We start from the raw sequence: 110584 nt of genomic DNA on the forward strand, positions 1-110584 counted from the left end.
AGCGTGGCGCAGGGGTAAGCGGGGGTATCGGCGGCGGCGAGGGCGGTGGAATTCACGCCGGCAAAGATTGCGATAACGGTCGCGGCCAGCACGAAACCGGCAGCCGCGCGCCGGCGCGGGTGGGAGGGGAATGCCATGTCTGTCTCCATCTCTATTTATAGTGTGCGAGGGGCCGGGAGCCCCTTCGCGGCGCCGGGCTCAGTGGCCGGCGCGTTGCAGCGTGTGATAGCCGAACTGGCGACGGGCGTCGCGCAGCGCCATGCCCTCCAGCGCGGCGCCGAGAATCTGGTCCTCCACGTCACGCGTGCGCAGCGCGCGTTCGAACACTTCCTGCGCGCGGGCCTGCGGCACCACCACCACGCCGTCCGGGTCCGCCACGATGAAGTCACCGCTGGCCACGCGCACATCGCCCAGGCTCACCGGCTGCTCCACCGCCCGCACCTGCACGCGGTCCTTGCCGGTGCGCATGAACCGGCCGCGCGCATAGAGCGGATAGCCGGCCGCGTCGGCCTCGGCGGTGTCCCGGCAGACGCCGTGGATCACCGTGCCGCCCACCCCGCGATGCGCGGCCAGCCGGCTCATGATGCCGCCCCAGACCGTGCAGTCCATGCGGCCCGCGTTGTCGAGCACGGCCACGGCGCCCTGCGGAATGTCATCGAGAAAGTCGCCCACCGTGCCCGGCGTGGCCAGGTCCACCGGCACGAAGGCCACGGTGAAGGCCGGGCCGAACACCTGCGGCCGGCCGGCGATGTGCTGGATGCCCAGCGCGCTGCCGGGCAGGCGGAAATAGTCGAGGGCGTCCGAGATCTCGGCGGTCGAGAGTTGGCGGGCGCGGGCCAGCCAGTCGCCGGTGTGGGTGGGATTGGGGGTGTCGCTCATCGTGCTGCGTCTCCTGCTGCTTTTCTGTTTTCCTACCGATGAACGCAGTTTCAAGTAAAGTCCCATCGAGATCAAACATCGAAAAATGGACTCGACTTCAATAAAAATGAACTTGCGGCAGCTACGCTATTTCTGCGAAGTGGTCGATGCGGGCAGCGCGGCGGAAGCCGCCAACCGGCTGTTCGTGGCGCCCACGGCCATCAGCATGCAGCTTGGGCAGCTGGAATCGCTGCTCGGCGCGCCCGTGTTCGACCGGTCCCGCCGCCCGATGACGCTGACCGCGACCGGCCAGTTTCTCTACCCGCGCGCCAAGGACCTGCTCGCGCAGATGCGCCGGCTGGACGAGGAGGCGCGCGCCATCGCCGCCGGCAACCTCGGCTGGCTCGGCATCGGCTTTACCCGTTCGGCTATCTTCTCGATCCTGCCGGCGGCGGTGCAGCGCTTTCGGGAGCAGTATCCGGATGTGCATCTCGATCCACTCGAACTGCTGTCCGAGCACCAGCCAGCGCAACTGCGGCGCGGGCGTATCGACGTGGGCATCTCGCGCTATGTGGGCGAGTTCGAACGGCCGGCGGACCTGCACTACACCACGCTGTTCGAAGACCCCTTCGTGGCCGCCGTGCCGTTGCAGAGCCCGCTGGCACAGCGCAGCGCCATCGCCGCGCGGGAGCTGGACGCGCTGCCGCTGATCCAGTATCCGAAGGACCCGCAGAGCGTGTTCGCCAGCCATATGGTGGCGGCGCTGCGCGACGCCGGTGCCCATCCCACCCCGGGGCATGAGGCCATCGAGATCCATACCGCGCTGGGACTGGTGGCGGCCGGGCTCGGCTTCACGCTGGTGGGCGCGTCGGTGGCGGCGCCGAACCGCACCGACGTCGCCTTCGTGCCGATCGACGATCTCCGCGTGCGCGCCACGCTGGTGGCCGTGACCCGCGCCGGGACATCGAGCCCGGTGATCGACGCCTTCGTGGCCGCCCTCGCCGCCTCCCGCCCCGCCTAGACCGTCACCACAATCTTGCCGAACTGGGCGTTGGACTCCAGGTAGCGGTGCGCGGCGACGATGTCGTCGAAGGCGAAGCGGCGGGCGATGACCGGCGCCAGCGAGCCATCACGCACGCCGTCGAGGATGAACGCCTTGGCCGCCGCCAGCTTCGCCGGGTTGCCGATGACCTCGTGGACGAGGTAACCGCGCAGCGTCAGCCGCTTGCCGAGGACGGTGGCCAGCGGGAACGGCGTGGGCGCGGGGTCCAGCCCGCCGTATTCGATCAGGATGCCGCCCGGCGCCATGGCGGCGGTGAGCGGCGTGAACAGCGGGCCGCCGATCGGATCGAAGACCACGCGCGCGCCCCGGCCGCCAGTGATGGCGTCGATGCGCGCGGCCAGATCCTCGTCTTCCGATGCCACGACGTGGGCGACGCCCTGCGCCCGCAGCGCGTCGCCCTTGGTGGCGCGGCGCGTGACGGCAATCGGCGTGGCGCCGACCCGGTTGGCGATCTGGATGGCAGCCAGGCCGACGCTGCTCGACGCGGCCGTCACCACGACGAAGTCGCCCCGGCCCAGCGCGGCGATGTCGATCAGCGCACCGTAGGCGGTCAGGGTCGGCATCCACAGGGCGGCGGCCTGGGCCCAGTCCAGCGCCGCCGGGTGCCGGACCACCGCTGCGGCCGGCATCGTAATGATCTCCCCGTAGGTCGGCCAGCGCGCCATCGAGATGGGCGGGATCACGCTAACTGCATCACCGACGGCCACCTCGCGCACCCCCTCCCCCACCGCCGCGACAATGCCGGCCGCCTCCAGCCCCAGCCCGGACGGCAGCGGCGGCGTTTCTATATAGATGCCCGCGCGCATCAGCGCCTCGGCCCGGTTCAGCCCGAGCGCCTTGACCCGGATCTGCACCTCGCCGCGCGCGGGCGGCGGCACCTCGACGTCTTCGATCCGGAGCACCTCCGGGCCGCCATGTGCGTGGAAACGGATTACGCGTGTCATCGGTGCCATCACTCGCCTTATTCGTCTTGATTGGGAACGAATACACTATGGCAGGCCGCCCATCCGCGATAAATGGCCGGTTTTCCAGAACACTGATAACCAGGAGTTTCTAATATGGACCGGCTGACTAGCATGGCCGTGTTTGTGAAGGCGGTGGATCTCGGCTCGTTTTCGGCCGCCGCCGACGCGCTCGAGCTATCGGGCCCGATGGTCGGCAAGCATGTCCGGTTCCTGGAAGAGCGGCTGGGCATGCCGTTGATCACCCGCACCACGCGGCGCCAGAGCCTGACCGAGTTCGGCCGCGAGTATTACGACCGCTGCCGCGTGGTGCTGGCCGAGGTGGACGCCGCCGATGCGCTGGCCGCCGACCATGCCGACAAAGGCGAGCAATCAGCCCCGCCGCGCGGCCGGCTGCGCGTGACCGTGCCGGTGCACTTCGGTCGGCGCTGCGTGGCGCCGGTGCTGCTGGCGCTAACGCGGCAATATCCCGGGCTCGAACTCGACCTGTCGTTCAGCGACCGTTTCTCGGACTTGATCGAAGACGGCTTCGACCTGGCCATCCGCACCGGGGAGCCGGACGACAAGGCCGGTGTGGTGGCGCGCCGCGTGGCGCGGCAGATCATGATCGTGTGCGCGTCGCCCGGCTATCTGGCCGAGGCCGGCACGCCGCTGGGGATCGATGACCTGGCGGGGCATCGCGCCGTGGTCTACCGGCGCTCGGGGCGCATCCGTCCGTGGCAGTTGCCGGGCGACGATGGCGCGCCGGTGCCGCTCCTGCCCGCCCATCAGGTGCGGATGGACGATCTCGACGCCCTGGCTGACGCCGCCGCGATGGGCCTCGGGCTGGCATGGCTGCCGTACTGGCTGGTCCGGGACCGGATTCAGGCGGGCACGCTGGTCCACCTGCTGCCCGAGCGGCCCGGTTTTCCCTACGATGCCTACGCACTGTGGCCGCACACGCCCCACACGCCCCACCTGCCACGCAAGGTGCGCGTCGCCGTGGAGGCGCTGGCGGCCGAACTGCCGCGCATGATGGCGTGAAACCACGAGTGCTGGGTGGCTTCCTCGACCTATGGCAGCCCCGCTCGCTGATCGTCGATGCCGGCACCACCGCACCGGCCAGCGGCAGCTTCCCGGCCGTGGTGGCCTCGGACTGGACCGGCGTGCCCGGCGACGCCACCGACGGCACCGACGGCACGATCCGCAACGCCGCCGTGCTCGCCGCCAACATCGACTACGTGGCCACCGTGACCGCGTAGCGCACCGCCGCGCAGGCGCTAGAACACGCCGAGCGCGATGCCGGCCGCCAGGCCGGCGCCCAGCTCGGCGCATTGGTCCAGGTCGTCCTGGTCGATCTGCTTCGTGGCGAGGATGGCTTCGGGCGTCTGTGCGTGCGTGCAGACAATCAGCGTCGGCGCCACGCGGTTGAGGCGCCAGCCGGTGGCGATGCGCTCGACCTGCCGCTGCGCGTTCTGGCCGTCACTGCCGGCGCAGATCATCGCCGCGTAGGGGCGGCCGTTCACGCGGTCCAGCACCGGGTAGTAGCAGCGATCGAAGAAGTCCTTCATCAGGCCGGACATCGCGGCCAGGTTCTCCGGGGTGGCGAACAGGTAGCCGTCGGCGGCCAGCACATCGGCCGCGCCGGCCTCGGTGGCGCGCAGCAGGCGGACATCCACGCCCTCCTGCCCGCGCGCCGCCGTGGCCGCCGCCTCGGCCATCTGCGCGGTGCCGCCGGTCATCGTGTGATAGACGATCAGTAAGGTCTTCATGGTGCGCCGACTCTACCATGTGGCACGGGCGGCACCGGCGCACCCGGGGGTACCGAATCGGCCTACTTGCTGCCCTTGACCGTGGTGTAGCTCGTGATCAGGTTGCGGTAGTCGGGAATGTGGTTCGAGAACAGTGTGCCGAGCCCCTCGATGTCGTTGCGCCAGTCGCGGTGCAGCTCGCACGCCACGCCGAACCAGCTCATCATCTGCGCGCCGGCCTGGGCCATGCGGTTCCAGGCCGCGTCCCGCGTGATCGGGTTGAAGGTGCCGGAGGCATCGGTCACGACGAAGACGTCATAGCCTTCCTCGATGGCGGACAGTGCCGGGAAGGCGACGCAGACCTCGGTGACCACGCCGGCAATCAGCAGCTGTTTCTTGCCGGTGGCTTTCACGGCGGCGACGAAGTCGGCGTTGTCCCAGGCGTTGATCTGGCCGGGGCGCGGAATGAACGGCGCCTCGGGGAACATCGTCTTCAGTTCCGGGGCGAGCGGGCCGTTCGGGCCATCCTCGAAGCTCGTGGTCAGCACGGTGGGCAGGCCGAAATATTTGGCGCAATCGGCCAGCGCCAGCACGTTGTTCTTGAACTTGTCGGGTTCGATATCACGCACCAGCGACATCAGGCCGGCCTGATGGTCCACCAGCAGCACGGCGGCTTGGGACTTGTCTAGGCGGTTGTACTTTTGGGTCATCATGCGCTCCAAAGGAAGCCTTGGGCGAGCGGACGGGCATCCGCCCGGCGGGGGTGGCCCTGCGGGCCAGACTCCGCTGCGAACGGCGGAGTGAAGTCCACTGTAGGCGATCCATCGGCAGCGCGGCAGTCGTGAATGCAACGCGCAGCGGGCCGGTGAAGGCGCGCTGCGCGGGACTGCCATCGGAAAAATCGGACCAGATCCGACCCGGTCAGACGAGATTGATCTCGATATGGATGTTGCCGGTGAGGGCCTTCGAGTACGGGCAGGTCTGGTGCGCGGTCTCCACCAGCGCCTGCGCCACATCGCGCGGCACGCCCGGCAGGCTCACGTTCAGGCGTGCCTGCAGCAGGTAGCCATCGCCGCCCTTGCCGAGGTCCACTTCGGCGTCCACGGCGGTATCGCCCGGCAGTTGCACCTTGCGGGCCTTGGCCGCGATGCCCATGGCGCCGATGAAGCACGCGGACCAGCCCGCAGCCAGCAGCTGCTCCGGGTTGGTGCCGATGCCGCTGGTGCCCGGCGAGGACAGCTTGATGTCCAGCCGGCCGTCGTCGCTGCGTGCCGAGCCGTCACGGCCGCCGGAGGTGATGTGGACTTTGCCGGTGTACAGCACGTTTTCGATACGGGTCATGTCGATTTCCAGTGTTTCGAGGTTGCAGGTTGAAGAGCGTGGATCCAATCGGGCAAATCAGGTGACGCAGGTGACGCAGGTGACTCAGGCGTAGGCGCCGTCGAGGTACGGATCGACCGTGCGTGCCGGGTCGGCCGAGACGCCGGTGCGGTCCATGCCGGCCACGATGCGGGCGCCGTCCGTGTACGGATCGACATTGCGGGCGCCATCGGTGAACGGGTCGACGTTGCGGGCGCCGTCGCTGTACGGGCTGCGGGCGTCCTGCACCGAGCGGGCACCGTCGCTGTACGGGTTGCGGGGTTCTTGCACCGAGCGGGCGCCGTCGGTGTAGACATCACGGGAGCCGGTGACGGCGGCTTGGGCGCCGGCAGCGGCGGCAACGAGGGCGACGGCGAGAACGAGGCGCTTGGCGATGGAGGTCATGATCGTATTTCCTTGAAGTTTGGGTTCGGTAATCAATTAAGGATTGCGAGGCGGGTTACGGTGCGTCTGGTTTGTTTCGCTTGCCGCGCTGCCACGGAATGCATTTAAGACGACGGACGTATCGCGCCCGTAGCGATTTGAGGGCCTTACTGTCAGGGCACGTATCGGTGCGGGAGCCAGATACAAAGGCGTACAAAAAGGGGCGGGGCGGAGGGGGGAGGCAGATCGCGATCGGCGGGATTCGGGTGACGGATGGGGCGGAATCGGAGCCGGAGGAGACCAGATCGGACCCGAATCGGACCCAGACCGGGCAAATCGGACGCAACCGGGCCGATCGGCGAGCCCGCCGGCCACCGCCATGTATCACTCTGTATCTGGCGACGGCCTCGCCACAGTGGCATACGCCCAGCCGCGCTGGCGACACATCGGCGATATGCGCAGCGGGTCTGATCGAGGCAAGCCAATCTTCCTACCGGATGCCAATCATGACCCTGCTGATACTTGCCTATATAGGTGGCGCTCTCACCATCCTGAGCCCGTGCATCCTGCCGGTGCTGCCGTTCGTGTTCGCCCGCGCCGGCCAGCCCTTTGTGCGCAGCACGCTGCCGATGCTGGCCGGCATGGCGCTGACCTTCGCCGCCGTGGCCACGCTGGCGTCGGTGGGCGGCGCCTGGGTCGTGCAGGCCAATCAGGTGGGACGCTACGCCGCGCTGGTCCTGCTGACGATTTTCGGCGCGAGCCTGCTGCTGCCCGCGCTGGCGGACCGGCTGGCCCGCCCCGTGGTGGCGCTCGGCAACCGGCTGGCCGGCGATGGCGACACCTCCACGGTGTGGCGCTCGCTGCTGCTCGGCGTGGCGACCGGCATGCTCTGGGCGCCCTGCGCCGGCCCGATCCTTGGGCTGGTGCTGACCGGCGCGGCGCTCAACGGCGCCAGTGTGCAGACCTCGCTGCTGCTGGCCGCCTACGCGGCGGGCGCCGCCAGCTCGCTGGCCGTGGCGCTGGGCATCGGCGGCCGGGTCTTTGCGGCGATGAAGCGGTCGATGGGCGCCGGCGAGTGGCTGCGGCGCGGCCTGGGCGTGGGCGTGCTGGCTGGCGTGGCGATCATCGGCACCGGCACGGACACCGGCCTGCTGGCGCGGCTGTCCGCCGGCAGCACCACCGGCATCGAACAGGCGCTGCTCAATGCGGTGGAGAAGGCGCGCGACATGCCGCCGCAGTCCGCCAACGACGCCAATGACGCCAATGACGCCAACAACGGCATGCTGCTGGCGGCTAACGACGCCCGCGTAGGCTTCCCGGGCGGTGTGTCGGGCGCCTTGCCCCCGCTGCCGGTCGAAGGCCGCCTGCCCGCGCTGGACGGCGCGGTGCAATGGCTCAACTCGGCCCCGATCACGCGCGAGCAGTTGCAGGGCAAGGTCACGCTGGTCTACTTCTGGACCTATTCCTGCATCAACTGCATCCGCTCCCTGCCCTACCTGCGCGCCTGGGCCGACAAGTACAAGGACCAGGGCCTGACCGTGATCGGCGTGCATACGCCCGAGTTCGCGTTCGAGAAGCAGCCCGAGAACGTGCGCCGCGCGGTGGCGGACTTCCGCATCGGCTTCCCGGTGGCCATCGACAGCAACTACAAGATCTGGCGCGCCTTCGACAACAGCTACTGGCCGGCGGCGTATTTCGTGGATGGTCGCGGCAATATCCGCCATCACCAGTTCGGCGAAGGTGGCTATGCGACCTCGGAACGTGTGATTCAAGCGTTGCTTGCGGAGGCCGGCGACAAGTCGGTGGCCACGGGACTGGTTGCGCCGGAGGCGCGCGGTGCGCAGGCCATGCCTGACCTGAACAACGTGCGCTCGGGCGAGACCTATGTCGGCTACCAGCAGGCCACCAACTTTGCCTCCCCCGGCGGCCTGCGGCCCGATGCGGCGCGCGACTACACGGTCGGCAAGCTGGACCTGAATAGCTGGGGGCTGTCTGGCCGCTGGACCGTGGAAGCGGAGCAAGGGACACTTGACCGCGCCAACGGCACCATCGCCTACCGCTTCCATGCCCGCGACCTGCACCTCGTGCTCGGCCCGGCGGCCAATGGGCAGGCGGTGCGCTTCCAGGTGACCATCGACGGCAAGCCGCCCGGCGCCAGCCATGGTGCGGACACCGATGAGAACGGCAATGGCGCGGTCACGCAAACCCGGCTCTACCAGCTGGTGCGGCAGGCGGGCGAAGTCGGCGACCACACGTTCGAGATCCGCTTTCTCGATCCGGGCGTGCAGGCTTACGCGTTCACCTTCGGCTGATGTCTGAATACGTGAGTTAATCGTCACTTTTTCGGGGCTTCCTCCCGATTGCGGTAAACTACGCCCCGTTCTGCCGGCCGGGGCGTCGCTGCATCCAGCCCCACCCAGCATCATTTGCCCGGCAAACACCCCTCTGCTTCACCTTCGCTCCGGGGACTGCGCCGCCCATCGCGCGCAGCCGCCCGGTCATTGACCTGCGCCCCCCCATCCGGGACCGATCCGGGACCGATCCGGGACCGATTCGGAACCCATCCGGGACCCATCGTGGACCGCGCGCAGGACTGAATCCCTCAGGCAGTTTGTCTGACCCTCCCTCCCGGGGCACGCGCGCGTGTGCCGCGGGCGGATCCGTTTTCCGGAGGACAACGCAATGAAGAAGCCAGCCAGCCTTTGGCTGCTTGCGGCCGGGCTCCTGCCCGTCGCCGCCCACGCCGCACCGGGCGTGACCCTGTACGGCATCGTCAGCTCGGCGGTGCGCTATACGTCGAACATCGACGGTCATCACAACGACCAGGCCGCACTGGTCTCGGGCGGCATGGTCGGCAGCCGCTGGGGCCTGAAGGGCGATGAAGACCTGGGCGGCGGCCAGCACGCGATCTTCCAGGTGGAAAGCGGCTTTGCCAGCGACGACGGCCGCGCGTCCTACAACGCGCTGTTCGGCCGGCAAGCCTGGGTGGGCCTGAGCGGCGACTGGGGCAGCCTGACCTTCGGCCGCCAGTACAACGCGCTCAACAACATCGGCTGGGCGTTCGATCCGCTCGACCAGGGCTGGGGCAATTTCTGGTCCGATCCGCTCTACATCGGCGGGGACATCTTCTTCCAGGACTACCGCATCGACAACAGCGTGGTCTACCAGCGCACCGTGGGGCCGTTCTCGGTCCAACTGGACTACGGTGCCGGCGAGCAGGCCGGCAGCATGGGGCGTGGCACCACGCTCGGCGGCGGGGTGAAGTACCAGCAGGGGCCGGTGGTGCTCGGCGTGGCGTACGACCAGCGCCGCAGCGACGATGGCGCCAACACGCTGCGCAACTACTCGGTGGGGGGTTCCTACGCGTTCGGCAAGGCCACGGCCTACCTCGGCCATATGGGCCGGCGCGAGTCCGCTGGGGATGCGCGCTTCGCCATCTCCTTCGTCGGGCTGGGCTACCAGCTGACGCCGGCGTTCCACGTCTCGGGCGCCTACTACCGCTACCAGCAGTCCGGCGACGTGACCACGCAGTTCCAGGACACCCCGGTGCGGCTGGGCGGCGGCAACGCGGACAGCATCGCGCTGGTGGGCGACTACGCGCTCTCCAAGCGCACCAGCGTCTACGTGGAGGCGGATATCGTGCATGCGCGCGGCGGCGCGGTGGGGCGGGAGACCGAGTACTGGGCCGGTACGCCGGCCACGGACGTGGACGATTCCACCCGCATCGGCGTGATGGTGGGCATGCGACACCATTTCTGAAGCCGCGCTATCATCGCCCGCTCAGTCCGTTACATCTGTTAAACCCGGGAGCCGCGATGACCGCGAACATGGACACCATCGAGATCAAGGCGTTTCTGCCGGCGCAGGATTTCGACCTGTCGAAGCGTTTCTACCTCGACCTCGGCTTTACGGAGGCGTGGGGCAGCGACGAGATGGCCTACCTGCACGCGGGGCGCTCGAGCTTCCTGCTGACGCGCTTCTACGAGAAGCCGTTCGCCGAGAACCTGATGATGTCGCTGCTGGTGGTGGATGTGGAGGCCTGGTGGCAGCACGTGGTGGCCCAGGACCTGGGCGCGCGCTACGGCGTGCGCGTGAACCCGCCCGAGGACCGGCCCTGGGGCATGCGCGACTTCACGATCGACGATCCGTCCGGGGTGCTGTGGCGGATCGGCCAGTCCATCGACCAGCCGGCCTGATGGCTGCCTGATGGCTGCCTGATGGCTGCCTGATGGCTGCCTGATGGCTGTCCTGGCTCCCTTCCTTCCGCTTCACGCTTATGTCTTCCGATTCGATTCTTTCCCCCCGTGAGCCCGGCGACACCGCCTTCTACCAGCTGTTGGCCGATAGCTACCAGCGGCTGCTCGGCCGCACGCTGGTGCCCGAGCCGATGCCGGCCCGCAAGGCGGCCCGCTGGCTCTACGAGGAGGCGCCGTTCGCGGTGCTCGCCCACAACACCGCGCCCGATCCGGTCTTCGTCTACGGCAACCTGGCCGCCCAGCAGCGTTTCGAGTACGACTGGGCGGGCATCACGCGGCTGCCGTCCCGGCTCTCCGCCGAGCCGCCCAACCAGGCGGAGCGGCAGGCCTTCCTGGCGCGCGTCCAGCGCGTGGGCTACGAGACCGGCTACACCGGCGTGCGCATCACGCGCACCGGCAAGCGCTTCATGATCGAGGAAGCCACGCTGTGGCAACTGATCGACGCCGATGGCGTGCTGCACGGGCAGGCGGTGATCATTCCCCGGACGCGCGACCTGTAGGCAGGCGCCCCCGCCGTGACTTGAGCGTTACTTGACCGGGGCCACCAGCGGCACGCCCTTCCGGACGACGTACGTCGCCAGTTCCGAGGCCTTGCCGTGCCCCACGTTCTTGGCCACGTGCGCGGTGCCGTCCGGGATGAACAGCGCCTCGCCCGCCTTCAGCGTCACCGGCGCGCGGCCCTCCAGCTGGTATTCGAGTTCGCCCGCCAGCACGTAGGCGATTTCCTCGCCCGGATGGGCATGCTTGATCGAAACCGCGCCCGGATCGAAGTCCACCCGCACCTGCACGGCTTCGCGCCCCGGCGTGCTCAGGTCGCTCCGCACCAGGTCCGTGCGGTGGAGGCCGACGTTCTGGGCGTGCGCGGCCTGGAACAGGCCGGCGCCGATCAGCAGGGCGGTAGCGGCGAGGATGCGGCTGGAGGTACGGGTCGAAGTCATGGGAAGCCTTTGCGTTGCAGTGGAAAGAGTCGCCATTGCATCGCGCTGGTGTGTGGCGGATGTATCGGGCCGGGGACGGTTCTGTATGCCGATGTACGAACGCCCGGCGCCGACATGCGGCGATACAATGTCCGCCACGCCCGCACCGCTGCGGGCCGGCGCCCTCCCCCAACGTAGGTTTCCGACTGCTACCCCATGACCGTAGACAAGCCACTTCTTGACGCCTTCGCCCCGACCGGCGTGCTGCGTGCCTCGATCAACCTGGGCAATCCGATTCTTGCGCACCGCGCGGACGCTGGTGGCGCGGGTGGCGCGGGTGGCGTGTCCGTGGACCTGGCCGGCGCGCTGGCCGAGCGGCTGGGCGTGAAGCTCGAACTGGTGGTGGTGGAGACCGCCGGCAAGTCGGTCGATCTGGTGGCGAACGAGCAGGCCGATATCGGCTTCTTCGCCATCGATCCCAAGCGCGGCGCCAGCATCGCCTTCACGGAGCCCTACGTGCTGATCGAGGGCTACTACCTCGTGCACAACGACTCGCCGGTGCGCACCAACGCCGATGTCGATCACGCCGGCACCCGGGTGGTGGTCGGCAAGGGCAGCGCCTACGATCTGTTCCTGTCCCGCGAACTCCAGCATGCGGAGATCGTGCACGCGCCGTCGTCGCAGGAGGTGGTCCGCACCTTCCTCGAACAGGATCTCGACGTGGCCGCCGGGGTGCGCCAGCAACTGGAGGCGGATATCCGGGGCCTGCCCAACCTGCGCCTGCTGGACGAGCGCTTTATGGTGATCCGTCAGGCGATGGGCGTGCCGAAGTCTCGCGGCGACGCGGCGGCGGCCTTCCTGGCGGCGTTCGTCGAGGAGCGCAAGGCGTCCGGCGCGGTGGCGGCGGCGCTGCAAAAGCACCGCATCCAGGGCGCGACCGTGGCGCCGTTGGCGGCGGGCTAACCCATCGACGAGCCTCAGCGGCCGACGAAGGTCGGCTTGCGCTTCTCCGCGAAGGCCGTCGCCGCGTTCCGATAGTCCTCGCTCTGGTCGCTGCGGCGCGTGGCCTCCGCAATGGCGTCGCGCGCGGCATCGAGCTGGCCGGCGGCGATGGCGTTGAGCTGGAGCTTGATGCCGGCGATGGAGAGCGGCGCGTTGTCCATCATCGGACGGCCGAAGGCCATGGCGGCGGCGACCGGGTCGTCGTCGGCAGATAGCGCGTCCAGGAATCCGGCCTGATAGGCCTCTTCCGCCTGGACGAGGTCGCCGGAGAAGAGCCAGCGGCGGGCGGCACTGAGCCCGATCAGGTGCGTCAGCCGCACCAGCTGGATCGTCGGATACATCAACCCCAGCTTGGCGACCGGCACGCCGGCCCGCACGCTGCCATCCCCCACGCGGAAGTCGCAGCACATGGCCAGGCTCAGGCCGCCGCCCACGCACGCGCCTTGCACGGCGGCGATGACGGGGACCGGGCAGTCCTGCACGGCGGCGTACGCCTGCTGGATCACCGCGCGGTAGGCGTCCGCGGCCACCGGATCGGACAGCACGCTGCGGAACGCGAGGATGTCGTCCCCGGCGCAGAAGTGGCCGCCGGCCCCGGTCAGCACCACCAGTTGCAGCGCGCCCCGCTCGGCGGCGAACGCGCGGAAGCGGTCGCGCAGGTCGGTCCAGGCGGCGAGGTCACAGGCGTTGCGCCGATGGGGGCGGTTGATCGTCACGATGGCCACGCGGCCGTCGTCGCGGAACTCGGTCACGATCTCCGAGGGTTGGGTGTTCGATGCGTTCATGGCGGAATTCATGTCCAAAGTGGCGGGCCCCCCCGGGGGCGCCCCGTTCCTATTCCTATTCCTATTCCTATTGTGCGGCGATGCGGGTTTCCTGGATCACGCGCGCCCATTTGGCGACTTCGCCCTTGAGCCGGTGATCGGCATCATCGGCGCTGCCCAGCACCACGTCGATGCCCTGGGCGGCGAAGCGCGCCTTGACGTCGGGCATCTGCAGGATCTTCTGCAACTCGGCGTTGAGCCGCGTGACGATGGGCTTGGGCGTGCCCTGACGGACCAGCACGCCGTAGGTGGACGGCACCACGAAGTCCTTGAGCCCCGCCTCGGCCACCGTCGGCACGTCCGGCAGCGCGCCGATGCGCTGCGGCGTGGCCACCGCCAGCGCCCGCACCTTGCCGCTCTTGATGGCGGACAGCGCCGTGGGCCCGGTGGCGAACATGATCTGGATCTGGCCGCCCAGCAGGTCCGCCACGGCCGGCGCGGCACCCTTGTACGGCACGTGCAGCAATTCCAGGCTGGCCTGGCGGCGGAACATCTCGCCGGCCACGTGCTCGATCGAGCCATTGCCGGACGACCCGAAGGCCAGCGTGTTGGGCTTGGCCTGGGCCAGCCGGATCAGGTCCTGCACGCTGTTGGCCGGGAGGTCATGGCTCACCAGCAGCACGATCGGCAGGTTGCCGACAATCGCCACCGGCGTGAAGTCGCCGGCGAGGTTGTAGCCGTTGGCCTTCTGCAGCAGGGCGGCGTTGATCGAATAGGAGGTCAGCGCGGCCATCAGCACCGTGTAGCCGTCCGGCGCGGACCGGGCGACGAACTGCGCGCCAATGTTGCCGGAGAACCCGGGCTTGTTGTCCACCACCACGGGACGGCCCAGGCTCTCGGCAAGCTTCTGGCCCAACAGGCGCCCCACCACGTCGACGGCACCGCCGGCGGGATAGGGAACGACCAGGTTGACCGGTTTTTCGGGGTACTTTTCCTGCGCGATGGCCGGCGCGGCCATGAAGGCCACAGCACAGGCCGACGCACAGGCCAGGAGGATGTTCGTGGCCAGCGTGGCGACGCGTGCCGGGGTACTGCGACCAGACTTTGACAGCATGGAAAGACTCCACTGAGACGAAAGGACGCACCGGCCGGGAAACCTCGCCCGACCGGGGGGGGCATGCCCAAGGGGGCATCAGGGCATCAGGGCATCAGGACATCAGCCGCGGGCCTTGCCGACGCGATAGCCGCTCTGTTCGAGGTCCCAGACGCCCGCCACATCGCGGGACAGCAGCTTCTTCTGGATGCGCTGCGTGGGCGTTTTCGGGAATTCGTCGATAAAGGCCACGTAGCGCGGCACCTGGAAGTACGGCATGCGCGACTCGGACCACTGGATCAGCGCGAGCGGGTCGAGCGTCCCGTCGCCCTCCTGCCGCACGCGGATGAAGATCTTGAGTTCGTCCTCGCCCAGGTCGCTCGGCACGCCGACCAGCGCGCACTCCTCCACCAACGGGTGCTCGGCGATCACCCGCTCCACCTCCCACGCGGAAATATTGATGCCCCGCCGCCGGACGGTGTCCTTCTTGCGGCCGGCGAAGGTCAGGAAGCCGTCCGCATCGCGCCGCGCCAGATCGCCCGTGCAGAACCACTCGCCACGCATGGCCGAGGCCTCGGCCTCGGGGTTGCGGAAGTAGCCCAGGAAGGCCAGCCCCGGCGCGTTGGCGCGCACGACGATTTCGCCGGGCTCGCCCACCGGCACGGTACGCCCGTCATCGTCGGTCAGGTCCACGTCGAAGTAGCCGAGCGGCTTGCCGATGGAGCCCGCCGGGCCCGCCGGATTGACCGTAACGAAGGTGATCATCTCGCTCAGGCCGTAGCCCTCGCGCATCTCCACGCCAAAGCGCTCGGAGAACGCCTTCCACAGCTCCGGCGGGCACCCGCCGCCCCACGCCACGCGCACCTTGTGCTCCCGGTCGTTATCGCGCGGCGGCTGCTTGAGCAGCATCGGCACCACGCTGCCGAGATAGTGGATGTGGGTCACGCCATGGCGCCGCACCTGATCCCAGAACTGCGAGGCGCTGAATCGATCGACCATGGCCAGCGTGGTGCGCTCGATCAGCGCGGAGATCAGCACAGCCACCCCGGCGCCGTGGTGCAGCGACTCCCACAGCAGGAAGACGTCGCCGGCCTGCGCGCCGGTCAGCCGCAGGATGCCCATCGGGCCCGCGCGCAGCGTGCGGTCGGACTTCAGCACGCCCTTCGGGGCGCCGGTGGTGCCGGAGCTGGGGGTCAGCGCCAGGATGTCGTCCGGCTGGGTGACGTGGGCCGGCGGCGTTTCCGGGCACGCCGCGAAGGTGGCGAAGTCGTCCCGGCCCTGCCCTGCCCCGCGCCACAGCACCGACATCGACGGCCGGTCCTGCCGGATGGGCGAGAGCGCCTCGGCATAGTCCGCGTCGGCCAGCACCGCGGCCGGCTCGAACTGCTCGAACAGGTGCGACAGGGCGGCGCCGTGCAGATGCACGTTCACCGAGACCCGCACCAGCCCCAGCCGCGCCAGCGCCAGGATGGCGACGATATGGTCCGGGTGGCTCGGCAGCATCAGCGCCACGCGGTCCCCCGGCTGGAGGCCGGCTGCGGCGAGGCCGTTGGCCACCTGGTTCACGCGCCGGTCGAGGGCGGCAATCGTCAGCACCTCGTCGTGGAAGCGGCAGTAGATGTCGTCAGGCGTTTCCCGCGCGCGGCGGGCAAGCAGCGCGGAAATGGTTTCCGAGGCGGCCGGGGGAATATCGATGTGAGTTTCCGAAGACATGGGAGATGGCAGGACAGCGTTGATCTGATCGACAGGAAGGACTCGGGCGGCTCAGGCGGCGGTGGCGCGGCGGCGTTCGCGCTCGGCGAAGAACGCTTCCATCATGCGCGCCGGTTCGCCCGAGGCATAGGATTCGCGGTGGATGCGGATACCGGCCTCGATGGCATCGCGGAAGCCGGCTTCGGTCATTTCCTGCAGGCGGGCCTTGTCGAGCTTCATGGCCACCGGCGGCTTGCCGGCCAGCGACTCGGCGATCTCCATGGCGCGGGCGTGCACCGCCTCGCGCGGCACCAGATAGTGGATCAGGCCGATGGCGTGGCACTCCTGCGCGTCCATCATGCGGCCGGTCAGCGTCAGCTCGATGGTGCGCGACAGGCCGAGCATCTCGCGCATGATCCACGGTCCCGTGACGCTGGCGATGCCGGCGTTGATCTCGGGCTGGCCCATCTGCACTTCCGGGTGGCCGACGCGGATGTCGCCCAGCAACGCCACCTGGAACGCCGAGCCGGCGGCGGTGCCGTTCAGGGCCATCACCAGCGGCTTGGGCAGGCTGCGCAGCGTGTCGTAGAAGGTTTCCCATTCACGCAGCCAGACTTCGGCGCGGTCGGCGTCGAAGTCATGCGCCTCTTCGAGATCCTGGCCGGCGGAGAAAGCCCGCTCGCCGGCACCGGTCATGACGATGGCGCCCACAGCGGGGTCCTTGGCGAAGGCGCCCAGCGCCGCCAGGATCTCGCCGCGCATGGCGGTGTGCCAGGCGTTGAGGCGCTCCGGGCGATTGAGGGTGATCACGCCGATGGCGCCGATGCGTTCTGCCTTGATGTCTCGGTACATAGTTATCGCATAGAAATAGTAAGTTAGTGAATCGAAATATAAAGACATCACGGCGGCGGTGCAACCGGTTTTCGACTAAGGGTTTACCCGCGTCTATTTGGCGCAAACGGGTGAAAGTGGGCGTGCCGCGTCGCTACGGCATGCAAAAGGGAGACCACGTCGGGGGCGAAGCTGGCGCGCAGTCACCGGGGGGCGGTGACTGCGTGGGGGTATGACAGGGGAAGGGGTAAGGCGGGCGAGGAGGCGGGAGAACTCAGGCGCGGCTGGAGATGGCGCGGCCTGCGGCAATCAGCAGCGACGCGACGCGCTGCTCGTCTTCCGCGCCCTTCCAGCGGGCCCGCGACACCGCGACATTGATCGCGCCGCGCGGCCGGCCATCGGACCCGACGATCACCACGGCGGTGGCAATATCGCCGATATACATCTCGTCTTCGGTATGGGCGTAGCCGTTGCGCCGGATGGTTTCCAGCCGCTTCAGGATGGCGTCCGGCGCGAAGATGGTGTGCTGCGTGTACGGCACGAGATCGGACTTGGCCAGGATCTCCCGCACTTCGTCATCGGGCAGCGCGCTGAGGATGGCGAGGCCGGACGAGGTGCAATAGGCTGGCAGCCGCGTGCCGACGATGACATCGGGCGTCAGCACGTGGCGGCTGACAAAACGCTGCACGAACACGATTTCCGTGCCGTCGAGCAGCGTCAGGTTGACCGTCTCCTCGGTTTCCAGCGACAGGTGCTGGAGGAACGGCGTGGCCAGCCCAACCAGCTCGTTGGCGGCGATGAACTGGTAGCCGAAGTCGAGCATGCGCGGCGACAGCGAATAGGTTTTCGCCGCCGCGTCGCGCCGCAGCAGGTTGAGGTGGGTCAGCGTATGGGTGAAGCGCTGCGCCGCGCTCATGTCCAGCTCGGCCAGCGCCGCGATCTGGGTCAGCGACAGTTCGCGCCGGCGTGCATCGAACACGCTCAGCACGCGCAGGGCCTTCTCCACGGAATTGACGAAGAGCGACGACTCGTCGCCCGCGCTGTCTCCCTTCTTGGCCCCTTCGGCAGCGGCGGGCGCGCTGGGCGTGGCTTCCGCGCTGCGCTTCGTCCGGGTTCGCTTGGTGGTGGGCTCGTTCGTTGGCATTCGAGGATAATCGTTAGCGGATTGCAATACATCATTATTGCATTGTCCGGTAACGATCCCACCCGCCCACCCGCCCACCCGCCGCCTCACCCCCCGAACAGCTTCGCGGGCACCGTCACCAGGGCCGGGAACACCACCATCAAAAACATGATGGCGAACTCGGCGATCATGAACGGCACCACGCCCCGGGTGACCTCGTCCATCTTCATGCGCCCCACGCCGGCCACCACGTTCAGCACCGTGCCGACGGGCGGGGTGACCAGTCCGATCGAGTTGTTGATGATGAACATCACGCCGAAGTAGACCGGGTCGATGCCGGCCGCCTTGATCACGGGCATCAGCACCGGGGTCAGGATCAGGATGGTCGGCGTCATGTCCATGGCCGTGCCGACGATCATCACCAGCACCATGATCGCCGCCATCAGCAGGATCTTGTTGCCCATGAAGGGCTGGAGCAGGTCCACCACCTTGGACGGCAGGTCCGCCACGGTGATCAGCCAGGCGCTGACCATGGCCGCCGCGATCAGGAACATGACCACGGCGCTGGTCTTGGCCGCCGTGACGAAGATCTGGCGCAACTGGGCGAAGCTCAGCTCGCGGTAGACCACCATCGACACGAACAGCGCATACGCCGCCGCCACCACGGCGGCTTCCGTGGGCGTGAACACGCCCATGCGCAGCCCGACCAGGATGATGACCGGCAGCATCAGCGCCCACAGCGCATGGCGGAACGCCGCCAGGATCTCCGCGCGCGACTTGCGCGGCGGCGGCTCCAGGTGCTCGCGCCGTGCCAGCCAGGCCCAGGTGAGCCAGAGCGCCACGCCGATCAGCAAACCCGGCACGATGGCGGCGAGGAACAGCTTCGAGATCGACACATTGGCGGCCACGCCGAAGATCACCAGCCCGATGCTCGGCGGAATGACCGGGCCGATGACGCCCGTGGCGGCAATCAGCCCGCCCGCCGTTTCCTTCTTGTGGCCGGCGCTGACCATCATCGGCAGCAGCAGCGCGGTCAGCGCGGCGGCGTCCGCCACGGCCGAGCCGGAGAGTGCCGAGAGCAGGCAGCCGGCCATGATCGTGACGTAGCCCAGCCCGCCCTTGATATGGCCGACCAGCGCCAGCGCCAGATCGACAATCCGGCGCGACAGCCCGCCCACGTTCATGATCTCGCCGGCCAGCATGAAGAACGGCACCGCCAGCAGCGGGAAGCTGTCGGCGCCGCCGATCACGTTCTGCGCCAGGATCTGGGCGTCGAACATGTCCAGATGCCACATCAGGGCCACGCCGCTGGCCAGCAGGGCGAAGGCAATCGGCATGCCGATCAGCATGGCGCCCAGCAGCGAGCCGATAAAGACGGTGATGGTCATGCGCGCCTCCCGGTGCTGCCGAGGTCCGCGGCGTCCGCCGCGTCCGCCTGGTCGAGAATCTGCTTCATCTGCACCGCTTCCTCGGATTCCTGCACCATGACCAGCTCGTCCTCGGTGAGCCTGCCGGTCAGCAGGCGCCAGAGATCGAGCGCGATGATGACGGCCGCGAGCACCGAAAACACGATGCCGGCCGCGTAGACAATCGCCATCGGGGCGCCGGTCACCGGGGCCGTCACGTCGAGATTGATGACTGCCTGGTCCCAGCTACCCTTGCACAGCAGCACCACGATGTAGAGCATCAGCACCTGGCTGACCACCAGGCACACCTTCTTGCCCCAGGCGGGCAGCTTGCCGACCAGCATGTCCACCCCCAGGTGCCCCCGTTCCTTGAGCGCGATGACCGCCCCCAGGAAGGTGAGCCAGATGAACATCCAGCGCGACACCTCCTCCGACACCGTAATGCCCGAGTTGAAGCCGTAGCGCAGCACCACGTTGCCGAACACCAGCACCACCATCACCGCGAGCAGCAGCGCGATGCCGGCCTCCAGCACGCGGCAGATTCCATCGATCAAGCGACCCATGATGATCCGCGCCGCCTAGGACTTGGCGTCGGAGACCAGCCCGACCAGCGCGCGCAGCCCCGCCAGGTAGGAATGCACGCCCAGGCCCTGGATAGTGCCCTTCACTGCCGGCGAGATGATCGAATGCGCGCGCCAGGTTTCCCGGGCCGCGATATTCGACATGTGGATTTCCAGCGAGGGAAACGGCATGGCCTTGATCGCATCGTGCAGCGGCACGCCGTGCTGGGTCAGGCCGGCGGGGTTGATGAGGGCGCCCTGGGCGGCGTCGATGTGCGCGTGCAGGAAATCGATCAGCGCACCTTCATGGTTGGACTGGATCGTGGCCAGTTCCACGCCCAGTTCGGCGGCCAGCGCCGCCAGGCGTTCGTTGATCTGATCGAGCGTGGTGGTGCCGTAGATATGCGGCTCCCGGCGGCCGAACAGGTTCAGGTTCGGGCCGTGCAGAACGAGGATTTTCATGATGTATTGGGGGCGTCGGAGGTGGCGGGGCGGCGGGCTTACTTGCGCAGGCGCCGGATCTCGTCGTTGTAGAGCTTCACGGTGGCCGGGTCGTAGCTGGCCATGAAATGGTCGGTGACCGGCTTGACCACCTGCTGCATGCGCGCACGTTCCGCCGGCGTCACATCGTTGTACTGGATGCCCTTGGCGCGCAGCTCGCCCACGGCCTTCTGCGCGGCGGCGCGGCTCACCTGGCGCTGGTAGACGCGCGCTTCGTCCGCGGCCTCGTTCATGATCTTCTGCTCGGCCGGCGAGAGCTTGTCCCAGAACTTCTTGCTGACGAGCACGATGTTGGCGGCGTACACGTGGTTGGTGGCGCTCACGTACTTCTGCACTTCATAGAACTTGTTCGAAAGAATCACCGCGAAGGGGTTCTCCTGGCCATCCACCGCCTTGGATTCCAGCGCGCCATACAGCTCGGCGAACGGCATCGGCACCGGGTTGGCCTTGAACGCCTTGAAGGTGTCGAGAAACACCGGGTTCGGGATCACGCGGATCTTCAGGCCCTCGAAGTCCTCCGGCCGGGCAATCGGTCGCTTGGAATTGGTGACGTTGCGGAAGCCCAGATCCCAGAAGCCCAGCGCCACCAGCCCTTTCTCGGGCAGCCGGGCGATCAGCGCCTTGCCGAGCGGGCCGTCCAGCAGCGCGTCTGCCTGCTCGAAGCTGCCCACCGAGAACGGCAGGTCGATCAGGCCGAACTCCTTGACGATGCCCGCCAGCGAGGTGGACGCCGGGGCCGACATCTCCTGCACCCCGCCCTGCAGGGCCGATTGCTGCTGCATCTCGTTGCCGAGCTGCGAGGCCGGGAATTCCTTCACCTTCAGCTTGCCGCCGCTCTTGGCGGCCAGCAGCTCCCCGAACTTCTTCACGCCGAAGCTGACCGGATGGTCGGGATTGTTCAGATGGCCGAAGCGGATGGTGCGCTCCTGGATGTCCTGCGCCATGGCCGTGGCGGCGATGGTGCCCAGCGCGGCGGCCAGCGCCAGCCGAAGAATGGTTTTCCTCATGCCTTGTCTCCTCGATGTCTTTTTTCTGGGCGGGTGGTGGCCAAGTATCGGTACCAATATTGGGGCCGATCCCGATGGCTCCCCCGCAGTGAGTGGAATACTATTCCACATGGAATCAGTTTCCACTTGGGGTTAGTATCTAGCCCACCCTCATCGCCCTAACACCACCTCTATCGATATGGCCGGAGTACTCGAACGCGCACTTGCCGTGATGGAACACCTCGCCACGCAGCCGGAAGGCGTGCCGCTGGCATCCATCGCGCAGGAACTGGAGATCCCGCAGAGCGCGGCGCATCGCCTGCTGAACGAACTGGTGCGCTGCGGCTATGTGCGCCAGCTCCGCGACCATGGCGACTACGCGCTGACCGCCCGCGTGGCGTCCATCGGCCTGAGCTACCTGAGTGCCACGGGTATCGTCGACATCGCCCAGCCGCTGGTGGACCGGCTGGCGCAGATTTCGGGGGAACTGGTGCGGCTGGCCATCGTGGATGGCGAGCACCTGACGTGGGTGGCCAAGGCGCAGGGCGCCCGGCATGGTTTGCGCTACGACCCGGACATGGGCATGGACGCCCGGCTGTCTTGCAGCGCGTCCGGCCACGCCTGGATGCTGACGATGAGCGACGAGCGCGCCATCGAGCTGGTCACGCGGCAGGGCTTCGGCTCGCCTGAGGAATATGGTCCGAACGCGCCGACCACCATCGGCGCGCTGCTGACGATGCTGCACGAGAACCGCGCGCGCGGCTTTGCGATGATCAACGAGGTGTTCGCGCCCGGCATGACGGCGATGGCCGCGCCGGTCAAGCGCAAGGAGCGCGATCCGATTGGCGTGCTGAGCATCGCCGGACCGGCCGTGCGGCTGACCGAGGCGCGCATGACCGCGCTGGGCCCCGACCTGCTGGCCGCCGCCGACGAACTCGCGCTGGCCAGCCTGGCCTCGCCGATGTTCCGCACACGCTTTCCGCTACAGGGCCGCAACAACGAGGACAACTCGGCCGCGGCCTGACCTTCAGGGGCGCCGTTCCTTCAAGCCTCCATGCCGCGCAGGCACAGGCTCATCAGCCCCATGCGCCCGCGCACGCCAAGCTTGGTGAAGACCCGGGCGACATGCGCCTGCGTGGTGGATGCCGTCAGGCCCAGCCGTCCGGCGATCTGGTTCTCGGAAGCTGCCGTCAGCAGCAACATCAGCACCTGCTGCTCGCAGGGCTCCAATACATTCAGCAAGGCGGCGGGAATCAGGTGGTCGCAGGTGGGCTGCCGCAAGGCGGTGACGTCGTGCGCCACGCCGAAGCGCAGTTGATGCGTCTCCAGCCAGCGGGCGGACCATGAGAAGTGAACGTCACTGCCGTCGCGGTGCTGGTAGCGGTTCTCGAATCCGGTGCGCCGATTCCCGGCCATCACCGTGCCCGCTTCCCGGAGCGTCCGGTCGCGGTCATGCGGCGCTACCAGTTCGATCATGGTCTGGCCGATGATGGCGGCCTGGGACAGGCCCAGGCTATCCGCGCACCGGGCGTTGGCGTAGCGGATCTTCCCAGCCTTGTCGACCAGGAACACCGTGTCTGGCAAGCTGTCCGCCAGCGTCAGGATCGCGTCTTCCGCCAAGCGTTCAATCATGTGTACCGATCCCCGGGGCCGCGACAAAGCCATCGCGACAATGTGGCCGATCATGCCAGAGGATCGGCGTTCACTCCAGCGGCACTGGCCCTACGTCTCGTCCTTCACCGCGTGCACGATGTTGTCGCGCAGCGCGATGACCTCCTTCTGCAGCTTGGCGAAGGCCGGCGGCGTCAGCCCGCATGCCGACATCAAGTCGGTGCTGGCCGCCTTCTCCCGCACGCGTCGACCGCTCTTCGTCAGGCTCACGCGCACCTGCCGCTCGTTCTCCGGGTCGCGCTTGCGTTCGACGTGGCCCATCGCTTCCAGCTTCTTGAGGATGGGTGTCAGCGTGTTCGACTCCAGGAAAAGCTTTTCGCCGAGGCCGCTGACGGTCTGGCCGTCCGCCTCCGACAGCGCCACCAGGGTGACGTACTGGGTGTAGGTGAGCCCGAGCTTGTCCAGCACGGGCCGGTAAAGCTTGCCGAAGGCAAGGTTCGTCGAGTAGACCGCGAAGCACAGGAAGTCCGACAGCGGGGTATCCGCGGCGCTTGTCTCATCAATGGGTTTCATCTGTTTTCTCGTCGTGATGCCGATGGCAAAGAATACATCGTATGCGACGCAATCGTAAGCGCTGAGCGCCTTCCCCGGCCCACCGCCGCGCCGCCCGCCGGGTTTCTTCATGCGCGCCGTACAAACGCCTTGACTTGCCCGGTCCCGTGAACCATTATGCAACGCATGCGATTACATCGCATGCGATTTATTAAACCACACTAGATTCAGAGAGACCCTCACACATCATGACCAAGATCGAAAAAGTACTGTTCACCGGCAAGACCCACACCACCGGCAGCAAGGGTGGCCCCCGCCATCACGGCAACGTCGACCTCCATCTCACCACGCCGGGCAACGACACGGCGCCGACCTATGCCTATGAAGCGGTGCAGTCCCACCCGACGGCCGAACAGCTCTTCGCGGGCGCATGGTCGGCCTGTTATATCGCTGCCCTGGGCCTCGCGGCCAAGGAACTGAAGGTGGCGGTGCCGGCCGATCTGTCGGTCGAGATCGAGGTGGATCTGGGCATGGCTGGCGCGGACTACTTCCTGCAGGGCCGCATCCACGTCAACCTGCCCGGCGTGGCGCAAGAGGCGGCCGAAGCCGTGGCGCACCGCGCCGATGCCATCTGCCCGTACTCGAAGGCCACGCGCGGCAATATCGACGTCACGCTGACCGTCGCGACGGCGTAACGGGGGATAAGGGGGATAAGGGGGGTCATGGCGCAACCGCTTCCGCGTTGCGCCATGCCTGCACGAAGGCACGCAGGGTCGTCGCGGAGGCATCGCTGACGGCCCAGTACTGCATGCCGCCTGCCGCCCAGCGCTGTAGCTGGTAGCCCTGCTGCACGGCTTCGCCGCTGCCGCCCGGCCCACGCTGCGCGTCTGGCAGCACGAACACGTCGATCGGATGCCCATCGCGCCGATAGACCAGCACGGCCACCCGGTGGCCATCCACATAGTCGAGCCGGCCGCCCAGCAGCGGGAACCCGGCGCTCGCCAGGTCGCGGACCTCCGGCGCGTAGTCGACACGGCCGTTGAACCACGGCTTCACCACATGCATATTGGACGACGCCACATCGATGGCGTGGTTCGAAATCAGACCGCGTACGTGGCTCGTCACCACGGCGTCGACCATGCCTTCCGCCGGAGACTGCCGCATGGCGTGCTGCTGGAGGCCCAGGCCGACGGCGAACACCGTGACGCCCGCCATGGCCGCGTTGATGGCGGGCGACCACGTGAACCAGCGGCGCCAGCCTTCCGACGAGGGGGGCGAGGGCGACGCGTCGGCGTCCGGTGCGATGGCCGCGTCGCCGGGCAGCGCGGTCACGATGCGCGCGCGCAAGTCGGCGGACGCGCGGTGATAGTGCGCGCCGTGGCGCGTCGCCGCGCGCAGCGCCTGGAGATTGCGCAGGCAGGCCACGCACTGGTCGCAGTCTTCGAGATGTCGTTCCAGCCGCACACTGTCAGCCGCGCCGACTTCCCCGTCGGCGCAGGCCTGCAGGAGCAACTGCGCGTCATGGCAATCCATGTTTCGTATCTCCGGGGGGATGAGCGGGTGGCACGTCCGCAAGGTCCTGGCGCTCCGCCGGCGCGGCGGCAACCGGCGCCTCGCCACGCAGCGCCGTGACGGTGGCGGCCAGCATGCGCCGGCCCCGCGCCAGTCGGGACATCACCGTGCCGACCGGTATCTGCGCGATGCGGGCGATATCGCGGTAGTGCAGTTCCTCCAGTTCACGCAGGACGATGACTTCGCGGAAGACCACCGGCAGCCGCGCCAGCGCCGCATGGACCAGCCGCACGTCCTCCTCGCGCATCAGCCATTGCTCCGGGTCCGTGGCGGCGCCATGCCAGTCCGGCAGCGCGGTGTCCATCTCGCCTTCCTCATAGTCCGTTTCCGCCGCGCCCCGGCGCTTCTCGCAGGTCGTGAACCACGTATTGCGGACGATGGCCAGCAGCCAGGGCCGCGGCTGGTCGCCCCGAAAGCTGCCGAACAGCCGGAACGCGCGCAGGAACGCCTCCTGCACCACGTCCTCCGCATCGCCCGTGTTGCCGCACAGCCACCGGGCGAGGTTGTAGGCGGCGTCCAGGTGCGGCAGCACGAGGGCGTCGAAGCGGCGGCGCGTGGCAGGGGCGTCCACGTCAGTCCTCGGTCCGGACGGAGCGGTCGGGCAATCCAGTCACATCGGGGCAGTCGAGCGAATCGAGCGAATCAGACGAAGCGGGTGGATGGCGCAAGGCGGTCTCCTGTATACCGGCGCTGCACCGATTCTATTCCCGCGCGCCGGCGCCGGGAATATTTGGCGGCCCCCGCCGGTATGACAGGGGTGGGGCGTGCGATGGCCATGCCCGCGACACCGACGGAGGCAATCATGGACGGAACATGGCGGCGGCGGGACATCCTGCGCCTGGCAGGCGCGGCCGGGGGCGCCGTCTTTGCATCGGCGCTGCCGGGCTGGGCGGCGGGGCGGGACGAGGAATTCGTGTTCGTGCAGCTATCGGACGCGCATTGGGGGTTCGAAGGGGCGCCGAATCCCGACGCGCGCGGGACGCTGGCCAAGGCGGTGGCGGCCGTCAATGCGCTGCCAACGCCACCCGACTTCATCATGTTCACCGGCGACCTGACCCACACCACCGACGACCCGAACGAGCGCCGGCGCCGCATGCGGGAGTTCCGCGACCTGATCGCGCCGCTGCGCGCGGGCAAGGTGTGGCTGATGCCGGGCGAGCACGACGCGAGCCTCGACGCCGGGGCCGCCTATCGCGAGCTGTTCGGTCCCACGCACTACACGTTCGATCACAAGGGGGTGCACTTCATCGTGCTGGACAACGTGTCGGACCCGGCCGGCCAGGTCGGCGAGACCCAGCGCGCGTGGCTGGCGGACGACCTGCGCAAGCAGTCGCGCGAGGCACGCATCGTGGTCTTCACGCATCGGCCCCTGTTCGATCTCTATCCGCAGTGGGACTGGGCCACGCGCGACGGCGAGGCCGTGGTGGCCCAGCTCATGCCGTACCGGCACGTCACCGTGTTCTACGGGCATATCCATCAGGAACACCACCACATGACCGGGCATATCGCCCATCACGCGGCGCGCTCGCTGATGTTTCCGCTGCCGCCGGCCGGCTCGCAGCCCAAGCGCGCGCCGGTGGCGTGGGATCCGGCCCAGCCCTATCGCGGGCTCGGCTGGCGCACGGTCAAGGCCACGCGCGCGCCGGATGCGTTCGGCCTGACCGAGCAACCGGTACAGCGCGATGCCTGAGGCGATGACCACCTCCCCGGCAAGCGGCCGCCGCACGGTATTGGGATGGATGCTGGCCGGCGCGCTGGCGGGGATGATCACGCGCGGGGACGCGGCGCCCCCGCGTGTGATTCCGGTCCGGGCGCGCCGCTTCGTCTTCCTGCCCGACCGGATCGCCCTCAAGGCCGGCGAGACCGTGATCCTGGCGCTGACGGCCGAAGACATCATGATGGGCTTCGGCGCCCCGGACTTCCACGTCCGCGCCGACCTGCCGCCCGGCCGCACGGTGCAGGTCACCCTGACCGCCGGCAAACCCGGCACCTACCGCTTCCTGTGCGACATCTTCTGCGGCACCGGGCACGAGGACATGGGAGGGACGATCGAGGTGACGTAGGGGGAGCGCTTTACTCCCGATGAATCGCCAGCGGCCCGAACGACTGGGTGACCGGCATCACTTCCACGAAGTTGATGTTGACGCGCGCGGGCAGCGTGGCGGCCCAGAAGACGGTTTCGGCGATGTCGTCCGGCGTCAGGGCGTCCGCGCCTTCGTAGACCTTCTCCACGCGAGCCTGATCGCCGCTGAATCGCACCGACGAGAACTCGGTGCCGCCCACCAGACCCGGCGCCACGTCGGTCACGCGCACGCGGGTGCCTTGCAGGTCGGCGCGCAGGTTCAGCGAGAACTGGCGCACGAAGGCCTTGGTCGCGCCGTAGGCGTTGCCGCCCGGATAGGCGTAGGCGCCGGCCGTGGAGCCGATGTTGATCACGTGGCCACGGTTGCGCGACACCATGCCGGGCAGCACGGCGCGCGTCATATACATCAGGCCCTTCACGTTGGTGTCGACCATCGTGTCCCAGTTGTCCAGGTCAGCCTTCTGCGCCGGCTCCAGGCCCAGTGCCAGGCCGGCGTTGTTGACCAGCAGGTCGATCTCGGCGAACTCGGGCGGCAGCGCGGCCACGGCGGCGGCCACGGCTTCGCGGTCGCGGACATCGAGGATCAACGGCAGCACCTTGTCGCGGCCCAGCGCGTCGGCCAGCTCGGCCAGGCGGTCCGCGCGGCGTCCGGCGGCAATCACGCGATGGCCCGCCGTGGCGAAGCGTCGGGCAATGGCGGCGCCGAATCCTGAGGTGGCGCCGGTAACGAAAACGATCATCTTGCTCTCCAAACTGGGACGGGTTCGGGCACCGATACTACACCGGATCCCCGCGGGTTTCCCCCACTGCTGGGCGCGGGGCGCGGTGCGACAATCCAGCCGTGTCGCCGAGCTGGCGTCGTGGCGATGCCTCGATTGCTGTACCACCCCAGGGAGAACAACATGCACCGCCTTGCCACGCTTGCCGCCATCACCGCCGCCTTCGGCTGCGGCTACCTTGCCGCCCCGACGGCGCTGCCGCCGGCCCACGCGCAAACCCCGCCCGCCGCGCTGGCGCCGCAGATCATCAACCTGGCGGCGATGACCCCGGACGACATCGGGCCGCAAGTCCCCAACATGGGCACGCTGCGCACGAAGGGACTGGTGGCCACGCCACACGGGACCCTGGCCGTGCAGGCCGGCAATGTGCCGAAGCACTATCACACCAGCGCCGACGAGATCCAGTACATCATCGCCGGCAAGGGCACGCTCTGGCTGGGCAATGAGCAGCGCGAGATCGGCCCGGGCGACCTGATCGTGATTCCGAAGGGCACCGCGCACGCGGGATCGATCGCCACCAGCGGGGAATTCAAGGCGCTGGCCATCAAGCTGCCGCCGCAGGCCGCCGGGGATACGCACCTGCTGCCCTGATCCCCAGCGGCTGGTCGACCTAGACCGGCAGCCCCTTGGCCCGCAGCGCCGCGTCGAAGCGCTCGGGGTCCGAGGTGCCGGACGCGTTCTCCGCGCGGATCTTCGCTTCCTTGGCCAGATGGGCGCGGCAGCGTTCGAGCACCTGGGCAGCCTCGGCGGCCGGCACGGCAATCACGCCGTCCGCATCGCCGACGATCAGGTCACCCGGCAGCACGGCCAGCCCGGCGCAGGACACCGGCACGTTGATCTCGCCCGGACCATCCTTGCTGGGCCCCCGGTGGGTGTGGCCCCGGGCGAAGATCGGCATGCCGTCTTCGGCCCACTCGCACAAGTCCCGGACGGCACCGTCGATAACCAGCCCCCCGAGCTGCTTCGTGACGCACGTGGTGCGCATCAGGCCGCCGACCAGGGCCTGGGTGACATCGCCGCCGCCGTCGATGACCAGCACATCGCCGGGCTGCACCATCATCAGCGCCTTGTGGATCATCAGGTTGTCGCCGGGGCGCACGCGCACCGTCACCGCCGGGCCGCACAGCACAGTCTCCAGCCGGCGATGGTATTGGCGCAGGCCAAGCGTGCCGATGTTGCGGCTCATGGCGTCGCCGATGGCGGCGACGGGCATCTCGCGGAACGCAGCAACGATGCTGGCGGACGGGCCATCCGCACGGGGGTTGATGCGGTAGCCGGCAGGCCACTGCACGGGTGCTGGGGATTCGGACAGGCTCACGGGAGACTCCAGGAACAGGAAGGTAGAAAGGGGATCAGGCAAGGACCTGGGGATTGACGCACGCGGTACGGTCCATCGGGCTGCCATCCAGCCAGCCGAGCACGTTCTGTGCGGCGGCGCTCGCCATCGCGGCCAGTGCCGCCGGCGTCGATCCGCCGACATGCGGCGTCAGCACGACGTTCTTCAGCTCGGCCAGCGGGCTCCCGGCGGGCAAGGGTTCGACCGCCATGGTGTCGAGCCCGGCCGCAAACAGGCGGCCGTCCTGCAGCGCGGCCACCAGCGCGGTTTCATCCACCACTTCGCCGCGCGCCGTATTGATCAGGATGGCGCCCTTCGGCAGTTGGTCGAACGCGGCGTCGTCCAGCATGTTGCGCGTGTGGCGGTTAAGCGGGACGTGGAGGCTCAGCACGTGCGCCTGCGGCAGCAGGTCGGCCATCGACGGGAGCAACGCCACCCCATCGACGGGACTTTGACGGCCGGCCAGCGCTGGGTCGAAGGCCACCACCTGCATGCCCAGCGCCAGGCAGACCTTCGCCACGCGCTGGCCGACCTGGCCGAACCCGACCAGCCCGATGGTCTTGCCGAGCAGTTCCACGCCGTCCTGCGCGCGCGACCAGCGCCCGCTGTGCAGTTCGGCATCCATCCAGCCGATGCGCCGGGCCGCCGCGAACATCAGGCCCAGCGTCATCTCGGCGACCGACTGGGCGTTGGCGCCGGGCGTGACGTAGACCGGAATGCCGCGCGCGGTGGCCGCTTCCACATCGATATTGCTGACCCCCACGCCATGCTTCGAGATGACCTTGAGCGTGGGGCAGGCGGCGATGGCCTGCGCGGACAGCGTCACCGTGCGTGAGATGACGGCATCGACGGGCTCGGCGGCCATGATGCGCTCCACTTCCCCGGCATCGCCGGACGCGGACAGGTACAGCACGCGCGCGCCGGCGCGGGTCAGCAGGTCCACCCCGGCGGGGGCGAGCTTGGGAGCGGTGACGAGAATGGTGTGCATGGGTTTCAATCGAGCTTGATATTGGCTTCGCGGATCAACGCGCCCCACTTCTGGTGCTCGGCGCGCAGGTAGTCGCCAAACTGCTGGGGCGTGCTGCCCATCGGCGTACTGCCCTCGGCGGCGAGCTTGTCCTGCACCTCCTGGGTCTTGAGCGCCTTGCGCACTTCCGCGTTGATGCGGTCCACCACGGCCGGCGGCGTGCCGGCCGGCGCTACGAGGCCGGTCCAGGTGATGGCGTCGAAGCCGGGGTAGCCGGACTCCGCCACGGTCGGCACGCCGGCCAGTTGCGGCACGTTGCGCAGGCGCTGGGCGGAACTCACGGCCAGCGCGCGGACCTTCTGGTTCGTCAGTTGGGGCATCGCGGCTGCGGTATTGGCGAAGTTGAACTCCACCTGATTGCCGAGCAGATCCATCATGGCCGGGCTGGCGCCCTTGTACGGCACGTTGAGCATGCGGAAGCCCGCCTGCCGCTCCAGCAGTTCGCCGGCAAGGTGGGACACGGTGCCATTGCCGGGCGTGCCCATCCGCAGCGCCTCGGGCTTGGCCTTGGCGGCGGCCACGACGTCCTTCAGGGTCTTGAAGGGCGAGCTGGCGTTGACGAGCAGCACCACTGGCTGCGACGCCACCGTGGAGATCGGCGCGAAGTCTTTCAGGGGATCGAACGGCATCTTCGGGTACAGCGCCGGGTTGATCGCCAGATTCGCGGTCTGGCCGAGGCCGATCGTGTAGCCGTCCGCCGGCGCCTTGGCCACCGCGTCCATGCCGACATTGCCGCCCGCGCCGGGCCGGTTCTCGATCACCACGGTCCAGTGGGCCTGGGTGGCCATCTTCTCGGCGATCAACCGCGCGACCGCATCCGTGCCGCCGCCGGGCGGAAACGGCACCACGAGCCGGATCGGCTTGGCGGGCCAGGTGTCGGCGGCGCTCGCGGCACCGCTGCAGATAGCCAGCACGGCGGCGGCGGCCAGAAGGCGAAGGTTCAGCATCGTGTCTCCTTTCGTTATGGGCGCATTCTTGCCGTGCAGAAACATTCCGTCTATTTGATAATGTTCATGTTTTCATTCCCCGGAGTTATCGATGGACATCCAGCTCAGGGACCTGCGGTACTTCGAGGTCGTGGCCGAACTCGGTCACATCGGACAGGCAGCCGAAAAGCTGGGCCGCACCCAGCCGGCCCTGACCAAGGCGGTGCAGCGCCTGGAGGCGGCGTTCGGCAGTGAACTGTTCGAGCGCAAGGGGCGCGGCATCCGGCTGACGCCCGTGGGCGAGGTCCTGCTGGCGCGGGCCCGCATGCTGCGGGGCGCGACGGACGAGGCGCTGCGGGAAGTCGGCGATTTTGCGAAGGGCAACGCCGGGCACGTGCGGATCGGCAGCGGCCCGATCGCCGCCGAGCATGTCTTGCCCGAGATTTGCAGCCTGCTGCTGGAGGAGGCGCCGGCAACCACCATCGACATCACGGTGGCGCCCAGCCTGGTACTACGCGAGCGCCTGAAGGAAGGCACGCTCGACCTGCTGATCGGATTGATGCCGGAGCATGACGACGCGCTCGTCAGTCATGCGATCGTCGAAGACGTGGTGGTGGTGGCCGCCAGCCGGACGCATCCGGTGTTCCAGCTACCGCGCGTGACGCTCAAATCCCTGCTGGCCTGGCGCTGGGTCTTGCCTGCCGCCTCGATTCCCAGCCGGCAATGGCTGGACGCGGCCTTCCAGTCGCACGACCTGCCCCGGCCCGCCACCCAGATCGACGCGAATTCCATCCCGCTGCTGCCCCGGCTGATCGCCAAGACCGAACTCCTGAGCTTCCTCTCCCGGCATACGCTGCACGAGCACAGGCACACCCTGCGCGAAGTGCCGCTGAAGGAAGCCACGCTGCGCCGCAGCCTGGGCGTGACGTACCGGCGGCAAGGCTACCTGTCGCCCGCCGCGCTACGGCTGATGGCGCTGCTGCAGGAGCGCGGCGAGGCACTGTTCCGCGCCGCGCCGGGGGATGCGGCCAAGCCGTAAGCAAATTGTATCCATGACAATTATTTGATTGTCCTGATGCAGCGGACTACGATGCCTCATCCTCCCAGCCCGGCTCCGGGCGTCGGGTGGCATCGCAAGGACGCGCATCACCATGGAACTGAACACCACCACCATCCTCGTCACCTTCGCCGGGGTTTTCCTGATCTGCTTCATGAAGGGGGCCTTCGGGGGCGGCTTTGCCATCGTCGGCATTCCGCTGCTGTCGCTGGTGATGGACCCGGTGACGGCGGGCGGACTGCTCGCCCCGCTGTTTATCGCGATGGACCTGTTCGGCCTGCGCTACTGGAAGCCCTCCACGTGGTCGAAGCCTGACCTCCGGCTGCTGGTACCGGGGCTGGTGGTCGGCATCGGGGTCGGCTACGGGCTGTTCCGGGTGCTGGATCACCGTGCGATCGCCATCGTGATGGCCGCCATCACGCTGGCCTTCGTGGGCATGTGGTTCCTGCGTGGCGGCGATGTCGTGGTGCAGCCGCGCTCCTCGCGCAAGGCCGTGGCCGCTGGCGTGACCTCGGGCATCACCACCATGGTGGCGCACTCCGGCGGGCCGCCGCTGGCGATGTACCTGTTGCCGCTCGGCCTGAGCAAGCAGGTCTATGCCGGCACGACCAGCATGTTCTTCACGGTCGGCAACATCATGAAGGCGGCGCCGTGGCTGTTCCTGGCCAGGCCGGTGGGCGCCGTCTGGACCTTGATGGCGATCTGCCTGCTGGCGATACCTTCCGGCGTCTGGCTCGGCTGGCGCCTGCATGCCCGGCTGGACCAGCGCCAGATGTACCGGGCCTGCTATGGGTTGCTGGTGGTGACCGCGATGAAGCTGCTGTGGGATGGCGCGTCCGGCTACCTGCTCTGACGCTCACCAGGACTGGTCGGCCACCACGCGCGCCACGGTTTCCAGCGCCTGCCTGAGCGTTGGCAGGCTGACGGAGCCGAGCGCGAGCCGGATGACGTGGGGCACCTGCGCTGACGTGGCGAACGGATGGGCCGTCGATACGGCGATGCCCGCCTGCATCAGCGCCATCGCGATGGCATCCGCGCGCACTTCGGGGGGCAGCGGCAGCCAGACGAAGTACGACGCGGGATGGCTGACCCGCTCCAGTCCGCCGAGCACTTCCGTGGCCAGGCGCTGGCGCAGCGCGGCATCCCGGCGTTTGTCGGCTTCGAGCCGGGCCACGGTGCCGTCTTCGATCCAGCCGCAGGCGATGGCCGTCAGCGTGGCCGGCGTATTCCAGGTGGTGGCGCGGATGGCGCGTTCGAGCTGGGGCACCCATTCGCGCGGCGCACTGACGAAACCGATGCGCAGCCCGGTGGCGACACTCTTCGACAAACTCGACACATAGACGGTAGCTTCCGGCGCCAGCGCGGCCAGCGGCGCGGGGGCCCCTTCGACGAGGAAGGCGTAGGCCGCATCCTCGATCAGCATCAGCCCATGCCGCCGGGCGATGGCGACCAGTTCGCGGCGTCGCGTGGCACTCATCACCCAGCCGAGCGGATTGTGCAGCGTCGGCATGGCGTACACGGCACGCACGCGCCGGCGGCGGCAGAGCGCCTCCAGGGCGTCGAGGTCGGGCCCGTGAGCGGTGACGGGAATCGGGACGAGTTCCAGCCGGCCAGTTTCGGCGGCGAGCTTGAAGCCCGGGTAGGTCAGGGCATCCACGGCCACCACGTCGCCGGGCTCCAGCAAGGCCATGGCGGTGAGCGTCAGCGCGTGTTGCGCGCCGCTCGTGAGCAAGACGGTTTCCGGGGTGGCCGGCACGCCGCGCCGGCCCAGATGGTGCGCCACGGTCGCGCGCTCGTGTTCGCGGCCGCCGTGGGGCTGGTATCGCAGCAGCGCCTCAAGGTCGCCGGCGGCGGCCAGCTGGCGCAGCGCTGCCCGCAGCAGATCTGCCTGGCCCGGCAACGCCGGATTGTTGAAGCTCAGGTCGACCGTATCGGCGATCCAGGCAAGCAGATCCACGCCCTGCCCGCGCGGCAACGCCTCCTTGACGAAGGTGCCGCGACCGGCCTCCCCGCTTACCAGCCCCATCGATTGCAGTTCGGCGTAGACGCGCGTGGCCGTGACCAGCGCCAGCCCTTCACGCGCCGCGAGGTCGCGGTGCGTGGGCAGCCGCGTGCCGGGACGCAGCCGGCCCGCGCGGATATCGTCGGCAAGCCGGTCGACCAGTTGCTTGTAGCGGGGCTGGGGCATGACAGCGCGTGTCCATGACAATCATCGGAATGTCCCGATTATCCCCCCTGTGACTCACCGCCCGCCGGTGACATCGAGGAAGGTGCCGGTGCTGTAGGACGCGTCGGCGCTGGCCAGCCACAGGATCGCGCGGGCGACCTCTTCCGGCTGGCCGCCCCGGCCCATCGGGATCGAGTCCTTGACGCGATCCACCCGTCCCGGCTCGCCGCCGCTGGCGTGCATGTCGGTGTAGATGTGCCCGGGGCGGATGCAGTTGACGCGAATGCCCTCCCGCGCGACTTCCTTGGCGAAGCCGGTGGTGAAGGTCTCCAGGGCGCCCTTCGACGCCGCGTAGTCGACATATTCGTTCGGACTGCCGAGCCGGGCCGCGCCCGACGAGATATTGATGATCACGCCGCCCCGCCCGTTGTGACGATGGGACATGCGCCGGGCCGCCTGCTGGGCGCAGAGCATGGGGCCGATGGCGTTGACGGCGAAGATGCGCTGCATCCGCGCGAAATCGAGATCCTCCAGCCGGGACTGCCGCGCGAGGATGGCGGCGTTGTTCACCAGCACGTCGATCCGGCCGAACGTCCGGTCGATGGTGGCGAATAGCTGGGCAACCTGCTCGGGGTCCGCGCTGTCGGCGCGCACGGCCAAGGCCCGGCGGCCCAGCGCTTCCACATCGGCCACCACGGCCAGCGCGGCGGATTCGTTGGCGACGTAGCTGATCGCCACGTCGTAGCCCTGTGCGGCGGCCAGGCGCGCGGTGGCCGCGCCCACGCCACGGCTGCCCCCCGTAATCAGAATCAGCGGTGCCTGCGGAACGGTGTTCATCATCTGCGCATCTCGATGTGATAGTGGATTAACAATTATGAGGGGCTGTCAAAGCCCCAGGCAAACCGCGCCGGCTGCGACGACGATGCAGGCGAGCCAGCGCGTGCCGCTGACCGACTCCCGCAGGAAGACCCGCCCAATCAGGACCGCGAACACCACGCTGGTCTCGCGCAACGCCGAGACCGCGCCCATCGCGCCTGATTGCAGCGCCCAGATCACGATGCCATAGGCGGCAATCGACACCAGCCCGCCGACCAGCGACGAACCGACCGCCAGCGGCTCGGACCGTACCGGCGCCCACAGCGGCGCCAGCCCCCGCACCGCGACGAACAGGATCGGCATCAGCCAGTAGAACAGGAACATCCACGCGGTGTAGCTGAGGGCCTGCCCGCCGGACAACCTGACGCCGATGCCGTCGATCACGGTGTAGAGCGCAATCATCGCCCCGGTGGTCAGCGCGGCCAAGGCACCCGCGCGGGACGCGCGGTGCCCCTGCAGCGCGATCACGATGATGCCGCCCGAGACCATGGCGATGCCGAGCGCGCGCAAGGGGCCGATCGCCTCGTCGGCGAAGAGCGCCGCGCCAAGCGTGACCAGCAGCGGCGAGGAGCCCCGCGCGATGGGGTAGGCCAGCGCCAGGTCGTTGCGGCGATAGGACCGCACCAGGCTCACGTTGTAGACGATATGCACGAGCCCCGACGCGACGATGTACGGCCAGGCGGCGCTGGCCGGCAAGGGGTTGCGCAGGACGACGAGCGTGGCGACGGCCGCGATGGCGATGCTCATCCACGTCATCGACAGGAACCGGTCGCGGTTGCCGTGCAGCATGGCGTTCCAGCTCGCGTGGAGCATGGCGGCGAGGAGCACGATACCGCCGGTATAGCTGAGCATTGGGGTGGGAGGGGAGCAGGAAATGCCCAAGAATATCTATCTTGAAGCGGCACGACAAACCAGATAAATTGCCACATCGCGTTAGAAAATCTATTGCCATGAAACGGGTATTGCCGCCGCTCAATGCCTTGCGGGCCTTCGAGGCCGCAGGCCGGCTGGGCAGCTTCAAGGAAGCCGCCGCCGCGCTGCACGTGACGCACGGGGCGGTGAGCCAGCAGGTGCGCCTGCTCGAGGAATGGCTCGGCGCCGAGCTGTTCGAGCGGCATAACCGCCGCGTGACGCTGACGCCGGCGGCGAAAGCCTATCTGGCGGAAATCGGCCCCTTGTTCGAACAGCTCGCGCAGGCCACCGCGCGCTACGGGGTGCCCGGGCCGGTCTCCCGGACCCTGTCCGTCAACGCGCCCGCGACCTTCACCCTGCGCTGGCTGGTGCCGAGACTGGCCAAATTCCGCGCCGAGCATCCCGATGTGGAGATCAAGGTGGAGACCTCGAACGGGCCATTGGAAAGCCTGAAGGACGACCACGACCTGATCATCCGAGGGGGTCCGGACACGTTCTACGGCTACGCGATGCGGCCATTCCTGACCGAGGAGCGGCTGCCGGTTTGTAGCCCGGCGCTGTTGCAGCGCCATCCGCTCGGGGTGCCGGGCGACTTGCGCCACCACACCCTGCTGCATACCTCGAGCCTGCCGCGCCTTTGGCCGGACTGGCTGGCGAGCGCGCAGATCCCCGGACTGAGCCCGGCCGCCACGTTGACCTTCGATCACTTCTTCCTGACCCTGCAGGCAGCCATCGACGGCATCGGCATCGCCATGGGGCCGACGTCGCTGGTCTCCGACGACCTCGCCGCCGGGCGGCTGGTCGCCCCATTCGCCGGCCCGCGCCTGCCGTCGCGCAGCTATTGCGCCTACGTGCCGGACGAGAAACGGGGCGATGAACTGGTCGGGCTGTTCCAGTCATGGCTGGAACGGGAGGGGATGTGATTCTGCGGCGATGTGCTACGGACCCATACGGATCTGGTATACCATCGCCCGCTAGTCCCCGCCTTCCCAAGACCCCGGCATGAAGTTCAAGGAAATCAGTGCGTTCCAGGCCGTGATGCGCTCCGGTTCGATGACCGCGGCGGCCACCGAGCTGTACACGTCGCAACCGAACGTGAGCCGGCTGATCGCGCAACTCGAATCGTCCACCGGACTGACGCTGTTCACGCGCAACGCCGGCCGCCTGATTCCCACCGAGGAGGGCCTGGCGTTCCTGCGCGAGGTGGAACGCGCCTTCGTGGGCCTCGACACGCTGAAGGACGCCGCCCGCAACATCCGCCAGTTCGGCAAGGGCCGGCTGCGCATCGCCGCAGTGCCCTCGCTCGCCATGACCGTGCTCCCGCTGGTGCTCCAGCGGTTCCATGCCGACTATCCCGGCGTCAACGTCGCCATGGAAACGGGCAGCACGCAGTTGGTGGCCGACAGCGTCGGCAGCCGCTACTGCGACCTCGGGCTGGTGTCGTTCCTGCCCCCCGCCGCCGTCACCGATGCCCAGCCCGTGGCCGAACTCGCGGGCTGTTGCGTGCTGCCGCCCGGCCATCGTCTGGCCAGTCTGGACGTCATCACGCCTGCCGACCTGGCCGGCGAGTCCTTTATCTCGATGAGTCACGGCGATGGCCTGCGCGCCGCCGTGGACGCCGCGTTCGCCGACGACGACCGGCGTGTGATGCACTTCGAAACCCCCTACGGCGCCACCATCTGCAAGATGGTCGGACTCGGGCTGGGCGTGGGCATCGTGAACCCGCTGGTGGCCCGCATGCACGCCGCCGAGGTGGTGGTCCGGCCATTCCGGCCGCGTATACCGTTCGTCAGCTACCTCCTGCTGGCCCGGAACCGGCCTGCCAACGTGCTGGCGGACCGCTTTATCGAGCGGCTGATGGAACTCATCGCTGCCGAAATGGCATCCCTGCCCCCGGGGCTATCAGGTTTTCGTATAGACGCCTGACAGACTCGTATTTGCGCGCGCGGCGCGCGCTCCGCATACTCGCTCGGACTGACACACCGCTGCCCATTGGGCTTTTTTGGGCTTCTTCGGCTGGTGGTTTCATGAAGCTTGCGAGTACCTGACATGATTTCTAGCAGGGCCCAAGGCCCGCAATCCCCCCACGGAAGGTGCTGCAGATGACCGCAGCCTCCACCTCCCGACTCCCCGTGTTCGACGTCGCCGTGATTGGCGGCGGCCTGGTCGGCTCGGCCGTGGCCTACGGCCTGCGCAGCAGCGTGGGCACAATCGCCGTGCTCGACGAAGGCGATATCGCCCTGCGCGCCTCGCGCGGCAATTTCGGCCTGGTCTGGCTGCAGAGCAAGGGCTACGGCATGGGCGCCTACAGCCGCTGGACGCTGAACTCCACGCGGCTGTGGCCGAAACTGGCCGCCGGCCTGCTGCAGGAAACTGGCATCGACGTGGCCCTGGAGCAGAAAGGCGGCCTGACGCCGCTGATGGGCGACTACGAGGTCGAGGCGCGGCTGGCGTGGGTCAACACGCTGATGGCGCAGCCCGGTGTGGAGCCCTATGAATGGAAGCTGCTGGATCACCATCAGGCCGCTTCGCTCGTGCCCGGACTGGGCCCCGATGTCACCGGGGCGATCTGGACGCCGCACGATGGCATCGTCAATCCGCTCAAGCTGCTGCGCGCGTTCCATACCGCGTTCAGCACCAGCGGAGTCAATTACCTGCCGCACCACGGCGTCACGGACATCGTGCAGCAGCCCGGTGGCGACTTCGTGCTGACCACGCCGAACGGCACCGTGCGGGCGCGCAAGATCGTGCTGGCCGGCGGCCTGCGCAACGGCGACCTGGGCCGCATGGTGGGCATCGACCTGCCGATGGCCCCGCAGCGCGGCCAGATCCTGGTGCTCGAACGCACGCGCCGCCTGCTGGACACGCCCATGGTCACGCTGCGCCAGAACGACGAGGGTAGCTGGTTGGTCGGCGACTCCCAGGAAGAGGCGGGCTACGCCGAACAGGTCACCACGCTGCCGGTACTGGCCACGCTGGCCGACCGTGCCGTGCGCACCCTGCCCGCCCTGCGCGACGTGCGCGCGGTGCGCGCCTGGTCCGCCCTGCGCGTGCGCGCCAAGGACGGCTTCCCGGTCTACGAACAATCGGCGACGCATCCGGGCGCGTTCATCGTCACCTGCCATAGCGGCGTGACGCTGGCCGCCACGCACGCCATGAACCTCGCCCCCATGATCGCCGCAGGCGAGCTGCCACCCGAGCTGGCCACTTTTTCGACCCGGAGATTCCATGTTCAGACGCATTGACGCGGCCGTCCTGCAAGCGACGGATCGCAAAGTACGGGTCACCGTGGATGGCACCGCGCTGGAATGCCGGGAAGGCGACAGCGTGGCGGCGGCCCTGTTCGCCGCCGGCGTGCTGGCCTGCCGCGACACGGCCGTGTCCGGCGCCGCACGCGGCCCCTATTGCATGATGGGCATCTGCTACGACTGCCTGGTCCGCATCGACGGCCGGCCCAACCAGCAGGCCTGCATGGCGCGCGTGCACGATGGCATGACCGTGGAACGCCAGCACGGCGCACGCGAGGTGGCGGCATGAGCCTCGACATCGACATCGCAACCTGCGACCTGCTCGTGGTCGGCGCCGGCCCTGCCGGGCTGGCTGCGGCAACCGAGGCTGCCGCGCTGGGCCTGTCGACGGTGCTGATCGACGAACAGCCGGCACCCGGCGGACAGATCTATCGCGCCATCAGCAGCACGCCGGTGCAGAATCGCGCGATCCTGGGCGAAGACTACTGGCACGGCCAGAGCCTGCTGGAGCCGTTTGCCAACAGCGGCGCGCGCCATCTGTCGGCCGCAACTGTCTGGTCGATCAATGCGCGCGAGCCGCAGCCGGGTACGGAGGGCGATGGCCAACCCGCCGGCTTCGAGGTCGCCTATTCGGTGGCCCGGCCCGGTCAGGATCCGCAGGCCGCGCTGCTGCACTGCCGCCATCTCATCCTGGCCACCGGCGCGCAGGAGCGGCCCTTCCCGATTCCGGGCTGGACCTTGCCGGGCGTGATCACGGCCGGTGCCGCGCAGATCCTGCTGAAGACCTCGGGCGTGGTGCCCGAAGGGCGCACGGTGCTGGCGGGCGGCGGCCCCCTGCTCTACCTGCTCGCCTATCAATACCTGAATGCCGGCGTGAAGCTCGAGGCGATTCTCGAGACGACCGATAGCGGCCAATGGCGCAAGGCGCTGCCGCACGCCTGGGGTTTCCTTCGCTCGCCCTATCTGGCCAAGGGGCTGAAGCTGCTGCGCGCGGTCCGCAAGGCCGTGCCGATCGTGAGCGGCGTCACGGCGCTCGAGGCCATCGCCGGCGCCGGCGGTCAGGTCGCCGAACTGCGCTATCAGGCGGCGGGCCAGCGCCACAGCATGGCGATCGACCAGATGCTGCTGCATCAGGGGGTGGTGCCGAATACCAACCTGTCGCGCGCCATTGGCGCCGAGCATGTCTGGAACGAGCGCCAGGACTGCTGGGAGCCGCAGGTGGATGCATGGGGCGCAACGTCGATGCCGCACGTGAGCATTGCCGGGGATGGCGCGGGCATCGCGGGCGCCGTGGCCGCCGAGCATCGGGGCCGCATCGCCGCCGTGCATGCCGCTGCCGCGCTGGGTCGCATCGACATCGCCACGCGCGACGGCAAGGCGGCACCGCATCACGCCGCGCTGGCACGCGCCACGCGAGGCCGCGAATTCTTCGAGGTGCTCTATCGCCCGCTGCCGCAGTTCCGCCGCCCCGTGGGCGACACCATCGTCTGCCGCTGCGAGGAAGCCACCGCCGAACAGGTGCGCCACGCCGCGCGCATCGGCTGTCAGGGTCCGAACCAGTTGAAGGCGTTCCTGCGCTGCGGCATGGGGCCGTGCCAGGGACGACTCTGCGGGCTGACCGTGACCGAACTGATCGCCGACGAACAACAGCGCCATCCGCGTGATGTGGGCTATTACCGGCTGCGGTTTCCCACCAAGCCGGTGACGCTCGGCGAGATCGCCTCGCTGCCGCAGACCCGGGCGTCGCGGGACGCCGTGGTCCGCTTCAAGAAGTAAAGCGCAGTAGGCAGCAACATGAAAACAGAAGCGCGGACCGGGTCATGCATGGCATCCCGCGTCCCGCCAGTCGAACCAGCACAGCGACGACATCCTGAGAGCAATCCTCAACCCCCTTATCGAGAATCAATCATGGCGTTTTCCAAGATCGTCCCCGCTCTCGCCCTCGCCCTCGCGCTGGCCGCAGCCCAAGGCATGGCCCAGGACTTGCCACCGGGCCCGATGCGGATGTTGGTCGGCTTCGCGCCCGGCGGTGGCAACGATGTCATCGCCCGCACGGTCGCCACGCAGTTTCAGCTGAACACCAAGGTCACCATCGTGGTGGAGAACAAGCCGGGCGGCGGCAGCACCATCGCCACCGCCGAGATGGCGCGTGCCAAGCCGGATGGCTCGGTGCTGCTGCTGGGCTCCGTCGGCGGCCAGGCCATCGCACCGTCCATCTACAGCAAGCTGCCGTACGATCCCATCAAGGGCGTGCAGCCGGTGTCGCTGGTGGCCAAGTCCGCCAACGCGCTGGTCGTGAACAATGACCTGCCGGTCAAGAACGTGCAGGAGCTGCTCGCCTACGCCAAGGCCAATCCGGGCAAGCTCAATGTGACGTCGCCGGGCAATGGCACGATTTCGCACCTGTCGGCCGAACTGTTCAAGAGCATGGCTGGCGTCTCCATCACGCACATTCCGTATCGCGGCGATGCGCCGGCGATGCAGGACGTGATGGCGGGCCAGGCCCAGATGACGTTTGCGAGCCTGCCGTCGGCCAAGGCCGGCGCCGATTCCGGCAAGGTCCGCATCCTCGCCGTGACGAGCACCAAGCGCGTGGAAACCATGCCGAACGTGCCGACCATCGCCGAGTCCGGCGTACCCGGGTACGAAGTCGTGTCGTGGTACGGCGTTTTCACGACGGGCGGCACGCCGATGCCGACGGTGAACCGCCTCGCGCAGGAGATTGCCGCCGTGGTGGCACAGCCGTCGATCCGCGATTCGATCGCCAAACAGGGCATGGAGCCGAGCGCGCTGGGCCCAGTCGAGTTCACGCAACTGGTGAACCGCGACGCCCAGAAGTGGGACAAGGTCGTGAAGACCGTCGGCATCAAGCTGGACTGACCCCACGCGATACTTCAAGCAGGGCGAGCGTCGCGTCAGCGCTAGTTCGCCCTTACCGCAGGCGGCGGCGTCCACTTGCCGTTCAGCGCAACCGCTTCGGGCCAATAGGCGCGCACGTACAGCGAGAAGTCCTCGTCCTTCGGCGCAGGCAGCCAGTTGCTCTCCTTGTCAGCGCCGGGCGAGTCGGCCTGGATGTAGAGCGTGAGCGATCCGTCGGCACCGTACTTGAGGGCCTTGTTCTTCGTGCCGATGGAATAGCGCTTGAGCTTGTTCTCGGCAAAGAAGTGGTGCTGGTTGTAGAGCGTCAGCGACCAGAATCCCTGCACCGGGGGCTGCGCCCCCTTGGCAAAGGTCACCGTGTACTCGCCTCGGCCGTTCAGGCGGGCGCCGCTCGCATCCAGATCCTGATAGAAGTACTTGGTCTCTTTCTGCCGATTGACGAAGATGTTGGATTTCGCCGCCGCCGTGCGGGCAAAGTAATCCGTGCCAAAAGCTGCGCCGTTGCTGATGGTGCTCCAGTGGTCGGGCAGTTGCAGGCCGTAGTTGCGGAACTGGAAGAGCGGATCGACGATCTCGCTGTCTGCCTGCGCGGCGGCCTTGACCAGCATGTCCTTGACGCGCGGATCCTTTGCCGCAGCGTCTGCCAGCATCAGCGCCTGGGCGTACTTCGTCTCCTCGCCCGGCAGCGGCCTGGCGTCTTTGAGCACCAGCGGCAGCGTCGCCCAGAATGTCTCCGGCACCACCCATTTGGTCTCGGCGTCCCCCGCATTCTGATTGGGGAAATGCGGCAGCTTGGCCCAGTCCCGCGTCTGCATCTTGCCCGTGTATTCGGCCAACGGGTACAGGTTCACGCCTGCCAGCGATGCCTGCACGGCCTGCTTGTCAGCGGCGGTGTCATCCTGGAACACGCGCGGGATCACCACGCCGGTGTTGCTCCTGGCGCGAAACACCTTGGTGATGCCCTTCGGCACGCTGCCCTTCCAGTCGGGCCCCACCAGCAGGTAGAAGCCCGGTTTGGTGCCGTACATCTTGCCAAGCTCGGCAAAGCTGTCGGTACCCAGATCCACCACCTGATAAACCCAGAAGCGCTTGCCGAAGTCGGGCACCTGCACCACCACCGGGCTCTGGTCCAGCGCCAGCACGCTGAAGCCATAGACCACATCCTGGTTGGGGCACGCCACCATGCGCTCGTCCGGCGCGATGTAGTCGGTCAGCATCGACAGCCGGTTGGACGGTGCGATCGGCACCGTCCCGCCCATCAGCCCGGGTTGAGGCAGGTCCTTGAACGCCAGCCGGCGGTTGTAGACATTGGTCATCGGCCACGCCCAGAAGTAGATGTCGCGCGCCGCCATCTGCAGGTAGGCATCGGTCATCTTCATCCCCGCCACGGGCCCGGCCACCGCTCCGGGCACGTCTTGCGCGGCAAGGGCCATGGTGGGCGTCGCAGCGGCAGACGCCAGCGCCACGGCAACGAGCAAGGGGGACAGCGCAGCGGATGGCATGCGGATCATCGATGGGTTACTCATGTCGGTGAAAGGTCGTGCGTTGTGCCACCACGGTGGGCGGCTGCGCCGTCTACCTCAGCTTTTCCAGGTCGCCCGGTCGCCAGGTCTTGTCAAAGAATGGCTGGGTAGGGCCGTAGAGACGCAGGATCACGAAGTAGCCCTGCTTCGGCAGGGTCTTCAGCCAGTTCTTTCCTGTGCCTGGCGACGTCGGGCCGAAGTAGATATCGGTGGATCCGTCCGCATTTCGTACCGGCTGGTCCATGGTGTTGATCGACGGGAACGGTTGGCCGTTGTCCACGCCCGACGCGGTGATCGAGTCATAGATGGTCGCGGACCAGAACAGCGCCGCCGGCACGTCCTTGGGCAGCGTGAGCTTGTAGCGGTTGCTGCCGGATAGGAAGTTGCCCTTCGCATCGACAAAGGTGGCCGGATATTTCGCACCCACGTTGACCATGTTCACAGCCATGCCCGGACTGGCGGAATACGCATTGGTGAAGAAACCCGTGCGCGGATCGATGTAGTTGAAGGTCTCGGCGGTAAAGGTGGCGTTGCCGGGAAACACGTTCAGCCAGCGGCGGTCTTCGTACCAGACGCCGTTGGGCACGCCACGCTGCGGCGCGTACGAGATCGAGTGCCCCATCTTGGCGGCAGTGCGGGCTGCCTTGTCCAGCAGGTCGCGCGTGTGCGTGTCCGGTGCGAACGGCTTGCCCTTGATGATCCCGAGCGCTGCCAGCATCCCGCGCATCTCCATGTCGGCCGGATCGACATACTCGTTGTCGATAAAGCGCGACAGCATGTTGAATGCCTTGTCATCCGTTGGATACAGCATGTTGACCGGCACGCCCGACGCATTGGGGAACTGCATGGGCCGGGCGGAAGCCTCCTTGCCCAGCGGATAGATCCGGGTCTGCTCCATCACCTTTACCGGCGCATCCAGCTGGCGAGGATCCTTGAAAAATCCGCGCCAGAACACGAACACCCCATACGTGCGCGACCGCATCACGATATAGCCAGCCGGAATCTCGCCGCGATAGTCAGGCGGGAGCACAAGGTATTTGCCACCCCTGCCCTTGTCCGGGCCGGGCAGCCCCACATCGCCGCACCACTGACGGCCGTCGATTTCCCCCTCGGTGCAGATCGGGCGCTGGAAGAAGTCGTCGAGGATGCCTTGCAGTCCGGGCGGCACGTCGATCACCATCGGGCCGTCTTCCTTCAGGTCGAGGTAGCCCATGGCGTAGATCACATCCGAATTCGGCGTGGTGACCAGCGTCTTGGCATTCAGGCGGTCCTTCCAGATCGGCAGGACGTTATATCCCTTGCCGAAGGTCTTCTCGGAGCCTTCCTTCATGCCGAGCATATTGAGGGCAGGCAGCGCCCAGATATACGACTGCACGGCGCGCTGGAACGTCAATTCGTCCTGGAGCGTGGCAACGCCCTGCGGCGTCGGATAACCGTTGTGGAATGGCAGGTTCGCCAGGGCATCGTAGCGCGTTGCCTGCGCTATGGCGTGTCCGGCAACGAAGGCCGTCAAGGCGACTGCAACCCCGATAACTTGCCGCATCGCTTCTCCTAGGATCTGTGGGCGATTGACTACCGCAAGATCCTATCGGCCATCGGCGTGCCGCGTACTGCATGTTTTCGTTCGCTGATGTGAATCTTTTCGCCTGAAACGGCCACTTGACAGCCGTCCGCTGATCTACAGCAGACGCTCCGCCTCTTCCAGCAGCGTCATGCGGGACAACATCGTGGCGCGCGCAAAGCGCACGAGCAGAAAGGTTCTCACCAGGCGGGGGTCGCCTGGAATGCTTGCGGTCAGGAATTCCAGGTCGTCGCCGGGCGCGGTGCTGTCATCGGGTTGAAGCACATTCATCCGGCTCAGCCGCATGCGCCGGCGCTCGATGAGGAGATAGGCGCCGGCGTTGGTGAGCGCTGCCTGCAGCCCTTCCATCTGGCGCTCCAGCGCATCGACTTGTCCCGCCGGCAGGGCAGTGTCGCCGTTGGCCGCATCGATCTGTGCGATCTGCGCGCGCAGGCGCTCCCGTTCCTCGGGGTCCGGCGAGACATCGCCGCCAAGCATCGAACGCATGCCCACCCCCTGGCGTTCCAGCAGCCGCAAGCGCTCGCTGAGCAACGCCATCTCCTGCAGGCGCTCATCTCGCCCAATGCCCCCCGCCGCCGCACTGGCAAGGCCCTGCAGCGCAAGCTGGTCCAGCATGCGTGCCTCGATCTCCCTGTACAGCCCGGCGTGGCTGTCACCGCATATCCGAATCTGATGATCGTTGAAGCTGACCGTGGTTTGCAGCACGTCCGAGCGCATGACGTCGCCCTCCAGGGCCACGCCCAAGGTGCGCCGCTCGACCATTTCCATGCCAAGCACCGCAAACGCCTCGTCTGTGCCAGGTGACGCATCGAAATAGTCGCGCAGATCGGCGGCGCGGCTGAAAGCCAGTGCGACGTCCTGACCAGTGCCAAAACACGCGTGGATGTACGGGTCCGTCCCCCACGTCTCCGGACTCGCTTCCCGTGGTGCGGGAATGCCGGCCACGACCGCGCGTACGTGGTCGAGCGCGATGCGGATCGAGGGGGCCAGCCGCCGGGCATAGCGGGGCAATAGCCGTAGGCGGGGACTTAGCCGGGTAATGCGCTCGGCCAGTTCCGCCACCTCCCGCCGGTTGTCCGCCTGCCCATCGGGGCCGCGGCGGCGGCGCCAGTTCAGAATGCCCATCACCATGCTCCGTTCAGGCGCGCAATATGACCTTCAGCCGCTACCCGTTGCGAGTCCGACACCGTCATGCAATCAGAAGCGCCTCGTATTCCGCCCGAAACTGTTGCAGCGAGCTTTCCACCACCGTCACGGCGCCATCGATCAGACCGCAACGGCCGCTGCCGGGCAGGATGCGACACAGGTTCTCCAGCGCTTCCAGATCGGCACGTACGCCATGGCCCGTGTCGATCCGGCCGAGCAATCGCATCATCTGGAAGGTGCCACCCTTGCAGGGCGGACACTGTCCGCATGAGCCCTGGGCGAAGAAGCTCACGTACTCGGAGACCTTGCGGACGATGCTGGTGCCTTCGGACACGACGATCATGGCACCGGTGCCCAGACGCGAACGCCGTTGACGCACGGAGTCAAAATCGAGTGCCACATCGAGATCACGCTTCGTCAGCAAGGTATTGGACGGGCCGCCGGTAAAGACCGCCTTGAACTCCTTGCCCTGGAGCATGCCACCGCCATGCTCGAACACCAGGGCCTCCAGGCGCGTGCCCATCGGCAATTCATACAAGCCAGGACGCAGGACGTCGCCCGAAAGCGAATAGAGCTTGGTTCCGGCAGCATTCCCGATGCCAAGACCGCGATACCACTGCGCACCGTTGCGCAGAATGCCCGGTACGTGCGCCAGGGTCTCGGTGTTGTTCACGATCGTCGGTGAGCCATGCACACCGTGCTCGGCGGGATAGGGCGGCTTGCGTCTGGGGAACGGGAATCCGCCCTCGACACTCGCGATCACCGCCGTCTCCTCCCCGCCGATATACAAGCCAGAGCTGGGGATCACGTCAAGCGACAGCGGGCCGCCAATCAGACGAACGAGTTCCGCAAACAGGGCGTGCCCCCGCCACTGCTCCACCGCCTGCCGCACCATATTGAGGGCCAACGGTTGATGCGGATTAACGTACAGCACGACATGATTGGCATGGGTCGCCGCTGCGGCGATGAGCGCCCCCTCGATGACCTGGTGCGGCGTGTGCTCCAGCAGATAGCGGTCCTTGAACGTACCGGGCTCGTCTTCGTTGCCGTTGCAGATGATGTATTTGTCGCCTGCAGCGGTGGCAGCGACCGGTGCCCATTTGCGATGCGTCGCGAATCCGGCACCGCCCATCCCACGCAGGTCCGCTTGTTCGATTTCGGCGAGGATGGCGAGCGGATCGCGCAGGGCCTTGGCCAGCCCCTCTCCGCCGCCGCATGCAAGCCAGGCGTCCAGGTCTGCGCCGACCCGGATATCGTCCCTCAGGAGAACCTGATTCAGCTTGTGCATCGCGCGCTCCGTGGGTCGCTCATCGGACGCCGCCGCCCGCGCCGCCCCACTTGCCCCGGCGCAACGCTGCATCGACCCGCAAGTCGAAATGGGCATAGCCGGGGAAGAGTTGCGGTGCCTTGACATGCAAGGGTAGCCCCGCCAGCGTCAATTGCCGCTGCCAGGCGTGCACATGGCCGATGCCTGCGCGGCCGGCCATGGCACCCGCGCCAGACTCCGCTGCCTTGGCGCCGGCACGCCGCCCCATGCTCAGGATGTCGAGCAGCGCGTTTCCCATCAGGCGGTTACGCCCGTGAATGCCCCCCGTGACCTCGCCGACGCAAAACAGGCCGGGCACGCTCGTGGCACCGTCCTTGTCGATCGCCACGCCTCCGTTCTGGTAGTGGAGGGTCGGATAAACGAGGAAGGGCTCCAGTGCCGCATCGTGACCGCACTTCCGCGCGAGATGGCGCAGCGTCACGAGGCGCTTGGCCAGAATGCCGGGGTTCTCCATTTCCAGCGTCGGCGTGTCGAGGAAGACGCCGGTCTGGCCGTCCCGGTCAATGCCACGCCCCTGCGCGCATTCGCGCAGAATCGCCGAGGCCACGACGTCCCGAGGCTTGAGTTCGTCGACGAAGCGCTCGCCCTCGCCATTGATCAGCTTGGCACCGGCCGAACGCGCCGCTTCCGAAATGAGTCCACCTGCCAGGTGCGCCGGATAGGCGATGCCGGTGGGGTGATACTGGAACGAGTCGAGTTCGCGCAGGTGTGCCCCGATCCGATAGGCCAGCACCAGGCCGTCCGCGGTGGCGCCGTAGTGGTTGGATGTCGGAAAAGCATTCAGGTGCAGCCGCCCCGCCCCGCCGGTGGCGAGAATCACGGCACGCGCGCGCACCAGCACATAGGTACGCGACTCCAGGTTATAGATCACGGCCCCGGCGCAGCGGCCCCGCTCGTCGGACAGCAGTTCGACCGCCGGGCAGCGGTTCCACACCTCGACTGCGGGATCGAGGTCCACCGCCTCGCGCAGCACGCGCATCATCTCCAGGCCAGTGTAGTCCCGATAGGACAGGATGCGCGCCGCCGAAGCGCCACCGGGCTTCTTGCGCAGAAGGTTGCCGCCCATGGGCCGGCCTTCCTCCAGGTCGAACATCACGCCAAGCTGGATCAGCCAGCGAATGACGTCGGGGCCATCCATCACCATCTGCGCCACGAGTTCTGGCTCGCCGCAGAAGTGTCCGGCACGCAGGGTGTCCTCGAAGTGCAACTGGGGACTGTCGTCCTCGCCGACGGCCGCCTGAATCCCACCTTCGGCCATGACGGTGTTGCTGTCACCCAGGCGCAGCTTGGTGGCGAGGATCACCTGCGCGCCCTGCTTTGCTGCAATGAGCGCCGCCGCGCAGCCGCCACCGCCGCCGCCGACGATCAGGACGTCGGTGCTGATCACTTGCGCGCCGGCGATGTCGATATCGTCGATCAGCGCATTGGCCTGGAGATAGCGTGCGAGATCCGGCTGACAGGGGTCCCCCTGGTTCACGCCGATGCTCAGCGCCACACGCGCATTGAGCCCATGGTCGGGGTGATAGCCCTTGAGAAGCTCGTCGACAGAAGTGTCGTCGCTGCGGACCGTTGGTACCGCACCGGGCCGGTAGCGCTTGCGCGCGTCTTCGAAGGGAATGCCAGCGGGCATCGTTGTGGTTCCGATCAGCGTGGCGGCTGCGCGCCAGGCGCGTCGAAATCGATCTTCATTTCGCCGCGCTCGATCTGCTGCAGCCGGCGCATCAGGTTCGCCGGACGCAGCGACTGTGACGCGATCATCCGCCGCACGAACAGGCCGAGATGGTTGGGCCGGATATGCTCGGGGCAGGCCAGCGTGCAGAGGTTGCACATGACACACTCGTCGAAGACATCGCTCGACTCAGCCAGTTCGCCCGCCACGGCGAGATTGACGCCGCGCTGGACGTCGAGACCCTTCGGGCAGGCGCGATCGCAGCCGCTGCAGTGACGACAATGGGAGGCTTCCGGGAATATTTCAGAGAGGGTGCGCAGCGCCTGCCAGCTGTCGCCGATTTCGTCCAGGCGATACCTGTGGCGAGACGAGACGGTGAAGTAATCCAGGAAGGCCACCTGCATGCCCTCTTCGACGAGCGTCTCGCATCCGAGGGCCGTCTTCACCTCCTGCTCGCCGCTGTGCCGCACCATGACGCGGCACGAACCGCAGACCCCCTGCCCCATGCAGCCAACGCCCTCGACCAGCGTCTCGCCTGCGTAGAGGAAGGCCTGCAGGATGGAGCAGTTGGCCGGCGCCTGGACCTGATGGCCTTCGATGCTCAAGCGTACCAGTCCCATCGGGTTGCACTCCGTCGTTCGCGGCGCCAACGCCACACTGGCGCTTCTATCGAAAAGGTCATATAAACCATAGCATATGAAAGGCTCACGAACTGCCACGCGGCCTTCACTTCACTTTCCGCTGATGTAGCGCGAAACCGGCCCAGGTTCAGGCTCGATTCTCCAGGCACGACGGAGGTACGCCATGCGGCAACCCAAGATCGTCATCGTCGGAGCAGGACTGGTTGGCGGATCGGCGGCCCTGTTTGCGTCGGGGGCCATCCCGAGCGCGGAAATCGTCATCATCGATGTCGCACGCGTCCGGGCCGAAGGGCAGGCGATGGACCTCGCCCACGCTGCGGCATTCTGGGGACACAACCGCTTCTATGCCGGCGATTACGAGAACGCGCGCGACGCGGACCTCGTCGTGATCACCGCCGGCGTCGGCGTGAAGCCAGGGCAAACTCGCCTGGACCTGGCCAAAACCAATGCAGGCATCGCGACGGAGATCGTCGATCGCATCGCCCCGCTGGCCCCGGATGCGATCTACCTCATCGCGAGCAATCCCTGCGATGTGTTGGCCGCCGTCGTGTTTGACCGCCTCCGCTGCGCGCCGGAGCGCGTCATCAGCACGGGCACCTCGCTCGACACCGGCCGGTTGCGGTCGCTGCTCTCCGAGCGACTGGGCATCGTGGCGCCTGCGATTCACGCCCACGTTCTCGGCGAACACGGGGAATCCGCGCTGATCGGCTGGTCCGGCGCAACGGTCTCCGGCATGCCCCTGGAAACGTTCCTGGCGAAGAGCGGCAAGGAGCTTGGGCCTGCCAGCCGGGATCTGATCCTGCGCTCGTGCACGAGGCTGCCAAGCTCATCAAGGAAGGCAAGGGCGCCACGCATTACGGCATCGCCAGTGCGATCGGGCGAATTTGCCAGGCCATCGTCCACGACACGGACCTCATTCTCACGGTCGGCATTGTGCATGCGGAAGTCGAAGGCGTACCGGAGGTATGTCTGTCGCTGCCGATGGTGGTCAATGGCAGTGGCGCGCAGTTACTGGCTTATCCGGAACTGGACCCCACCGAGCGCGAAGCCCTGCAGCGCAGTGCGCGCATCGTCAAGGAGGCCACCGACAGCGTGCGCCACCGGTAGGGGCATTGCACGCTTCGGACAAATCCGTTCGATGTCAGATCCTGACGGCTTCCACTCAGCTTGGCGGCGTCGGCGTCACGCTGGCACTTCTGCCGAAAAAGTCATATAAACCATAAGCAAAGACGACTGGGAAGGATCGCACCATGCTTACAAAACTGAAAGCGGCGTTCCAATACTTCAACAGCGTAGTCCCCTTTAGACTCGGCCCCGCCCTGATCACGACGGTGGTGCTGGTCACCCTGCTGCTGTGGCCTGTGCCAGAGGGGCTCACGCCCAAGGCCTGGGGTCTGGTTGCCATCTTCCTGACAACCATCGTGGCGATCATCCTGAAGGTCATGCCGATCGGCGTGATGGCGATGATGGCCATCGTGGTCCTCTCGCTGTCGCAGGTGACCTCGACCTCGTCCAAGGGGGCCATCGCCGATGCGCTGACCGCCTTCGACAGTCCGCTGATCTGGTTGATCGTGGTCGCCATCCTGATCTCCCGCGGCGTGAAGAAGACGGGCCTGGGCACCCGTATCGGCCTGATGTTCATCGCCCTGATGGGGAAACGCACGATCGGCATCGGCTATGGGCTGGCCACCTGCGAACTGGTGCTGGCGCCGTTCACGCCAAGCAATACGGCGCGCGGTGGCGGCATCGTGCATCCGATCATGAAGTCGATCGCCACGGCATTCGACTCGGACCCGGCCAAGGGCACCGAGGGCAAGGTCGGCACCTACCTGGCGTTGGTCAACTATCACGCCAACCCGATCTCCTCGGCCATGTTCGTGACCGCCACCGCACCGAACCCGCTAGTGGTGGACTACATCGCCAAGGCAACCAATCAGGCACTGCATCTGAGCTGGATGAGCTGGGCGCTCTGCATGCTGCTGCCCGGCCTGCTATGCATGCTGGTGATGCCGATGGTGATCTATGTCTTGTCGCCGCCGCAGCTCAAGGCCACACCCAATGCGGTGGAGTATGCGCACGCCGAAATGGCGAAGATGGGCCCGGTGTCGCCGAAGGAACGGGTCATGATCTTCACCTTCGCGCTCCTGCTGCTGTTGTGGGCCAACATTCCGGCGATGGTGTTCGGCCCGGCGCTCACGCTGGACCCCACGGTGGTCGCCTTCGTCGGCCTGTTCGTGCTGATCATTACGGGCACCATCGACTGGGACGATGTACTGTCCGAAAAGAGCGCCTGGGACACGCTGATATGGTTCGGCGCGCTGATCATGCTGGCCGAGCAACTGAACAAGCAGGGTGTGATCGGCTGGTTCTCAACCGGCATGAGCAACGCGATCGTGGCCAGCGGCATCGGTTGGGGCGGCACGGCCGCGATCCTGGTAGCCGTCTTCGTGTTCTCGCACTACCTGTTCGCCAGCACGACGGCACACATCAGTGCGATGATGCTCGCCTTCCTGACGGTCGGCGTGAATCTGATACCGCCCGCGTATGTGGTGCCGTTCATGCTGCTGATGGCGGCTGGCTCGGCGATCATGATGACGCTGACCCACTATGCGACGGGCACCTCGCCAATCATCTTCGGCAGTGGCTACGTCACGATGGGGAACTGGTGGCGCGTTGGCTTTGTGATGTGCGTGGTCGAACTGCTGATCTTCGCGGTGGTCGGCACCGTCTGGTGGAAGGTGCTTGGCTACTGGTGAAACCGCAGCGATTCACCCAAAGACAATCGCCATCGATCTTGCCGTCTTGACAGCGTCAGTGTGGACAAAGGCGCAACGTCGATTTGCCAGTAGGCCCTCACCGGCGCCTCCAATGCATGGAGGACGATGGCCTTGATGACGCTGGCATGCGTGACGACCAGCGTGTGCGAGGCGGGGCTGGCATAGGGCCCCATCCACCGCCGCACACGTTCGCAAAACGCGGACAGGGATTCCCCGCCGTGCGCGACCATGTCCGGATCGGACAACCAGGCTGACAGTGCGGCAGGTTCCGCAATGCCGATTTCCTTGAGCGAGCGCCCCAACCATCTGCCGTAGTCGACCTCCCCCAGCGCGGGTTCGATGATCGGCGAATGGCCCAGCGCCATGGCGGCCTCCCGTGCGCAGCGTGCCGGGCTGCTGAGCACCTGGTCTGGCGCCCCGAGCGCGGTGGCGAGCCGGGCCACGTCGTCGGCCTGTCCGGGATCCAGGGATTCGTCGGCCGGAAACCGCCCGGCGCGCAGGGCTGCCGTGGCCGGTACGCAGAGCAATGTCAGGCGGGTTGTCACGTGTCAGGTCGTCCAGTCGATTAGAATGCACGCATATGCGCTGGGGAGAAGCCGGTTGGAATCCGGCACGGTCGCGCCACTGTATCGCAATCTGAAGCGTCGTTTTGACGAAGCAGGCTGCCAAGTCAGACCTCCTCAACGCCTCATCCATCCGTTACGGGACGCGTCATCCTCAAGGAGATCTGTCATGCACGCAAGCGCCACCCTTTCGCCGGCCATCGAGCCGGTATCCATCCCGGTTTCCGAACTGCTGCCCTGGGCCATCTTTGGCAGCATGCTCCTGCTGCTGGCGATCTACTTCGTCGGCGTGGAGGAAGGTGCCGCGGCCATCTTCAATACGATGTATGTGCATGAGTTTGTGCACGACGGACGTCACCTGCTCGGCTTTCCCTGTCACTGAGGACGCGCCGCCATGGTGAGAAGTCTTCTGGTCCGCGGCATGATCGCGGGGTTCCTGGCGAGCCTGCTGGCATTCGGTGTTGCCAAGGTCGTTGGAGAACCGGAGGTGGAGGGCGCCATCGCGTACGAGGCGCGGATGGAGCAGGCAATGGGCGGTAGCCACCAGCATGAGATGCCCGAACTGGTCAGCCGTGACGTACAGGCCGGGCTCGGGCTGTTTGTCGGGCTGGCGGTATTCGGCAGCGCGGTAGGTGGCCTGTTTGCGCTGACGTTCGCCTTTGTCTACGGCCGGATTGGCAAGCTGGGCGCGCGCCCGACGTCCGTGCTGATGGCGCTGCTTGGCTACATCGCGACCGTGCTGGTCCCGTTTATCAAATACCCGCCGAATCCGCCGGCCATCGGCGATCCTTCGACGATCGGCCTTCGCACCGCCTTGTTCTTCACCATGATCGCCCTGTCGTTGGCGGCGATGGTGATTGCGGTCATCGTTGCCCGCAAGCTTGCGGCGAGCCACGGCACCTGGCACGCCACGCTGGGCGCGGCGGCCATCTATGTGGTCATCGCGCTGCTGGCGCAAGGGTTGCTGCCGGAAGTCAACGAGATCCCCGACGAATTCTCAGCCGTCCTGCTGTGGCGCTTCAGGATGGCCGCCTTCGGTATCCAGGCCACGCTCTGGGCAGGTCTTGGTCTGCTGTTTGCCACGCTGGCACACCGGCGGCTGGAGGAGCGACGCGGCGTCAGGCATGCCTGACGTCTGATAGCCGAGCCCAAAACAAACATCCCCGCCGTGGCGGGGATGTTTGTTTTGGGCCGCGACAGCCTTGCCGACTATTGCGCGCGCAGCGTCTTCGCAGCCCGATCTCGTTCGGATACTTGAAGTCGTCGAACGCGTCGAGGAGCTCATCGTCGATCTGGATCACGGAGGAGATCGTCGATGTCCGATTGTAGGAAGGCCAATCAATGAAGTAAAATGATCGTTATTCAAAAATACATGAATCTCAATCATGCTTGAACGCATTCACCTGGCAATCATCCGGGAAGTGGACCGTGAGGGCTCCCTGACAGCGGCCGCTTCGGTGCTGTGCCTGACGCAGTCGGCACTGAGCCATGCAATGAAAAAGCTCGAGTTGCAGTTGGGTACCGACATCTGGCTGCGGGAAGGCCGCAGTCTGCGGCTGACCCAGGCGGGCTCCTACCTGCTGGCGGTGGCCAACCGCGTGCTGCCCCAGCTCGATCTGGCCGAAGAACGGGTCCACCAGTTTGCGCAGGGCGAGCGCGGCACGCTGCGGATAGGCATGGAGTGCCATCCCTGCTATCAGTGGCTGCTCAAGATCGTCTCGCCCTACCTATCGACATGGCCGGACGTGGATGTCGACGTCAAGCAGAAGTTCCAGTTCGGCGGTATCGGCGCGCTGTACGGGTATGAGATCGACATGCTGGTAACGCCGGATCCACTCTACAAGCCCGGCCTGCATTTCGAGCCGGTGTTCGACTACGAGCAGGTGCTGGTCGTCAATCGCGGCCACCGGCTCGCCGGCTTGCCCCACGTAGACGCCGACGCGCTGACGAACGAAGTGCTGATCACCTATCCCGTGGCCACCGATCGCCTGGACATCTACAACCTGTTCCTGCAGCCGGCGGGCGTCACGCCCAAGCGCCACAAGACCATCGAGACCACGGACATCATGATGCAGATGGTGGCCAGCGGGCGTGGCATCGCGGCCCTCCCGCGCTGGCTGGTGGCCGAATATGCGGAAAAGATGGATGTCACGGCGGTACGGCTGGGCCCGCATGGCGTCGCCAAGCAGATCTTCCTTGGCGCGCGGGAAAGCGACATCGAGATCGATTACGTACAAGCCTTCATCGAACTGGCCCGCCGTTCAGCGGAGCTCGCCCCCAACTGAACGACGTACCACCATCAGCCGCGCGTATCGCAGCGCGTCACCGACCCGGCATGCGTGAAAGCACCCAACTTCCGCCCACATCGGAATACAGCGTTTTCTGGTTCAGCCGGCCAGCGCCTGATCCAGCGCGGCTTGCAACGCGGCGCCATCCAGTTCCTGGCCGATCAGCACCACGCGCGTGCCCCGCGCTTCGTCAGCACGCCAGGCACGGTCGAAGTAGCTGTCGAATCGTTGTCCCACTCCGTGCAGCACCAGTCGCATTGCCTTGCCCGGGAGTTCGGCGAAACCCTTGACGCGATAGATCGTGTGGTCGGCCACCAGCTTCTGGAGCGCGCCAACCAATGCCTCGCGGTCAACGGTGCCAGCCTCCACCACCACCGAATCGAATTCATCGTGATGATGATCGGCGTGGTCGGCGTCGTCCGCGCTGCCATGATGATCAACGCGCTGGTGGATCGTCTCTTCCGACGCGCGGTTCAGTCCCAGCAGGCTGTTCACATCGAGCGACCCCGCCTGCGCCGGCACGATCTTCACTTCGGCCGGAATCTCGGGCCGTACCAGCGCCTCCACTGCGGCAATCTGGGCGGCATCCATCAGGTCGGTCTTGTTCAGGATGACCAGATCCGCGCTGGCGAGCTGGTCTTCGAACAGCTCGTGCAGCGGCGACTCGTGATCGAGGTTCGGATCGGCGCGGCGCTGCGCGTCTACCGCCACCGGATTCGCGGCGAACTGGCCGGCGGCGGCGGCGGGGCCATCCACCACCGTGACCACCGAATCCACCGTGAACGCGTTGCGGATGCTCGGCCAGTGGAATGCCTGCACCAGCGGCTTCGGCAGCGCCAGACCCGAAGTCTCGATCAGCACGTGATCGATCTGGTCGCGGCGCTCGAGCAGTTGTTCCATGACCGGGAAGAACTCTTCCTGCACGGTGCAGCACAGGCAGCCGTTGGCCAGTTCATAGAGTTGGCCGGTGGGCTCGCCCTGCTCGTCGCAGCCAATGCCGCAGCCCTTCAGGATTTCCCCGTCGATGCCCAGCTCGCCAAATTCGTTGACGATGACAGCGATACGGCGCCCGTTGGCATTCTCGAGGATATGGCGCAGCAAGGTGGTCTTGCCGCTGCCCAGGAAGCCCGTGACGATCGTGGCGGGAATTTTTGCGGTTTGCATGGAATCACCTGATGCTTGAAAGTTGAAAATGGAAAGGGGTGGCGAGAGTCAGCGGCGCAACCGCCGCCAGCCCACGACCACCCCGCTGACGGACATCACCAGACCCACCAGCGACAGCACCCACACCACCACATCCCATGACGGGCGATGCTGCGTGAGCGAAACGAAGTCATAGCTGTGTACGGCGTTGAACAGCCAGCGATAGAGACGGCGGCTGTCGTCACTACGGCCGATGACCTGACCCGTCGAGGGATCGACATAGGCCCAGGTGTTGTCGGCGTCGTCGAAGGTCACGCGCAACACGGGCAGCCTGCGCGCGTTGTGGTGACTGTACCAGTAGGTGTCGGCCTCGGCCTGCATGACGCTGGCCACGACTTTAGCGTCCGGCATCAGGGTGCCGGCGATACGCGAGAGCATGCCCGGGTCCCAGCGCACTGGCGCACCACTGCCCGGATCGAGCACCGTGACAACGCCCTTGCCGGCGGCCACCTGCAACATGGGCGTGCTGCCGACCCACACCATACGGACCTCGCGCGCACTGCGGTCTGCCAGCGTGGCACGCCAGTCCGGCGCGGGGAACGAGGCCCCGGCATGCCCCGCGTAGCGCTGCAGGGCCGCGCCGTCGAAGCTGCGCCCGTTGAACCACTGGTTAGGATTGACGGAGAGCCATCCCGAGATCAGCCAGAACAGCAGGAACAGCGCGCCGACGAGCCCGGCCATGTGATGCCAGGCCATCCAGCCGTGGTACGGCGAGACGCCCGCCATGCTGCCGTGCGCAAAGCGCCGCCGCACGCGTAGCCGCAGCCAGCCAATCCAGATTCCCGTGATGGCCACCACCACGCAGGGCCCGGACGTCCACAGCACCACCTGCCGCCACAGCGGCGGGTCCTTGCGGATCGGCGTGAAATACAGCCAGTGCGGCACCGAGCCGAGCCAGTTCCAGAACCGCTCCGCGCGATCGGTATCGCGCATGATCTCGCCGGTCTTCGCCGAGATGTACAGCTCGGTGCCGTGTCCGTCATCGATGGCGATGCGATGCAGCGGACGCCACGCGTTGAGGCCATTCGGCACGGTCCACTGGTCTCGTTCGGCGGTCTCGATCCAGCGCGCAGGCTTGCCGGTGAACTGCTGGGCAGTGGCCTGCGCCGTGGCAGCATCGACGCGCTCGATGACGCGGCCATCGGTGGCCGCCACGGTATGGGGCTGACCCTTGCCATCAACCATGCGATAGACGGGCAGGCTGCCCGCCATCTCAAGCCGCAGGCTGCGTGGAAAGCTGGACAGCCCCGCCGCCGCCATCGCCGCATCGGGCGTCGTGGCCACGGCACGCACATCGAGCGGCGGCAGGCTGGCCAGCCGCTCGGCATCGGTCAGCGCGGGAAAGCCGACGTACATCATCACCAGCCCCGAGCCGAACCACATCGCGATCAACAGGCAGCCGGCGATGCCCATCCAGCGATGGATCAGGTACAGCCAGCGCCGGATCTTGCGCCACATCGCCCGGGCCTCAGAAGTAGAAGTTGGCCGACAACTCCGCCGAACGCGGACGCCCCAGCAGCCATTGCTGGCCCCCGTTCGAGACCGATTCGGCGTAGTCCTTGTTGAACAGGTTGTAGACGCGCAGCGTCAGCGCCGCCTGCTTCGAGACACGCCACGACAGCGCCGTATCCACCGTCGTATAGCTCGGCACGCGCACGCGGTTGGCCGTGTCCGCGTAACGTCCGCCGACATAGCGCAGGCCCGCGCCGAACGTCCATTGCGGGATGAAGTTCCACGTCAGCCACGCGTTGGCGGCCTGTTGCGGCACGCTCGTCGGCACGTTGCCGGCGCGGGAGACCAGCACCCCGCCGACCGACTCGTTGAAGTCGTCATAGCGCGCGCGCAGCACGGTGCCGTTGACGTCGAGGCGCAGACCGCGCAGCACTTCCACGCTCGCCGAGGCTTCCAGCCCGCGCGACGACTGCTCGCCCACCTGCTGGGTGATGGTCGGATTGACCGGATCGCGCGAAAGCAGGTCGTTCTTGCGGATCTCGTACGCCGCGAAGGTCCATTCGCCGCGATTGCCCCAGAACGCCTGCTTCATGCCCACTTCCACCTGCTTGCCGGTGGCGAGGTTGAAGTTGCGCTGCGCGTCGGACGTGGTGATCAGCGCGCCGAGCGGATCGGTCGCGGTGGCGTACTGGGCGTAGACGGCCAGGCTCGGGGTGAACTGGTAGACGGTGCCCACGCGCCACGTGGTGTTGGCGAAGGTCTTGTCCCAGGCCGAGCCGGCCACGAGGTCGGTGCGCGTCAGGTCGGCATGGTCGAAGCGCACCCCGCCGATGACCGACCACTGCGGCGTGAGGGCGATACGGTGCTCACCGAACAGCGCGTACTGCGTGGTGTTGCTGCGGAAGCGCGGCGAGGTAACGACGCCCGGCGGGCTGAAGAACAGGCCCGGATCGAAATCACGCGCCGGTACGGTGGAGGTGCCGCCATAGGGCGAGTTGTTCGAGTGGGTGAAGTTGACCTTGTTGACGTCGAAGCCGACCGTCGTGGTGTTATCGAGCCCGAACAGCTTGCTGCGCACCGTCATGTCGGCGCGGTTGCCCACCTGCTCCTGGTCGTGCAGGATTTCCAGATAGTCCCCGCGGCGCACCTGCGAGGTGGCCGGCAGATAGGTATAGGTCTCACTGTCGCGCCAGTGACGGTGGCTGGTCAGGTAGTAGAACTGGTTGCGCACGGTGACGCGGTCGTTCGGCGTCCATTCGGCGCTCAGGCGCGTCCAGCGGTCGCGATAGCTGATCTCGGCATCGCCAACGTTGTAGTTCTTCTTGCGCAGCGAGCGGTCCAGGCTGCCGTTGACCAGCGGCGTGCCGAGGTATTGCTGCGGATGCTGGGTGCCGTCGTCATAGGACAGCGTCAGGTTGAATTCCGGATTCACGTCCAGCCGCACGGACGCCGACACCATCAGGTTGTTGGCATCGCCCCGATCCACCCAGCCAGCCGTCCGGTTGTAGGCCGTGGCGAAACGGTACGACAGGTTGTCGTTGACCTTGCCACCACTGTCGAAGGCCACGCGCGCGGTCTTCTCGGTGCCGCCCGTGATCTGGAGTTCGTTCTCGATCGGGCCTCGGATCGGCTTCTTCTGCACCACATTGACCACGCCGCCGATCGCCCCTTCGCCATACATGACCGATGCGGGGCCGCGCAGGACCTCGATGCGGTCTACCGACCACGTATCGAACGGAAAGGTCACCGTACCGGAGGCCACGTACATGCGCGTGCCGTCCAGCAGCTGCATGACCGAGCCCTGCCCGGCGAAGCCGCGCGCGGTCAGCGACGTGCCGCCGTTGCCCGGCGACGGATTGCCGGTGATGCCGGTTGCCCGGGTCACGGCCTCGCGCACGCTCTGGTCGCCCCGCGCGCGGATGGTCTCGCCGCTGATGACTTCGACGCTGGCCGGCGTCTCGAGCGGCGTCAGGCCCATGCGGCTGCCCGTGTATTCGGGTTTCGAGAGCGCCAGGCCGGGATAGACGGCCTCACTGACGACCACGGGCGGCAGTGACGTGTCCTTCTGTTCGGAGGTTTCCTGCGCGAAAGCACAGGGAAGATTGAGGCCGGCCACGGCACCAAGTGATGCGGCCAGCACGCGCGGTCGACGCCCACGCGCAGGGCGAGACGAAATCTGGGCCGAGCGCGGGCGGCCAGCGGAATGCGCGAACAAGTTGTATGTCATCGTGAAGCCGGACGACCCCGTCCGTGCGAAAGATTTCGATGATGACAACAGGCCGGTATCCGGGCTGACAGGCGGGGAGCGTGCGCTCCCGGGAATCCGTCGCCTTCCCACGCGATGACAACGATGACAATCGCGCAGTGGCCGCCGATCCGATGGATCGACATGACAGTTCCCGAACCTGCTTACCGTTGCGGGGGCAGCACAGGCTTGGTCGCGGCTCGGCGACGTACCTGTTTCCCGTTTAACCCACGAGCATCGCGGGCACCTGCAATCACGGGCGGCACAGGGGACGTGCCGCGGTGCGCATTCTACCCGTAACGGACGGTTACAAAGCGCACATGCTGATCTGGGGAGCACGGAGGCGTGAGAGCGGGATGACCCGGCGGGTGCGCCCGATAACTCACATGACTACTGCTCATGGATTGTTGAAATAAAGCCATTTTACTTCATCGATGCACATCCATACGATTGGCATGTCGCGTGAGCCTCGCAACAGATGAAAGCAAAAATGACACGTCCACTCCGTCTAGTAGCGGTTTCCGGCGGGCTACAACGCCCCTCCAAGTCTGCAGCCCTGGCAGAGCACCTGCTAGACCTGATCGCAGACGAACTTCCGTGCGAACAGCGCTTGGTTGAACTGGGTCAGCTCGCACCGCGGCTTGCCGGCGCGGTCTGGCGCACCCACTTGCCCGACACGGTGGAGCGGGAACTTGCGGCGGTTGAGCAAGCTGACGTCCTGGTGGTGGCAACACCGGTGTTCCGCGGCTCCTACACCGGACTGTTCAAGCACTTCTTCGACTTCATTCATCAGGACGCCTTGATCGACAAGCCTGTGTTGTTGGCTGCCACCGGTGGCAGCGAGCGCCATGCCCTGGTGATCGACCACCAGTTGCGGCCGCTGTTCAGCTTCTTCCAGGCGCGCACATTGCCGCTGGGTGTCTACGCGACCGACAAGGATTTCGTCGACTACCGCCTGCAGAACCAGGCCCTCATCGAGCGGGCCAGGCTGGCGATCCAACGGGCACTGCCGTTGGTCGAACTGACGCACCACGCAAGGCCCGCTCTGGCCGAGGAAGTGGTTGTGGCCTGAAACAAGAATCGACTTCTCTCAAAAATTAGGTCACTGGATCGCAATGAACAAAGAACTTGCCTTTAGCCTCAAGAGCATTCTTTTCGATGAAAACTATCAGCCATCGGACAGTACGCGCGTAACCACCAATTTTGCCAACCTGGCCCGGGGAAAGAGTAGGCAACAGAATCTGCGCAACACGTTGAGGATGATTGACAATCGCTTCAATGACCTGGCGCATTGGGACAATCCGACCGGAGATCGCTACGCTGTCGAGCTCGAGATCATCTCCGTGGAGATGAGTGTCGACGCCAAGCGCGGCAACGATGCATTTCCGTTGATCGAGATACTGAAAACCTGCATTCTCGACAAGAAAACGCACAAACGCATCGACGGCATCGTGGGGAATAACTTCTCCTCCTACGTACGCGATTACGACTTCAGTGTCTTGCTTCCAAAGTACAACGTTGATCGAGCGGAATTCCGCACGCCAGACGATTTTGGTGACTTGCATGGAAAGCTGTTCAAGCAGTTTGTTGCCTCGCGCACTTACAAGGAGCGCTTCCACAAGCCGCCTGTCATCTCCATTAGTGCCTCGACCAGCAAGACCTATCAGCGGACCGGAAACCAGCACCCCGTACTGGGTGTCGAGTATGAACAGAATGAACTTTCCTCGACCGACCGATACTTCGCAAAGATGGGGATGCAGGTTCGTTTCTTCATGCCTCCGAATGGCGTTGCACCCTTGGCTTTCTACTTTTTCGGCGATCTTCTGGGCGACTACACAGATCTCGAGTTGATCGGCACCATCAGCACAATGGAAACCTTTCAGAAGATTTATCGCCCCGAGATTTACAACGCCAATTCTGCAGCAGGGAAACGCTATCAACCGAGCCTGAAGAACCAGGATTACTCGTTGACGCAGATTGTCTATGACCGGGAAGAACGCAGCCAGCTGGCTGTCCAGCAGGGGAAATTTGCGGAGGAGAACTTCATCAAGCCGTACAAGAACGTCCTTGATCAATGGTCTGCCAATTTCGCGCTCTGACCCCATAACACGCCGTCCCGTGGCTGATCGGGAAAAACGGTCCCGAAGTATGCTTGCCACACCCATCGTTGCTTGAAAGGAATCCTCAGATGTTTGAAACCTCCATCGCCGGCAGCCTGCCGAAGCCAGGCTGGCTGGCTGAAACAAACAAACTCTGGCCTCAGTGGAAGGCTGAAGGCGACGCGCTTCGCCAGGCCAAGGCCGACGCGACGTTACTGTGGATCAAGGCCCAGGAAGACGCAGGCCTGGACATCGTGTGCGACGGCGAGCAATCGCGACAGCACTTCGTGCACGGATTTCTCGAGCAGGTCGAGGGCATCGACTTCGAGCACAAGGTGAAGATGGGCATCCGCGACAACCGCTACGACGCGATGGTGCCGCAGGTGGTTTCGGCCCTGCGCCTGAAGGGCCGCGTGCATGCCTTCGAAGCACAGCTGGCGCGCGCGCACACGAAGAAGAAGCTGAAGTTCACCCTGCCCGGCCCGATGACCATCGTCGACACCGTGGCGGACCGCTTCTACGGCGACAAGGTCAAGATGGCCTTCGCCTTCGCCGAGTTGCTCAACCAGGAGGCCCTGGCGCTTCAGGCCGACGGCGTAGACATCATCCAGTTCGACGAGCCCGCCTTCAATGTCTACATGAAGGATGCCGCCGACTGGGGCGTGCAGGCGCTCGAGCGCGCGGCGCAGGGCTTGACCTGTACGACGGCGGTGCATATCTGCTACGGCTACGGCATCAAGGCCAATACGGACTGGAAGAGCACCCTGGGCGACCAATGGCGCCAGTATGAGACGGTGTTCCCCGCGCTGGCCCGCAGCTGCATCGACCAGGTGAGCCTGGAATGCATCCACTCCCATGTGCCGCCCGACCTGATGGGGCTGCTGGCCGGTAAGGACGTGCTGGTCGGCGTGATCGATGTGGCCAGCGACGTGGTCGAGACACCCGAGGAAGTGGCTGACACCATCGGCCGGGCGCTGGAGTTCGTGCCGAAGGAGCGGCTGTTCCCGTGCACGAATTGCGGCCTGGCGCCGATGGGTCGGGATGTGGCGTGGCGCAAGCTGGAGGCGCTGGCAGCAGGCACGAGGCTGGCAAAGGAGCGGCTCACCACGGCGTGACGCCCACATGGTCGTCCGCTCTTGGCCGCGGATTCTGTTGGGCTGACCAGGAGTGGAGCGACACAGGGCTTGCATCGCCGGCGCGATTGCCTATATGATTCATATATGTTTCATATATGGATGGCACTATGGGCATCGTGAACATCGATGGCGAGCTGCATGATCAGTTGCGCAAGGCAAGCGGCGTGTCATGTCGGTCTATCAACGCTCAGGCAGCGTTCTGGATGAAGATTGGCATGCTGTGCGAAATGAATCCCACGCAAAGCTTCAATGAGATCGTCACTCGCGAACTGCGGGCTGCGGGTGTTGTTGCGCAAAGCTTGAAGGTGGCTTCGTGACCAAGGAACCTGGGGAAATTGCCCTGATGGCCGAATCGGGCAGGCTATTGGCAGAGGTTTTTTCTCGCCTGGATCGCCTGAATCTGGTCGGCATGTCCACCATGCAGGTCAACGATCTGGTGGACCACTTCATTGTCGACGAACTCCACGCGCGCCCAGCCAGCAAAGGGCAGTACGGGTACGCCTACGCCCTCAATGCCTCCCGTAACCACGTCGTTTGCCACGGCGTTCCGTCCCCCGCGGAGGTCCTCCAGGACGGCGACATAGTGAATTTCGATATCACGCTGGAGAACAATGGCTACATTGCGGATTCCAGTAAGACGTATCTGGTCGGCGAAGTCTCTCCGCTTGCCAAACAACTCGTGCGCGTAACGTATGAAGCGATGTGGAAAGGAATCAAAGCCGTCCGCCCAGGCGCGAGACTAGGTGATGTGGGGTATGCCATTGAGCGACATGCTCGCCGCAATGGCTACTCAGTCGTGCGGGAATACTGCGGGCACGGCATCGGTCGAGAAATGCACGAGCCCCCAGAGGTCCTGCATTGGGGAAAGCCGAACACGGGTCTGGTGCTGCGAGAAGGCATGGTGTTCACCATCGAGCCGATGATCAATCAGGGGCGGCATGCGGTTCATACGGAAGCCGACGGCTGGACTGTGGTGACGGGTGACGGAAAGCTGTCCGCACAGTTCGAGCACACAGTCGCCGTAACTCGACACGGCGTCTGGGTTCTGACGCTACGCGCGGATGAAAGAATGCCGAACTGACCCGTGTTGAGGCAGGGGTTACCACGCATCGTGTCGATATTGGGGTCGAGTCCGAAGTCGAAGCCTTGGCTCGCGCCATCCCCAAGATCGATCACCTGGTCACGACAGCCGCCTCACTGGTATTCAAGCCGTTCATGGAGACCGCCCGATCCGACATCGACGCGATGCTAGGGTCGAAGCTGCTGGGGCCGATGCATCTGGTCCGGCATCTGGTCCGGCATCTGGTGGCCCGCATGACCAAAGACAAGGGAAAATGAAAAAGCCAGCCGATGGCTGGCTTTCAACGAAGCGCTTTCCACCGGGCCGACTAGCGGCCCGGCTCCCACTTACAGAAACTTGAACAGGTTCATCCCCTGGATCTGCATAAACGACTGCTGCGCGCCTTGCAGCGCGGTCTGGCGCTGGTAGAACTCGCTGATGGCGGCCGCGTAGTCCAGGTCCTGCAGGCCCGACAGGGTCTGCGCGTTGGACAGCGCGCGGTTCTCGCCGATGGTGTCCAGCGCGTCGACTTCATTCAGGCGCGAGCCCACCGACGAGCGCACCGTCAGCACGTTGTCCAGGGAGTTGCTGAACTGGCGGATGCCCGTGGCGATCACGTTCTGCAGGTTGGCGTTCGCCGCTTCCTGGTTCAGGCCGGTGTTGATCGGGGCCTTCAGCGCGTCGATCACGGCCTTCAGGTTTGCGAACACGTCCGCGCCGGCCTGCTGCGCCGGCTTGGCGGTCATGGTGTCGCCGTCTGCCGGGACGCCCTTCACCGAGAACGACACGCCTGCCACCTTGATGGCCACGTTTTCAGAGTAGTCCGTCGGGGTGCCCACGGCGGTGCCGGTGGTGGTGTCCATGATGCTGTACTGCATCTTGCCCGTGCCGGCGTCGGTCTGGAACGTCAGCGTCAGCGAGTGGCCGTACAGCGGGTCGGTCGGGTCCGTGACCGAGATCGCGCTGTAGGTGCCCGTGCCGGTATTGGCCGAATTGCCCTTGAGCACGTAGCCGGCGTTGCCGGTGACGCTCATGAACACTTCCGAACCGTTGTTGCCCGCTTCCATCTGGCGCGCGGCATCCACCTGCAGCAGCTGGTGGCCGGTGTCGCCCTGGTACATCGCACCGCCCGCCGCGTTGAGCGAGAACGGCACGGTGCCCGACTGCAGGCCGGCGAAGATGTAGTTGCCGTTGCCGTCGTCGGCGTTGGCCAGGCCCATTAGCTGGTCGAACTGGCCTTGCAGCGCAGTGGCCAGCGACGCGCGGTCGTTGTCGCTCAGCGTGCCGTTACCGGCGTTCACCAGCATGGTCTGGATGTTCTGGATCGTCGTGGTGACGGTGGCCAGCGTGTTGTCTTCCAGGCCGAGGGAGGCCGTGGCCTGCCTGCGCGACGTGGTGTACTGCGTGTTCACTGCACCGGACTGCGACACGCCCAGGGCGCGCGTGGCGGCCACGGGGTCGTCGGACGGCGTCAGGATGCGGCGGCCGGTGCCGAGCTGCTGCTGCACGTGCAGCAGGGCCGATTGCTGGCCGTTCATCGAGGCCAGGCCCTGATGGTACAGGGTAGAGGTTGCGACGCGCATGGCGAGATTCCTTCGTATCCGTTGAGATCGTTGGCCGCCGCGATTACGCGCCGATGCCGATGAGGGTGTCGAACAGCGTGCTGGCCGTCTGGATCACGCGTGCGTTCGCCTGGTACAGCTGCTGGAACTTGAGCATGTTCACGGTTTCCTCGTCCATGTTCACGCCCGAGACCGACTGCTGGGCCACATAGATCTGGTTGGTGATGCTGTCCTGCGAGGTCGAGGCGATGGTCGCCGACTTCGTCGCGCTGCCCACGTCGTTGACCAGCTGCGCGTAGGCGTCGTTGAAGCTCGACGTGCCGTTGATCGTCTTGGCCGTCTGCAGCTTGGCCAGCGCCAGCGCGTTGCCGTTGTCGGCCACGGCGCCGGTGTTGTTGGCCAACGTGAAGGTGTCGCCGTTATTCGGCGCGCCGTTGAACGTGAACGTCATGCCGTTGAAGGTCACGTCGGTGCCCGTGCCGTTGGGCGCGGTGCTGGTCGGCACGACTGCCGCGCCCAGCGCGTTGGTGAACGTGTAGGTGCCCGTGCCGCTGTTGTAGGTGGCCGTGATCGGCGCATTCGCCAGCAGTGCAAAGCCCTGCGCCACATTGGTGAGCTTGGCGGTGCCCGTGCCGGTGTTGTTCTTGTTGACGTCCGCGCGCGCCGGGGAAGCCGCGGCTACCTTGGCAGGGTCGGTGATCAGCGTCCCGAAGCTGGCGGCGGCGTTGCGCGTCGGCTGGATCTGGAACGAGTCGTTGGCGTTCATCGGCGCGCTGAGGCTGATCGAGACACCATCGACGACCATCGGCGTGGCGGCGGTCGGGGCGCCCGCCTGCGAGGCCACCACTTTGTTGTCCGAGAGGCGCGTCAGCGTGTAGTTGGTGCCATCGAACTTCAGCGCGTAGTCGCTGGTCGTCAGGTTGCCGGCGTTCGTGATGGTGGCCGAGGCGATCGCCGCCGAGGTGTTGTTCTTGTTGGCGTAGACCACCGGCGAGCCCAGCGAGAACATGTCCGTGCCGATGGCGCCGTTCAGGTCGATGCCCAGCTTGTGCTGGTCGTTGAACGTCTGGCCGATGGCCAGCGAGAGACGGCCGATGGCGTTCTGCGCCGGCTCCAGGGAGTCCGAGCGGAACTTCAGGATGCCGCCGAGCGAGCCGCCCGTCACCGAGCCCTCGGGGGCTTCGATGATGTTGCCGCTCAGCAGCGTGTAGCCCACCGTTGTGCGGCCGGGGTCGGTGGCCGAAGGCTGCGCCACCATGTCGTACGAATCGCTGCCCATGACCAGCGGCTGGCCGTTGCCGACGAACACGTTGTACGTGCCACCGTCCTGCACCACCACCTTGGCGCCGACCAGTTCGGTCAGCATCGCCACGGCCTGGTCGCGCTGGTCGAGCAGATCGTTCGGCGGCTGGCCACCGCCGGCGGCGGTCATGCGCGTGATTTCCTTGTTCAGGTTCGCGATCTGCTTGGTGTAGTCGTTGACCTGCGTCACCGTCGACTTGATCTGCGTGTTCAGGCCGTCCTGGAGCTGCTTGAAGTAGTCGCTGGAGGACTTGATCTGGCCGGCCAGCGCCTGGGAGGCCGAGAGCAGGCTCTGGCGCGCGGCGGTGTCTGCCGGCGTGTCCGACACGGCCTGCACGGCGGCGAAGAACTTCTGCATCAGCGGCGAGAGGCCACCCTTCTGGTCGGCCAGCAGGTTGTCGATCTGCGAGAGCTGGTCCGCGTACGTCGCCAGCTGGGCGCTGGCCGACGTGGCACCACGCAGCTGCCCGGTCAGGAAGCTGTCGTACACGCGCTGCACGGTAATGGTGTTGGAGCCCTGGCCGTAGAAGCCCGAGCTGGTGTACTGGCCGCCCGCCGACGCGATGATCGTGTTCTGGCGCGTATAGCCCGCGGTAGCTGCGTTGCTGAAGTTGTGGCCGGTCGTCGTCAGCGCGTTCTGCGCCACGTTCAGGCCCGAAAGACCGATATTAAAGAGAGACATGTGTCTGACCCCGGATCTGTTGGTAGCCTTCGGCGTGCGGCCGGCGGCGGTGGATGAGCAAGTTAACGGCGCGAACCACGCGGGACTTTAGCGTCTCATCGGCCATTTCCACGTGTTGGCCGGCGCGCATGTTGTGAGCGATCACTTGCGTGAAGACGTAGTCTGGAAGCGCCAAAAGCGCGACCGAAAGCGGGCCGCGCGAAGCGTGGGACGGGAGATTGGGCGGCGTATGCGTTGCCATGCCGCCCATCCGTCAGGTCGAAACCTTCTTCATGATCCGGACCAGCTTCTCGCCGTAGGCCGGATCGGTGGCATAGCCGGCGCGCTGCAGGCCATGCGCGGCTTCTTCCGCGCTGTTGGCGGCCACCACGCCCGCGTAGCGCGAGTTGGTGGTCAGCAGTCGCGCGTAGTCAGCGCACGCTTCGTCGTAGGAGCCGTAGGCACGGAAGCGGGCCCGCACCTTCTGCGGCTGGCCATCGACATATTCGGTGGTCAGCACCTCGGCGGTCGGCCCCTTCCAGTTCGCGCCGGCCTTGATGCCGAACACGTTGAAGGTGGTGGAGCCATCCGGGTTGGTGATCTCGCGGCGGCCCCAGCCCGATTCGAGCGCGGCCTGGCCGACGATCAGCTTGGCCGGCACGCCCGAGGCGCGCGAGGCGGCCATGGCCGGCGCGGCCAGCCGGTTGACGAAGTTGCTGATGTGTTCGGGGGAGTCGTCCGGGAGCTGGCCCAGTTGCGACTGGCCGTTCTGCTGCCAGTCCGCCTGGCCCTGATAGTGGCGCACGCCGGCGGTGGGGTTCCACGCATTGCCGGGCAGCACCGTGCCGATCGGCGGCGGGCCGTCGGCGTCGGTGGCGCCCCGGCTGTCCAGCAGGGCCGCCATCTGGCCATCCTGCGGGCGCCCGCCCACCCCGGGCGCGGCCATGGTGTCCGGCAGCTGCGTGCCCGTGGCACGCGCCAGCTGGCGGATCATCACATCGGCCAGGCCAATGCCGCGCGAGGACAGCTGCTGCGAGAGCTGCTGGTCCATCATCGACATGTAGAGCTTGGTCTGCTCGTTGTCGAACATGCCGTCCTGCGGCGTGGCGTCGCGCATGCTCTTGAGCACCATCTGCGTGAAGACGGCCTCGAACTGCTTGGCGGCCGCCTGCAGGGTGTTCTGGTTGTTGCCGGCGCGAGCCTGGTTCTTGAGCGCCTCGAAGCCCTGCGTATCGAGCGCGAAGCGCTGCGAGACGTCGGTCTTGGAGGAAAGCGTGGCGCCCGACATCAGATGATCTCCAGTTCCGCGCGCAGCGCCCCGGCGGCACGCATGGCCTCGAGGATGGTCTGCAGGTCGGCCGGCGTGGCGCCGAGCGCGTTCAGGCCCTTGACCACCGCGGCGAGCGAGGCGCCCGCCTTGACGATCTGGAGCGAGCCGCCACCCTGCTTGAGGTCGATCTGCGACACCGGCGCCACCACGGTCTGGCCGTTGCTGAACGGCGCCGGCTGGCTGATCACCGGTTGCGTGTTGATCACCACCGACAGGTTGCCGTGCGCCACGGCGCAGTCTTCCACCGTCACCGCCTGGTTCATCACGATGGAACCAGTGCGGGCGTTCAGGATGACCTTCGCGGCTGCCTTGGCCGGGGTGACGTCGAGGTTCTCGATCCGTGCGAGGAAGCCCACGCGTGCCGTCGGCGCCTGCGGGGCGCGCACCTGCACCACGCGGCCATCCATGGCGGCGGCGGTGCCGGGGCCGAGGTTGCGGTTGATGGCGTCGACCACGCGCTCGGCGGTGCCGAAATCCGTATCCTTGAGTTCCAGGTTCATGTAGCCGCCTTCGGGCTGGAAGGCCGCGACGGCACGTTCCACCACGGCGCCGTTGGCGATACGCCCCACGGCCAGCTGGTTGATCTGGACCTTGCTGCCGTTGGCCGACGCGCCCGCGCCGCCCACCAGCATGTTGCCCTGCGCGATGGCGTACACCTGGCCGTCGGCGCCCTTGAGCGGCGTCATCAGCAGCGTGCCGCCGCGCAGGCTCTTGGCGTTACCCATCGACGAGACCACCACGTCGAGCTGGCTGCCGGGCTGCGCGTACGGCGCCAGCGTGGCGGTCACCATCACGGCGGCCACGTTCTTCAGCTGCATGTTCTTGCCGGCGGGCAATGTCACGCCGAGCTGCGAGAGCATGTTCGTAATGCTCTGCGTGGTGAACGGCGTCTGCATGGTCTGGTCGCCGGTGTTATCCAGCCCCACGACCAGGCCGTAGCCGATCAGCGGATTGTCCCGCACGCCCTGGAACGTGACGAGGTTCTTCAGGCGTTCCGCATGCGCCGTGCCGGCGCCCACCAGTCCGAAGACCAGCGCGAGCGCGAGCAACAGGCGCGGAAGAGAGACCGCGCGACCCCAGCGGGTAGGAAGGCCGGGCGGGGTGCCCAATAGCGAGCCTGGCTTGTGGAAAGGCATCGGAGGCAGAAACATGGCGGGATCAGAACGGTAAGACATTGAGGAAGAAGCGCTGCAGCCAGCCCATGTTCTGCACTTCGTCGATGTATCCCTTGGCGGTGTACTCGATCCGTGCATCCGCCACCTGGGTGGACGGCACTGCGTTGTCGCCGGTGATCGTGCGCGGATTGACCACGCCGGAGAAGCGGATGAACTCCGCCCCCTGGTTGATGGCCATCTGCTTTTCTCCGGACACCACCAGGTTGCCGTTGGCCAGCACTTCCAGCACCGTGACGGTGATGGTGCCGTTGAAGGTGTTGGCGGCGGTGGCGCCGCCGCTGGCCTTCAGGGCATTGCTGCCGTTGACATCGGCATTCGACCTGGCGCTGAACAGCCCGGCCAGCGCACGCGGCACGGCGTCGAACGACAACGTCGTGCTGCCCGTGCGGCTGGCATTGGTCCCGGAGTTCTTGCTGGCGTTGACGTTCTCGCTGATCACGATGGTCAGGATGTCGCCAACGTTACGTGGCCGCCGGTCCTCGAACAGCGGATTGCCCGCGTAGGACGAGGCGAAGATGGAACCCGTGGGTGCGCCCACGGCGCGCGGCTCGGCGCGTGCCGTGGTGGGCGTCTGTACGAGGGGCTCCTTCGGCATCAGTGCGCAGCCGCCGCTCGCCAGCACGGCCAGGCCGGCAAAGGCGTACAGGGCAAACACACCGAGGCGATGCAGCTTGGCGGCCATGGTCACTCCCATCATCCCATCTGGGTCAGGCGTTGCAACATCTGGTCGGACGTCTGCACTGCCTTGCTGTTGATTTCGTACGCGCGCTGGGTCTGGATCATGCTGACCAGTTCCTCGACCACGTTCACGTTCGACGCTTCAACGTAGTTGTTCTGCAGCGTGCCCGCGCCGTTCAGGCCCGGCACGGTGGTGTTCGGTGCGCCCGAGGCATCGGTCTGCGCGTAGAGGTTCTCGCCCAGGCTTTCCAGGCCGGCCGGGTTCGGGAACGTGGCGAGCTGGATCTGGCCGACGGTGGCGGCGTTGGTCTGGCCCGGCTGCATCACCGTGACGGTACCGTCGCGGGCCACGTTCACCGAGGTGTAGTTGGCCGGCAGCGTGATGGCCGGGTTCAGCACGAAGCCGCTCGAGGTCACCAGCTGGCCGTTCGGATCGACCTGGAACGAGCCGTCACGCGTGTAGGTGGTGGTGCCGTCCGGCATCGTCACCTGGAAAAAGCCCTGGCCGATGATGGCCACGTCGCGCGCGTTGCCGGTCTGCGTCGGGTTGCCCTGCGTGTGGATACGTTCCGTGGCCACGGGGCGCACGCCGGTACCCAGCTGCATGCCCGAGGGCAGCACGGTCTGGTCCGACGACAGCGCGCCCGGCTGGCGGATGGTCTGGTACATCAGTTCCTCGAACACGGCGCGGCTGCGCTTGAAGCCCGTGGTGGACACGTTGGCCAGGTTGTTCGAGATCACGTCCATCTGCGTCTGCTGCGCATCGAGGCCGGTCTTTGCAATCCAGAGTGAGCGGATCATGGTTTTCCTTCGAGTTCTGTGTCAGCGCAACGCGCTTCAGTTGTTGGACAGCAGCGCGTTGGCCCGCTGGTCGTTGCTATCGGCGCCGGTAATCATCTTCATCTGCATTTCGAAGCGGCGCGCGTTGGCGATCATGTCGACCATCGCCTCCACCGGATTCACGTTGCTGCCCTCCAGCGCGCCGGAGATCACGCGCACGGTGGGGTCCTGCTCCAGCGCGTTCACGCCGGGACGCAGGCGGAAGTAGCCGTCGTCACCGCGTGCCAGCCCTTCAGGCGGCGGCGATACCACGCGCAGCTTGCCGACCTGGGCCAGGCCATTGGCGGCCTCGCCCGGGCCACGCGCCACCACGGTGCCATCGGTACCGATGGATACCGTGGCGCCCGGCGGCACCGCCATCGGGCCGCCATCGCCCAGCACCGGCCGGCCGACCGAGGTCTGGAGCTGGCCGTCGGCCGAAATTTGCAGCGCACCGGCGCGGGTGTACGCCTCGGAGCCGTCGGGCATCTGCACCGCCAGCCAGCCGTTGCCTTGCAGGGCGACGTCGAGGTCGCGGCCCGTGTACGTCAGCGGGCCGGCCTTCATGTCGGCGCCCGGCGTGGAGGCCAGCGTGAAGGCGCGGGTCTGCGTCTCCTGCCCCACCACCGGTACAGCGCGATACAGGTTGATCTGCGCGCGGAACGCCGGCGTGGAGGCATTGGCCAGGTTGTTCGATACCGCGGCCTGTTGGTCGAGTATCTGCTTGGCGCCCGAGAGGGCGGTGTAAATCATGCGGTCCATGTCGGCGTTCCGGCGGAGAGATCAGCGTGGATCAGATGTTCACCAGGGTCTGCAGGACGGTGTCCTGCGCCTTGATGGTCTGCGCGTTGGCCTGATAGTTACGCTGCGCGACGATCAGGTTGACCAGCTGGCCGGACAGGTCCACGTTGGACTCTTCCACGGCGTTCGACTTCAGCGTGCCCATGGCGCCACCGGCCGTGCCGAGCAGTTCCTGGCCCGATGCGCCGGTGGCGGACCACACGTTGTCGCCTTCCGGCTTCAGGCCTTCCACGTTGCCGAACGTCGCCATGGCGATCTGGCCCAGCGACAGCGTCTTCTCGTTCGAGTAGGAACCGAGGATCGTGCCGTCTTCCTGCACCGAGAAGCCCAGCAGCGCGCCCGAGGCGTAGCCGTCCTGCACGATCTTCTTCGGATCGTTGTCCGAGCCGAACTGCGTGGAACCGGTCAGGTTCAGGTTGGCGGTCAGCGCGGCGGCGCCGTTGGCGGCCGGCAGTGCGAGCGTCGGGTTCGCCGGCGTCGTCGATTGCATCACGCCGTTGCTGTCGAAGGCCATCGAGACCGGCATGCCGGCCAGCGTGTTACCCGCGGAATCGGTCAGGTACATGTTCCAGTTGGTGCCGCCCGGCACGGTCGGCGCGGCAGCCGACTTGGAGAAATACGCGGTGACCTGCTGCTTGTTGCCCAGCGAGTCATAAACGCTGATCGCCGTGCTGTAGTTGAACATGTCCGAGGTCGGCAGCGCGCCCGGGGCGCTGGCGAAGGCCGTGGTCGGCACGGTGCTGCGCGAGTCGAGCTGGAACTGCGCCGTCACGGTCTGCGTGGCGCGCGGGGGCATCTGGGCGTTGCTGATGGTGATCGGCTGCGGGGCCACGCCACCGGCGGTGGTGCCAGCCGGGTAGCCCGTGACCTGCAGGCCCGTGGCGTTGACCAGGCGGCCATCGTCCAGGCGGTTCATCTGGCCGTTGCGCGAATAGAACACCGAGCCATCGGTATTGGTCAGGCGGAAGAAGCCGTTGCCGTTGCTGATGGCCACGTCCAGGTTACGGCCCGACGAGGCGATGTTGCCGTTCGTGAACGACTGCACCACGGCGTTCACGCGCGTGCCCAGGCCGATCTTCGAACCCGCGTACACGTCCGCGAACTGCGCGGTGGATTGCTTGAAGCCAACCGTGTTGGCGTTTGCGATGTTGTTGCCAATCACGTCCAGGTTGGACGCGGCGGCGTTCAGGCCGCTTACCCCTTGACCAAAACCCATGATTTTCCCCTAATAAGGCTGTCGTTCGTGAATTGCCCGCGCGTATGCCGGACCGGGTGATACGTAAAAGTGGATCAGGAAATGCGGCGCACGTCGTCGACGTTGGCGGTCTTGCCGTCGCCAAGTTCGACCAGCACGCCGGTGCTGTCACCGCTGATGGACTGGACCTTGCCGTAGACCAGCGCAATGGCGCTGACATCCTTGCCCTCGGCCGTGCCGGACACCTTGAAGGTGTACTCGCCATTGGCCACGGCGTTGCCCTGGTCGTTCTTGCCGTCCCAGGCGATGTCGTGCACGCCGGCGGTCTGGCCCTTCATGTCGATGTTGCGGACCACGTTGCCGTTCTTGTCGAGCACCTGCACGGTCACCGAGTCAGCCGTGGACGGCACGTCCACACCGATCTTGGTGGCCACGCCGTCTGCCACGGTGATCGCGTTGCCCGGCACCATCACGGTCTTGCCGATCAGGTTGGCGGAGTCCATCGCGCGGCTGGCCGCGGTCTGCGAGAGCAGCGCGGTCAGGGTCTCGTTCATCGTCTGCAGGCCGCTCACCGTGCTGATCTGCGCCAGCTGCGAGGTGAGCTGGGCGTTGTCCATCGGGTTGAGCGGGTCCTGGTTGTTCATTTGCGTCACCAGCATCTTCAGGAAGTTGTTCTGAAGATCTGCCGCGCTGGAGCTGCCGCCCTTGAGCGCGTCGTTGACGGCGGAGTTGCTGTTGACGGAAGAAGTGGTCGTCATGGTGTCGGTTCCGGCGGTTCCTGGAAGGATTCGAAAAGTTGTGGATTACTGACCGATCGTCAGCGTCTTCAGCATCATGGTCTTGGCGGTGTTGAGCACCTCCACGTTGGCCTGGTACGAACGCGACGCCGAGATCATGTTGACCATCTCTTCCACCGGGTTCACATTGGGCATCGTCACGTACCCGTTGGCGTCCGCCAGCGGGTGCGACGGGTTGTGCACCATCCGTGCCGGGGCGGCGTCTTCCATGACGCCGGCCACCTGCACGCCGCCCACATCGGACTGGCCGGGCGTGGGCGCCATCTCGAAAATCACCTGCTTGGCGCGATACGGCTGGCCGTTCGGCGCCACGGCGCTGTCCGCGTTGGCCAGGTTGGAGGCCGTCACGTTCATCCGCTGCGACTGCGCGGCCATGGCGGAGCCGGCCACGTCGAAAATGTTCATGCTGGGCATGGTCGGTCCTGGTTAGCTCTGGATCGCCGACAGCATCGTCTTGATCTTGCTGCTCATGACCGTCAGGCCGGCTTCGAAATGCACCGTGTTGTCGGCGAACGCCACGCGCTCGGTGTCCATTTCCACGGTGTTGCCGTCCATGCTCGACTGCAGCGGAATGCGGTAGTCGAGGTCGGCGCTGCCCGAAGTCGGCGCCTGGCCCGGCAGATGGCGCACCTGCGTGGTGGAAAGCGTCATGCCTTCGCTCTGGCGGCCGCGCTCCACCGACGTCGCCAGGGTGCTGGCGAAATCGAAATCGCGTGCCTTGTAGCCCGGCGTGTCCGCGTGGGCGATGTTCGAGGCAATCACCGATTGCCGCTGGGTCCGGAGGCTCAGGGCTTCCTGCTGGAAGCGCAACGCCGCATCGAGTCTGTCGATCATGTCTGCCTTTCCTGCTCTGGCTTCAACTTCGGGGAGAAAACTGCCGTAGACCTGGGAATACGTATACGCATCCCGGTCGGGGGCTTCTTCAGGGTTGCCATCTTAGGGGCCGGCCTGTCACGCCAATCGTGCGAATAGGACCGAGAAATCCGCGCAATTCGCGCCGACCCTTCGCGCGAGGCTGCCTACAATTGCCCCACAGATTCGTTGTTGTATTTCCGATGTTGTGTGGCGACATCGCGCGGACCCGCCCGTGCCGCCGCCCCCATCCTTGCTGGGATGACCCCTATGAACCTCACTCGCCAGGCCGCCGCCGGGCTGATGGCGCTGGCCGGCTTCGCGCTGGCCCCGCCGTCCGCCGCCGCGCCCGCCCAGGTCACGCCGGTGGCGTCGCCGTCGGCTCCCGCCCCGTTTGCCGACGACCCCGTACGCGTGGTCGTCGAACAGTTCCTGCTGCGCCAGGCCTCCGGCCTGCCGGGCAAGGTCAGCGTGCAGGTGGTGCCGCCTTCGGGCGGCCGCGCGCCCGATTGCATCCTTCCCGACCCGTTCCTGCCGTCCGGCGCGGCCCCATGGGGCCGCGTGGCCGTGGGCGTGCGCTGCGGTGGCGACCGGCCCTGGACGCGCTACGTCCAGGCCCGGGTGTCGGTATTGACTGATTACTATGTGGCGGCCCGCGCGATGGCCCCCGGCGAGACCATCAGCGCCGCAGACCTCGAAATGCGCCAGGGCGACCTGGCCGCGCTGCCGCGCGCCGTTGTGACGGATCCGACACAGGTAGCCGGCGCCGTGGCAGCCAACCGCATCGCGGCCGGCTCGCCCATGCGCACCGATCTACTCAAGAAGTCGATTGCCGTGAAGTCGGGCCAGACCGTCAACGTGACCGTCGAAGGTGACTCGTTCCAGCTCACCAGTGAAGGCAAGGTGCTGGCCGATGCCGCCACCGGCAATTCGGTGCAGGTGCGTCTGCGCAACGGTCAGGTCGTCAGCGGCGTCGTCCGCAGCGGCGACACGATTGTCCTGCAGTAGCAAGCGGCACTTTTTTAACGGAAGAAGCCTGAAGTAGTCGCCTGGATTCCCGAGGAAGCAGGAAGTAAGAGCAGGCGTAGGCGGCGCGTGCGAGAATGCCGCCCAACCCTGATCAGGATGCAAAAACCCTAAAGTTCCGGGTGGAACATCCGATAAGCCAAGGGAACCCAGCAAGGATTTCACCGTGAAGATCAACCAATCCACTCCGTCCCTGCCCGCCGAAGCCGCGGCAACCGACAGCGCAGCCCGTCCGGCCGCCAACGGTGCCGCCTCGTCCGCGACTTCCGGCGCCCTGACCGGCGTGCGCGTCAGCCCGCTGACCGCGCAAGTACGTGAGATCGGTTCGCGCCTGGTCAATGAGACCGACGACGACATCGATACCGCGAAGGTCGAGGAAATCCGCCAGGCAATCGCGGAAGGCAGGATCAAGATCGATCCCAGCAAGATCGCCGATGGCTTGCTCGCTTCGCTGCGCGAGTTGAGCCAAGGCGAAAGCCAATAACTCCCTGACATGAGCCAAGCCCTGATCCAGACCCTGAAGCTCGAAGCTGACGCCATCGCCGCATTTGGCCGCACCCTCGCCGAGGAGCGCGACGCCATCAAACGCCAGGATTTCCAGGCGTTGAGCGAGCTGCTCAACCAGAAGATGGAATTGGCTCAGGGCCTCACGCGCGCTACCGCGGCGCGCGAGGCGCAGATGATTGCGCTGGGCCTGCGCGTGGGCCCGGCGGGCCTGCTCGTGGGCGGGCTGGTGGACGCGGACGTGACCGAAGCGTGGCGCAAGGTGGTGTTCTTCGCCAGCAAGGCCAAGGACGCCAACGCGCTGAACGGCGCCATCGTCAACGCCCACCTCGAATTCACGCAGGAAGCCATCCAGGTGCTGCGCCAGGGCGGCTCGGGCCCCAACGAGATGTATGGCCGCGACGGCCGCGCGCAGAACGCCGCAAGCGGCGTGAGCCTGGCGGCCGGCTGAGTTACATACGCATCACACCGCCGGTCCCAACCCGGCGGTAGTCAGAACCGGCCTACGCAAGGCTAGGTCATCGACCGATCCCGGCCGGCAGGCACCTTGCCTACATTGACAGACAGGCGCATCCGCACGACACGCGCGGATGCCACCACTTTCTGTCTGGGAGGTGTCACTCATGTCCTTCGCGCTCTATCTCATCGGGCTCATGCTGCTTGTCGGCGGCATCGCCTGGGGCCTCAGCATCGCTGGGTTGGCTCCGGTTTATATCGGTATTGCCTGCTTGGTGGTACTGGGCATTGGAGTGATGTCGGCGGTGTCGCGGACGCGAACTAAGGATCCGTCGTAGGGGTGTGTCCGTCCAGGCTGGCGCGTCCGTGAGGCGCGCTCGGCCCTATGTCGCGTCAGTTGCGATTGGAGACGTTGGCTCCCCAGAACCCGTGGCGTCAACGCACAGATTTTGTTTTAGCCGTTCTCATTGCAACCCAGGCCCGATTCGATAATTTCACTCCTCATCACTGAAGATAAAGTCGTCCGCTTCCAGGTTGTGATCAAGCCTGTACTGCTCCTCCCACTTCCAAAAATCTCCCGGGGGGTCCGAATCGACACCCCTGTGCCAATACTGCTCACCATGCGCCAGTAGCATCGCAAAGTGATAGTCCAGTTCGTGTGCACGCACGACAATGGCCATATATCTATCTAGAGCGTGTTCTACTAAGGGTGAGTCCAGGACAAGGGACTTGGCTTCCTCCTCCGACTTACCCGCATACTTCACCATGATGGCCTGGACTATTGCCACCCAGGTACGGAAGTTGAAAACAACACTCTCTCTATCGGGAAAAGTAATACGGAAAAACAGGCGAGAAATTGCAAATAGCGGGAGTGATGAGCTAGCAATGGAGCTGTCGCGCGCTCTGCAGCGTCTGGCCAAGCTCGCTGGCCCGGCTCGCGGCAGCGCGCACCTGTTCCGCGACAAGCCCGGCGGCGCTCTGGGCCACCGCACTGTCTTCCTCCGTTCGCGCCACGCGCGGTGGCCATTCCGGCTGGCCGACATGACTGGCCTCGACCCAGGTATCGGCGGGGTCCTTGCCGAAGCTCACCGTGGCAGGGCCCGGTGCGAGCCCACTGACCGCCGCGAAGCCCTGAGCGTTCAGCCGGCCGGCCACGGCCTTGCCCAAGGCATCCTCCACGCGGAACTCCCCGCCGATGCCGGTGTGGTTGGCGTAGCGGTTGAACAGTTCGAGATTGCCTTGCCCGGGCTTGCGCGCCGGCGGGAACGCCACGGCGCCGCGCTGCGCGGTGATCAGGGCATAGCTGGCGGTGCGAATGACATACGCGGCGCCCGTGCGATGCGTGATGCCGCCCGCGCCATAGGTGGTGCTGCTGCCGCCACCGCTGATGACGAGCTCCTGCCGGGCCGACAGCGTGATCCGGTCGGCGGTGGCTGTGATCCCGAGCCGGGCCAGCAGGTTGATGCTGTCGCGCAGCGCACGCAGGTCGATGTCGCCGCCGGCCGCCACCAGCCGCCACCCCATGCTCTGGATGAAGATCCGCATTCCCCGGCTCGCGCTGGCCAGCAGCCGCTTGCCCACGGCAAGGCTGGTATGCCCACCGCTGGTAAGCGCCAGATGCTCGCCCGAAGCGAGGTGCGTCGAGCGCGCCGTGGTGGCCTCGATGCCGACCGGGCTGGCCAGCACAAGGTGCGGCGCGGACAGTTCCGGAAAGCTGCCGGCATCCGCATTGGCAGTTCCTGTGCCGTGGATGTCCTCGTTTTGCTGCTGGATGGCGCGGGCCACTTCGGCGTGGTCGGCCTGGTCGGCCGCGTCCTGCGCCGCGTGCTGCTGCGCCAGTTCGGCCAGCGTTTCCTGCTGCGCGCGCGCCACGGCCAGCCGCTCCACGGTCTCGCCCATGTCCTTGTGATGCGCCCGGGCGTTGGCACGTCGCTCGGTGGTCAGCAGCATGCCGTGGGCGCGCACGACGCCCTGCCCGTCCGTGCGCAGCTCGAAACCCTCGCCCCGTTTGTCCTTGCGCCCGGCGCCGTGCAGCACGCGCGTCAGAAAGCCGAGGCCCAGCCACGAGGTCTGATGGCCGCTCTGCAGCTGGGTCTGGATTTCTCCCTGGGTATCGTCCTGGACAAAGGCGTTGGCCCGCTCGCCATGCAACTCCTTGCTGACAAAGCCGGATAGCGCGTGCTGCGCCGGCAGCGGCCACTGCGGCATATTGAGACGGTTCGGTACACGGCCGGTGACGATGGGACAATCGGGATCGCCATTCAGGTGCTCGACCACCACCTCCTGGCCGATGCGCGGCACGTGCACCGCCCCGAAGCGATTGCCCTGCCACGCCGAAGACACCCGCACCCAACATGAGCTGTTGGCGTTGCGCTGGCCGATCCGGTCCCAATGCATCTGGATACGGATGCGCCCGTACGCGTCGGTCCACGTCTCCTCGCCCTCCGGCCCGACCACCGTGGCGGTCTGCGGGCCGCTGGTGCGCGGCTTGGGCTGGGTCCGCTCGGGCCGGAACAGCACGTTCGTCGGCTGCGCCGTGAAGGCGACCTCGCAACGCCACTGCTGGCCCATGCCCGACACTTCGGGGACATCCTCGATCTCCAGATCGGTGCCGAGGATCAGGTACTCGCGATTGGCCTTGTCCTGGACAAAATGGCTCAGCTTGAACGTGCATCCGGGCACCATCGCGCGCACGTGGCCGCGTCCGCTCGCCCGACTGCCGTGCTGGCGGAGTGCCTCCATCCGCAACTGGGCGAGATGGCCGCCTTCGCGCCACGGGTCGTTGTCGGTGGCAGGCTGGCCATGGTCGCCCGGATATTCATAGATCTCTGCCTCGGCATGCGCGGTATCGAGCGGCGCCGCCGAGCGCACCGCCAGATCCGCGCCTGGCTTGACGAAATCGTAGTCGGAGCTGGCCCATTGGCCGGACACGAGGCGGTCGTGCAGCACGAACGCGTGCAGGCACTCCTCGTCGATGCGGTCCGCGCTGCGCTGCCAGCGAATGGTGTGGTAGGCGGGGCTGGTGTATGGCGCGAAGGCACTGTTGGCATCGGTCAGCACCAGCCGGTGCTTGCCATCGCTGTGCGCGATGTGCCAGGAAATGCCCCACTCCTGGGTCAGGCGCTGGAAGAAATCGAAGTCGCTCTCGCCGTACTGGACCTGGTATTCACGGCTGGGGTAGCGGCCCACGTCGAGGCGCCATTCGATGGGGAAGGTGTAGGCGGAGAGCAGCGCTTCGAGGATCCCGACCACGGTCTGTTGCTGAAAGACGCGGAAGTTCGTGGTCAGCGTGGCCAGCCAGAGCCACGGGCGCAGCGTCAGGCAGTAGGCGATCTGCCGGCCTTGCGGGATCGGGCCACGCACGTCGGTAATCAGCCCCGTGATCTCCCGCGTGCCCACGCCGGTGCGGCCAACTGGCCCGGTGCCGCTGCCATCGAGTTCGATGGCCACCGTCAGTTCCTGGCCGCGCAGGGCCTGCGTGTCGAGGTTCGCCGCCGGACCGGACGGCGCATACCGGGCGTCGGGCGTCTTCAGCTGCACTTCGTATTCGAACAACTCGCACAGCCGCTCCGTCCCGGACAACCGCGAGAACACCAGCGCCGGTGCACCCATCAACGTGGGCAGACCGGCGCAACGGACAGAGACGGTACGGGACGGCGACGGCGAGGGGTTGCGCATATCGGAGCATGTCGACACAGGATGAAGGCAAGGCGACGGCTGCATCGGCTGCTGCGCGGCGCAGCCAGCACAATGCGGCGAAGGCTCGCATCATCGAATATGACAAGTTCGAAAGTGCGCTTAGATAAACTTCAATGAGATCTGCATGACTTCAGATGGCGGCCAGGAACCCCCAGCGCCAGGGAAGCGGCGGCCCATGTTGCGGATCGTGCGCCGGGCTCTATACACTACAAGCGTCCCGGCCCCCCCTGAAGGTGATCGCCCCCATGCTTGAGGCCCTGCGAAATACAACAAGCGCGCTGTTCGACCCCGATCGCCGATTCCGCCAGGCCCGCATCTTCCACGCCACGCGCGTGGCGCTGGCCCTGCTGGTGTCCATCGCGCTGACCACCGGCATCAACGTGCCGCATGGCGAATGGGCGTCGATCACGGTGCTCGTGGTCATTGGCGGGCTCCAGCATCACGGCAATATCCGCCGCCGCGCCGCCGAGCGCGGGGTGGGCACGCTGATCGGCGCCTTCGTCGGCCTCTTCCTGATCCTCCAGGAAAGCTACTTCCGCATTCCGCTGCTGACCTACCTGCTGATCGCCGTGGCGTGCGGGTATGCGGCCTACCATGCGGTCGGCAAGGGGGGATATATCGCGCTGCTGGCTGGCATTACGGTGGTCATCACGGCTGGCCACGGTGACCAGAACGTCTATGACGCGCTCTGGCGCACGGTCGATGTGATGATCGGCACGGCCATCGCGCTGGTGTTCTCGTTCGCGCTGCCGGCCTATGCGTCATATTCGTGGCGTTTCAAGCTGGCCGGGCTGCTGCGCGCCTGTGCGGCCGTGCACGCCAAGATCGAACGGGGTTTTGCGGATGAGAGCGAGCGGCAGCAGGCCATGATGAAGCTGGGCCCGCCGCTGGTGCAGCTGCGCAGCCTGATCCCCTCGGTAGCGAAGGAAACCGGCACGCTGCCGGCGGATCTGGAGGAGGTCCAGCACTGCGCGCGGGTGTGCATCAGCGCGCTGGAGATGTTGGCGACGATTCCGCCCGAGAGCATCGATGCCTGCGGGGACGAGCACTGCATCCGCGACCTGCTGCTGGAAATTTCCAGCGCGCTGGAAGCCGGCGACGAGTCCATGGTTCGCCAGAACATCACCCTGCCGGCGCCGCACCCGGACGATCCGTCCATCGGCCATAGCTCGTTCGCGTTCCTGACGCTGCAGCTGTCGGCCGAGCTGGGCCATCTGCGCGACCATCTGTCCCAGATGGCGGCGCAGCATCACTTTCCCTACGCCACGCGCTGAATCGGGCTACTTCCGGTCTGTCAGCGCGATGCGCATGGCCAGCGCGCCAAGTACGGTTCCCATCACATAGCGCTGCGCACGCAACCACCGCTCGCTACGCGACAGGAATGCGGTAATCCCGGACGCCCCCATCACCAGCAGCAAATTCACCGCGCCGCTGACGCCGATCTGCACCGCGCCCAGTTGCAGGCTCTGCCACAGCACCGAGCCCTGCTCGGGATGCAGGAACTGCGGGAAGAACGACAGGTAGAACATCGCCACCTTGGGATTCAGCAGATTGGTGACAAAGCCCATGCTGAACAACTTGCGCGGTGGATCGTCGGGCAGCGCCCGGGCCTGGAACGGCGCGGCGCCGCCGGGGCGCACCGCCTGCCAGGCCAGCCAGAGCAGGTAGGCCGCGCCGGCCAACCGGATGGCATCGAAGGCGAAGGGCACCGCCATCAGCAGCGCGGTCAGCCCCAGCGCGGCGGCCATCAGGTGGACCACAAACCCGAGCAGCACGCCGGCCAGCGAGACCAGCCCCGCCGCTCGGCCCTGGCACAGCGCGCGGGACACGCAATAGATCATGTTCGGCCCCGGCGTCAGCACCAGAACAAGGGCCGCCAGGGCGAAAAAGGCCAGGTCGTGCCAGTCGAGCATGTCGGATTTCCTTCAAAAAGGGCGACTTCGGGGGATTGGGCCATTATAGGGACGGGGGCCAGCGTCGATTGGATACAGATCGGCATGACTTTCGGGCCGATCTGTACAGCACCGTGTACAGCCCCGGGCACCGTGTCGGACAAACTCGCCTTGCCGGGGCACCGCCGATGGGCCACATTGGTCTGTGACGCCTCCTTGCCTCCCATGCCCATCCTCGACACCCGCATCCGGCACGTCCTCCAGCACCCCGGGCGTTTCATCCTGACCACGCTCCGGGAATTCCGCGCCAACCAGGGCCTGCTGCTGGCCGGGGCGGTGGCGTACTACGCGCTGCTGTCGATCGTGCCCTTGCTGATCCTGATGCTGATTGGCCTGTCGCACGTGATCGAGCCGGCCCGGCTGCTCGATACGCTGGCGCGCTATCTGGAATGGCTACTGCCCGGGCAGTCGCGCGCACTGGTGGCCGAACTGGCGCGCTTCATGGACCACCGCGCCCTCGGCTGGGTGCTGCTGGTGACGATGATCTTCTTCAGTTCGCTGGCCTTCACCGTGCTGGAGAACGCCATGTCGGTCATCTTCATCCATCGCGTGGCCATCCGGCGGCGGCATTTCCTCGTCTCGGCCATCCTGCCCTATTGCTACATCCTCGTGCTGAGCGTGGGACTGCTGGTGGTGACGCTGGTGGCGGGCGGGCTCCAGACCATCGGCGAACGGCACCTGGAGGTGCTCGGCCATGAATGGTCGCTGGACCGCCTGTCCGGCACCCTGCTCTACCTGCTCGGGCTGGCCGGCGAGATCCTGCTGCTGACCTCGATCTACCTCGTTATGCCGGTGGGCCGGCTGTCCGTGCGCCATGCGCTGGTGGGGGCGGTCTTCGCCTGCGTGCTCTGGGAGGTGTCCCGCCACGTGCTGGTCTGGTATTTCGCCACGCTGTCGCAGGTGGGGCGGGTGTACGGCTCCCTGACCACGGCCATCGTGGTGCTGCTGAGCCTGGAGATTGCCGCCACGCTGCTGCTGTTCGGCGCCCAGGTCATTGCCGCCGTGGAGCGCTCCGGCGTGGACCCTGCGCCGCAAGGGTTCCACACCTAGCCGTCAGTCGGCAATTTGAAGGAAGATGGCCGACAATTGACGGACTTGCAGGCTTGATGCGCGACAGAGACGACTTCGACATCTGAATGCCTTTGCATACATCCGCGCAAAAACCGCAATGGTTCGCCCCTCCCGACACCAAAAATAAGGCAAAATTCGGGTCTTGCCCCCGGCTGTGACCCACCCGGGGCATTTTCCAACCTGATTCTTGATGCGAGATAAGCAATGAGTACCCAGCAGCCAACCATCATCTACACCCTGACCGACGAAGCTCCGCTGCTGGCGACCAGTGCCTTCCTGCCCATCATCCGCACGTTCGCAGCCCCGGCTGGCGTGAACGTCGAGACCAGCGACATCTCGGTGGCTGGCCGCATCCTGGGCGAATTCCCCGAATTCCTGACCGAAGAGCAGCGCGTGCCGGACAACCTGGCCGAACTGGGCCGCCTGACGCTGCTGCCGGACACCAACATCATCAAGCTGCCGAACATCAGCGCCTCGCTGTTCCAGCTCGTCAGCGCGATCAAGGAACTCCAGTCGAAGGGCTACAAGATCCCCGACTACCCGGAAGATCCGAAGAACGACGAAGAAAAGGCCATCCAGAAGCGCTACTCCAAGTGCCTGGGCAGCGCCGTGAACCCCGTGCTGCGCGAAGGCAACTCCGACCGCCGCGCACCGGCCGCCGTGAAGAACTTCGCCCGCAAGCACCCGCACAGCATGGGTGACTGGAGCATGGCTTCGCGCACCCACGTGGCGCACATGAAGCATGGCGACTTCTACCACGGCGAAAAGTCGATCACGCTGGACCGCGCACGTGACGTGCGCATGGAACTGGTCACCAAGAGCGGCAAGACCATCGTCCTGAAGTCGAAGGTGGCCCTGCTGGACGGCGAAGTCATCGACAGCATGTTCATGAGCAAGAAGGCCCTGCTGGCCTTCTACGAAGAACAGATGGAAGACGCGCGCAAGACCGGCGTCATGCTGAGCCTGCACGTGAAGGCGACCATGATGAAGGTGTCGCACCCGATCGTGTTCGGCCACGCCGTGAAGGTCTTCTACAAGGACGCCTTCGCCAAGCACCAGAAGCTGTTCGACGAACTGGGCGTGAACGTGAACAACGGCCTGGTGGACCTGTACACCAAGATCGAGGCCCTGCCGGAGTCGAAGCGCGAGGAAGTCATCCGCGACATGCACGCCTGCCACGAACATCGCCCGGAACTGGCGATGGTGGATTCGGCCAAGGGCATCTCGAACCTGCACGCACCGAACGACGTGATCGTCGATGCCTCCATGCCGGCCATGATCCGTATCGGCGGCAAGATGTGGGGCGCCGACGGGCGCACCAAGGACACCAAGTGCCTGATCCCGGAATCGACCTTCGCCCGGATCTACCAGGAAATCATCAACTTCTGCAAGACCAACGGCGCCTTTGACCCGGTGACGATGGGCACGGTGCCGAACGTCGGCCTGATGGCGCAGAAGGCCGAAGAGTACGGCTCGCACGACAAGACGTTCGAGATTGCCGAAGACGGCGAGGCCCGCATCGTCGACAACGCCACCAATGAAGTGCTGACGGCGCTGACGCAGAAGGTCGAGCAGGGCGACATCTGGCGCATGTGCCAGGTCAAGGACGCCCCGATCCGCGACTGGGTGAAGCTGGCCGTGACCCGCGCCCGCAACTCGGGCACGCCGGCCGTGTTCTGGCTGGACCCGTACCGTCCGCACGAGGCCGAGCTGATCAAGAAGGTGGAAACCTACCTGAAGGACTACGACACCAACGGCCTGGACATCCAGATCATGTCGCAGGTGCGCGCCATGCGCTACACGCTGGAACGCGTGATCCGCGGCCTGGACACCATCTCGGTGACCGGCAACATCCTGCGCGACTACCTGACCGACCTGTTCCCGATCATGGAACTGGGCACCAGCGCCAAGATGCTGTCGATCGTGCCGCTGATGGCCGGTGGCGGCCTGTACGAGACCGGCGCCGGCGGTTCGGCTCCGAAGCACGTGGCCCAGCTGGTGGAAGAGAACCACCTGCGCTGGGATTCGCTGGGCGAGTTCCTGGCCCTGGCCGTGTCGCTGGAAGAGCTGGGCATCAAGTCCGGCAACGCCCGCGCCAAGGTGCTGGCCAAGACGCTGGACGCCGCCACGGGCAAGCTGCTCGACAACAACAAGAGCCCGTCGCCGAAGACCGGCCAGCTCGACAACCGCGGCAGCCAGTTCTACCTGGCCATGTACTGGGCCCAGGAACTGGCCGCGCAGAAGGACGACGCCGAACTGGCCAAGACCTTCGCACCGCTGGCCAAGACGCTGACCGACAACGAGAAGACCATTGTCGGCGAGCTGTCGGACGTGCAGGGCAAGGCAGCCGACATCGGCGGCTACTACAAGCCTGACTTCGACAAGCTGGACGCGGTGATGCGCCCGAGCAAGACGCTCAACGCGGCCCTGGAGGCCGTGAAGGGCTGATGACTGCTCCCTCCGCCCCGGCACCCGGGGCGGAATCGCCGGAACGGCCGGACCCGCGCAATGCGTGGTGCCGGCCGTTTTTGCATTGACCACCAGGCAAGCCACATCGTGCAGGAATCCCCGCATGCCCTCGCCGCCGCCGGCCTAGACAGCGCCGCCTTCCACGCGCTGGCGGACGCGATCGACCAGGCGTTCTGCGTCATCGAGGTGATCTTCGACGGCGACCGGGCGATCGACTACCGCTTCGTCACCGTCAACCACGTGTTCGAGGCCCAGACCGGGCTGCATCAGGCGCAGGGCCGCAATATGCGCGACCTCGCACCCGGGCACGAGGCCCACTGGTTCGAGATCTATGGCGAGGTGGCGCTGCGCGGCCATCCGCGTCGCTTCGTCGAGCAGGCGCGCGCGCTGGACCGCTGGTTCGAGGTCTACGCCTTCCGCGTGGGCGATGGGGTGCGCCCGCTGGTCGGCGTCCTGTTCCGCGACATCACCGCCCGGCGCGAGGCCGAGGCGGCGCTGCGCAAGACCGAAACCCAGGCACAACTGGCCGTGGCCATCGCCCGGCTCGGCACCTTCCGGCAGGACACGGAAACCGGGCTGGTCTACATGGATGCGCGCATGCGCGAGCTGCGCGGCGGCGGCGAGGCCGAAGTCATGCCGCTGGCCGAGACCCTCCAGCGCGTGCACCCCGATGACCGGCCCCGGCTGCTGCAGGCCGTGGAAACCGCCATCGCCACGGCCGACGAGAGTGGTGGCGGCGGCTTCGAGGTGGACTACCGCATCCTCTGGCCCGATGGCAGCGAGCACTGGCACGCGGCCAATGGACAGGTCGAGTTCGAGGGCGAGGGTCGCCGGCGGCATCAAGCCAATGTGCTGGGTACGGCGCTCGACATCACGGTGCGCAAGCAGGCCGAAGCCATCCTGCGCGAGGCCGACGCCCGCAAGGACGAATTCCTCGCCACGCTGGCCCACGAGCTACGCAACCCGCTGGCCACCATCCACAATGCGCTCCAGCTCCAGGCCGCCGCTGCCACCCGGATGGACGCGCCGCGCCTCCAGGCCATGCTCGACCGGCAGGTGGAGCACATGATGCGGCTGATCGACGAGCTGATGGAGGTCTCGCGCATCACGCGCGGCGTGATCGAGCTGAAGGTTGAGCCGCTCGACTTCGCCGACGTGCTGCGCAATGCCGTGGAGGCCGCCCGCCCCGCCGCCATCCAGGCGGGCCACGTGCTGACGCTCCAGCCGGCCGACACCCCGCTGCCGGTGCTCGGCGACGCGGTGCGGCTGGCGCAGATCCTCGGCAACCTGCTGGCGAACGCGGTGCGCTACACCGACCCGGGTGGACGCATCGACGTGCACGCGTGGCGCGACGCCGCCGGCATCCACGCCGCCGTGGCCGACACCGGCATCGGCATCCCGCCCGGGCATCTGGGGCGGCTGTTCGCGCTGTTCGGCCAGTTCGACAAGAACGCGCCGCGCTCGCAGGGCGGGCTCGGCATCGGGCTCGCCACGACGCGCAAGCTGGCGCAGATGCATGGCGGCGACGTCCAGGCCGCCAGCCCCGGGCTGGGGCTCGGCAGCACCTTCACCGTCTCGCTGCCGGCCAGCGATGGCCCCGCCGCGGCTGACGACGCGAAAAGCCGGCCCGGCTCGCTGCCCAACCCGGTGCGCGTGCTGGTGGTGGACGACAACCGCGATGCCGCCGACAGCGTGGCGATGCTGCTGGACATGTACGGTGCGACCGCCACGGTGGCCTACGATGGCGCGAGCGCGCTGGAGGCCCTCGCCCAATGGTGGCCGGACGTGGTGCTGCTGGACCTCGGCATGCCGTCGATGGATGGCTACGAGGTGGCCACGCGCATCCGCCAGACCTGGCGCGACCGCCCGGTGATGCTGGTCGCGCTGACCGGCTGGGGCCAGGCCGCCGACCGCGACCGCACCCGCGCGCATGGTTTCGACGCCCACCTCGTGAAGCCGGTGGGGCTGGAGGCCTTGCTGGCGCTCCTCGCCAATTGCGGCGGCGCTGCATCGCCCCCTAAATAGGCACTATTCGTCATACGTCACGGCCATGGTCTATGGTGATAAGCCCAAGACCCAGCGGAGCGAGTGCCATGGCATACATCGACGGATTCGTGCTGGCCGTGAAGACGGCCAATCGGGAAACCTACCGGCAGGTGGCGCAGAAGGCGTCCACCGTGTTCAAGGAGCACGGCGCGCTGAAGGTGGTGGAGTGCTGGGGCGACGACGTGCCGGAAGGCAAGGTCACCTCGTTCACCATGGCCGTTCAGCGCAAGGACGACGAGGCGGTGGTGTTCTCGTGGATCCTGTGGCCGTCGCGCGAGGCGCGCGACAAGGGCATGGCCGCCGCGATGGCCGACGAGCGGCTCAAGGAAGGCATGGATCCGATGCCGTTCGACGGCCAGCGCATGATCTTCGGCGGCTTCGAGGTCATCGTGGACGCCTAGCGGACGCCCGGCAGCAAGGTGCGCTCCACGGCCTCCGTGAGCGCCTGCAGCACCCGGCTGTCCTCGTCCGCCTTGCGCGACACGAGCGAGATCTGCAGCGTCGGCGCGTCGGCCCCCAGCCGCACGCGCCGCACCGGGTAGCGGTCGCAGACCGTCGGGTCCATCAACTGCACCACGGAAACGCCCAGCCCCGCGCTGACCATGGCGACGATGGCGATGACGCTGTCGAACTCCATCGCACTGCGTTTCTCCGGCATCACCCCGTGCACGTACCGCGCCGCCATGGCGCCGGTGACGGTGGCGCGGTCGTAGCGGATCCAGTCGTAGCGGGCAAGCAGCTCGGCCGCGCTGGCCTCCCCGGCGTCCGGCGGGGCGATCAGCACCATCTCCCGCGTGCCGACCGGATGCCAGCGCAGGCTCGCCAGGCGGCCGGTTTCGGGCCGGGCCACCACCGCCGCATCGAGTTGCCCCGCCTTGACCAGATCCAGCAGCCCGGCGCTGCGGCCGCGCACCGGCCGCACGCGCAGCTTCGGGTAGTGGTCGCGCAGGTAGCGCAGCGTGCCCGGCAGCAGCACCGGCTGGATCGATTCGATCACCCCGAGCCGCACCGAACCCTCCACGGCCACGGACACCCGGCGCCGCAGCGCATGGAGGTAGCGCAGCCCGCCCTCCATGGCGGCGGCCACCTCGCGGGCCACGGCGGTGGGCCGTACCTGCAGGCCGGATCGATCGAACAGCGGCTGGCCGACATACTGCTCCAGTTGCTTCATCTGCATGCTGACCGCGCTCGGCGTGAGGTGCATCGTGGCGGCAGCCGCCGCGAACGAGCCCTCCTCGATCACGGCAGCGAGGGTGGCGAAGGTCTCCAGCTTCATCAGTTTTCCTTATCAGCGACGTCAAGGAACGTCACTTTTTCTTAGCTGTTCTGAAGCTTAGACTGGCTGCACGACGTCATGCAAGGCGCCCCCCAGCGCCCGCGCCCAGACGTCCCTTCCATAAGACTCCGAGACACCGCCCCATGACCGCCTATCGTCCCACCGCGTGGCTGGCCGCCGATGCCGACCGCGACACCTCCTGGATCCAGCGCCTCTCCGCTGCCGAAGTGGCCAGCTTCGACACCGCCCTCACCCACGCCATCGCGCTGGACAAGCCGCTGCTGGAGATGACCGCCGATGACTTCCCGCTCGACGCCGCCGCCCGCGACGCGCTGGCCCGCGCCATCGACACCACGCAGGGCCGCTGGGGCATGTGCCTGCTGAAGGGCTTTCCCGTGCACCGCTGGACCGAGGACGAGACCCGCCTCGCCTACTGGGGCATGGGCCTGCACATGGGCGTGGCGCGCACGCAGAACCGCGCCAGCGACTTCATGAACGATGTGCGCGACGTGGGCGCCGCGTACAAGGGCAAGAACGGCCGCGGCTACAACACCAACGCCGGCCTCGACTTCCACACCGATTCCTGCGACGTGGTCGGCCTGCTGTGCCGCCGCGCGGCCCGCAGCGGCGGCGCAAGCAAGGTAGTCAGCTCGATCGCCCTGCGCGACGCCATGCTGCGCCGCCGCCCGGACCTCGAAGCCGTGCTCCACGCCCCGTTCCACTACAGCTACCAGGGCGCGCAGGACCCCGCCCAGCCGCCGCACTATGCCTGCACCATCCTCGGCAACCATCCTTGGGCCTTCGCCATGCGCACCAACCGCAAGAACGTGGTGGCCGCCCAGCGCGACTTCGACGATGTGCCGCGCCTGACGGCGGCCCAGGAAGCGGCCCTCGACGAACTGGACGCGCTACTGACCGACCCGAGCCTGTGCTTCTCGATGCAGCTCGAACAGGGCGACCTGCAACTGCTGAACAACTATGTCACTGTGCATTCGCGCACGAATTTCGAGGACTACGAGGAGTTCGACCGCAAGCGCCACCTGCTGCGGCTCTGGCTGGCCGTGCCGGGCGCCCAGCCGCTGCCGGACGAGTGGGCCGACTACTTCACCGACGTCCGCGCGGGTGCGGTGCGGGGTGGCCTGCGCGGCAGCGCGCGCAGTGCCGAGTTCGACGCCTACGAGCGCCGCCAGGCCGCCGCACTGGGCATGCCGCTGATGCCGTGGGCGCCAGCCGCCCAGCCCGCCACGGCCTAGGCGCCAGCATCGCCCCACAAAAAATACAAAGATAAATACGGAGACAACCATGGAACGACGCGATTTCCTCGCGCTGCTGTCGGCGGCGCTGATCCTGCCCCCGGGTCTGGCGCGGGCGGCGCCGGCCGTCACGAAAGTCCTCGTCGGCGCCACACCGGGCGGCGGCACCGACATCGTCGCGCGCTCGCTGTCGGCCGAGCTGGAGCAGCGGCTCAAGCATCCCTTCATCGTCGAGAACCGGGGCGGCGCGGCCGGCAATATCGCCGCCATCGCCGTGGCCAAGGCGGACCCCGATGGCGGCACGCTGCTGCTGAGCTACACCAGCCACGCGATCAATCCGGCGCTGTTCGAGAAAAAGCCATTCGACGCCATCAAGGACTTCACACCGATCTCGCTGATCGCCAGTTCGCCGCTGATCCTGGTGTCGCGCCCGGACCTTGGTGTCAGCAACCTGCGCGAACTGGTGGCGCTGGCGAAATCGAAGCCGGGCAAGCTGAGCATCGCTGTGGCCGGCGTGGGCAGCGCCAACCATCTGGCGGGAGAGATGCTCAAGCACGAGGCCGGCATCGACATCGTCAGCGTGCCGTACAAGGGCGCCGGCCCGGCCGTGGCCGATGTGGTGGGCAGCCAGGCCGACCTGCTGCTAGGCAACGTGGCCACAGTGCAGCCGCTGCTTGTGGCCGGCAAGCTCAAGGGGCTCGGCGTGAGCAGCCCGCAGCGGCTGGCGGCGTTCCCGAACCTCGCCCCGATTGCCGATCTCGTGCCGGGCTTCGACTACAGCTCGTGGTACGGCCTGCTCGGCCCGGCCGGCATGCCGCCAGACATGGTGCGGGAACTGGAGACGGCAGCCCGTGCGGCCGTGGCAGCGCCGGCCATGCGCAAGCGCTTGCAGGGGGAAGGTCTGGTACCGGTGGGGAATAGCGCCGCCCAGTTCGCGCAGTTCCTGCAGGCGGAAATCGCGCGATGGGCGAAGGTGGTGGCCGTCACGCACACACGCGTGGCGTGAGGCGGCAGATGTAAAGCCCGGGACGGTTAGCGGAAGCTGACCGTCACCTCGTTGCTGCGCCCTTGCAGCGACGGCGCCAGGCCGCCGTTGCCCGGCACGCGGAAGGCGAATACGAAGCCCTTGCTGGCATCGTCGCCAACGAAGGCGTTGGTCTTGCCCTCGGCACCCGGCAGCATCACGCAGCGGTCGGCATTGCAGAGGTAGGCCTGCAGGTCCGGCGGCGGCACGCGCGTGAAGCTGTAACGCCAGCGCACCGCGGTGATGACGCCAGCCGACTGCGGCAGCACCCCGCCCGGCACGATCGGCGCGGACAGCGCGCGCTGGCCCCGGTTCGCAATCATCGGGCCCACCGCCGAGCCAGTCCAGGCATGGCGCGACGGGCCGATTTCGAGCGTTGCCTTCGTCAAGCCCTGCGCCGACAGGATCGCCGGCAGGAAGCCGCAGAGCGCGGCCACCGTCATCGACAGCCAGCCACGCATTACAGCAAACCCCGCAGCTGGTTGCGCAGGCGGGTAATCGCCTGGCTGCGGATCTGGCACACGCGCGACTCGGTCACTTCCAGCACCGCGCCAATCTCGCGCAGGTTCAGTTCCTGGTCGTAGCACAGCGACAGCACCAGCTTTTCCCGCTCGGGCAGCTTGTCGATGGCGCGGATCAGCGCCTCGCGCATGCCGGACTCCATCAGCACCGTCAGCGGGTTGCCGTCGTCGGTCACGCCGAGATGGCGGTCCAGGAAGTCTTCCTCGCCGGAGCGCTCGAAGTCCTCGTAGTGCAGCAGCTGGCAGCCGTAGACCTCGTTGAGCAGCTCCTGGTATTCGTCGAGCGCCATATCGAGTTCCTTGGCCACCTCGGAGTCGATCGGCGTGCGGCCGAGCTTCTGTTCGAGGCTGCGCTGGGTGCGCTCGATCTTGCGCGTGAACTGGCGCAGGCTGCGCGACTGCCAGTCGTTGGCGCGCACCTCGTCGAGCATCGCGCCTCGGATGCGCTGGCTCGCGTAGGTCTCGAAGCGGGCGCCGTGGTTGTCTTCATAGCGCTTGGCAGCGTCGAGCAGGCCGATCATGCCGGCCTGGATCAGGTCGTCGATCTGGACACTGGCAGGCAGCTTGGCCGCCAGTTGCAACGCGATCCGTCGCACCAGCGGCGCGTGTGACTTGACCACGTCTGCCTGTTCGAGCTTTCCCTGAATCGTATACATGGTGGAATTCTCGGTAATAACTTGGTTCGGTGCCAGCGCCCCACATTCCTTGCGGGGCGGACTGGCTGGCTGAGTGTCGGTCCGGTTGTTGCGACTTCTTGTTCTGGTATCAGGCGGGAACGGCCGCGGCCATCCCCGGAGAGACTGCTTCCTGGCGCAGCGGCCATGCCCCGATGCCGCTGGCCACGTGGCGCAGCGCGCCGGTGGCCGCGGCGGCCGGATAGGCCTCCACGACGCAGCGGCCCAGCTGCAGCGCACGGGCCACCAGCGGATCCAGCGGCAGGTAGCCCGCCAGGCTTGCCTCCACGCCCAGGTACTGGCTCGCCGTGCGGGCCAGGTTGCGCGAGAGGGCCATCACCGTCGCTTCCTTGTCCGCCATATTGACGATCAGCTGGAAGTGACGGCATGCAAATTCATGGTGCAGCCGCTTGATGCAGGCGTAGGCAGCGGTGATCGACGTGGCCTCGGGCCGCATCACGATCACGAAGTTGTGCGCCGCGCCGGCCATGGGCGACAGCGCGCCGGACTCGCTCGACTGCGCATCGACCAGCACCGTGCGGATGCCCGGCAAGGCGCGGTCGTCGATCTGCGCGCCGGCGGGCACGTTGCCGGCCGGCAGCACGGCCACGCCGCTGGCGGCACGGGTGCCCGCCGCCGCGTCGAACGGCATCCGGCCGCCCAACACATCGGCCAGCGTGGCCTTCGGCGCCGCGCCGGCAAGCCGGGTGGCGCGCGCGGCGGCGCGGTCTTCATCAGCCAGCAGCACACGTTCGCCCTGCATGGCGAGCGCGTTGGCCAGCCCGAGCGCCACGGTGGTGGCACCGGCGCCGGCCTCGCAGCCCACCACGGCGATACGCCGGGTGACGCGCGGTGCCAGCATGCGGCGCAGGCTTTCCGCCTGGTCGGAGCCCATCAGGTTCAAGGCTTACTCTCCTGCGGGGGCCAGTTGACGGGCGGCACTGGCACCAAGGGCGTCCATCGCCTGGCGCGCCGAGTCGGGCGTGTCGTCGAATGCCGGGGCCGGGGCCGAAGCCACGTTGCGGCCCGGGTAGTTCTCGAGCACGTCCAGCAGCGCCAGCAGGCGGCCCATGCCTTCGTTGAGCACGGCGCCGGACACCGGCGCATTGACGCGGGCGGTGGCGCGGCCAGCCAGGCGCGACAGGAACGCGGGCGCCGTCGGCGTCGGGTTGTGTTGCAGGCGCAGCGCGGTCAGGCCGAGCTGCACCGAGACCAGCGTGCCGAGCGTGTCGTCGTCGCCCGCACCGTTGCCCTCGCTGCCCTGCGCGAAGTGCTCCATCGCATGGCGCAGCGTGCGGAACTGCTCTTCCGCGTGGTGCGTCCACTGAGCCCAGCGGGCCACCTGGGCGGCCACGTCGGCCAGCGCCGGGTCGCACAGCACGTAGTCCACGGACAGCATGTCGCCGGTTTCTCGATCGACCAGCCGGGACACCACGAGGCAAGCCTCGGTGCCGGCCTCGGCGCCGGCCCCCTGGCCACGGCCACGGGCGGCGGCGCGCACCTGGCCTTCGGGCACGCGCACCATGCAGTGGCCGAGCCAGTGCACGGCGTCGCGGTCGCGGCAGGTGGTGTCGCCGATGGCGAGGAAGGTCAGCGTATCGGCAATGGTGTCGAGCTTGTTGGCGGCGCCGTCGGCAATCACGCGCGTGGTCTTGCGCGTGCCGGCCACCCAGCGTTCGCCCAGTTGCTGCCAGCGCGCCAGCGTGGCGGCGGACGGCAGCGAGGCATTGAGGTTGACCACGGTGCGGGCGGCGGCCAGCGTGGCGCGCACGGTGGCGGCTTCGGCTTCCGCCTCGGCTTCGGCCATCGACTGGCGCGTGCGGCCGGCGGGCACCACCGTGGTGGCCAGCGGCGTGCCGTCACGGTCGGCCAGCCACAGCGTCTGTTGCAGCAGTTGCGGGGCGCGGCGACCCGGCACGGTCTGCGAGGCGGTGCCGGTCACAGCGAGCACGTAGCGGTCGCACGCGCGGCTGGCGTCGCGGCACATCGACAGGCGCACCTGCTGGGCCATCTGGCGCAGCGCCGGCGCACCGGCGCCGCGTTGCTGCCACAGCGAGCGGGCCACGTCGAAGCCGTACTGCGCGCCGTTGAGTTCCTCCACGCACACGCCCACGGCGTTGGCGCTGTCGGTCAGCGAGCGCAGCACATCGTCGGCGCCGGCACGCTCGGTCTGGGCTGGCTCGGCGGCGCTGGCCTGGCGGCGCGCCACATCGGCATCGGCGAACAGCGAGCCACGGCGCGGCGTCAGGAAGGCACGTTCGACCAGGGCATCGGCTTGAGCCAGTTCGAGGTGCTCCGGCACGCGCTGGCCGGTGGAGGCGTAGAACACGGGCAGGCGGTGGCGGATCACCACGTCGAGCACCGAGCCCAGGTGGGTGGCTTCGTCCAGCTTGCTGATGATGCAGCCGTCGATACCGGCGGCGTCGCCAGCGGTGTCGTTGCGGTAGGCGTGCACGACTTCATTGAGCGTGTCGCCGTGCGCGGCGCCGTTGAGCAGCAGCACACGCTGCATCGGGGCCTGCACGCCGGCCAGCATCGAGATCTGGTCGGACAGGCTGCGGTCGCGCTGGCTCATGCCCACCGTGTCGATGATGACGAGGTGCTTGTCCTTCATGGCCGACAGCGCGAACCGCAGGTCGGCGGCGTCCTTCACGGCATGCACGGGCACGCCGAGGATGTCGCCATAGATACGCAGTTGTTCGTGCGCGCCGATCCGGAAGCGGTCGGTGGTCAGCAGCGCGAGCTTGCCCGGGCCGTGGCGGAGCACGAAGCGCGCGGCCAGCTTGGCGGTGGTGGTGGTCTTGCCGACGCCGGTCGGGCCGATCAGCGCGAGCACGCCGCCCTGCGCGAACAGCGTGTCCTCATCGGCCAGCACCGGCACCTTGCGGGCCAGTTCCTGGCGGATCCAGGCCATCGCGGCCGGACGGTCCGTGCCGACTGGCAGGTGGGCGAGCAACGTGCGCGAAAGCTGGCCCGAGAAGCCGGCGTTGACGAGCCATTCGAACAGCGACTCGCGTAGCGGGTCGCCAGCGGCCACGCCGGCGGGCGTGTTGGCCAGGCCGGCGAACTGGCGCTCCAGCATGCTGCGCATCGAGGCCAGCTCGCCGCGCAGGTCCCCCAGCGCGGCCGGGTCGGACGCGTCGGCGGTCATCATCGACGGCATCTGTGCGATCGGGGCCGGTGCGAACTGAGACATCGAGGACGACGGGGGCATCGAAGACAGCGGCGCCATCGGGCTCATCGACAGCATCGATGCCGATGACGCCGATGACGCGGATGGCGCGTACGGCTGCGCCGTGGCGCTGACGGCGCCCAGGTCCGCATCGCGCATCGCCACAATTTCCACGCCGCCCTCGATGGCCCGGTTGGACAGCACCACGGCGTCGGGGCCCATGGCCTCGCGCACCTTGCGCATCGCTTCGCGGCCATTGGCCGCCACAAACTTCGCCACGCTCATGTTCGTTCCTTACGCCGCGCCGCCGATCATTGCGGTAATGCGGATGTTGCGGTTGTCCGGGACTTCGGCATGCGACAGCACCTTCAGTTGGGGCAGCGTACGGCGCAGGAAGCGCGCCATCAGCGGCCGCAGCGGGGACGGCACCAGCAGCACGGGGTCGAGACCCATCTGCTCCTGGCGGCCGACCGCGCCCTGCGCCTGCTGGAGCAGCGCATCGGCCAGGCCCGGCTCGATGCCGCCGCCGTTGGCCAGCGCCTGCGTCAGCACGCGTTCCAGGCCGGCGTCGAGGCTGATGACCTGCAGGTCAGCATTGTTCGGGAACAGCTGCTGCGTGATGGCCCGGCCCAGCGCCACGCGCACCAGCGCCGTGAGTTCGGTAGGCTCGCTGACCTTGGTGGCGTGCTCGGCCACCACGTCGAGGATCGTGCGCATGTCGCGGATCGGCACACCTTCGTCCAGCAGGTTCTGCAGCACCTTCTGCAGGCCGGTCAGCGAGATCGTCTTCGGCACGAGGTCTTCGGTCAGCTTCGGCGATTCCTTGGCGATGCGGTCCAGCAGCGACTGCACTTCCTGGCGCCCCAGCAGCTCGGAGGCGTGCATCTGGATCAGGTGGTTCAGGTGGGTGGCCACCACTGTGCTGGCGTCGACCACGGTGTAGCCGTAGGCCTGCGCCTGCTCCTTGAGGCTGGCGTCGATCCACACCGCCGGCAGGCCGAAAGCGGGGTCGCGCGTGACCGGGCCCGGCAGCGTGCCGCTGACCTGGCCGGGGTTGATGGCCATCCACTGGCCCGGCGTGGCCTCGCCGCTGCCAATCTCCACGCCCTTGAGCGTGATGCGGTAGGCGTTGGGCTTGAGTTCGAGGTTGTCGCGGATATGCACCACCGGCACCAGGAAGCCGATGTCCTGCGCAATCTTCTTGCGGATGCTCTTGATACGGCCCAGCAGTTCGCCGTTCTGGCCGCGGTCCACCAGCGTGATCAGGCGGTAGCCCACTTCCATGCCCAGCGGGTCGACCATCGTCACGTCTTCCCACGTGGCTTCGGCGGCTTCTGCGGCCACGGCCGGCTTGCGCTCTTCGCGGACCTTGGTCTCGGCCTGCACGGCGTCGCGGCGCAGCATGTAGCGGCCGAACCAGGCCATCGCGCCGGCCAGCAGCAGGAAGGCGAAGTGCGGCATGCCGGGGATGATGCCCATCGCGCCGATGATGCCGGCGGTCAGGAACATGACGCGCGGGTTCGAGAAGAGCTGGCCGGTAAGCTGCTGGCCGACGTCCTGCTCGTTCGACACGCGCGAGACGATCACACCGGCGGCGGTGGAGATCACCAGTGCCGGAATCTGCGCAACCAGGCCATCGCCGATGGTCAGCAGCGTGTAGTTATGCACCGCGGTGCCGAAGTCCAGGTCATGCTGCACCATGCCCACGACCATGCCGGCCGCGACGTTGATGAACATGATGATCAGCCCGGCGATGGCGTCGCCGCGCACGAACTTCGAGGCACCGTCCATGGCGCCGTAGAAGTCGGACTCCTGCGCCACTTCGGTACGGCGCTTGCGGGCGCCTTCCTCGTTGATCAGGCCGGCGTTCAGGTCCGCGTCGATGGCCATCTGCTTGCCGGGCATGGCATCGAGCATGAAGCGCGCACCCACTTCAGCGATACGGCCCGCACCCTTGGTGATCACCATGAAGTTGATCACCACCAGGATGGCGAACACCACGATACCCACCGCGAAGTTGCCGCCCACCAGGAAGTGGCCGAAGGCCTCGATCACCTTGCCGGCGGCGTCCGGGCCGGTATGGCCCTCCAGCAGCACCACGCGCGTGGAGGCCACGTTCAGCGACAGGCGCAGCAGCGTGGAGAACAGCAGCACGGCCGGGAACGCCGCGAAGTCCAGCGCCGTGCGGGTGTACATGCCCACCAGCAGCACCATGATGGACAGCGCGATGTTGAACGTGAACAGCAGGTCCAGCACAAACGCGGGCAGCGGCAGGATCATCATGCCGAGGATCATGACGATCAGCAGCGGTCCTGCCAGCGCCTTCAGCTGGGCGCCCGAGCGCAGGCCCGGGATGTTGAAGAAATTCGTCAGTGCGTTCATGCGCGGGCTTCCGGTACGGCAAGTTCGTCCGGCACCACCAGCTCCGTCGGTCCCGAAGGCTGCGGACCGTTGGAGTAGTGCCAGTGTTTCAGTTGATAGACCCAGGCCAGGATCTCGGCCACGGCGGTATACAGGCCCGCCGGGATTTCATGCCCCAGCTCCACGTGCCGGTGCAGCGCCCGCGCCAGCGGCGGCGCGGACAGGATCGGCACGCGATGTTCGGCGGCCAGTTCGCGGATGCGAGCGGCCACTTCCTCGGTTCCCTTGGCGACGACGCGCGGCGCGCCCATGCCGCCTTCCTCATAGCGCAGCGCCACGGCGAAGTGCGTGGGGTTGGTCACCACCACATCGGCCTTGGGCACCTCGGTCATCATGCGGCGACGCGCCATGGCCCGCTGCTGCTGCCGGATGCGGGCCTTGATGTGCGGATCGCCATCGGTTTCCTTCATCTCCTGCTTGACCTCTTCCTTGGTCATGCGGAGCTTCTTGTAGAACGTCCAGAGCTGCCAGGGCACGTCCAGCGCCACCACCAGCAGCAGCGAGCCGGACACCACGCCGCACACGTAGAGCACTAGCTCCATCAGGTGCAGCAGCGCCTCCTGCACGGGCGCGTTCATCAGCGCCACGGCCTCCGGCAGCTTGCGCCAGACCATCCAGGCGCCCACGCCGCCCACCAGCAGCGACTTGGCGATGGCCTTGCCGAGTTCCACCAGCGAATGCGAGGAGAACATCCGGCCCAGCCCCTGCAGCGGGGAGAGGCGCGAGAAATCCGGCATGAACGACTTGCTCGCGAACAGCCAGCCGCCCAGCGCCAGCGGGGCCATCAGCGCGGCCACGCCGAACATCAGCAGCAGCGGCAGGAAGGCCAGCAGGCTGTCCCAGATGGCGATGCCGAACTGCGACAGCATGCGGTTGGTGTCGAACGCGGTGGCCGGCTCGAAAGCCAGGCTCTTGTGCATCACGGCGTCCAGCCGGCGGCCCAGCGTGCCGCCCATGACCCACAGGCCGATCACGCCCGTCATCAGCATCACGAACGTGCCGAGCTCGCGCGAACGCACCACCTGCCCCTCCTCGCGCGCCTTTTCCAGGCGCCGGGGTGAGGCGGGTTCGGTTTTCTCGAGATCGCTTTCCTCGGACATGGACGCTCCAACGCGAAGCGCGCAGGCGGCACTTCGTCAGCGAGGATTATCAAATCCCGGGGGCGCTGGCATTCAGGGGAAAAGGGAGGGAAACAGGTGCCTGTTTCAGGAATGAGGGGGGCAGCGGAGTTAACGGCCCGGGGGGTACCGACCTTTAGGGCAAAGGTGCGGTGGCGGCCACTCCGGCGTCGTTTTGGCACCGATCGGGCGGCCATCTTGCCATGTCTTGCCGGTACCACGCAATGATGTGTTTTCGTTAAAGATTGCACCAAACATGTGATCTCAACAGCAATTCGACAGTCTTTGCCGGCAGTCCGGGTAGTCTGGCCTGGCTTTCGCAAATCTCGCGTTTTGTAGTGGATCGGCTGCCAGCCAATAGATGTTTGGTAGCATATTCCCCGTATCGATCACAATTGAGGGGATATGCCATGACGGCACAGACGGCCACCATCGACCAGACGATGCTCGAAAAACTGTCCGCCTCCGGCAGCCTGCAGCGCGTACGCGCGGTGGCGCAGACGGGCGGCTGGCGGATCGTGGTCCGGTACGGGACGAGCGAGAGCACCCTGGTGGTCCGGCGCGGCAACGTCCGCGTCTGGCCGAAGCTCGACACGTTGGTCAACTTTCTCGTCCGTATGCAGATAGCAGAATTCGAAGTCGACGCCACGGCGTTCCAGCCTGGCACCCACGTCGCCCGTCCCCGCCTGGACGCCGCCGAGCGCATGCGCGCGGCCCATGAGGCGGCAGCTTATGACCGGTGGTTTAAGGGGCAGGTGCAGGCGGGGTTAGATGATTCCCGGCCGCGCGTGCCGCACGAAGTCGTATTGCGGGAAATGGCGGAAGAGAATGAGGCGCTGCTGGCCAGCATCGCCCGCGATTCGAACCGGGGGAGTTGACCGTTGAGGGTGGAGTGGTCAACGACCGCACGGGAGGAACGCAAGGCCCTGTTCCACCGCATCGCCGCTGACAACCGGTTGGCCGCCGTGAACCTGAACCTGCTCATTGCCGATCGCCTCGAAGCGCTTGTCAGGTTTCCAGCAATGTATCCCGCCGGAAAAGTGCCTGGTACACGACACATTGTCTTGAATCGCGAACACGTGCTGGTCTACGCATGGCATCCGCAGGAGGAGGTCATTCACATCCTGCGTATCGTTGGTACGCGTCAGCAGCGTCGGCGTCTCACTTAGCGCGGGTTGGCGGCCATGCCTGACCGCTAACCCGGCTGCCTTACCGCACCACGTCCGCGTGATCCGTCGACTCAGCCAGGGTGCGCCATGCGGCCAGTTCGGCTTCCACGAACTTGTGCTTCTGTTCGATGCGGGCGATGGCGTCGGTGCCCAGCGGCAGCCGCAGCGGGGGATGGTCGCTGTCCACGAGTTGCAGCATCGCCTCGGCGAGCTTCTCCGGGTTGCCCGGCTGGTTGTGGTTGGCACCAGCAGCAAAGACGCGCATCGCGCCCACCGTCTCGGCGTAGTCGGCAATCTCGGTCTTGGTGGCAACCAGCGAGTTGTCGTTCAGGAAGTCCGTGCGGAAGAAGCCCGGCTCGACCACCGTGGCGTGGATGCCCAGCGGGGCCAGCTCCTGGGACATGGCTTCGGTCAGCCCCTCCACCGCAAACTTCGAGGCGCCATAGACGCCCCAGCCGTGATAGGCCGAGTAGCCGCCCAGCGACGAGATATTGATGACATGGCCGCTGCGCTGCTGGCGCATCTGCGGCAGCACGGCCCGGCTGACGGCGAGCATGCCGAAGACGTTGGTGTCGAAGTTAGCCTTCGCTTCGGCGATGCTGGTCTCCTCCACCGCGCCGAGCACGCCGTAGCCGGCGTTGTTCACCAGCACGTCGATCCGGCCGAAGCGGGCCACGCCCTGGCGCACGGCCTCGACGGCGTCCGATTCGTTGGTCACATCGACCTTGACCGCGAGAAGGCCGGGCTGGTCGCCAATGGCATCGACGATGGCCTGGGGATTGCGCGCCGTGGCGATGACGCGGTCACCGCGTGCCAGCGCGTTGCGGACAAACAGCGTGCCGAAACCGCGCGACGCACCGGTAATGAACCAGACCTTGCTTTGGGATTGCTTCGAATCGGACATGACTGACTCCTGGGATTGGGTTGGCTCGGTTCCGGCCTTCGCTGCGATCGTCGCGGCGTGTCGGTTACCGTTGAGACCCATGGTAGGTAGTCAGACTTCCACAAACAATGGTGATGTGGATTGCAGGAAAAGCAACTACTGGTTGTGAATCGACCTTAGCCGGAATGGAGGCTCTCGGCCATCGCGTCGCCACGTACCGTCTCGACGATCGCCTGCCGCAGCAACGGGGCGGCAATCGGCTTATGCAGCACCCGGAAGCCGCTGGCGTGGAGCGCCTTGAGGCGGTCCGGCGCCGTGTCGCCGGTGACGATCAGGCCCGGCACCTCGGTGTCGAGGTACTCGCGCAGCCACGCGATGGCCTGCCGGCCGGTCACCTGCGCGGCCAGCCGGTAGTCGGCCAGGATCAGGTCTACCGGGGCCGGGCCGGCGATGCGCGCGCGCTGGTGGGCGGCGCAGACGGCTTCGACCGTGGCGCCCGCATAGACCGTGTGGCCCCAGAACGCGAGCAGGTCGCCCAGCGCCGCGAGGATTTGGGGATCGTCGTCGACCAGCATCACGCCATAGCGCGCCTGGAGGTCCGCCGGGGCGCGACCTTCGGCGCTGGTCAGGGCCGGCGCTTCTGGCTCGACATCGCGCGCCAGTGGCACGGTCACCGAGAAGTTGCTCCCCCGGCCGGGCGTGGAGCGCAGCTTCACGGGATGGCCGAGCAGGTCCGCCAGCCGACGCACGATGGCGAGACCGAGGCCCAGCCCGTGTTCGCTCTGCACATTGGGCAACTGGGCGAACTCCTCGAAGACCAGCGCCTGCTGCGAGGGGTCAATGCCGGGCCCACTGTCCAGGACCTGGATCTCGATCGCGCCGGGCCGGCGCCGGGCGCCCACCACGATGCGCGACTGCGGCGCGTAGCGCAGCGCGTTGCTCAACAGGTTGTCCAGGATGCGCCGCAGCAGCTCGGGGTCACTGTCGATCCACGCCTGGGCGACCCGCACGCGCAGCGTGCTGCCGCGCTGGCTGGCCTGCTCGGCATACTCGTCGCGCAGTTCGGCGAGCAGCTTGCCGAGAGACAACGGCCGGCGCCGTGCCGGCATCAGGCCGGCGTCGAGCCGCGACACGTGCAGCAGCCCGTCGAGCAGTCCGCCCATGCGGTCGAGCGTGCCGTTCAGGCGCCGGCTGATCTGCGTGGCCGCATCGGCGCGGACATCGCCACGCTCCGCCACCGCCGACAGCGAGGCGGAAAGCAGCCCGAGCGCATGCACCGGCTGGCGCAGGTCGTGGCTGGCGGCGGCCAGGAAGCGCGTCTTGGCCTTGTCGGCCGCGGTTGCCCGGTCGCGCTCATGCTCGAGCTGCCCGATCAGGGCGAGATTCTCGAAGCGCAGCTTCACCCCGGTCAGCAGGGTGTGATACGTGACGCGGCTGAAATAGCTGTTCACGACGACCAGGGCGACCCCGAATGCTGCGTAAACGTTGTAGATAGGCTCCGGCCGCATCGCGCAATGGACGATGAACGGGCCGCTCATCAGCAAGACCATGCCGACGTAGATGCGTGGCTGCGCGGACAGCGCCGGCACGGCGCCGCACGTCATGCCGGCCAGGACGATGCAGGCGAAAGCCGTCCACTCGGCGCCCGGCGGGAACAGCGCGGTCGAGCCGACCCATCCCCACAACGCCGCCGATACCCATGACATCGCTGCGAAGCGGTTAGCCCAGGCGCGCGGCGTGGCGCTGGACTCATGCCGATAGAACACCGTCGAGAGCAGAATGCGCGCAAGCGTGACGGCATAGACCATCGCCATCCACCACAGCAGCGGCCCGATGTATGCGCTGTGGCGCAGCGCGTACACGATGGCCACCGGAATCACGAAGTTGGCGAACAGGACCCCATGCGACTGTCGATACAGCAGTCGCACCATGGCGGACTGGATGTCGCCACTGGGCTGGCTCATGAGGATTCCGGAAGGGCGCAGGCAAACAAGGCCGTGTGACGGCCGACGCCCCTTTATAGCATCGAACCTTTTACGCCGTGCCGATAACGGCGCCCGCGCGCGCGGACTGATTCCTCCCCGCAACACCCCCACGTTGGCGGGGCGGCGGGTTTAACGCAACTGCCATCTAGCGGGGAGCTGAGGCTGAGTGGGCGGAGGTGGCAGGCTAGCCGAGCCGCCCGGGTTCCACCTCGATGCCGAGCTGCCCGGCCATCTCTTCGACCAGGGCCTGCAGCCGCGCCACCTTGTCGGCCAGCTCGCGCTGGCTGATGCGCAGCGCTTCGAGTTCCGAAGACGAGCCGCCTTCCGGCGCCGACGCCCCGCGCGGCGCCGCCAGGTCTGCCACGCTGACCTCGCCGCAGAGCAGATGCATCCAGCGGCTCTCCCGCTCGCCCGGGGCGCGCGGCAGGCGGATAACGAGGGCCGGATTGCGCTCGGCGAGTTCATCGAGAAAGCCCTCCACGGACGAGATATCCGCGAAGGCGTGCAGGCGCGCCGTGTTGAGGCGCAGCTCCGCCGCCGTCTGCGGGCCGCGCAGCAGGAGCGTGGACAGCAGCGCCGCCGACTGGCTCGGCACGCCAAGCACCTTGGCCATGTTCTGCTCGAAGCGCGGCACCCGGCTGCTGCTGCCCTCGAACACCAGACTCAGCGACTTCAGGCCGTCGATGGCCGTCAGGATCTCGTCCTCCGACACGCTCATCACCGGCGACCGCGCGGTCTTCTGGTTGCAGCCCGACGCCAGCGCATTGAGCGAGAGCGGATAGGTGTCCGGCACGGTGTACTGCTTCTCCAGCAGCACAGCGACCACGCGGCCTTCCAGCGCCGTCAGCGCGCGCAGCGGCGGCCGCGCCGGGATTTCTGTATTGGCATTCATCGATGACATCAAGGTGAGGGGCGTGATCACGCGAAGGCGCCCATTGGATCGCAAGCGCGGGGACGATGCAACTGCCGCCCGCGCGGCGCATCAGGCCATCAAGGCAGGATCACCTCCGCGGAGAGTCCGCCGCCTTCGCGATTGCGCAGCGCCAGCTTGCCGCCGAGCGCCTGCGCCAGTTGCTGCGCGATGGCCAGCCCCAGCCCGCTACCGCCGGTATCGCGGTTCCGCGAGGCCTCCACGCGATAGAACGGCTGGAGCACCGCATCGAGCTGTTCCTCCGGGATGCCGGCGCCGCGATCCATCACCATCAGCCGCAGGGCGCCATCGGCGTCGCGCCGGGCGACGATCTCGGCCGCGCCGCCGAACTTCAGGGCGTTGTCGATCAGGTTGGTCAGGATGCGCCGCAGGGCATGCGGGCGCGTGACGATCGCCCCGCCCACGCATTCCTCCATGGTCACGGCCTTGCCAGTGTCCTGATAGTCGTAGACCAGGCTTTCCAGGAACGAGCCGATGTCGATACGCGTATCGGCCTCGCCATCGACGTGCGTGCTGCGCGCATAGGCCAGCCCCTCGCGCACGAGCCGCTCGATCTCGGACAGGTCGCTGATGAGCTTGTCCTTCTCGACAGACTCCTCGGCCATCTCGGCACGCAGCTTCATGCGCGTGATGGGGGTCTGCAGATCGTGGGAGATGGCCGCGAGAATGCGCACGCGCTCCTCCACGAAATGGGCGATGCGGTCGCGCATGGCGTTGAACGCCACCGCCGCGTGGGCCACCTCGCTCGGGCCGGTCTCGCTCATGCGCGGCGTGGTCTGGTTCGGGTCGAGCGTGTTCGCCGCATCGGCCAGCGTCGCCAGCGGCCGGATGGCCTGCCGCACCGCAAACCAGCTGCACAGCACCAGCAGCGCGAGTTGCGCCACCATCACATAGGGCAGCCAATGCGCCAGCGGTGCCATGGCAGGATGGACGTCGATAGTCAGCGGGCTGCCGTCGCTCAGTGTCAGGTGCGCCTGCAGGCGCTTGCCGTCGCCCGGAATCATCTCGACCCGGACCGGGAAGCGCTGGCCGGCCGCCTCCTCGATCTTGTTGGCGATGTCCTTGGCGCGCATGGTCATGTCGGGCACGCCCGGCAGGCCCGGGCCGAGGACGTAGCGGTACGTCGGCCGGTCCAGCCGGTGGATCCAGTCCGGGCGCTCGGCGGCGGGCAGGCGGTCGAGAATGGCGATGGAAGTGGCCACTTCGTTTTCCAGCGTGCCCAGCATGACCGTGCGCGCGGTGACGTAGCGTTCCATGAACAGCACCGTGAACGACATCGCATAGGCGATGACCAGCCCCGCCAGCAGGATCAGGAACAGCCGTGCGCTCAGGGTGCCGGGCCACCAGCGCACCCGCGACTGCGGCGCTACCAGGGCGGCCGTGGTCATTCGCGTGCCTCGGTGATCTCGACGGGCATCGCCAGCACGTAGCCCTCGCTGCGCACCGTCTTGATGTAGATCGGCTCGCGGGCGTGATCGCCCAGCCGCTGGCGCAGGCGGCTGACCAGCAGGTCGATCGAGCGGTCGAACAGCTCGGCGTCACGGCCCTGCGTCAGGTTCAGCAGCTGGTCACGGTTCAGCACGCGCTGCGGATGGTCGACGAACACGCGCAACAGCCGGTACTCGGCGCCGCTCAGGGCCACGACAGTGCCGTCCTTGTCCAGCAGATGGCGGGCGGTGGTGTCGAGACGCCAGTCGCCGAAAGTGAGCAGCCGGCCCGCCTCGGACACCTGGAGATTGGGCGGAAGCATCCGGGTGCGCCGCAGCACCGCCTTGATCCGCGCCATCAGCTCGCGCGCGGCGAACGGCTTGGCGAGGTAGTCGTCGGCGCCCATTTCGAGGCCGATGATCCGGTCTGTCTCATCGCTGCGGGCGGTCAGCATCAGGATCGGGGTGCTCTTGTGCTTCCCGGCGCGCAGTTCGCGGCACAGCGTCAGGCCGTCGTCGCCGGGCATCATGATGTCCAGCACGATCAGGTCGACGACGTTCGACTCCAGGAAGGTCCGCATGTGGCGGCCGTCCGGCGCAATGGTCACCCGCAGCCCGTTACGGGTCAGGTAGGTGGACACCAGCTCGCGGATTTCGCGGTCGTCGTCAACAACAAGGATATGGTCGATATGGGCGTCCATCTGGCGGCGCTCTTGGTAGATTTCAGTGGCGATGAGCGGAGTTTGCCCGCTCTGGCGATTGGTTGCACTTCCCTTTGTATGCCAGTGTATCTGGCCAAGCCGGGCAGACAATACCTTACCTGGCGGCCGGCGGGCGATACATCCGGTACACGCGCACGGTGTCTGATAGCGACCATACACCACCCGAACGGAGCGCACTGCCATGAACACCCCCTCTTCCTTCACGCGCCGCACCTTTGGCGCCATGGCGCTGGCGGCGCTTGCCGCCGTCGGCGTCAGCCTGGCCAACGGCCAGTTTCCCGGCCTGAGCGACGCCCGCGCCGCCCGCACGGACGCCCCGGCGCCCCCCCTGGACGGCGCGACGACCTGGCTCAACTCGCCTCCGCTGAACATGGCGCAACTGCGCGGCCGGGTCGTGCTGATCGATTTCTGGACCTATTCGTGCATCAACTGCATCAATACGCTGCCGTACGTGCGCAGCTGGGCCGAGAAGTACAAGGACCAGGGGCTGACCGTGATCGGCGTGCATACGCCCGAGTTTCCGTTCGAAAAGGACGTGGGTAACGTCCGCGACGCGCTGAAGCGGTTCAAGCTCACCTACCCCATCGCCATCGACAACGACTACAAGATCTGGCGCGCCTTCCAGAACAACTACTGGCCGGCGCTGTACTTCATCGACGCGAACGGGCGCATCCGGCACTACCACGTGGGCGAAGGGGACTACGAGAAGTCCGAGCAGATCATCCAGACGCTGCTGAAGGAAGCCAAGGCTGGCGCGGCAGCGGCGCCAGTACCGGCAGCGGCAGCGGCACCGGCACCGGCGCAGTAACCCGACGGCCAATCCAAGGAGATTCAGCATGAAGCTTTACGCGAACGAGATTTCGTCGGCCACATCGCGCGTGCGTATCGCGCTGGCCATGAAGGGGGTGCAGGTCGAGATGGTCACCGTCGGCATCCTGGGCGACGGTGCCGAGAACCGGCAGGCGGACTACCTCGGCATCAATCCACAAGGACTGGTGCCGGCGCTGCAGACCGACGAAGGCGAGTTGCTGACCCAGTCGCTGGCCATCGTGGAGTACCTCGACGAGCGCTTCCCGCTGCCACCGCTGCTGCCCAAGGACGGCGCGGGCCGCGCCTTCTCCCGCTCGATCGCCCTGGCCATCGCCAGCGAAATCCACGCGCTGGTGCCACCGCGCGTGGCGGCCTACCTCGGCAAGATGCCCGGGATGGGCGCGACGGGCGTGGTGACGTGGAACCGCCACTGGATCCTGGAAGGCCTGACCGCCGTGGAAGCCCGCCTCGCCGCCCGCCGCACCGGCCCCTACGTGGCCGGCAACACGCCGACAATCGCCGACATCTTCCTCTTCCCCCAAGCGATCAACGCGGAGCGCGCGGGCATCGAACTGGAGCAATGGCCACACATCGCCGAAATCGTGGATCGGCTGCGGGACGTGAAGGCGTTTGCGGAGAACGCACCGGCGGCGCGGCGGTAGCGGGAGATGGCTAGGGGACCGGGGCGTTCCGGGAAGCTCCCACCCCCGCATAACAAAGCGCGAAAACATTCGTTCGCATCGTCGGGGGCACGGCGTAGGGTCTTGGACTGTTGGCCAGTCCGGCCTTGTTCGAACGGATTCCGATGACCGCTTCCCGTCGCCAGTTCCTGCGCTATGGCGCCATGCTTGCCGCCGCTCCTGTGCTGATTTCCACCGCGCGTGGGCAGTCGCGCCCTGTCCTCAAGGCGGGGGACCAGAAGGGTGGCCTGCGGGCGCTGCTCGAATCCGCCGATGCACTCAAGGGCATTGGCTACGATATCCAGTGGACGGAGTTCCCGGCCGCCGCGCCGCTGGCGGAGGCGCTCAATGCGGGGGCGGTCGATTGCGGGCCGATTGGCGATGCGCCGGCGATCTTCGCACTCGCGGCGGGGACGCGGATCAAGCTGATTGGCGCCAACCGGTCGGACCCTTATGGCACCGCCATCCTCGTGCGGCCCGATTCACCGCTGAAGACCGCGGCTGACCTCAAAGGCAAGAGCATCGGCACGAACCGGGGTTCGATTGGCCATTTCGTGACGCTGAAGGCATTGGCGTCAGCCGGATTGAAACCCGAGGACGCCAACATCCGCTTCCTCCCTCCAGCCGATACCAAGCTCGCGCTGACCAATGGCTCCGTCGATGCGTGGGCGACCTGGGAACCGTACACGGCCATGGCGGAGACCAGCGGCCATGCCCGGGTACTCGTCAGCGGGCGTGGCCTGTGGTCGGGGCTCAGCTATCTCGCCGCCACCGACGCGGCGCTCGCTGCCAAGCGCGCGGTCCTGGCCGATTTCCTCCAGCGCGTGGTGCGCGCCCAGGTCTGGTCCTATGAACACGCGGCGGAGTTCTCCGCCACGCTGGCGCGCATCATCGGCATC

111 protein-coding genes, 2 pseudogenes and 1 riboswitch (2 of these 114 running past the window's edge) are annotated in these 110584 nt (G+C 66.9%); of the genes and pseudogenes, 49 read left to right on the plus strand and 64 right to left on the minus strand.

The genetic code is table 11. The features are described 5' to 3' along the window. A protein-coding gene (locus BM115_RS15865) for a Bug family tripartite tricarboxylate transporter substrate binding protein (protein WP_092295624.1) crosses the window boundary here: on the minus strand, positions 1 to 137 show its 5' portion. The gene continues 877 nt to the left of window position 1, outside the view; 137 of the gene's 1014 nt are visible here — the first part of the coding sequence; it begins with the start codon at positions 135 to 137; its stop codon lies beyond the left edge, outside the window. Positions 138 to 198: 61 nt separating this feature from the next. Beyond that, positions 199 to 879, minus strand: coding sequence for an RraA family protein (locus BM115_RS15870; RefSeq protein WP_092295627.1), 681 nt, complete (start codon positions 877 to 879; stop codon positions 199 to 201). Between the two features lie 106 nt (positions 880 to 985). On the opposite strand from BM115_RS15870, the gene BM115_RS15875 reads away from it, so the two are divergent. After that, a complete protein-coding gene (locus tag BM115_RS15875; protein WP_092295630.1) occupies positions 986 to 1879 on the plus strand; it encodes a LysR family transcriptional regulator in 894 nt (297 codons plus the stop codon). Here BM115_RS15875 and BM115_RS15880 read toward each other — a convergent pair. Continuing rightward, positions 1876 to 2865 (minus strand): zinc-dependent alcohol dehydrogenase family protein, encoded by a 990-nt coding sequence (locus tag BM115_RS15880; RefSeq protein WP_092296203.1) that lies wholly within the window; start codon positions 2863 to 2865, stop codon positions 1876 to 1878. The genes BM115_RS15875 and BM115_RS15880 overlap by 4 nt on opposite strands. Before the next feature lie 114 nt (positions 2866 to 2979). Between BM115_RS15880 and BM115_RS15885 the strand changes: the two genes are divergently transcribed. Together BM115_RS15885 and BM115_RS15890 are read left to right on the plus strand one after the other, a co-directional pair. Then, entirely contained in the window at positions 2980 to 3906 is a 927-nt protein-coding gene (locus BM115_RS15885; protein WP_092295633.1) for a LysR family transcriptional regulator, read from the plus strand. Continuing rightward, on the plus strand, positions 3903 to 4124 hold the full coding sequence (locus tag BM115_RS15890) for a hypothetical protein (protein WP_143093907.1): 222 nt from the start codon (positions 3903 to 3905) through the stop codon (positions 4122 to 4124). Before BM115_RS15885 ends, BM115_RS15890 begins: the two co-directional genes overlap by 4 nt. A gap of 18 nt (positions 4125 to 4142) precedes the next feature. Here the strand turns inward: BM115_RS15890 and BM115_RS15895 are convergent, their stop codons facing one another. From BM115_RS15895 to BM115_RS15910, 4 genes are all read right to left on the minus strand, one after another. Beyond that, entirely contained in the window at positions 4143 to 4634 is a 492-nt protein-coding gene (locus BM115_RS15895) for a flavodoxin family protein (protein ID WP_092295639.1), read from the minus strand. A 62-nt stretch (positions 4635 to 4696) separates the two neighbouring features. Then, positions 4697 to 5323: an isochorismate family cysteine hydrolase YcaC gene (ycaC, locus tag BM115_RS15900; protein ID WP_092295642.1), complete on the minus strand. Its 627-nt coding sequence runs from the start codon at positions 5321 to 5323 to the stop codon at positions 4697 to 4699. A 211-nt stretch (positions 5324 to 5534) separates the two neighbouring features. Beyond that, positions 5535 to 5954, minus strand: coding sequence for an organic hydroperoxide resistance protein (locus tag BM115_RS15905; RefSeq protein ID WP_092295645.1), 420 nt, complete (start codon positions 5952 to 5954; stop codon positions 5535 to 5537). Between the two features lie 84 nt (positions 5955 to 6038). Continuing rightward, positions 6039 to 6380 (minus strand): hydroxyquinol 1,2-dioxygenase, encoded by a 342-nt coding sequence (locus tag BM115_RS15910; RefSeq protein WP_092296206.1) that lies wholly within the window; start codon positions 6378 to 6380, stop codon positions 6039 to 6041. A 482-nt stretch (positions 6381 to 6862) separates the two neighbouring features. On the opposite strand from BM115_RS15910, the gene BM115_RS15915 reads away from it, so the two are divergent. The 4 genes from BM115_RS15915 to BM115_RS15930 all read left to right on the plus strand — a co-directional run bounded on the left by BM115_RS15915 (position 6863) and on the right by BM115_RS15930 (position 11112). Then, on the plus strand, positions 6863 to 8668 hold the full coding sequence (locus BM115_RS15915) for a cytochrome c biogenesis protein DipZ (RefSeq protein ID WP_092295648.1): 1806 nt from the start codon (positions 6863 to 6865) through the stop codon (positions 8666 to 8668). Positions 8669 to 9038: 370 nt separating this feature from the next. After that, positions 9039 to 10115 (plus strand): porin, encoded by a 1077-nt coding sequence (locus BM115_RS15920; protein WP_092295652.1) that lies wholly within the window; start codon positions 9039 to 9041, stop codon positions 10113 to 10115. A gap of 56 nt (positions 10116 to 10171) precedes the next feature. Then, the gene (locus BM115_RS15925; protein WP_092295655.1) at positions 10172 to 10552 is read left to right on the plus strand and encodes a VOC family protein; all 381 of its coding nucleotides are present in this window, start codon (positions 10172 to 10174) and stop codon (positions 10550 to 10552) included. Positions 10553 to 10632: 80 nt separating this feature from the next. Beyond that, complete coding sequence (locus BM115_RS15930; RefSeq protein WP_092295658.1) at positions 10633 to 11112, plus strand: MEKHLA domain-containing protein; 480 nt, start codon at positions 10633 to 10635, stop codon at positions 11110 to 11112. A gap of 27 nt (positions 11113 to 11139) precedes the next feature. On the opposite strand, the gene BM115_RS15935 is transcribed toward BM115_RS15930, so the two are convergent. Continuing rightward, a complete protein-coding gene (locus BM115_RS15935) occupies positions 11140 to 11550 on the minus strand; it encodes a cupin domain-containing protein (RefSeq protein WP_092295660.1) in 411 nt (136 codons plus the stop codon). A gap of 195 nt (positions 11551 to 11745) precedes the next feature. Between BM115_RS15935 and BM115_RS15940 the strand changes: the two genes are divergently transcribed. Next, positions 11746 to 12492 (plus strand): transporter substrate-binding domain-containing protein, encoded by a 747-nt coding sequence (locus BM115_RS15940; protein WP_092295663.1) that lies wholly within the window; start codon positions 11746 to 11748, stop codon positions 12490 to 12492. A gap of 14 nt (positions 12493 to 12506) precedes the next feature. On the opposite strand, the gene BM115_RS15945 is transcribed toward BM115_RS15940, so the two are convergent. The 9 genes from BM115_RS15945 to BM115_RS15985 form a co-directional block, all read right to left on the minus strand. After that, the gene (locus BM115_RS15945; RefSeq protein ID WP_255370849.1) at positions 12507 to 13316 is read right to left on the minus strand and encodes an enoyl-CoA hydratase/isomerase family protein; all 810 of its coding nucleotides are present in this window, start codon (positions 13314 to 13316) and stop codon (positions 12507 to 12509) included. A 67-nt stretch (positions 13317 to 13383) separates the two neighbouring features. Then, a complete protein-coding gene (locus BM115_RS15950; protein WP_092295669.1) occupies positions 13384 to 14409 on the minus strand; it encodes a Bug family tripartite tricarboxylate transporter substrate binding protein in 1026 nt (341 codons plus the stop codon). 102 nt (positions 14410 to 14511) lie between these two features. After that, a complete protein-coding gene (locus tag BM115_RS15955) occupies positions 14512 to 16101 on the minus strand; it encodes an AMP-binding protein (protein ID WP_092295672.1) in 1590 nt (529 codons plus the stop codon). A gap of 51 nt (positions 16102 to 16152) precedes the next feature. Beyond that, positions 16153 to 16932: an enoyl-CoA hydratase/isomerase family protein gene (locus BM115_RS15960; protein ID WP_092295675.1), complete on the minus strand. Its 780-nt coding sequence runs from the start codon at positions 16930 to 16932 to the stop codon at positions 16153 to 16155. A gap of 253 nt (positions 16933 to 17185) precedes the next feature. Further along, complete coding sequence (locus BM115_RS15965) at positions 17186 to 18055, minus strand: IclR family transcriptional regulator (RefSeq protein ID WP_092295678.1); 870 nt, start codon at positions 18053 to 18055, stop codon at positions 17186 to 17188. Positions 18056 to 18141: 86 nt separating this feature from the next. Beyond that, positions 18142 to 19422 (minus strand): TRAP transporter large permease subunit, encoded by a 1281-nt coding sequence (locus tag BM115_RS15970; protein WP_092295681.1) that lies wholly within the window; start codon positions 19420 to 19422, stop codon positions 18142 to 18144. Then, positions 19419 to 20003, minus strand: coding sequence for a TRAP transporter small permease (locus BM115_RS15975; protein ID WP_092295684.1), 585 nt, complete (start codon positions 20001 to 20003; stop codon positions 19419 to 19421). The genes BM115_RS15970 and BM115_RS15975 overlap by 4 nt, the downstream gene beginning before the upstream one ends. Positions 20004 to 20018: 15 nt before the next feature. Next, positions 20019 to 20462 (minus strand): type II 3-dehydroquinate dehydratase, encoded by a 444-nt coding sequence (locus tag BM115_RS15980; protein ID WP_092295687.1) that lies wholly within the window; start codon positions 20460 to 20462, stop codon positions 20019 to 20021. A gap of 38 nt (positions 20463 to 20500) precedes the next feature. Further along, positions 20501 to 21508: a TRAP transporter substrate-binding protein gene (locus tag BM115_RS15985; RefSeq protein WP_092295690.1), complete on the minus strand. Its 1008-nt coding sequence runs from the start codon at positions 21506 to 21508 to the stop codon at positions 20501 to 20503. A gap of 178 nt (positions 21509 to 21686) precedes the next feature. Here BM115_RS15985 and BM115_RS15990 point away from each other — a divergent pair, with 178 nt between their 5' ends. Continuing rightward, complete coding sequence (locus BM115_RS15990; protein ID WP_092295693.1) at positions 21687 to 22511, plus strand: IclR family transcriptional regulator; 825 nt, start codon at positions 21687 to 21689, stop codon at positions 22509 to 22511. 20 nt (positions 22512 to 22531) lie between these two features. Here BM115_RS15990 and BM115_RS15995 read toward each other — a convergent pair whose 3' ends face one another. Both BM115_RS15995 and BM115_RS16000 read right to left on the minus strand, forming a co-directional pair. Beyond that, positions 22532 to 23119: a PAS domain S-box protein gene (locus BM115_RS15995; protein ID WP_177219940.1), complete on the minus strand. Its 588-nt coding sequence runs from the start codon at positions 23117 to 23119 to the stop codon at positions 22532 to 22534. Positions 23120 to 23209: 90 nt separating this feature from the next. Continuing rightward, entirely contained in the window at positions 23210 to 23671 is a 462-nt protein-coding gene (locus BM115_RS16000) for a MarR family winged helix-turn-helix transcriptional regulator (protein WP_092295696.1), read from the minus strand. Positions 23672 to 23898: 227 nt separating this feature from the next. Here BM115_RS16000 and BM115_RS16005 point away from each other — a divergent pair, with 227 nt between their 5' ends. Beyond that, the gene (locus BM115_RS16005) at positions 23899 to 24345 is read left to right on the plus strand and encodes an Ohr family peroxiredoxin (protein ID WP_092295699.1); all 447 of its coding nucleotides are present in this window, start codon (positions 23899 to 23901) and stop codon (positions 24343 to 24345) included. A 25-nt stretch (positions 24346 to 24370) separates the two neighbouring features. On the opposite strand, the gene BM115_RS16010 is transcribed toward BM115_RS16005, so the two are convergent. Both BM115_RS16010 and BM115_RS16015 read right to left on the minus strand, forming a co-directional pair. Continuing rightward, positions 24371 to 25183, minus strand: coding sequence for an anti-sigma factor family protein (locus BM115_RS16010; RefSeq protein WP_092295702.1), 813 nt, complete (start codon positions 25181 to 25183; stop codon positions 24371 to 24373). Beyond that, positions 25170 to 25793: an RNA polymerase sigma factor gene (locus tag BM115_RS16015; RefSeq protein WP_092295705.1), complete on the minus strand. Its 624-nt coding sequence runs from the start codon at positions 25791 to 25793 to the stop codon at positions 25170 to 25172. Before BM115_RS16015 ends, BM115_RS16010 begins: the two co-directional genes overlap by 14 nt. Before the next feature lie 231 nt (positions 25794 to 26024). Between BM115_RS16015 and BM115_RS16020 the strand changes: the two genes are divergently transcribed. Further along, positions 26025 to 26912: a metallophosphoesterase family protein gene (locus tag BM115_RS16020; RefSeq protein WP_092295708.1), complete on the plus strand. Its 888-nt coding sequence runs from the start codon at positions 26025 to 26027 to the stop codon at positions 26910 to 26912. A gap of 4 nt (positions 26913 to 26916) precedes the next feature. Beyond that, the gene (locus tag BM115_RS16025; protein ID WP_092295711.1) at positions 26917 to 27285 is read left to right on the plus strand and encodes a cupredoxin domain-containing protein; all 369 of its coding nucleotides are present in this window, start codon (positions 26917 to 26919) and stop codon (positions 27283 to 27285) included. Between the two features lie 10 nt (positions 27286 to 27295). Here the strand turns inward: BM115_RS16025 and ydfG are convergent, their stop codons facing one another. Further along, positions 27296 to 28045, minus strand: a complete 750-nt coding sequence (ydfG, locus tag BM115_RS16030; protein ID WP_092295714.1) for a bifunctional NADP-dependent 3-hydroxy acid dehydrogenase/3-hydroxypropionate dehydrogenase YdfG — start codon at positions 28043 to 28045, stop codon at positions 27296 to 27298. Between the two features lie 162 nt (positions 28046 to 28207). On the opposite strand from ydfG, the gene BM115_RS16035 reads away from it, so the two are divergent. Then, complete coding sequence (locus BM115_RS16035; RefSeq protein ID WP_092295717.1) at positions 28208 to 28675, plus strand: cupin domain-containing protein; 468 nt, start codon at positions 28208 to 28210, stop codon at positions 28673 to 28675. Between the two features lie 19 nt (positions 28676 to 28694). Here BM115_RS16035 and BM115_RS16040 read toward each other — a convergent pair whose 3' ends face one another. The 3 genes from BM115_RS16040 to BM115_RS16050 are packed head-to-tail and all read right to left on the minus strand — an operon-like array spanning position 28695 to position 31394. Continuing rightward, a complete protein-coding gene (locus BM115_RS16040) occupies positions 28695 to 29396 on the minus strand; it encodes an RraA family protein (RefSeq protein ID WP_255370865.1) in 702 nt (233 codons plus the stop codon). Between the two features lie 40 nt (positions 29397 to 29436). Beyond that, the gene (locus BM115_RS16045; protein WP_092295723.1) at positions 29437 to 30408 is read right to left on the minus strand and encodes a hydroxyacid dehydrogenase; all 972 of its coding nucleotides are present in this window, start codon (positions 30406 to 30408) and stop codon (positions 29437 to 29439) included. 5 nt (positions 30409 to 30413) lie between these two features. After that, complete coding sequence (locus tag BM115_RS16050; protein WP_092295727.1) at positions 30414 to 31394, minus strand: Bug family tripartite tricarboxylate transporter substrate binding protein; 981 nt, start codon at positions 31392 to 31394, stop codon at positions 30414 to 30416. A 91-nt stretch (positions 31395 to 31485) separates the two neighbouring features. On the opposite strand from BM115_RS16050, the gene BM115_RS16055 reads away from it, so the two are divergent. Together BM115_RS16055 and BM115_RS16060 are read left to right on the plus strand one after the other, a co-directional pair. Beyond that, the gene (locus BM115_RS16055; protein WP_092295730.1) at positions 31486 to 32412 is read left to right on the plus strand and encodes a LysR family transcriptional regulator; all 927 of its coding nucleotides are present in this window, start codon (positions 31486 to 31488) and stop codon (positions 32410 to 32412) included. A gap of 112 nt (positions 32413 to 32524) precedes the next feature. Then, a complete protein-coding gene (locus BM115_RS16060) occupies positions 32525 to 33283 on the plus strand; it encodes a sulfite exporter TauE/SafE family protein (protein ID WP_092295733.1) in 759 nt (252 codons plus the stop codon). A 3-nt stretch (positions 33284 to 33286) separates the two neighbouring features. Here the strand turns inward: BM115_RS16060 and BM115_RS16065 are convergent, their stop codons facing one another. The 3 genes from BM115_RS16065 to BM115_RS16075 are packed head-to-tail and all read right to left on the minus strand — an operon-like array spanning position 33287 to position 36325. Continuing rightward, positions 33287 to 34618 (minus strand): aminotransferase-like domain-containing protein, encoded by a 1332-nt coding sequence (locus BM115_RS16065; protein WP_092295736.1) that lies wholly within the window; start codon positions 34616 to 34618, stop codon positions 33287 to 33289. A 54-nt stretch (positions 34619 to 34672) separates the two neighbouring features. Then, a complete protein-coding gene (locus BM115_RS16070; RefSeq protein ID WP_092296212.1) occupies positions 34673 to 35434 on the minus strand; it encodes an SDR family oxidoreductase in 762 nt (253 codons plus the stop codon). Between the two features lie 48 nt (positions 35435 to 35482). Then, positions 35483 to 36325 (minus strand): DMT family transporter, encoded by an 843-nt coding sequence (locus BM115_RS16075; RefSeq protein WP_092295739.1) that lies wholly within the window; start codon positions 36323 to 36325, stop codon positions 35483 to 35485. A 98-nt stretch (positions 36326 to 36423) separates the two neighbouring features. Between BM115_RS16075 and gcvA the strand changes: the two genes are divergently transcribed. The 6 genes from gcvA to BM115_RS16100 all read left to right on the plus strand — a co-directional run bounded on the left by gcvA (position 36424) and on the right by BM115_RS16100 (position 42513). Then, on the plus strand, positions 36424 to 37308 hold the full coding sequence (gene gcvA, locus BM115_RS16080) for a transcriptional regulator GcvA (protein WP_092295742.1): 885 nt from the start codon (positions 36424 to 36426) through the stop codon (positions 37306 to 37308). 79 nt (positions 37309 to 37387) lie between these two features. After that, entirely contained in the window at positions 37388 to 38311 is a 924-nt protein-coding gene (locus tag BM115_RS16085; RefSeq protein ID WP_092295745.1) for a LysR substrate-binding domain-containing protein, read from the plus strand. 176 nt (positions 38312 to 38487) lie between these two features. Then, a complete protein-coding gene (locus tag BM115_RS16090) occupies positions 38488 to 39630 on the plus strand; it encodes an NAD(P)/FAD-dependent oxidoreductase (RefSeq protein WP_092295748.1) in 1143 nt (380 codons plus the stop codon). Then, positions 39614 to 39922, plus strand: a complete 309-nt coding sequence (locus BM115_RS27395; protein WP_218158036.1) for a (2Fe-2S)-binding protein — start codon at positions 39614 to 39616, stop codon at positions 39920 to 39922. The genes BM115_RS16090 and BM115_RS27395 overlap by 17 nt, the downstream gene beginning before the upstream one ends. Next, positions 39919 to 41409 (plus strand): FAD/NAD(P)-dependent oxidoreductase, encoded by a 1491-nt coding sequence (locus tag BM115_RS16095; protein WP_218158037.1) that lies wholly within the window; start codon positions 39919 to 39921, stop codon positions 41407 to 41409. Before BM115_RS27395 ends, BM115_RS16095 begins: the two co-directional genes overlap by 4 nt. Positions 41410 to 41541: 132 nt before the next feature. Beyond that, positions 41542 to 42513 carry a Bug family tripartite tricarboxylate transporter substrate binding protein gene (locus BM115_RS16100; protein WP_255370850.1) on the plus strand — a complete coding sequence of 324 codons (972 nt, stop codon included), beginning with the start codon at positions 41542 to 41544 and terminating at the stop codon, positions 42511 to 42513. Between the two features lie 41 nt (positions 42514 to 42554). Here BM115_RS16100 and BM115_RS16105 read toward each other — a convergent pair whose 3' ends face one another. The 6 genes from BM115_RS16105 to BM115_RS16130 all read right to left on the minus strand — a co-directional run bounded on the left by BM115_RS16105 (position 42555) and on the right by BM115_RS16130 (position 50374). Further along, positions 42555 to 44039 (minus strand): DUF1254 domain-containing protein, encoded by a 1485-nt coding sequence (locus BM115_RS16105; protein ID WP_255370851.1) that lies wholly within the window; start codon positions 44037 to 44039, stop codon positions 42555 to 42557. A 49-nt stretch (positions 44040 to 44088) separates the two neighbouring features. Beyond that, positions 44089 to 45579 (minus strand): DUF1254 domain-containing protein, encoded by a 1491-nt coding sequence (locus BM115_RS16110; protein ID WP_092295754.1) that lies wholly within the window; start codon positions 45577 to 45579, stop codon positions 44089 to 44091. Positions 45580 to 45714: 135 nt separating this feature from the next. Then, positions 45715 to 46743 (minus strand): hypothetical protein, encoded by a 1029-nt coding sequence (locus tag BM115_RS16115; protein ID WP_092296221.1) that lies wholly within the window; start codon positions 46741 to 46743, stop codon positions 45715 to 45717. A gap of 64 nt (positions 46744 to 46807) precedes the next feature. Continuing rightward, entirely contained in the window at positions 46808 to 48052 is a 1245-nt protein-coding gene (locus BM115_RS16120; RefSeq protein WP_092295757.1) for a complex I 51 kDa subunit family protein, read from the minus strand. Between the two features lie 19 nt (positions 48053 to 48071). Then, on the minus strand, positions 48072 to 49721 hold the full coding sequence (locus tag BM115_RS16125; protein WP_092295760.1) for an FAD-binding protein: 1650 nt from the start codon (positions 49719 to 49721) through the stop codon (positions 48072 to 48074). Between the two features lie 14 nt (positions 49722 to 49735). Beyond that, positions 49736 to 50374 (minus strand): 4Fe-4S dicluster domain-containing protein, encoded by a 639-nt coding sequence (locus BM115_RS16130; RefSeq protein ID WP_092296224.1) that lies wholly within the window; start codon positions 50372 to 50374, stop codon positions 49736 to 49738. Between the two features lie 190 nt (positions 50375 to 50564). Here BM115_RS16130 and BM115_RS27495 point away from each other — a divergent pair. From BM115_RS27495 to BM115_RS16140, 3 genes and pseudogenes are all read left to right on the plus strand, one after another. Then, positions 50565 to 51098: pseudogene (locus BM115_RS27495) on the plus strand (lactate dehydrogenase); the annotation flags it as partial. Between the two features lie 110 nt (positions 51099 to 51208). Further along, the gene (locus BM115_RS27500; protein ID WP_255370852.1) at positions 51209 to 51508 is read left to right on the plus strand and encodes a Rossmann-fold NAD(P)-binding domain-containing protein; all 300 of its coding nucleotides are present in this window, start codon (positions 51209 to 51211) and stop codon (positions 51506 to 51508) included. A 143-nt stretch (positions 51509 to 51651) separates the two neighbouring features. Continuing rightward, positions 51652 to 53157, plus strand: coding sequence for a DASS family sodium-coupled anion symporter (locus tag BM115_RS16140; RefSeq protein WP_092295763.1), 1506 nt, complete (start codon positions 51652 to 51654; stop codon positions 53155 to 53157). Here the strand turns inward: BM115_RS16140 and BM115_RS16145 are convergent. Beyond that, positions 53148 to 53723, minus strand: coding sequence for a histidine phosphatase family protein (locus tag BM115_RS16145; protein ID WP_092295766.1), 576 nt, complete (start codon positions 53721 to 53723; stop codon positions 53148 to 53150). The genes BM115_RS16140 and BM115_RS16145 overlap by 10 nt on opposite strands. Positions 53724 to 53910: 187 nt before the next feature. Here BM115_RS16145 and BM115_RS16150 point away from each other — a divergent pair, with 187 nt between their 5' ends. The 3 genes from BM115_RS16150 (at position 53911) to BM115_RS16160 (ending at position 56026) form a co-directional block, all read left to right on the plus strand. After that, positions 53911 to 54123, plus strand: a complete 213-nt coding sequence (locus BM115_RS16150; protein WP_092295769.1) for a CbtB domain-containing protein — start codon at positions 53911 to 53913, stop codon at positions 54121 to 54123. 12 nt (positions 54124 to 54135) lie between these two features. Next, positions 54136 to 54873 carry a CbtA family protein gene (locus BM115_RS16155; RefSeq protein ID WP_092295772.1) on the plus strand — a complete coding sequence of 246 codons (738 nt, stop codon included), beginning with the start codon at positions 54136 to 54138 and terminating at the stop codon, positions 54871 to 54873. A 253-nt stretch (positions 54874 to 55126) separates the two neighbouring features. Next, positions 55127 to 56026 carry a LysR family transcriptional regulator gene (locus BM115_RS16160; protein ID WP_092295775.1) on the plus strand — a complete coding sequence of 300 codons (900 nt, stop codon included), beginning with the start codon at positions 55127 to 55129 and terminating at the stop codon, positions 56024 to 56026. A 102-nt stretch (positions 56027 to 56128) separates the two neighbouring features. Here the strand turns inward: BM115_RS16160 and cobW are convergent, their stop codons facing one another. From cobW to BM115_RS16175, 3 genes are read right to left on the minus strand one after another with little or no spacing between them, the layout of a single operon-like run. Continuing rightward, positions 56129 to 57193, minus strand: coding sequence for a cobalamin biosynthesis protein CobW (gene cobW, locus BM115_RS16165; protein ID WP_092295778.1), 1065 nt, complete (start codon positions 57191 to 57193; stop codon positions 56129 to 56131). A 48-nt stretch (positions 57194 to 57241) separates the two neighbouring features. Next, complete coding sequence (locus tag BM115_RS16170; RefSeq protein WP_092295781.1) at positions 57242 to 58690, minus strand: PepSY domain-containing protein; 1449 nt, start codon at positions 58688 to 58690, stop codon at positions 57242 to 57244. A gap of 10 nt (positions 58691 to 58700) precedes the next feature. Further along, entirely contained in the window at positions 58701 to 60824 is a 2124-nt protein-coding gene (locus tag BM115_RS16175) for a TonB-dependent receptor (protein WP_255370853.1), read from the minus strand. 119 nt (positions 60825 to 60943) lie between these two features. Beyond that, a riboswitch (cobalamin riboswitch) is annotated at positions 60944 to 61195 on the minus strand. Positions 61196 to 61419: 224 nt separating this feature from the next. Between BM115_RS16175 and msuE the strand changes: the two genes are divergently transcribed. From msuE to BM115_RS16205, 6 genes are all read left to right on the plus strand, one after another. Then, positions 61420 to 62001 carry an FMN reductase gene (gene msuE / locus BM115_RS16180; protein WP_092295787.1) on the plus strand — a complete coding sequence of 194 codons (582 nt, stop codon included), beginning with the start codon at positions 61420 to 61422 and terminating at the stop codon, positions 61999 to 62001. Positions 62002 to 62044: 43 nt separating this feature from the next. After that, a complete protein-coding gene (locus BM115_RS16185) occupies positions 62045 to 63028 on the plus strand; it encodes a DUF1852 domain-containing protein (protein ID WP_092295790.1) in 984 nt (327 codons plus the stop codon). Between the two features lie 89 nt (positions 63029 to 63117). Further along, positions 63118 to 64143, plus strand: a complete 1026-nt coding sequence (locus BM115_RS16190) for a methionine synthase (protein ID WP_092295793.1) — start codon at positions 63118 to 63120, stop codon at positions 64141 to 64143. A 128-nt stretch (positions 64144 to 64271) separates the two neighbouring features. After that, complete coding sequence (locus BM115_RS16195) at positions 64272 to 64481, plus strand: ParD-like family protein (protein ID WP_092295796.1); 210 nt, start codon at positions 64272 to 64274, stop codon at positions 64479 to 64481. Further along, complete coding sequence (gene map / locus BM115_RS16200; RefSeq protein WP_092295799.1) at positions 64478 to 65245, plus strand: type I methionyl aminopeptidase; 768 nt, start codon at positions 64478 to 64480, stop codon at positions 65243 to 65245. The genes BM115_RS16195 and map overlap by 4 nt, the downstream gene beginning before the upstream one ends. A 65-nt stretch (positions 65246 to 65310) precedes the next feature. After that, positions 65311 to 65502 (plus strand): Rossmann-fold NAD(P)-binding domain-containing protein, encoded by a 192-nt coding sequence (locus BM115_RS16205; RefSeq protein ID WP_092295802.1) that lies wholly within the window; start codon positions 65311 to 65313, stop codon positions 65500 to 65502. 69 nt (positions 65503 to 65571) lie between these two features. Here the strand turns inward: BM115_RS16205 and flgL are convergent, their stop codons facing one another. The 11 genes from flgL to flgB form a co-directional block, all read right to left on the minus strand. Next, positions 65572 to 66807 carry a flagellar hook-associated protein FlgL gene (gene flgL / locus BM115_RS16210; RefSeq protein WP_092295805.1) on the minus strand — a complete coding sequence of 412 codons (1236 nt, stop codon included), beginning with the start codon at positions 66805 to 66807 and terminating at the stop codon, positions 65572 to 65574. 43 nt (positions 66808 to 66850) lie between these two features. After that, positions 66851 to 68770: a flagellar hook-associated protein FlgK gene (flgK, locus tag BM115_RS16215; protein WP_092295809.1), complete on the minus strand. Its 1920-nt coding sequence runs from the start codon at positions 68768 to 68770 to the stop codon at positions 66851 to 66853. 253 nt (positions 68771 to 69023) lie between these two features. Beyond that, positions 69024 to 70037, minus strand: a complete 1014-nt coding sequence (gene flgJ, locus BM115_RS16225; protein WP_092295815.1) for a flagellar assembly peptidoglycan hydrolase FlgJ — start codon at positions 70035 to 70037, stop codon at positions 69024 to 69026. After that, positions 70037 to 71230, minus strand: a complete 1194-nt coding sequence (locus tag BM115_RS16230) for a flagellar basal body P-ring protein FlgI (RefSeq protein WP_092295818.1) — start codon at positions 71228 to 71230, stop codon at positions 70037 to 70039. Before BM115_RS16230 ends, flgJ begins: the two co-directional genes overlap by 1 nt. Positions 71231 to 71237: 7 nt before the next feature. Then, on the minus strand, positions 71238 to 71936 hold the full coding sequence (gene flgH / locus BM115_RS16235; protein WP_244844726.1) for a flagellar basal body L-ring protein FlgH: 699 nt from the start codon (positions 71934 to 71936) through the stop codon (positions 71238 to 71240). A gap of 11 nt (positions 71937 to 71947) precedes the next feature. Next, positions 71948 to 72733: a flagellar basal-body rod protein FlgG gene (flgG, locus tag BM115_RS16240; RefSeq protein WP_092295824.1), complete on the minus strand. Its 786-nt coding sequence runs from the start codon at positions 72731 to 72733 to the stop codon at positions 71948 to 71950. Between the two features lie 36 nt (positions 72734 to 72769). Continuing rightward, positions 72770 to 73513, minus strand: coding sequence for a flagellar basal-body rod protein FlgF (gene flgF, locus BM115_RS16245; protein WP_092295826.1), 744 nt, complete (start codon positions 73511 to 73513; stop codon positions 72770 to 72772). Between the two features lie 31 nt (positions 73514 to 73544). Further along, the gene (gene flgE, locus BM115_RS16250; protein ID WP_092295829.1) at positions 73545 to 74768 is read right to left on the minus strand and encodes a flagellar hook protein FlgE; all 1224 of its coding nucleotides are present in this window, start codon (positions 74766 to 74768) and stop codon (positions 73545 to 73547) included. 74 nt (positions 74769 to 74842) lie between these two features. After that, positions 74843 to 75505, minus strand: coding sequence for a flagellar hook assembly protein FlgD (gene flgD, locus BM115_RS16255; protein ID WP_092295833.1), 663 nt, complete (start codon positions 75503 to 75505; stop codon positions 74843 to 74845). Between the two features lie 45 nt (positions 75506 to 75550). Further along, positions 75551 to 75958: a flagellar basal body rod protein FlgC gene (flgC, locus tag BM115_RS16260; RefSeq protein WP_092295836.1), complete on the minus strand. Its 408-nt coding sequence runs from the start codon at positions 75956 to 75958 to the stop codon at positions 75551 to 75553. Positions 75959 to 75970: 12 nt separating this feature from the next. Continuing rightward, positions 75971 to 76378 carry a flagellar basal body rod protein FlgB gene (flgB, locus tag BM115_RS16265; RefSeq protein ID WP_092295839.1) on the minus strand — a complete coding sequence of 136 codons (408 nt, stop codon included), beginning with the start codon at positions 76376 to 76378 and terminating at the stop codon, positions 75971 to 75973. A gap of 288 nt (positions 76379 to 76666) precedes the next feature. Here flgB and flgA point away from each other — a divergent pair, with 288 nt between their 5' ends. The 4 genes from flgA (at position 76667) to BM115_RS27305 (ending at position 78720) form a co-directional block, all read left to right on the plus strand. Next, complete coding sequence (gene flgA, locus BM115_RS16270; protein WP_092295842.1) at positions 76667 to 77404, plus strand: flagellar basal body P-ring formation chaperone FlgA; 738 nt, start codon at positions 76667 to 76669, stop codon at positions 77402 to 77404. Positions 77405 to 77588: 184 nt separating this feature from the next. Further along, a complete protein-coding gene (gene flgM / locus BM115_RS16275; RefSeq protein ID WP_092295845.1) occupies positions 77589 to 77906 on the plus strand; it encodes a flagellar biosynthesis anti-sigma factor FlgM in 318 nt (105 codons plus the stop codon). Positions 77907 to 77915: 9 nt separating this feature from the next. Continuing rightward, positions 77916 to 78377 (plus strand): flagella synthesis protein FlgN, encoded by a 462-nt coding sequence (locus BM115_RS16280; RefSeq protein ID WP_092295848.1) that lies wholly within the window; start codon positions 77916 to 77918, stop codon positions 78375 to 78377. 172 nt (positions 78378 to 78549) lie between these two features. Then, positions 78550 to 78720, plus strand: coding sequence for a hypothetical protein (locus BM115_RS27305; protein ID WP_177219943.1), 171 nt, complete (start codon positions 78550 to 78552; stop codon positions 78718 to 78720). A 156-nt stretch (positions 78721 to 78876) separates the two neighbouring features. Here BM115_RS27305 and BM115_RS27400 read toward each other — a convergent pair whose 3' ends face one another. Continuing rightward, positions 78877 to 79062 carry a hypothetical protein gene (locus tag BM115_RS27400; RefSeq protein WP_218158038.1) on the minus strand — a complete coding sequence of 62 codons (186 nt, stop codon included), beginning with the start codon at positions 79060 to 79062 and terminating at the stop codon, positions 78877 to 78879. A gap of 199 nt (positions 79063 to 79261) precedes the next feature. Next, a complete protein-coding gene (locus BM115_RS16290; RefSeq protein ID WP_092295851.1) occupies positions 79262 to 82060 on the minus strand; it encodes a type VI secretion system Vgr family protein in 2799 nt (932 codons plus the stop codon). Between the two features lie 266 nt (positions 82061 to 82326). Here BM115_RS16290 and BM115_RS16295 point away from each other — a divergent pair, with 266 nt between their 5' ends. After that, complete coding sequence (locus tag BM115_RS16295; RefSeq protein ID WP_092295854.1) at positions 82327 to 83355, plus strand: FUSC family protein; 1029 nt, start codon at positions 82327 to 82329, stop codon at positions 83353 to 83355. Between the two features lie 6 nt (positions 83356 to 83361). Here the strand turns inward: BM115_RS16295 and BM115_RS16300 are convergent, their stop codons facing one another. Beyond that, complete coding sequence (locus BM115_RS16300) at positions 83362 to 83994, minus strand: LysE family translocator (RefSeq protein ID WP_092295857.1); 633 nt, start codon at positions 83992 to 83994, stop codon at positions 83362 to 83364. Between the two features lie 204 nt (positions 83995 to 84198). On the opposite strand from BM115_RS16300, the gene BM115_RS16305 reads away from it, so the two are divergent. The 4 genes from BM115_RS16305 to BM115_RS16320 all read left to right on the plus strand — a co-directional run bounded on the left by BM115_RS16305 (position 84199) and on the right by BM115_RS16320 (position 90020). Next, on the plus strand, positions 84199 to 85083 hold the full coding sequence (locus tag BM115_RS16305; protein WP_092295860.1) for a YihY/virulence factor BrkB family protein: 885 nt from the start codon (positions 84199 to 84201) through the stop codon (positions 85081 to 85083). Between the two features lie 225 nt (positions 85084 to 85308). Next, positions 85309 to 87552, plus strand: a complete 2244-nt coding sequence (locus BM115_RS16310; protein WP_092295863.1) for an NADP-dependent isocitrate dehydrogenase — start codon at positions 85309 to 85311, stop codon at positions 87550 to 87552. Between the two features lie 108 nt (positions 87553 to 87660). Next, complete coding sequence (locus BM115_RS16315; RefSeq protein WP_177219944.1) at positions 87661 to 89598, plus strand: hybrid sensor histidine kinase/response regulator; 1938 nt, start codon at positions 87661 to 87663, stop codon at positions 89596 to 89598. 68 nt (positions 89599 to 89666) lie between these two features. After that, the gene (locus BM115_RS16320) at positions 89667 to 90020 is read left to right on the plus strand and encodes a DUF1428 domain-containing protein (RefSeq protein ID WP_092295869.1); all 354 of its coding nucleotides are present in this window, start codon (positions 89667 to 89669) and stop codon (positions 90018 to 90020) included. Here the strand turns inward: BM115_RS16320 and BM115_RS16325 are convergent. After that, positions 90017 to 90895 (minus strand): LysR family transcriptional regulator, encoded by an 879-nt coding sequence (locus BM115_RS16325; protein WP_092295872.1) that lies wholly within the window; start codon positions 90893 to 90895, stop codon positions 90017 to 90019. The genes BM115_RS16320 and BM115_RS16325 overlap by 4 nt on opposite strands. Positions 90896 to 91038: 143 nt before the next feature. On the opposite strand from BM115_RS16325, the gene BM115_RS16330 reads away from it, so the two are divergent. Both BM115_RS16330 and BM115_RS16335 read left to right on the plus strand, forming a co-directional pair. Further along, positions 91039 to 92148, plus strand: a complete 1110-nt coding sequence (locus BM115_RS16330; protein WP_092295875.1) for a TauD/TfdA family dioxygenase — start codon at positions 91039 to 91041, stop codon at positions 92146 to 92148. 49 nt (positions 92149 to 92197) lie between these two features. After that, positions 92198 to 93154, plus strand: coding sequence for a tripartite tricarboxylate transporter substrate-binding protein (locus tag BM115_RS16335; protein WP_092295877.1), 957 nt, complete (start codon positions 92198 to 92200; stop codon positions 93152 to 93154). 26 nt (positions 93155 to 93180) lie between these two features. On the opposite strand, the gene BM115_RS16340 is transcribed toward BM115_RS16335, so the two are convergent. The 6 genes from BM115_RS16340 to flhB form a co-directional block, all read right to left on the minus strand. Beyond that, the gene (locus tag BM115_RS16340) at positions 93181 to 93633 is read right to left on the minus strand and encodes a flagellar protein FlhE (protein ID WP_255370854.1); all 453 of its coding nucleotides are present in this window, start codon (positions 93631 to 93633) and stop codon (positions 93181 to 93183) included. Continuing rightward, on the minus strand, positions 93633 to 94349 hold the full coding sequence (locus tag BM115_RS16345; RefSeq protein WP_092295880.1) for an RNA polymerase sigma factor FliA: 717 nt from the start codon (positions 94347 to 94349) through the stop codon (positions 93633 to 93635). The genes BM115_RS16340 and BM115_RS16345 overlap by 1 nt, the downstream gene beginning before the upstream one ends. Before the next feature lie 109 nt (positions 94350 to 94458). Beyond that, the gene (locus tag BM115_RS16350; protein WP_092296232.1) at positions 94459 to 95262 is read right to left on the minus strand and encodes a MinD/ParA family ATP-binding protein; all 804 of its coding nucleotides are present in this window, start codon (positions 95260 to 95262) and stop codon (positions 94459 to 94461) included. A 12-nt stretch (positions 95263 to 95274) separates the two neighbouring features. Further along, complete coding sequence (gene flhF / locus BM115_RS16355) at positions 95275 to 97824, minus strand: flagellar biosynthesis protein FlhF (RefSeq protein ID WP_092295883.1); 2550 nt, start codon at positions 97822 to 97824, stop codon at positions 95275 to 95277. Positions 97825 to 97833: 9 nt separating this feature from the next. Then, the gene (flhA, locus tag BM115_RS16360) at positions 97834 to 99921 is read right to left on the minus strand and encodes a flagellar biosynthesis protein FlhA (RefSeq protein ID WP_092295886.1); all 2088 of its coding nucleotides are present in this window, start codon (positions 99919 to 99921) and stop codon (positions 97834 to 97836) included. Then, entirely contained in the window at positions 99918 to 101060 is a 1143-nt protein-coding gene (gene flhB, locus BM115_RS16365; protein WP_092295889.1) for a flagellar biosynthesis protein FlhB, read from the minus strand. The genes flhA and flhB overlap by 4 nt, the downstream gene beginning before the upstream one ends. A 428-nt stretch (positions 101061 to 101488) precedes the next feature. Here flhB and BM115_RS16370 point away from each other — a divergent pair, with 428 nt between their 5' ends. Both BM115_RS16370 and BM115_RS16375 read left to right on the plus strand, forming a co-directional pair. Then, positions 101489 to 101956, plus strand: a complete 468-nt coding sequence (locus BM115_RS16370) for an antitoxin PaaA2 family protein (protein ID WP_177219945.1) — start codon at positions 101489 to 101491, stop codon at positions 101954 to 101956. A gap of 9 nt (positions 101957 to 101965) precedes the next feature. Next, positions 101966 to 102247, plus strand: coding sequence for a type II toxin-antitoxin system RelE/ParE family toxin (locus BM115_RS16375; protein ID WP_255370866.1), 282 nt, complete (start codon positions 101966 to 101968; stop codon positions 102245 to 102247). A 40-nt stretch (positions 102248 to 102287) separates the two neighbouring features. Here the strand turns inward: BM115_RS16375 and BM115_RS16380 are convergent, their stop codons facing one another. From BM115_RS16380 to BM115_RS16400, 5 genes are all read right to left on the minus strand, one after another. Continuing rightward, on the minus strand, positions 102288 to 103151 hold the full coding sequence (locus tag BM115_RS16380; protein WP_092295895.1) for an oxidoreductase: 864 nt from the start codon (positions 103149 to 103151) through the stop codon (positions 102288 to 102290). 155 nt (positions 103152 to 103306) lie between these two features. Next, entirely contained in the window at positions 103307 to 105094 is a 1788-nt protein-coding gene (locus tag BM115_RS16385) for a hybrid sensor histidine kinase/response regulator (protein WP_255370855.1), read from the minus strand. A gap of 205 nt (positions 105095 to 105299) precedes the next feature. After that, positions 105300 to 106007 (minus strand): YceH family protein, encoded by a 708-nt coding sequence (locus BM115_RS16390; RefSeq protein ID WP_092295898.1) that lies wholly within the window; start codon positions 106005 to 106007, stop codon positions 105300 to 105302. A gap of 98 nt (positions 106008 to 106105) precedes the next feature. Further along, positions 106106 to 107434 carry a sensor histidine kinase gene (locus BM115_RS16395; protein WP_092295900.1) on the minus strand — a complete coding sequence of 443 codons (1329 nt, stop codon included), beginning with the start codon at positions 107432 to 107434 and terminating at the stop codon, positions 106106 to 106108. After that, positions 107431 to 108174 (minus strand): response regulator, encoded by a 744-nt coding sequence (locus tag BM115_RS16400; protein ID WP_092295903.1) that lies wholly within the window; start codon positions 108172 to 108174, stop codon positions 107431 to 107433. Before BM115_RS16400 ends, BM115_RS16395 begins: the two co-directional genes overlap by 4 nt. Before the next feature lie 238 nt (positions 108175 to 108412). Between BM115_RS16400 and BM115_RS16405 the strand changes: the two are divergent. The 3 genes and pseudogenes from BM115_RS16405 to BM115_RS16415 form a co-directional block, all read left to right on the plus strand. Beyond that, a pseudogene (locus tag BM115_RS16405) lies at positions 108413 to 108940 on the plus strand (thioredoxin family protein); the annotation flags it as partial. Positions 108941 to 109031: 91 nt separating this feature from the next. Further along, complete coding sequence (maiA, locus tag BM115_RS16410; protein WP_092295909.1) at positions 109032 to 109667, plus strand: maleylacetoacetate isomerase; 636 nt, start codon at positions 109032 to 109034, stop codon at positions 109665 to 109667. 143 nt (positions 109668 to 109810) lie between these two features. Continuing rightward, positions 109811 to 110584, plus strand: the 5' portion of a protein-coding gene (locus tag BM115_RS16415; RefSeq protein WP_092296241.1) for an ABC transporter substrate-binding protein. The gene runs 177 nt beyond the window's last position; only the first 774 of its 951 coding nucleotides appear in the window; its start codon is at positions 109811 to 109813; its stop codon lies beyond the right edge, outside the window.

The organism is Cupriavidus sp. OV096, from assembly GCF_900115455.1.
Classification (GTDB): Bacteria; Pseudomonadota; Gammaproteobacteria; order Burkholderiales; family Burkholderiaceae; genus Cupriavidus.

Excerpts from the sequence above, each read along its gene's own strand:
- BM115_RS15870 (WP_092295627.1), bottom strand. The coding sequence starts at position 879 with ATGAGCGACACCCCCAATCCCACCCACACCGGCGACTGGCTGGCCCGC.
- BM115_RS15875 (WP_092295630.1), top strand. The coding sequence starts at position 986 with ATGAACTTGCGGCAGCTACGCTATTTCTGCGAAGTGGTCGATGCGGGC.
- BM115_RS15880 (WP_092296203.1), bottom strand. The coding sequence starts at position 2,865 with ATGACACGCGTAATCCGTTTCCACGCACATGGCGGCCCGGAGGTGCTC.
- BM115_RS15885 (WP_092295633.1), top strand. The coding sequence starts at position 2,980 with ATGGACCGGCTGACTAGCATGGCCGTGTTTGTGAAGGCGGTGGATCTC.
- BM115_RS15895 (WP_092295639.1), bottom strand. The coding sequence starts at position 4,634 with ATGAAGACCTTACTGATCGTCTATCACACGATGACCGGCGGCACCGCG.
- ycaC (WP_092295642.1), bottom strand. The coding sequence starts at position 5,323 with ATGACCCAAAAGTACAACCGCCTAGACAAGTCCCAAGCCGCCGTGCTG.
- BM115_RS15905 (WP_092295645.1), bottom strand. The coding sequence starts at position 5,954 with ATGACCCGTATCGAAAACGTGCTGTACACCGGCAAAGTCCACATCACC.
- BM115_RS15915 (WP_092295648.1), top strand. The coding sequence starts at position 6,863 with ATGACCCTGCTGATACTTGCCTATATAGGTGGCGCTCTCACCATCCTG.
- BM115_RS15920 (WP_092295652.1), top strand. The coding sequence starts at position 9,039 with ATGAAGAAGCCAGCCAGCCTTTGGCTGCTTGCGGCCGGGCTCCTGCCC.
- BM115_RS15925 (WP_092295655.1), top strand. The coding sequence starts at position 10,172 with ATGACCGCGAACATGGACACCATCGAGATCAAGGCGTTTCTGCCGGCG.
- BM115_RS15930 (WP_092295658.1), top strand. The coding sequence starts at position 10,633 with ATGTCTTCCGATTCGATTCTTTCCCCCCGTGAGCCCGGCGACACCGCC.
- BM115_RS15935 (WP_092295660.1), bottom strand. The coding sequence starts at position 11,550 with ATGACTTCGACCCGTACCTCCAGCCGCATCCTCGCCGCTACCGCCCTG.
- BM115_RS15940 (WP_092295663.1), top strand. The coding sequence starts at position 11,746 with ATGACCGTAGACAAGCCACTTCTTGACGCCTTCGCCCCGACCGGCGTG.
- BM115_RS15945 (WP_255370849.1), bottom strand. The coding sequence starts at position 13,316 with ATGAACGCATCGAACACCCAACCCTCGGAGATCGTGACCGAGTTCCGC.
- BM115_RS15950 (WP_092295669.1), bottom strand. The coding sequence starts at position 14,409 with ATGCTGTCAAAGTCTGGTCGCAGTACCCCGGCACGCGTCGCCACGCTG.
- BM115_RS15955 (WP_092295672.1), bottom strand. The coding sequence starts at position 16,101 with ATGTCTTCGGAAACTCACATCGATATTCCCCCGGCCGCCTCGGAAACC.
- BM115_RS15960 (WP_092295675.1), bottom strand. The coding sequence starts at position 16,932 with ATGTACCGAGACATCAAGGCAGAACGCATCGGCGCCATCGGCGTGATC.
- BM115_RS15965 (WP_092295678.1), bottom strand. The coding sequence starts at position 18,055 with ATGCCAACGAACGAGCCCACCACCAAGCGAACCCGGACGAAGCGCAGC.
- BM115_RS15970 (WP_092295681.1), bottom strand. The coding sequence starts at position 19,422 with ATGACCATCACCGTCTTTATCGGCTCGCTGCTGGGCGCCATGCTGATC.
- BM115_RS15975 (WP_092295684.1), bottom strand. The coding sequence starts at position 20,003 with ATGGGTCGCTTGATCGATGGAATCTGCCGCGTGCTGGAGGCCGGCATC.
- BM115_RS15980 (WP_092295687.1), bottom strand. The coding sequence starts at position 20,462 with ATGAAAATCCTCGTTCTGCACGGCCCGAACCTGAACCTGTTCGGCCGC.
- BM115_RS15985 (WP_092295690.1), bottom strand. The coding sequence starts at position 21,508 with ATGAGGAAAACCATTCTTCGGCTGGCGCTGGCCGCCGCGCTGGGCACC.
- BM115_RS15990 (WP_092295693.1), top strand. The coding sequence starts at position 21,687 with ATGGCCGGAGTACTCGAACGCGCACTTGCCGTGATGGAACACCTCGCC.
- BM115_RS15995 (WP_177219940.1), bottom strand. The coding sequence starts at position 23,119 with ATGATTGAACGCTTGGCGGAAGACGCGATCCTGACGCTGGCGGACAGC.
- BM115_RS16000 (WP_092295696.1), bottom strand. The coding sequence starts at position 23,671 with ATGAAACCCATTGATGAGACAAGCGCCGCGGATACCCCGCTGTCGGAC.
- BM115_RS16005 (WP_092295699.1), top strand. The coding sequence starts at position 23,899 with ATGACCAAGATCGAAAAAGTACTGTTCACCGGCAAGACCCACACCACC.
- BM115_RS16010 (WP_092295702.1), bottom strand. The coding sequence starts at position 25,183 with ATGGATTGCCATGACGCGCAGTTGCTCCTGCAGGCCTGCGCCGACGGG.
- BM115_RS16020 (WP_092295708.1), top strand. The coding sequence starts at position 26,025 with ATGGACGGAACATGGCGGCGGCGGGACATCCTGCGCCTGGCAGGCGCG.
- BM115_RS16025 (WP_092295711.1), top strand. The coding sequence starts at position 26,917 with ATGACCACCTCCCCGGCAAGCGGCCGCCGCACGGTATTGGGATGGATG.
- ydfG (WP_092295714.1), bottom strand. The coding sequence starts at position 28,045 with ATGATCGTTTTCGTTACCGGCGCCACCTCAGGATTCGGCGCCGCCATT.
- BM115_RS16035 (WP_092295717.1), top strand. The coding sequence starts at position 28,208 with ATGCACCGCCTTGCCACGCTTGCCGCCATCACCGCCGCCTTCGGCTGC.
- BM115_RS16045 (WP_092295723.1), bottom strand. The coding sequence starts at position 30,408 with ATGCACACCATTCTCGTCACCGCTCCCAAGCTCGCCCCCGCCGGGGTG.
- BM115_RS16050 (WP_092295727.1), bottom strand. The coding sequence starts at position 31,394 with ATGCTGAACCTTCGCCTTCTGGCCGCCGCCGCCGTGCTGGCTATCTGC.
- BM115_RS16055 (WP_092295730.1), top strand. The coding sequence starts at position 31,486 with ATGGACATCCAGCTCAGGGACCTGCGGTACTTCGAGGTCGTGGCCGAA.
- BM115_RS16060 (WP_092295733.1), top strand. The coding sequence starts at position 32,525 with ATGGAACTGAACACCACCACCATCCTCGTCACCTTCGCCGGGGTTTTC.
- BM115_RS16065 (WP_092295736.1), bottom strand. The coding sequence starts at position 34,618 with ATGCCCCAGCCCCGCTACAAGCAACTGGTCGACCGGCTTGCCGACGAT.
- BM115_RS16070 (WP_092296212.1), bottom strand. The coding sequence starts at position 35,434 with ATGAACACCGTTCCGCAGGCACCGCTGATTCTGATTACGGGGGGCAGC.
- BM115_RS16075 (WP_092295739.1), bottom strand. The coding sequence starts at position 36,325 with ATGCTCAGCTATACCGGCGGTATCGTGCTCCTCGCCGCCATGCTCCAC.
- gcvA (WP_092295742.1), top strand. The coding sequence starts at position 36,424 with ATGAAACGGGTATTGCCGCCGCTCAATGCCTTGCGGGCCTTCGAGGCC.
- BM115_RS16085 (WP_092295745.1), top strand. The coding sequence starts at position 37,388 with ATGAAGTTCAAGGAAATCAGTGCGTTCCAGGCCGTGATGCGCTCCGGT.
- BM115_RS16090 (WP_092295748.1), top strand. The coding sequence starts at position 38,488 with ATGACCGCAGCCTCCACCTCCCGACTCCCCGTGTTCGACGTCGCCGTG.
- BM115_RS27395 (WP_218158036.1), top strand. The coding sequence starts at position 39,614 with ATGTTCAGACGCATTGACGCGGCCGTCCTGCAAGCGACGGATCGCAAA.
- BM115_RS16095 (WP_218158037.1), top strand. The coding sequence starts at position 39,919 with ATGAGCCTCGACATCGACATCGCAACCTGCGACCTGCTCGTGGTCGGC.
- BM115_RS16100 (WP_255370850.1), top strand. The coding sequence starts at position 41,542 with ATGGCGTTTTCCAAGATCGTCCCCGCTCTCGCCCTCGCCCTCGCGCTG.
- BM115_RS16105 (WP_255370851.1), bottom strand. The coding sequence starts at position 44,039 with ATGAGTAACCCATCGATGATCCGCATGCCATCCGCTGCGCTGTCCCCC.
- BM115_RS16110 (WP_092295754.1), bottom strand. The coding sequence starts at position 45,579 with ATGCGGCAAGTTATCGGGGTTGCAGTCGCCTTGACGGCCTTCGTTGCC.
- BM115_RS16115 (WP_092296221.1), bottom strand. The coding sequence starts at position 46,743 with ATGGGCATTCTGAACTGGCGCCGCCGCCGCGGCCCCGATGGGCAGGCG.
- BM115_RS16120 (WP_092295757.1), bottom strand. The coding sequence starts at position 48,052 with ATGCACAAGCTGAATCAGGTTCTCCTGAGGGACGATATCCGGGTCGGC.
- BM115_RS16125 (WP_092295760.1), bottom strand. The coding sequence starts at position 49,721 with ATGCCCGCTGGCATTCCCTTCGAAGACGCGCGCAAGCGCTACCGGCCC.
- BM115_RS16140 (WP_092295763.1), top strand. The coding sequence starts at position 51,652 with ATGCTTACAAAACTGAAAGCGGCGTTCCAATACTTCAACAGCGTAGTC.
- BM115_RS16150 (WP_092295769.1), top strand. The coding sequence starts at position 53,911 with ATGCACGCAAGCGCCACCCTTTCGCCGGCCATCGAGCCGGTATCCATC.
- BM115_RS16155 (WP_092295772.1), top strand. The coding sequence starts at position 54,136 with ATGGTGAGAAGTCTTCTGGTCCGCGGCATGATCGCGGGGTTCCTGGCG.
- BM115_RS16160 (WP_092295775.1), top strand. The coding sequence starts at position 55,127 with ATGCTTGAACGCATTCACCTGGCAATCATCCGGGAAGTGGACCGTGAG.
- cobW (WP_092295778.1), bottom strand. The coding sequence starts at position 57,193 with ATGCAAACCGCAAAAATTCCCGCCACGATCGTCACGGGCTTCCTGGGC.
- BM115_RS16170 (WP_092295781.1), bottom strand. The coding sequence starts at position 58,690 with ATGTGGCGCAAGATCCGGCGCTGGCTGTACCTGATCCATCGCTGGATG.
- msuE (WP_092295787.1), top strand. The coding sequence starts at position 61,420 with ATGACACGTCCACTCCGTCTAGTAGCGGTTTCCGGCGGGCTACAACGC.
- BM115_RS16185 (WP_092295790.1), top strand. The coding sequence starts at position 62,045 with ATGAACAAAGAACTTGCCTTTAGCCTCAAGAGCATTCTTTTCGATGAA.
- BM115_RS16190 (WP_092295793.1), top strand. The coding sequence starts at position 63,118 with ATGTTTGAAACCTCCATCGCCGGCAGCCTGCCGAAGCCAGGCTGGCTG.
- BM115_RS16195 (WP_092295796.1), top strand. The coding sequence starts at position 64,272 with ATGGGCATCGTGAACATCGATGGCGAGCTGCATGATCAGTTGCGCAAG.
- flgL (WP_092295805.1), bottom strand. The coding sequence starts at position 66,807 with ATGCGCGTCGCAACCTCTACCCTGTACCATCAGGGCCTGGCCTCGATG.
- flgK (WP_092295809.1), bottom strand. The coding sequence starts at position 68,770 with ATGTCTCTCTTTAATATCGGTCTTTCGGGCCTGAACGTGGCGCAGAAC.
- flgJ (WP_092295815.1), bottom strand. The coding sequence starts at position 70,037 with ATGTCGGGCGCCACGCTTTCCTCCAAGACCGACGTCTCGCAGCGCTTC.
- BM115_RS16230 (WP_092295818.1), bottom strand. The coding sequence starts at position 71,230 with ATGTTTCTGCCTCCGATGCCTTTCCACAAGCCAGGCTCGCTATTGGGC.
- flgH (WP_244844726.1), bottom strand. The coding sequence starts at position 71,936 with ATGGCCGCCAAGCTGCATCGCCTCGGTGTGTTTGCCCTGTACGCCTTT.
- flgG (WP_092295824.1), bottom strand. The coding sequence starts at position 72,733 with ATGATCCGCTCACTCTGGATTGCAAAGACCGGCCTCGATGCGCAGCAG.
- flgF (WP_092295826.1), bottom strand. The coding sequence starts at position 73,513 with ATGGACCGCATGATTTACACCGCCCTCTCGGGCGCCAAGCAGATACTC.
- flgE (WP_092295829.1), bottom strand. The coding sequence starts at position 74,768 with ATGGGTTTTGGTCAAGGGGTAAGCGGCCTGAACGCCGCCGCGTCCAAC.
- flgD (WP_092295833.1), bottom strand. The coding sequence starts at position 75,505 with ATGACGACCACTTCTTCCGTCAACAGCAACTCCGCCGTCAACGACGCG.
- flgC (WP_092295836.1), bottom strand. The coding sequence starts at position 75,958 with ATGCCCAGCATGAACATTTTCGACGTGGCCGGCTCCGCCATGGCCGCG.
- flgB (WP_092295839.1), bottom strand. The coding sequence starts at position 76,378 with ATGATCGACAGACTCGATGCGGCGTTGCGCTTCCAGCAGGAAGCCCTG.
- flgA (WP_092295842.1), top strand. The coding sequence starts at position 76,667 with ATGAACCTCACTCGCCAGGCCGCCGCCGGGCTGATGGCGCTGGCCGGC.
- BM115_RS16280 (WP_092295848.1), top strand. The coding sequence starts at position 77,916 with ATGAGCCAAGCCCTGATCCAGACCCTGAAGCTCGAAGCTGACGCCATC.
- BM115_RS27305 (WP_177219943.1), top strand. The coding sequence starts at position 78,550 with ATGTCCTTCGCGCTCTATCTCATCGGGCTCATGCTGCTTGTCGGCGGC.
- BM115_RS27400 (WP_218158038.1), bottom strand. The coding sequence starts at position 79,062 with ATGGCCATTGTCGTGCGTGCACACGAACTGGACTATCACTTTGCGATG.
- BM115_RS16290 (WP_092295851.1), bottom strand. The coding sequence starts at position 82,060 with ATGCGCAACCCCTCGCCGTCGCCGTCCCGTACCGTCTCTGTCCGTTGC.
- BM115_RS16295 (WP_092295854.1), top strand. The coding sequence starts at position 82,327 with ATGCTTGAGGCCCTGCGAAATACAACAAGCGCGCTGTTCGACCCCGAT.
- BM115_RS16300 (WP_092295857.1), bottom strand. The coding sequence starts at position 83,994 with ATGCTCGACTGGCACGACCTGGCCTTTTTCGCCCTGGCGGCCCTTGTT.
- BM115_RS16305 (WP_092295860.1), top strand. The coding sequence starts at position 84,199 with ATGCCCATCCTCGACACCCGCATCCGGCACGTCCTCCAGCACCCCGGG.
- BM115_RS16310 (WP_092295863.1), top strand. The coding sequence starts at position 85,309 with ATGAGTACCCAGCAGCCAACCATCATCTACACCCTGACCGACGAAGCT.
- BM115_RS16320 (WP_092295869.1), top strand. The coding sequence starts at position 89,667 with ATGGCATACATCGACGGATTCGTGCTGGCCGTGAAGACGGCCAATCGG.
- BM115_RS16325 (WP_092295872.1), bottom strand. The coding sequence starts at position 90,895 with ATGAAGCTGGAGACCTTCGCCACCCTCGCTGCCGTGATCGAGGAGGGC.
- BM115_RS16330 (WP_092295875.1), top strand. The coding sequence starts at position 91,039 with ATGACCGCCTATCGTCCCACCGCGTGGCTGGCCGCCGATGCCGACCGC.
- BM115_RS16335 (WP_092295877.1), top strand. The coding sequence starts at position 92,198 with ATGGAACGACGCGATTTCCTCGCGCTGCTGTCGGCGGCGCTGATCCTG.
- BM115_RS16340 (WP_255370854.1), bottom strand. The coding sequence starts at position 93,633 with ATGCGTGGCTGGCTGTCGATGACGGTGGCCGCGCTCTGCGGCTTCCTG.
- BM115_RS16345 (WP_092295880.1), bottom strand. The coding sequence starts at position 94,349 with ATGTATACGATTCAGGGAAAGCTCGAACAGGCAGACGTGGTCAAGTCA.
- BM115_RS16350 (WP_092296232.1), bottom strand. The coding sequence starts at position 95,262 with ATGGGCTCCGACCAGGCGGAAAGCCTGCGCCGCATGCTGGCACCGCGC.
- flhF (WP_092295883.1), bottom strand. The coding sequence starts at position 97,824 with ATGAGCGTGGCGAAGTTTGTGGCGGCCAATGGCCGCGAAGCGATGCGC.
- flhA (WP_092295886.1), bottom strand. The coding sequence starts at position 99,921 with ATGAACGCACTGACGAATTTCTTCAACATCCCGGGCCTGCGCTCGGGC.
- flhB (WP_092295889.1), bottom strand. The coding sequence starts at position 101,060 with ATGTCCGAGGAAAGCGATCTCGAGAAAACCGAACCCGCCTCACCCCGG.
- BM115_RS16370 (WP_177219945.1), top strand. The coding sequence starts at position 101,489 with ATGACGGCACAGACGGCCACCATCGACCAGACGATGCTCGAAAAACTG.
- BM115_RS16380 (WP_092295895.1), bottom strand. The coding sequence starts at position 103,151 with ATGTCCGATTCGAAGCAATCCCAAAGCAAGGTCTGGTTCATTACCGGT.
- BM115_RS16385 (WP_255370855.1), bottom strand. The coding sequence starts at position 105,094 with ATGAGCCAGCCCAGTGGCGACATCCAGTCCGCCATGGTGCGACTGCTG.
- BM115_RS16390 (WP_092295898.1), bottom strand. The coding sequence starts at position 106,007 with ATGAATGCCAATACAGAAATCCCGGCGCGGCCGCCGCTGCGCGCGCTG.
- BM115_RS16395 (WP_092295900.1), bottom strand. The coding sequence starts at position 107,434 with ATGACCACGGCCGCCCTGGTAGCGCCGCAGTCGCGGGTGCGCTGGTGG.
- BM115_RS16400 (WP_092295903.1), bottom strand. The coding sequence starts at position 108,174 with ATGGACGCCCATATCGACCATATCCTTGTTGTTGACGACGACCGCGAA.
- maiA (WP_092295909.1), top strand. The coding sequence starts at position 109,032 with ATGAAGCTTTACGCGAACGAGATTTCGTCGGCCACATCGCGCGTGCGT.